104 protein-coding genes and 4 tRNA genes (2 of these 108 running past the window's edge) are annotated in these 112,476 nt (G+C 64.6%); 59 read left to right on the forward strand and 49 right to left on the reverse strand.

Annotation, left to right across the window (positions count from 1 at the left end):
* Positions 1–214, forward strand: the 3' end of a protein-coding gene (locus HV711_RS08150; RefSeq protein ID WP_013588757.1) for a VOC family protein. 257 nt of this gene lie to the left of the window's left edge; the window shows 214 of its 471 coding nt (coding positions 258–471); its start codon lies beyond the left edge, outside the window; the stop codon is at positions 212–214.
* 123 nt (positions 215–337) lie between these two features.
* Here HV711_RS08150 and HV711_RS08155 read toward each other — a convergent pair whose 3' ends face one another.
* A complete protein-coding gene (locus tag HV711_RS08155) occupies positions 338–1,345 on the reverse strand; it encodes a sulfonate ABC transporter substrate-binding protein (RefSeq protein WP_035477444.1) in 1,008 nt (335 codons plus the stop codon).
* A 218-nt stretch (positions 1,346–1,563) separates the two neighbouring features.
* On the reverse strand, positions 1,564–2,475 hold the full coding sequence (locus tag HV711_RS08160; protein ID WP_175145046.1) for an AraC family transcriptional regulator: 912 nt from the start codon (positions 2,473–2,475) through the stop codon (positions 1,564–1,566).
* Between the two features lie 163 nt (positions 2,476–2,638).
* Here HV711_RS08160 and HV711_RS08165 point away from each other — a divergent pair, with 163 nt between their 5' ends.
* From HV711_RS08165 to HV711_RS08230, 14 genes are all read left to right on the forward strand, one after another.
* Positions 2,639–3,472 (forward strand): oxidoreductase, encoded by an 834-nt coding sequence (locus tag HV711_RS08165; RefSeq protein ID WP_035477440.1) that lies wholly within the window; start codon positions 2,639–2,641, stop codon positions 3,470–3,472.
* 423 nt (positions 3,473–3,895) lie between these two features.
* Positions 3,896–5,290 carry a 2-hydroxycarboxylate transporter family protein gene (locus HV711_RS08170; RefSeq protein ID WP_051223915.1) on the forward strand — a complete coding sequence of 465 codons (1,395 nt, stop codon included), beginning with the start codon at positions 3,896–3,898 and terminating at the stop codon, positions 5,288–5,290.
* Positions 5,280–7,229 (forward strand): sensor histidine kinase, encoded by a 1,950-nt coding sequence (locus HV711_RS08175; protein ID WP_425195015.1) that lies wholly within the window; start codon positions 5,280–5,282, stop codon positions 7,227–7,229. The genes HV711_RS08170 and HV711_RS08175 overlap by 11 nt, the downstream gene beginning before the upstream one ends.
* The gene (locus tag HV711_RS08180; RefSeq protein ID WP_035477438.1) at positions 7,219–8,604 is read left to right on the forward strand and encodes a sigma-54-dependent transcriptional regulator; all 1,386 of its coding nucleotides are present in this window, start codon (positions 7,219–7,221) and stop codon (positions 8,602–8,604) included. The genes HV711_RS08175 and HV711_RS08180 overlap by 11 nt, the downstream gene beginning before the upstream one ends.
* 7 nt (positions 8,605–8,611) lie before the next feature.
* On the forward strand, positions 8,612–8,977 hold the full coding sequence (locus tag HV711_RS08185) for a DUF3579 domain-containing protein (RefSeq protein WP_028363312.1): 366 nt from the start codon (positions 8,612–8,614) through the stop codon (positions 8,975–8,977).
* A 327-nt stretch (positions 8,978–9,304) separates the two neighbouring features.
* Positions 9,305–10,654 (forward strand): MFS transporter, encoded by a 1,350-nt coding sequence (locus HV711_RS08190; RefSeq protein WP_035477436.1) that lies wholly within the window; start codon positions 9,305–9,307, stop codon positions 10,652–10,654.
* Between the two features lie 379 nt (positions 10,655–11,033).
* Positions 11,034–13,574: a nitrite reductase large subunit NirB gene (gene nirB / locus HV711_RS08195; protein ID WP_035477434.1), complete on the forward strand. Its 2,541-nt coding sequence runs from the start codon at positions 11,034–11,036 to the stop codon at positions 13,572–13,574.
* A gap of 30 nt (positions 13,575–13,604) precedes the next feature.
* Positions 13,605–13,952, forward strand: a complete 348-nt coding sequence (gene nirD / locus HV711_RS08200) for a nitrite reductase small subunit NirD (RefSeq protein ID WP_013588747.1) — start codon at positions 13,605–13,607, stop codon at positions 13,950–13,952.
* Positions 13,949–15,220: an NAD(P)/FAD-dependent oxidoreductase gene (locus HV711_RS08205; protein ID WP_082201378.1), complete on the forward strand. Its 1,272-nt coding sequence runs from the start codon at positions 13,949–13,951 to the stop codon at positions 15,218–15,220. The genes nirD and HV711_RS08205 overlap by 4 nt, the downstream gene beginning before the upstream one ends.
* A 13-nt stretch (positions 15,221–15,233) precedes the next feature.
* Complete coding sequence (locus HV711_RS08210; protein WP_035477432.1) at positions 15,234–18,035, forward strand: nitrate reductase; 2,802 nt, start codon at positions 15,234–15,236, stop codon at positions 18,033–18,035.
* 27 nt (positions 18,036–18,062) lie between these two features.
* Positions 18,063–18,266: a hypothetical protein gene (locus HV711_RS08215; RefSeq protein WP_082201376.1), complete on the forward strand. Its 204-nt coding sequence runs from the start codon at positions 18,063–18,065 to the stop codon at positions 18,264–18,266.
* Positions 18,267–18,779: 513 nt separating this feature from the next.
* Complete coding sequence (locus HV711_RS08220) at positions 18,780–18,977, forward strand: hypothetical protein (RefSeq protein ID WP_013588744.1); 198 nt, start codon at positions 18,780–18,782, stop codon at positions 18,975–18,977.
* A gap of 49 nt (positions 18,978–19,026) precedes the next feature.
* On the forward strand, positions 19,027–19,194 hold the full coding sequence (locus HV711_RS08225) for a hypothetical protein (protein ID WP_013588743.1): 168 nt from the start codon (positions 19,027–19,029) through the stop codon (positions 19,192–19,194).
* A 161-nt stretch (positions 19,195–19,355) separates the two neighbouring features.
* Positions 19,356–20,270 carry a LysR family transcriptional regulator gene (locus HV711_RS08230; protein ID WP_013588742.1) on the forward strand — a complete coding sequence of 305 codons (915 nt, stop codon included), beginning with the start codon at positions 19,356–19,358 and terminating at the stop codon, positions 20,268–20,270.
* A 48-nt stretch (positions 20,271–20,318) separates the two neighbouring features.
* Here the strand turns inward: HV711_RS08230 and madM are convergent, their stop codons facing one another.
* From madM to HV711_RS08250, 4 genes are all read right to left on the reverse strand, one after another.
* Positions 20,319–21,086: a malonate transporter subunit MadM gene (gene madM / locus HV711_RS08235; RefSeq protein ID WP_035477430.1), complete on the reverse strand. Its 768-nt coding sequence runs from the start codon at positions 21,084–21,086 to the stop codon at positions 20,319–20,321.
* 14 nt (positions 21,087–21,100) lie between these two features.
* Positions 21,101–21,496, reverse strand: coding sequence for a malonate transporter subunit MadL (gene madL, locus HV711_RS08240; protein ID WP_015002939.1), 396 nt, complete (start codon positions 21,494–21,496; stop codon positions 21,101–21,103).
* A 315-nt stretch (positions 21,497–21,811) separates the two neighbouring features.
* Positions 21,812–23,380 (reverse strand): hybrid sensor histidine kinase/response regulator, encoded by a 1,569-nt coding sequence (locus tag HV711_RS08245; protein ID WP_035477428.1) that lies wholly within the window; start codon positions 23,378–23,380, stop codon positions 21,812–21,814.
* Positions 23,381–23,383: 3 nt separating this feature from the next.
* The gene (locus HV711_RS08250; protein ID WP_035477427.1) at positions 23,384–24,187 is read right to left on the reverse strand and encodes an alpha/beta fold hydrolase; all 804 of its coding nucleotides are present in this window, start codon (positions 24,185–24,187) and stop codon (positions 23,384–23,386) included.
* Positions 24,188–24,390: 203 nt separating this feature from the next.
* Between HV711_RS08250 and HV711_RS08255 the strand changes: the two genes are divergently transcribed.
* From HV711_RS08255 to HV711_RS08270, 4 genes are all read left to right on the forward strand, one after another.
* Entirely contained in the window at positions 24,391–25,266 is an 876-nt protein-coding gene (locus tag HV711_RS08255; RefSeq protein ID WP_035477426.1) for a LysR family transcriptional regulator, read from the forward strand.
* A 117-nt stretch (positions 25,267–25,383) separates the two neighbouring features.
* Positions 25,384–26,415: a succinylglutamate desuccinylase/aspartoacylase family protein gene (locus tag HV711_RS08260; RefSeq protein ID WP_035477492.1), complete on the forward strand. Its 1,032-nt coding sequence runs from the start codon at positions 25,384–25,386 to the stop codon at positions 26,413–26,415.
* A 69-nt stretch (positions 26,416–26,484) separates the two neighbouring features.
* The gene (locus tag HV711_RS08265) at positions 26,485–27,861 is read left to right on the forward strand and encodes an MFS transporter (RefSeq protein WP_035477424.1); all 1,377 of its coding nucleotides are present in this window, start codon (positions 26,485–26,487) and stop codon (positions 27,859–27,861) included.
* Positions 27,862–27,877: 16 nt separating this feature from the next.
* Positions 27,878–28,771 carry an MBL fold metallo-hydrolase gene (locus HV711_RS08270; RefSeq protein WP_013588734.1) on the forward strand — a complete coding sequence of 298 codons (894 nt, stop codon included), beginning with the start codon at positions 27,878–27,880 and terminating at the stop codon, positions 28,769–28,771.
* A 16-nt stretch (positions 28,772–28,787) separates the two neighbouring features.
* Here HV711_RS08270 and HV711_RS08275 read toward each other — a convergent pair whose 3' ends face one another.
* The 5 genes from HV711_RS08275 to HV711_RS08295 all read right to left on the reverse strand — a co-directional run bounded on the left by HV711_RS08275 (position 28,788) and on the right by HV711_RS08295 (position 34,599).
* Positions 28,788–29,945: a mannitol dehydrogenase family protein gene (locus HV711_RS08275; protein ID WP_035477491.1), complete on the reverse strand. Its 1,158-nt coding sequence runs from the start codon at positions 29,943–29,945 to the stop codon at positions 28,788–28,790.
* 24 nt (positions 29,946–29,969) lie between these two features.
* Positions 29,970–30,977 carry a zinc-binding alcohol dehydrogenase family protein gene (locus HV711_RS08280; RefSeq protein WP_035477422.1) on the reverse strand — a complete coding sequence of 336 codons (1,008 nt, stop codon included), beginning with the start codon at positions 30,975–30,977 and terminating at the stop codon, positions 29,970–29,972.
* A 78-nt stretch (positions 30,978–31,055) separates the two neighbouring features.
* A complete protein-coding gene (locus HV711_RS08285) occupies positions 31,056–32,003 on the reverse strand; it encodes an ABC transporter substrate-binding protein (RefSeq protein WP_013588731.1) in 948 nt (315 codons plus the stop codon).
* 39 nt (positions 32,004–32,042) lie between these two features.
* On the reverse strand, positions 32,043–33,074 hold the full coding sequence (locus tag HV711_RS08290; protein WP_013588730.1) for an ABC transporter permease: 1,032 nt from the start codon (positions 33,072–33,074) through the stop codon (positions 32,043–32,045).
* Complete coding sequence (locus HV711_RS08295; RefSeq protein ID WP_082201375.1) at positions 33,067–34,599, reverse strand: sugar ABC transporter ATP-binding protein; 1,533 nt, start codon at positions 34,597–34,599, stop codon at positions 33,067–33,069. The genes HV711_RS08290 and HV711_RS08295 overlap by 8 nt, the downstream gene beginning before the upstream one ends.
* Before the next feature lie 270 nt (positions 34,600–34,869).
* Here HV711_RS08295 and HV711_RS08300 point away from each other — a divergent pair, with 270 nt between their 5' ends.
* Both HV711_RS08300 and HV711_RS08305 read left to right on the forward strand, forming a co-directional pair.
* A complete protein-coding gene (locus HV711_RS08300; RefSeq protein WP_013588728.1) occupies positions 34,870–35,571 on the forward strand; it encodes a FadR/GntR family transcriptional regulator in 702 nt (233 codons plus the stop codon).
* A 168-nt stretch (positions 35,572–35,739) separates the two neighbouring features.
* The gene (locus HV711_RS08305; protein ID WP_035477418.1) at positions 35,740–36,354 is read left to right on the forward strand and encodes a dihydrofolate reductase family protein; all 615 of its coding nucleotides are present in this window, start codon (positions 35,740–35,742) and stop codon (positions 36,352–36,354) included.
* Positions 36,355–36,421: 67 nt separating this feature from the next.
* Here HV711_RS08305 and HV711_RS08310 read toward each other — a convergent pair whose 3' ends face one another.
* The 7 genes from HV711_RS08310 to HV711_RS08340 form a co-directional block, all read right to left on the reverse strand.
* Positions 36,422–37,408 (reverse strand): MurR/RpiR family transcriptional regulator, encoded by a 987-nt coding sequence (locus HV711_RS08310; RefSeq protein WP_035477417.1) that lies wholly within the window; start codon positions 37,406–37,408, stop codon positions 36,422–36,424.
* The gene (locus HV711_RS08315) at positions 37,371–38,438 is read right to left on the reverse strand and encodes a C45 family autoproteolytic acyltransferase/hydrolase (protein ID WP_035477416.1); all 1,068 of its coding nucleotides are present in this window, start codon (positions 38,436–38,438) and stop codon (positions 37,371–37,373) included. Before HV711_RS08315 ends, HV711_RS08310 begins: the two co-directional genes overlap by 38 nt.
* Before the next feature lie 9 nt (positions 38,439–38,447).
* Positions 38,448–39,191, reverse strand: a complete 744-nt coding sequence (gene glnQ / locus HV711_RS08320) for a glutamine ABC transporter ATP-binding protein GlnQ (RefSeq protein WP_035477414.1) — start codon at positions 39,189–39,191, stop codon at positions 38,448–38,450.
* On the reverse strand, positions 39,188–39,844 hold the full coding sequence (gene glnP / locus HV711_RS08325) for a glutamine ABC transporter permease GlnP (RefSeq protein WP_013588723.1): 657 nt from the start codon (positions 39,842–39,844) through the stop codon (positions 39,188–39,190). Before glnP ends, glnQ begins: the two co-directional genes overlap by 4 nt.
* 24 nt (positions 39,845–39,868) lie before the next feature.
* Entirely contained in the window at positions 39,869–40,615 is a 747-nt protein-coding gene (glnH, locus tag HV711_RS08330) for a glutamine ABC transporter substrate-binding protein GlnH (protein WP_035477412.1), read from the reverse strand.
* A gap of 432 nt (positions 40,616–41,047) precedes the next feature.
* A tRNA-Leu gene (locus HV711_RS08335) sits at positions 41,048–41,134 on the reverse strand.
* 152 nt (positions 41,135–41,286) lie between these two features.
* Positions 41,287–41,373: transfer RNA gene (locus HV711_RS08340), tRNA-Leu, on the reverse strand.
* 305 nt (positions 41,374–41,678) lie between these two features.
* On the opposite strand from HV711_RS08340, the gene rnr reads away from it, so the two are divergent.
* The 3 genes from rnr (at position 41,679) to rpiA (ending at position 45,958) form a co-directional block, all read left to right on the forward strand.
* Positions 41,679–44,186, forward strand: coding sequence for a ribonuclease R (rnr, locus tag HV711_RS08345; protein WP_035477411.1), 2,508 nt, complete (start codon positions 41,679–41,681; stop codon positions 44,184–44,186).
* 269 nt (positions 44,187–44,455) lie between these two features.
* Complete coding sequence (gene rlmB / locus HV711_RS08350) at positions 44,456–45,199, forward strand: 23S rRNA (guanosine(2251)-2'-O)-methyltransferase RlmB (RefSeq protein ID WP_013588582.1); 744 nt, start codon at positions 44,456–44,458, stop codon at positions 45,197–45,199.
* Between the two features lie 63 nt (positions 45,200–45,262).
* Positions 45,263–45,958, forward strand: coding sequence for a ribose-5-phosphate isomerase RpiA (rpiA, locus tag HV711_RS08355; protein ID WP_028363292.1), 696 nt, complete (start codon positions 45,263–45,265; stop codon positions 45,956–45,958).
* 66 nt (positions 45,959–46,024) lie between these two features.
* On the opposite strand, the gene HV711_RS08360 is transcribed toward rpiA, so the two are convergent.
* A complete protein-coding gene (locus HV711_RS08360) occupies positions 46,025–47,344 on the reverse strand; it encodes a glycosyltransferase family 4 protein (RefSeq protein WP_035477410.1) in 1,320 nt (439 codons plus the stop codon).
* 168 nt (positions 47,345–47,512) lie between these two features.
* Between HV711_RS08360 and HV711_RS08365 the strand changes: the two genes are divergently transcribed.
* On the forward strand, positions 47,513–48,730 hold the full coding sequence (locus HV711_RS08365) for a glycosyltransferase family 4 protein (RefSeq protein ID WP_035477409.1): 1,218 nt from the start codon (positions 47,513–47,515) through the stop codon (positions 48,728–48,730).
* A gap of 305 nt (positions 48,731–49,035) precedes the next feature.
* Positions 49,036–49,458: a helix-turn-helix domain-containing protein gene (locus HV711_RS08370; RefSeq protein ID WP_035477408.1), complete on the forward strand. Its 423-nt coding sequence runs from the start codon at positions 49,036–49,038 to the stop codon at positions 49,456–49,458.
* Between the two features lie 181 nt (positions 49,459–49,639).
* On the opposite strand, the gene HV711_RS08375 is transcribed toward HV711_RS08370, so the two are convergent.
* The 10 genes from HV711_RS08375 to HV711_RS08420 all read right to left on the reverse strand — a co-directional run bounded on the left by HV711_RS08375 (position 49,640) and on the right by HV711_RS08420 (position 63,417).
* Complete coding sequence (locus tag HV711_RS08375) at positions 49,640–52,051, reverse strand: polysaccharide biosynthesis tyrosine autokinase (RefSeq protein ID WP_035477407.1); 2,412 nt, start codon at positions 52,049–52,051, stop codon at positions 49,640–49,642.
* Positions 52,052–52,074: 23 nt separating this feature from the next.
* A complete protein-coding gene (locus tag HV711_RS08380; protein WP_035477406.1) occupies positions 52,075–53,271 on the reverse strand; it encodes a polysaccharide biosynthesis/export family protein in 1,197 nt (398 codons plus the stop codon).
* Positions 53,272–53,308: 37 nt separating this feature from the next.
* Positions 53,309–54,262 carry a glycosyltransferase family 2 protein gene (locus HV711_RS08385; RefSeq protein WP_013588574.1) on the reverse strand — a complete coding sequence of 318 codons (954 nt, stop codon included), beginning with the start codon at positions 54,260–54,262 and terminating at the stop codon, positions 53,309–53,311.
* Positions 54,263–54,264: 2 nt separating this feature from the next.
* Positions 54,265–55,674: an undecaprenyl-phosphate glucose phosphotransferase gene (locus HV711_RS08390; RefSeq protein WP_035477405.1), complete on the reverse strand. Its 1,410-nt coding sequence runs from the start codon at positions 55,672–55,674 to the stop codon at positions 54,265–54,267.
* Between the two features lie 36 nt (positions 55,675–55,710).
* Complete coding sequence (locus HV711_RS08395) at positions 55,711–56,445, reverse strand: Crp/Fnr family transcriptional regulator (RefSeq protein ID WP_006048767.1); 735 nt, start codon at positions 56,443–56,445, stop codon at positions 55,711–55,713.
* Positions 56,446–57,071: 626 nt separating this feature from the next.
* Positions 57,072–59,696 (reverse strand): glycoside hydrolase family 2 protein, encoded by a 2,625-nt coding sequence (locus HV711_RS08400; RefSeq protein WP_035477404.1) that lies wholly within the window; start codon positions 59,694–59,696, stop codon positions 57,072–57,074.
* Between the two features lie 40 nt (positions 59,697–59,736).
* Positions 59,737–60,867 carry a DUF1839 family protein gene (locus HV711_RS08405; RefSeq protein WP_028363284.1) on the reverse strand — a complete coding sequence of 377 codons (1,131 nt, stop codon included), beginning with the start codon at positions 60,865–60,867 and terminating at the stop codon, positions 59,737–59,739.
* Positions 60,864–61,916 (reverse strand): amino acid--[acyl-carrier-protein] ligase, encoded by a 1,053-nt coding sequence (locus HV711_RS08410; protein ID WP_035477402.1) that lies wholly within the window; start codon positions 61,914–61,916, stop codon positions 60,864–60,866. The genes HV711_RS08405 and HV711_RS08410 overlap by 4 nt, the downstream gene beginning before the upstream one ends.
* Positions 61,916–63,172 (reverse strand): acyl-CoA dehydrogenase family protein, encoded by a 1,257-nt coding sequence (locus HV711_RS08415; RefSeq protein WP_035477400.1) that lies wholly within the window; start codon positions 63,170–63,172, stop codon positions 61,916–61,918. The genes HV711_RS08410 and HV711_RS08415 overlap by 1 nt, the downstream gene beginning before the upstream one ends.
* Complete coding sequence (locus HV711_RS08420) at positions 63,169–63,417, reverse strand: acyl carrier protein (protein WP_013588568.1); 249 nt, start codon at positions 63,415–63,417, stop codon at positions 63,169–63,171. Before HV711_RS08420 ends, HV711_RS08415 begins: the two co-directional genes overlap by 4 nt.
* Before the next feature lie 269 nt (positions 63,418–63,686).
* Between HV711_RS08420 and HV711_RS08425 the strand changes: the two genes are divergently transcribed.
* From HV711_RS08425 to HV711_RS08450, 6 genes are read left to right on the forward strand one after another with little or no spacing between them, the layout of a single operon-like run.
* A complete protein-coding gene (locus HV711_RS08425) occupies positions 63,687–64,220 on the forward strand; it encodes a GNAT family N-acetyltransferase (RefSeq protein ID WP_035477398.1) in 534 nt (177 codons plus the stop codon).
* Positions 64,220–65,761, forward strand: coding sequence for an O-antigen ligase family protein (locus tag HV711_RS08430; protein WP_035477395.1), 1,542 nt, complete (start codon positions 64,220–64,222; stop codon positions 65,759–65,761). Before HV711_RS08425 ends, HV711_RS08430 begins: the two co-directional genes overlap by 1 nt.
* A gap of 17 nt (positions 65,762–65,778) precedes the next feature.
* Positions 65,779–66,957 (forward strand): glycosyltransferase family 4 protein, encoded by a 1,179-nt coding sequence (locus tag HV711_RS08435; RefSeq protein ID WP_035477393.1) that lies wholly within the window; start codon positions 65,779–65,781, stop codon positions 66,955–66,957.
* Positions 66,954–68,111 (forward strand): glycosyltransferase family 4 protein, encoded by a 1,158-nt coding sequence (locus HV711_RS08440; protein ID WP_028363278.1) that lies wholly within the window; start codon positions 66,954–66,956, stop codon positions 68,109–68,111. Before HV711_RS08435 ends, HV711_RS08440 begins: the two co-directional genes overlap by 4 nt.
* Before the next feature lie 13 nt (positions 68,112–68,124).
* Positions 68,125–70,554, forward strand: a complete 2,430-nt coding sequence (locus tag HV711_RS08445) for an NHL repeat-containing protein (RefSeq protein WP_035477489.1) — start codon at positions 68,125–68,127, stop codon at positions 70,552–70,554.
* On the forward strand, positions 70,551–71,705 hold the full coding sequence (locus tag HV711_RS08450) for a glycosyltransferase family 4 protein (RefSeq protein WP_028363276.1): 1,155 nt from the start codon (positions 70,551–70,553) through the stop codon (positions 71,703–71,705). Before HV711_RS08445 ends, HV711_RS08450 begins: the two co-directional genes overlap by 4 nt.
* A 132-nt stretch (positions 71,706–71,837) precedes the next feature.
* On the opposite strand, the gene HV711_RS08455 is transcribed toward HV711_RS08450, so the two are convergent.
* Positions 71,838–73,295, reverse strand: a complete 1,458-nt coding sequence (locus HV711_RS08455) for an oligosaccharide flippase family protein (RefSeq protein WP_013588561.1) — start codon at positions 73,293–73,295, stop codon at positions 71,838–71,840.
* A gap of 232 nt (positions 73,296–73,527) precedes the next feature.
* Here HV711_RS08455 and HV711_RS08460 point away from each other — a divergent pair, with 232 nt between their 5' ends.
* The 6 genes from HV711_RS08460 (at position 73,528) to HV711_RS08485 (ending at position 80,337) form a co-directional block, all read left to right on the forward strand.
* Positions 73,528–74,493, forward strand: a complete 966-nt coding sequence (locus HV711_RS08460; RefSeq protein WP_035477390.1) for a glycosyltransferase family 2 protein — start codon at positions 73,528–73,530, stop codon at positions 74,491–74,493.
* A 123-nt stretch (positions 74,494–74,616) separates the two neighbouring features.
* Complete coding sequence (locus HV711_RS08465; RefSeq protein ID WP_035477388.1) at positions 74,617–76,506, forward strand: alpha/beta fold hydrolase; 1,890 nt, start codon at positions 74,617–74,619, stop codon at positions 76,504–76,506.
* Positions 76,507–76,636: 130 nt separating this feature from the next.
* A complete protein-coding gene (locus HV711_RS08470) occupies positions 76,637–77,506 on the forward strand; it encodes a class I SAM-dependent methyltransferase (protein WP_028363273.1) in 870 nt (289 codons plus the stop codon).
* Positions 77,481–78,035: a flavin reductase family protein gene (locus HV711_RS08475; RefSeq protein ID WP_035477386.1), complete on the forward strand. Its 555-nt coding sequence runs from the start codon at positions 77,481–77,483 to the stop codon at positions 78,033–78,035. The genes HV711_RS08470 and HV711_RS08475 overlap by 26 nt, the downstream gene beginning before the upstream one ends.
* A gap of 293 nt (positions 78,036–78,328) precedes the next feature.
* Positions 78,329–79,057, forward strand: a complete 729-nt coding sequence (locus tag HV711_RS08480) for a FadR/GntR family transcriptional regulator (RefSeq protein WP_013588556.1) — start codon at positions 78,329–78,331, stop codon at positions 79,055–79,057.
* A 269-nt stretch (positions 79,058–79,326) separates the two neighbouring features.
* Positions 79,327–80,337, forward strand: a complete 1,011-nt coding sequence (locus HV711_RS08485; RefSeq protein ID WP_035477383.1) for a Gfo/Idh/MocA family protein — start codon at positions 79,327–79,329, stop codon at positions 80,335–80,337.
* Between the two features lie 49 nt (positions 80,338–80,386).
* On the opposite strand, the gene HV711_RS08490 is transcribed toward HV711_RS08485, so the two are convergent.
* The 6 genes from HV711_RS08490 to HV711_RS08515 form a co-directional block, all read right to left on the reverse strand.
* Entirely contained in the window at positions 80,387–81,046 is a 660-nt protein-coding gene (locus tag HV711_RS08490; RefSeq protein ID WP_013588554.1) for an amino acid ABC transporter permease, read from the reverse strand.
* Positions 81,047–81,171: 125 nt separating this feature from the next.
* A complete protein-coding gene (locus HV711_RS08495; protein WP_013588553.1) occupies positions 81,172–81,966 on the reverse strand; it encodes a cystine ABC transporter substrate-binding protein in 795 nt (264 codons plus the stop codon).
* 125 nt (positions 81,967–82,091) lie between these two features.
* A complete protein-coding gene (locus HV711_RS08500; RefSeq protein ID WP_013588552.1) occupies positions 82,092–83,114 on the reverse strand; it encodes a quinone-dependent dihydroorotate dehydrogenase in 1,023 nt (340 codons plus the stop codon).
* A 93-nt stretch (positions 83,115–83,207) separates the two neighbouring features.
* A complete protein-coding gene (locus tag HV711_RS08505) occupies positions 83,208–84,032 on the reverse strand; it encodes an arginyltransferase (RefSeq protein ID WP_028363269.1) in 825 nt (274 codons plus the stop codon).
* A gap of 108 nt (positions 84,033–84,140) precedes the next feature.
* Positions 84,141–84,878, reverse strand: a complete 738-nt coding sequence (gene aat, locus HV711_RS08510; RefSeq protein WP_015002737.1) for a leucyl/phenylalanyl-tRNA--protein transferase — start codon at positions 84,876–84,878, stop codon at positions 84,141–84,143.
* A 21-nt stretch (positions 84,879–84,899) separates the two neighbouring features.
* A complete protein-coding gene (locus HV711_RS08515; RefSeq protein WP_035477381.1) occupies positions 84,900–85,445 on the reverse strand; it encodes an NUDIX hydrolase in 546 nt (181 codons plus the stop codon).
* A gap of 421 nt (positions 85,446–85,866) precedes the next feature.
* Between HV711_RS08515 and HV711_RS08520 the strand changes: the two genes are divergently transcribed.
* Positions 85,867–90,393, forward strand: coding sequence for a two-partner secretion domain-containing protein (locus HV711_RS08520; protein WP_244142636.1), 4,527 nt, complete (start codon positions 85,867–85,869; stop codon positions 90,391–90,393).
* Positions 90,394–90,575: 182 nt separating this feature from the next.
* Here HV711_RS08520 and HV711_RS08530 read toward each other — a convergent pair.
* Positions 90,576–90,652 (reverse strand) — tRNA-Met (locus tag HV711_RS08530).
* 317 nt (positions 90,653–90,969) lie between these two features.
* On the opposite strand from HV711_RS08530, the gene HV711_RS08535 reads away from it, so the two are divergent.
* Together HV711_RS08535 and HV711_RS08540 are read left to right on the forward strand one after the other, a co-directional pair.
* Positions 90,970–91,467: a heme-degrading domain-containing protein gene (locus HV711_RS08535; protein WP_013588545.1), complete on the forward strand. Its 498-nt coding sequence runs from the start codon at positions 90,970–90,972 to the stop codon at positions 91,465–91,467.
* A gap of 10 nt (positions 91,468–91,477) precedes the next feature.
* Positions 91,478–91,810 carry a DMT family transporter gene (locus HV711_RS08540; RefSeq protein ID WP_374121804.1) on the forward strand — a complete coding sequence of 111 codons (333 nt, stop codon included), beginning with the start codon at positions 91,478–91,480 and terminating at the stop codon, positions 91,808–91,810.
* Between the two features lie 106 nt (positions 91,811–91,916).
* Here the strand turns inward: HV711_RS08540 and HV711_RS08545 are convergent, their stop codons facing one another.
* Positions 91,917–92,297 carry a hypothetical protein gene (locus HV711_RS08545; RefSeq protein ID WP_013588543.1) on the reverse strand — a complete coding sequence of 127 codons (381 nt, stop codon included), beginning with the start codon at positions 92,295–92,297 and terminating at the stop codon, positions 91,917–91,919.
* A gap of 45 nt (positions 92,298–92,342) precedes the next feature.
* Entirely contained in the window at positions 92,343–92,534 is a 192-nt protein-coding gene (locus HV711_RS08550) for a hypothetical protein (RefSeq protein WP_035477486.1), read from the reverse strand.
* A 128-nt stretch (positions 92,535–92,662) separates the two neighbouring features.
* Here HV711_RS08550 and HV711_RS08555 point away from each other — a divergent pair, with 128 nt between their 5' ends.
* From HV711_RS08555 to HV711_RS08565, 3 genes are all read left to right on the forward strand, one after another.
* Positions 92,663–92,929, forward strand: coding sequence for a hypothetical protein (locus HV711_RS08555; protein WP_028363264.1), 267 nt, complete (start codon positions 92,663–92,665; stop codon positions 92,927–92,929).
* A gap of 233 nt (positions 92,930–93,162) precedes the next feature.
* Positions 93,163–93,447 carry a DUF1488 family protein gene (locus HV711_RS08560; RefSeq protein WP_028363263.1) on the forward strand — a complete coding sequence of 95 codons (285 nt, stop codon included), beginning with the start codon at positions 93,163–93,165 and terminating at the stop codon, positions 93,445–93,447.
* A gap of 230 nt (positions 93,448–93,677) precedes the next feature.
* Positions 93,678–94,808 carry an enoyl-CoA hydratase/isomerase family protein gene (locus HV711_RS08565; RefSeq protein WP_035477378.1) on the forward strand — a complete coding sequence of 377 codons (1,131 nt, stop codon included), beginning with the start codon at positions 93,678–93,680 and terminating at the stop codon, positions 94,806–94,808.
* 99 nt (positions 94,809–94,907) lie between these two features.
* Here the strand turns inward: HV711_RS08565 and HV711_RS08570 are convergent, their stop codons facing one another.
* On the reverse strand, positions 94,908–95,333 hold the full coding sequence (locus HV711_RS08570; protein ID WP_013588538.1) for a hypothetical protein: 426 nt from the start codon (positions 95,331–95,333) through the stop codon (positions 94,908–94,910).
* Positions 95,334–95,755: 422 nt separating this feature from the next.
* Between HV711_RS08570 and ssuD the strand changes: the two genes are divergently transcribed.
* Genes ssuD through HV711_RS08590 form a run of 4 tightly spaced genes read left to right on the forward strand, consistent with a single transcriptional unit; the run spans position 95,756 to position 99,174 of the window.
* Positions 95,756–96,916 (forward strand): FMNH2-dependent alkanesulfonate monooxygenase, encoded by a 1,161-nt coding sequence (gene ssuD / locus HV711_RS08575; RefSeq protein ID WP_175145048.1) that lies wholly within the window; start codon positions 95,756–95,758, stop codon positions 96,914–96,916.
* A 51-nt stretch (positions 96,917–96,967) separates the two neighbouring features.
* Positions 96,968–97,834: an aliphatic sulfonate ABC transporter permease SsuC gene (gene ssuC / locus HV711_RS08580; RefSeq protein ID WP_035482417.1), complete on the forward strand. Its 867-nt coding sequence runs from the start codon at positions 96,968–96,970 to the stop codon at positions 97,832–97,834.
* Positions 97,831–98,898: an ATP-binding cassette domain-containing protein gene (locus HV711_RS08585; RefSeq protein WP_035482419.1), complete on the forward strand. Its 1,068-nt coding sequence runs from the start codon at positions 97,831–97,833 to the stop codon at positions 98,896–98,898. Before ssuC ends, HV711_RS08585 begins: the two co-directional genes overlap by 4 nt.
* Before the next feature lie 60 nt (positions 98,899–98,958).
* Complete coding sequence (locus tag HV711_RS08590; protein WP_013588534.1) at positions 98,959–99,174, forward strand: TOBE domain-containing protein; 216 nt, start codon at positions 98,959–98,961, stop codon at positions 99,172–99,174.
* 8 nt (positions 99,175–99,182) lie between these two features.
* On the opposite strand, the gene HV711_RS08595 is transcribed toward HV711_RS08590, so the two are convergent.
* Positions 99,183–99,479 carry a hypothetical protein gene (locus tag HV711_RS08595; RefSeq protein ID WP_013588533.1) on the reverse strand — a complete coding sequence of 99 codons (297 nt, stop codon included), beginning with the start codon at positions 99,477–99,479 and terminating at the stop codon, positions 99,183–99,185.
* 176 nt (positions 99,480–99,655) lie between these two features.
* On the opposite strand from HV711_RS08595, the gene HV711_RS08600 reads away from it, so the two are divergent.
* The 3 genes from HV711_RS08600 (at position 99,656) to HV711_RS08610 (ending at position 100,685) form a co-directional block, all read left to right on the forward strand.
* Complete coding sequence (locus HV711_RS08600; RefSeq protein ID WP_013588532.1) at positions 99,656–99,853, forward strand: hypothetical protein; 198 nt, start codon at positions 99,656–99,658, stop codon at positions 99,851–99,853.
* A 134-nt stretch (positions 99,854–99,987) separates the two neighbouring features.
* Positions 99,988–100,230 carry a DUF6566 family protein gene (locus HV711_RS08605; RefSeq protein WP_013588531.1) on the forward strand — a complete coding sequence of 81 codons (243 nt, stop codon included), beginning with the start codon at positions 99,988–99,990 and terminating at the stop codon, positions 100,228–100,230.
* A 74-nt stretch (positions 100,231–100,304) separates the two neighbouring features.
* Entirely contained in the window at positions 100,305–100,685 is a 381-nt protein-coding gene (locus HV711_RS08610) for a glyoxalase superfamily protein (protein WP_028363257.1), read from the forward strand.
* A 112-nt stretch (positions 100,686–100,797) separates the two neighbouring features.
* Here HV711_RS08610 and HV711_RS08615 read toward each other — a convergent pair whose 3' ends face one another.
* Entirely contained in the window at positions 100,798–101,064 is a 267-nt protein-coding gene (locus HV711_RS08615; RefSeq protein ID WP_013588529.1) for a hypothetical protein, read from the reverse strand.
* Between the two features lie 324 nt (positions 101,065–101,388).
* Between HV711_RS08615 and dusA the strand changes: the two genes are divergently transcribed.
* The gene (gene dusA, locus HV711_RS08620; protein WP_035482421.1) at positions 101,389–102,390 is read left to right on the forward strand and encodes a tRNA dihydrouridine(20/20a) synthase DusA; all 1,002 of its coding nucleotides are present in this window, start codon (positions 101,389–101,391) and stop codon (positions 102,388–102,390) included.
* Between the two features lie 146 nt (positions 102,391–102,536).
* A tRNA-His gene (locus HV711_RS08625) sits at positions 102,537–102,612 on the forward strand.
* Between the two features lie 126 nt (positions 102,613–102,738).
* Here HV711_RS08625 and HV711_RS08630 read toward each other — a convergent pair.
* Together HV711_RS08630 and HV711_RS08635 are read right to left on the reverse strand one after the other, a co-directional pair.
* Positions 102,739–103,074 (reverse strand): hypothetical protein, encoded by a 336-nt coding sequence (locus tag HV711_RS08630; RefSeq protein ID WP_013588527.1) that lies wholly within the window; start codon positions 103,072–103,074, stop codon positions 102,739–102,741.
* Positions 103,075–103,332: 258 nt separating this feature from the next.
* Entirely contained in the window at positions 103,333–103,545 is a 213-nt protein-coding gene (locus HV711_RS08635; RefSeq protein ID WP_013588526.1) for a DUF3820 family protein, read from the reverse strand.
* Positions 103,546–103,683: 138 nt separating this feature from the next.
* Between HV711_RS08635 and HV711_RS08640 the strand changes: the two genes are divergently transcribed.
* Complete coding sequence (locus tag HV711_RS08640; RefSeq protein WP_028363254.1) at positions 103,684–104,736, forward strand: NADP(H)-dependent aldo-keto reductase; 1,053 nt, start codon at positions 103,684–103,686, stop codon at positions 104,734–104,736.
* A gap of 212 nt (positions 104,737–104,948) precedes the next feature.
* Positions 104,949–105,371, forward strand: coding sequence for a hypothetical protein (locus HV711_RS08645; RefSeq protein ID WP_013588524.1), 423 nt, complete (start codon positions 104,949–104,951; stop codon positions 105,369–105,371).
* A 72-nt stretch (positions 105,372–105,443) separates the two neighbouring features.
* Here HV711_RS08645 and HV711_RS08650 read toward each other — a convergent pair whose 3' ends face one another.
* The gene (locus tag HV711_RS08650; protein ID WP_035482423.1) at positions 105,444–106,271 is read right to left on the reverse strand and encodes an ABC transporter permease; all 828 of its coding nucleotides are present in this window, start codon (positions 106,269–106,271) and stop codon (positions 105,444–105,446) included.
* Between the two features lie 78 nt (positions 106,272–106,349).
* On the reverse strand, positions 106,350–107,264 hold the full coding sequence (nodI, locus tag HV711_RS08655; protein ID WP_028363252.1) for a nodulation factor ABC transporter ATP-binding protein NodI: 915 nt from the start codon (positions 107,262–107,264) through the stop codon (positions 106,350–106,352).
* A gap of 275 nt (positions 107,265–107,539) precedes the next feature.
* On the opposite strand from nodI, the gene HV711_RS08660 reads away from it, so the two are divergent.
* The gene (locus HV711_RS08660; protein WP_006048805.1) at positions 107,540–108,004 is read left to right on the forward strand and encodes a universal stress protein; all 465 of its coding nucleotides are present in this window, start codon (positions 107,540–107,542) and stop codon (positions 108,002–108,004) included.
* A 58-nt stretch (positions 108,005–108,062) separates the two neighbouring features.
* On the opposite strand, the gene HV711_RS08665 is transcribed toward HV711_RS08660, so the two are convergent.
* The 3 genes from HV711_RS08665 to lexA all read right to left on the reverse strand — a co-directional run bounded on the left by HV711_RS08665 (position 108,063) and on the right by lexA (position 109,999).
* Positions 108,063–108,770: a DUF2939 domain-containing protein gene (locus tag HV711_RS08665; RefSeq protein WP_244142637.1), complete on the reverse strand. Its 708-nt coding sequence runs from the start codon at positions 108,768–108,770 to the stop codon at positions 108,063–108,065.
* A 58-nt stretch (positions 108,771–108,828) separates the two neighbouring features.
* Positions 108,829–109,185 (reverse strand): hypothetical protein, encoded by a 357-nt coding sequence (locus tag HV711_RS08670; protein WP_013588519.1) that lies wholly within the window; start codon positions 109,183–109,185, stop codon positions 108,829–108,831.
* A gap of 151 nt (positions 109,186–109,336) precedes the next feature.
* Positions 109,337–109,999, reverse strand: coding sequence for a transcriptional repressor LexA (gene lexA, locus HV711_RS08675; RefSeq protein WP_013588518.1), 663 nt, complete (start codon positions 109,997–109,999; stop codon positions 109,337–109,339).
* A gap of 311 nt (positions 110,000–110,310) precedes the next feature.
* Here lexA and HV711_RS08680 point away from each other — a divergent pair, with 311 nt between their 5' ends.
* The 3 genes from HV711_RS08680 to cysW all read left to right on the forward strand — a co-directional run.
* A complete protein-coding gene (locus HV711_RS08680) occupies positions 110,311–111,351 on the forward strand; it encodes a sulfate ABC transporter substrate-binding protein (protein WP_035482426.1) in 1,041 nt (346 codons plus the stop codon).
* A 151-nt stretch (positions 111,352–111,502) separates the two neighbouring features.
* Entirely contained in the window at positions 111,503–112,408 is a 906-nt protein-coding gene (cysT, locus tag HV711_RS08685) for a sulfate ABC transporter permease subunit CysT (RefSeq protein ID WP_015002716.1), read from the forward strand.
* On the forward strand, positions 112,405–112,476 hold the start of the coding sequence (gene cysW, locus HV711_RS08690; RefSeq protein ID WP_035482428.1) for a sulfate ABC transporter permease subunit CysW. It continues 951 nt past the right edge of the window; 72 of the gene's 1,023 nt are visible here — the first part of the coding sequence; it begins with the start codon at positions 112,405–112,407; the stop codon falls past the right edge of the window. Before cysT ends, cysW begins: the two co-directional genes overlap by 4 nt.

The following is a 112,476-nucleotide window of genomic DNA, read 5'->3' on the forward strand; positions in this document are numbered from 1 at the left end:
CTGGGACGCGCTGCTGGAAGGCGGCGGTACGCCGGAGGCCTGCGGCTGGCTGAAGGACCGCTTCGGCGTGTCGTGGCAGATCGCGCCGGTCGATGTGATCTCGATGATGGGCGACCCCGACCCGGAAAAGGCCCGCCGCGCAGCCGAGGCGATGATGAAAATGGTGAAGTTCGATGTCGCCGCACTGAGGGCGGCATACGAGGGGACTGCCTGAGCCCGCGGCGCGCTGACCGCACGCGTCGCATAACGCGATGCGCGTTGCATGGAGCCGCGCCAGCGCATGCAAGCGTCCGGCGTGAGCGCCATGCGGGCGCGCTGCACGCAATCCCTCATCGCGTCAGGTGGCTTTCCAGCGCGCATCCGCGACGCTCAGCTTGCCGGGAATCAGCTTCAGCGCGCTGAATGTGTCGGCGATCTGCTGCTGGTAGGCGAGCGTCGCCTCGCTGATCGGCTGCACGCCGTAGCCGGTGCGCTTGAGCGCGACTTCGAGCGTGGCCGCGTCGAGGCCGACGAGCGGCGACAGCAGCGCCGCCACTTGCGGCACATTTTCGCGTCCCCAACTGTCGACCGCGTTCACCTCTTCGAGCAGTGCATTCAGCACGTGCGCCTGCGTTGCCGCGAACTTGCGTGCTGCGACGTAGTACTGCGTATTGCGCACGAGCCCCTCGCCATTCGCGATGGTGCGCGCATTCGCCTGCCGTTCGATCGCGGCGAGATACGGATCCCAGATCACCCACGCGTCCGCGCTGCCTTGCACGAAGGCGGCGCGCGCATCGGCGGGTGTCAGGTAGACGGGCTCGATGTCGGCGTAGGTGAGTCCCGCTTGCTGCAGCGCTTTCACGAGCAGATAGTGGACATTCGAGCCTTTGTTGAACGCCACCTTCTTGCCGCGCAATTGCGCGACCGTACGGATGGGCGAATTCTGCGGGACGACGATCGCTTCGCCGCGCGGCGCCGGCGGCTCGCTGCCGATATAAACGAAATCGACGCGTCCCGCCTGCGCGAAGATAGGCGGCGTCTCGCCGACGGTGCCGACATCGACGGCACCTGCATTCAGCCCTTCCAGCAACTGCGGCCCGGCGGGGAATTCGAGCCATTGCACGGCGATGCCCTCGCTGGCGAGCCGCTTCTCCAGCGTGCCGCGCGCCTTCAGGACTACGAAGTTGCCGTATTTCTGAAAGCCGATGCGGATGCGTTTACTGTCGCCTTGCGCGTGCGCGGAAGTGCCCGTGAAGGGCGCGAGGGGCGCGAGCACGCCGCCGAGCGACGCGCCTGTCAAGCCGGCTGCGGCGCCCTGCAGAAGGCGGCGCCTGCGTGTGTCGAGCGAATGGTTGCGTGTGGTCATCGGTCTTTGCTCTCTGCGAAAAAGGTGGCCGCGCCGGTCGCGCCGGTCGTGGGTTCCGAATGCGCGACGTTAAATCGATGTCCGCGCAAATCCAACCAATGTTTGCGCATATGGAAAGCAGCGAATCGAAGATTGCGCGCTACCGCCCGACGGCGCGGCTGCGCCATACAGCGGGCAGGCGCGGCGGCCCGACACCTCGCGACGGACCCACTCCCGGTTCAATGCGACGACACATATTCCGAGCCGGCGTGGGCGGGCGGAATCGCGAAGCTCGCGCGCATGCGCCGCGCCTCCGCAGCCGGTGTGAGGCCGAAGAGCCGCTTGAATTCCCGATTGAATTGCGACGTGCTCGCGTAGCCAACTGCATCGCTCGCGGCCTCCGCCGTCATGCCCTGGCGCAGCATCAGCAAGCGGGCCTGATGCAGGCGCGTCGATTTGACGTACTGCATCGGCGAAGTCTGCGTGACGGCCTTGAAATGCGCATGAAACGTGGGAATGCTCATGCCGGCCTCGCGGGCCAGGAGGGCGAGGTCGAGCGGGCGCGCGTAGTCGGAATGGATGCGGCGCAGCGCCTTGCCGATCTTGCCGAATTGACCGTGCATGCCGAGCGCCGCGCGCATGGCGTCGCCCTGCGGACCGGTGAGCACGCGAAAGTAAAGCTCGCGCAGCAGCGACGGACCGAGCACCGCGGCGTCAAGCGGCCGGTTCAGCGCGTCGAGCAGGCGCAAGACGGTGTTGCGCAGCGCGTCGTCCAGCGGACTCGACATCATGCTTTGCGGCGCCTGTGCGCGCCGGGGTAGGGAATGCGCTTCGATTTGCGCCATGAGTTCCGCGGCGAGCCTGAAGTCCAGATGCAGGTAGACGGCAAGAAGCGGCCGCGCGGGCGTCGCGTCGGTCTCCATCGTGAAGGGCACGGGCACCGACACCGCCAGATAGTGCTGCTCGTCGTACAGATACAACTGATCGCCGAAATAGCCGCGCTTGCGTCCCTGGCAGACGATCACGATGCCCGGGTCGTACAGCACGGGCGTCGATGCCAGGCTGCGGTCCGAGCGCAGGATCCGCACGCTTTCAAGCGCGGTGAGGTTATAGCCTTCCTTTGGAGCCAGCGCGCGCAGGAGCGCGGTCATGTCCGGGCGGTCCTGGCCAGAAGGTACGCGCGCGGCGCGGCGCGTGGTCTGCGCTCGTTGAATGCTCATAGAAACAGGCAAGAAAATGCCACGATTGGGCCTAAAAATGGCGATGATGGGAGAATAGTATGCACTTTCCGTTTAACTTCAGGAAAGGGATGTCATGGCATCAGGCAAAACATTGCTCATCACTGGCGCAAGCAGCGGCTTCGGCCGCGCGTTGGCTCAGGAGGCGCTCGCGGCGGGTCATCGTGTGGTCGGCACCGTGCGCAGCGAGGCGGCATGCGCCGAGCTGGAGGCGCTCGCGCCCGGCAGCGCATTCGCCCGCCTGCTCGACGTGACGGAGGTCGACCGGATCGACGGCGTCGTTGCCGACATCGAGGCAAGCCTCGGAGCGGTGGACGTCCTCGTGAACAACGCCGGCTATGGCCACGAAGGCGTCATGGAAGAGGCGCCGCTTGCCGAGATGCGCCGGCAGTTCGACGTCAACGTGTTCGGCGCGGTGGCGATGATGAAAGCCGTGCTGCCTTACATGCGCAAACGTCGGCGCGGCCACATTCTCAATATCACGTCGATGGGCGGCTTCATCACCATGCCCGGCATTGCGTACTACTGCGGCAGCAAGTTCGCGCTCGAGGGAATCTCGGAAGCGCTCGGTCAGGAAGTGCGGCCGTTCGGGATTGCCGTCACCGCCGTGGCGCCCGGCTCGTTTCGCACGGATTGGGCGGGGCGCTCGATGGCCCGCACGCCGCGCTCCATTGCCGACTACGACGCGGTGTTCGATCCCGTGCGAAAGGCGCGTCAGGAGAAAAGCGGCAAGCAGTTGGGCGACCCGGTCAAAGCCGCCCGCGCCATGCTCGCCGTGATCGCCGTCGGTGAGCCGCCCGCGCATCTGCTCTTGGGAAGCGATGCGCTTGGCCTCGTACGCGCGAAGCTCTCCGCGCTGTCCGAGGAAATCGCTGCATGGGAGGCGGTCACGCTTTCCACGGATGGCTGAAATCTCAGCCTGCCCGCCGGCGCCAATTCTGAACTCTCGGCACGCGCTGCTTCCGGCATCGTTTGGTCAAGAAAATTAAATATAAAAATCAATGACTTGCGAAACGGCTCCCAAGGCCCGCCATTGGCATGGGCCTTGCCTTATAGGCATCCACGAGCGCCCCGAGCGCAATTCACAAGACCCCTCACGGAGACAGTCATGACCCTGCACACGCCTCGCCGGCCTGCGCGACGCTGACCCGGCGCGCTCCATTTCAGCTTTCCCTTCGGGGTTTCAGCCGATCAGGCACGCCTGGCTCGAAGAGCCTCAGCCGGATGCGCCGAGATTCGCAATGAAAAACCCGCCATGAAGCCCGCATTGCAACCCGCATTGAAACGCGACGCCGCCACGCGACTGCGGCGCGCCCAAGCAAGGAGACACGTTTTGTCCACACCCGCCCATATCCACGATCCTGCGCGCCCGACGCCCACGCCCGCAGCCGCGAATGCGTCCAGCGCGTCCGGCGCGACCCATGCGTCCACCCGATTCTGGCCCGAAGGCTGGTGGAAGCTGATGGAATACCGCGTCGGCATCATTCCCTTGCCGGTCTATTTCATTCTGCTCGCGCTGATCGTCGGCTTTGCGGTGACGGGCAAAATGCCGGGCGAGATTTCCATGGCGATTGCCGTGCTCGCGTTCTTCGGTTTCACCTGCGCCGAATTGGGCAAGCGTTTGCCGCTTCTGCGCAATATCGGCGCGGCGGCGATTTGCGCGACCTTCGTGCCTTCGGCGCTCACGTATTACCACGTGCTGCCGAAGCCGATCCTGCATCTCACGACCGAATTCACCAAGTCGACCAATTTCCTGTATCTGTTCATTGCGTCGATTATCGTCGGCAGCATTCTGAGCATGGACCGGCGCGTGCTGATCAGAGGCTTCGTGAAGATCTTCGTGCCGCTCGCGCTCGGATCGCTCGCTGCCGCCGTAATCGGCATTGCGGTCGGCTCGGCATTCGGCCTTGGCGCACGCCATACGCTGCTCTATATCGTCGTGCCGATCATGGCGGGCGGTGTCGGCGAAGGCGCGATTCCGCTCTCGATCGGCTATTCGGAAATCATGCATCTGCCGCAGGGCGAACTCTTTGCGCAGGTTCTTCCGCCCGTCATGCTGGGCAGCCTTACCGCGATCATCCTGTCGGGGGCGCTCGACATGCTGGGCAAGCGCTTTCCGCATCTCACCGGCGAGGGCCGTCTGCAAGTCGGCGAGACCGACGAAATGGCACCCGCCGAAGAGGAAATCCGCGGCCATATCGACGTCACGCACATCGCGGCGGCCGGCATCACGGCGATCACGCTGTATCTGCTCGGCCTGATGTGCCGCAACCTGTTCGGCCTGCCCGCGCCGGTCGCGATGCTGTTTCTCGCGGTGTTGGTCAAGCTCGCGCGCGCGGTGTCGCCGCCGTTGCAGGAGGGCGCGTTCGTCGTCTACAAGTTCTTCTCGACCGCGGTGACGTATCCGCTGCTGTTTGCCATCGGCGTGGCGATGACGCCGTGGGACAAGTTGACCGCCGCGTTCACCATCGCCAATATCGTGACGATCGTCGCCACCGTGGCGACGCTGATGGGCACCGGTTTTCTGGTTGCCCGCAAACTTAAGATGTACCCTATCGACACCGCGATCGTGAACGCATGTCACAGCGGGCAGGGCGGCACCGGCGACGTCGCGATCCTCACGGCGGCCAACCGCATGCAACTGATGCCGTTCGCGCAGATCGCCACGCGCATCGGCGGCGCAATCGTCGTCACGGTCACGCTGATCGCGCTCGCGCATGGGGTGTGACGCGTCGCGCTCCGGTGCGGCGCGCGCGCGGCGTTGTCGTGCACTGGGTCATCGCGAGGTCGTACATCAAGTGAAAATAAGAGGGATACCGCTGTGGGCGTGGGCGGTTGCGGCCTTGCTGTATGTCGGCATGGCCGCGGCGGCGCTCGAACTCGCCTGGAACCGCGCGATCGACGCGCTCGCCGAGGCAGGCGCCCATCAGCTCGATCTATACGGCGCGAGCCTGAAAAGCGAACTCGGCCGCTTCGAGACGATGCCCGCCATCGTCGCGCGACAGGACAGCGTGCGCGCGTTGCTCGAAGCCGGACCGCGCGCCACTGCTGCGCTTTTGCACAGCGTCAATACTTATCTGGAAGCCGTGAATCAGGAGGCGGGCAGCGTCGCCGTGGATGTGATCGACCTGCAAGGCTCGGTGATCGCCGCAAGCAACTGGAATCAGCCGGTCAGCTTTGTCGGCACCAACGTCTCGTACCGGCCTTACTTCAAGGACGCGCTCGCGCAGGGCGCGGGGCGCTTTTTCGGCATCGGCACCAATACCGGTATCCCGGGGCTTTATTTCGCGAGTGCCGTGCGCGACGGCGGCACGCCGATCGGCGCTGCCGCGATCAAGATCAGCGTCGACGAACTGGAGTCGGCGTGGCGTCGTCCCAATGAAGCGGCGATGGTGATCGACCGCAATGGCGTGATCGTTATCTCGACGGTCGCCGCGTGGAAGTTCACCGCGCTGCGGCCCATCACCGCCCAGCAGCAGCGCGAGATTCAGGCATCGCGCCAATACGCGGGGCGCAACGTCGAGCCGCTGCGGTACACGCGTATCGGCGACTGGGGCGCGGGCGCGTGGCTCGGCCGTTTTCCGGATCCGCACCGCCCGGGGCATACCACGCGTTATCTCGTCATGTCGCGGCCCGCGCCGCAGGCGGGCGACTCGATCATGGTGCTGCTCGATGTCGCGGGCGCCCGTCGTCAGCAGGAACTCGCGCTCGGCTTCGTGACGGGCGGCTTTCTGATCGCGGGGCTCTATGCGCTGTACGCGGTGCAGCGCCGCCGCACGATAGCGGAGAAGCTGAAAGCGCAGGACGCGTTGCGCCGCGCGAACGACGAACTGGAGGCGACCGTCGCGCAGCGAACCGCGGCGCTCACACAAACCAATGAACGCATGCAGCAGGAAATCGCCGAACGCAAACGAACTGAAGCGCGCCTGCGCGAATCGCAGCAGGAAGTCGTGCATGCGGGCAAGCTCGCGGTGCTCGGGCAGATGGCCGCGGGTCTCACGCACGAATTGAGTCAGCCGCTTGTTGCCATCCGCACGCTGTGCGACAACGCGCGCACATTTTTTGAACGCGACCAGCCGGCGCAAGCCATTGCCAACCTCGAACGGGTATCGCGTCTCGTCGACAACATGGCCACGCTCACCGGCGAACTCAAGGCCTTTGCGCGCAAGCCGGTGGTCGAGCGCGTTGCCGTGTCGCTGAACGAAGCGGTGGCGCACGCGCGGCTCATCTACGATGCGCGGATTCGCAGCGAGGCCGTGCAGGTCGACGTGCGCATCCCGCCGGGCACATTCGTGTGCGCGGAGGCGAGCCAGTTGCAGCAGGTCGTGGTCAATCTGCTCGGCAATGCGCTCGACGCGGTCCGCGACGAAGCAAAACGCGTGATCGTGCTGGACGCCGTCGAGTCCGACGACACGGGCCGCGTGCTGTTTTCGATTGCCGACAGTGGCACGGGCATCGCACAGGAAGTGCTCGATCATCTGTTCGAACCGTTCGTCACGACGAAGCCGCGAGGCCACGGCCTCGGGCTCGGGCTTGCGATCACCTCGCGCATCGTCGAAGCGTTCGGCGCGAAGATCTGGGCCGTCAATCGCGAGGATGGCGGCGCGCGCTTCAATATCGAGTTTGCGTCAGCAAAGTCAGCAAAGGGAGTCGTCGATGGGAGATGAAATCCGGGTGCTCGTCGTCGAGGACGACGAGAACGTGCGCTTCGGTGTCCAGCAGGCCGTCGAGCTCGCGGGCCTGCCCGTGTCCGCATACGCGGGCGCCGCCGAGGCGCTCGCCGAAGTCGCGCCCGGCGCGCCGGTCGTGATCGTGTCCGATGTGCGGATGCCGGGCATCGACGGCCTGCAGTTGCTCGACAAGGTGATGGCAATCGACTCGCAGATTCCGGTCGTGCTCATTAGCGGGCATGCGGACATCTCGACTGCGGTCGGCGCGATGCAGGTGGGCGCCTACGACTTCATCGAAAAGCCGTTTTCATCGGACCATATTGCGCGCCGCGTGGCGCGCGCGGTCGAGAAACGCCGCCTCACGCTCGAGGTGCAAGGCCTGCGCGCCGCGCTCCACAACTGGCAGGGCATCGAGGCGCTCGTGCTCGGCAAGTCGCCTGCCATGGCCGAGGTGCGCAAAAAGATTCTGCGTCTCGCGGACACGTCGGTGTCCGTGCTCATTACCGGCGAAACCGGCACGGGCAAGGAGCTGATCGCGCGCAGCCTGCACGAGTTCGGCGGGCGGCGCGACAAGCATTTCGTTGCGCTCAATTGCGGCGGCCTGCCCGAGCAGATTTTCGAAAGCGAGCTGTTCGGTCATGAGGCGGGCGCGTTCACCGGCGCGATCAAGAAGCGCGTCGGCAAAATCGAGTGGGCGCACGGCGGCACGCTTTTTCTCGACGAAATCGAAACCATGCCGGTGTCGCTGCAGATCAAGATGCTGCGCGTGCTGCAGGAGCGCACCGTGGAGCGTCTTGGCGCCAACGAGCCGATAGCGGTGGATTGCCGGATCATCGCGGCATCCAAAGCAGACCTCATGCAGCTTTCCAGCGAAGGCACGTTTCGCGCGGACCTGCTGTATCGGCTGAACGTCGCCCAGATCGAATTGCCGCCGCTGCGCGAGCGCCGCGAAGACGTGCCCTTGCTGTTCGAGCATTTCGTGCTGGCGGCCGCGCGCCGCTTCGGCCAGCCCGCGCCGATCGTCTCCGCTTCTCAGCTCTCCGAACTCATGACGCATGCGTGGCGCGGCAACGTGCGCGAGCTGCAGAACGTCGCCGACCGTTTCGTGCTCGGCCTGACGGGCGACAGTCTGCTGAGCCCCGGCGGCAATGCAAGCAAGGGCGGCACGCTGGCCGAGCAGCTTGCGTATTTCGAGCGCATGCTGATCGAGGACATGCTGCGCCGTCATAACGGCAACGTGGCGGAAGCGAGCGTCGAGCTGGGCATGCCGAAGAAGACGCTGTATCACAAGCTGCGGCAACTGAAGATTGCCTCGCGCGACGCGGCCGGCGAAGAGAGCGAGCTCGACAGATCATCATCGGGAGGCGAGTGACGCCAGCATGGACCGCATACCGCTCATCGGCCAGGAGCCCGTCGAAGGCGCCATTCAGGGCTATGTGATCAAAGGCGTCACGCACGCGCAGAGGAGTTTCCGGCCTGGCGACTGGCCCGAACGTCTGACCGGCGTCATCACGCTGTTCGTGGGCGAGCGGCGGCCGGGCATTCATATCGCGTGCACGCGCCTTGCGATGCCTGTCGTCGATGCCGGCACGAAATGCCTGTTCGTTTCTGAGGAACTGCGCGCGGTGTGCGCCGACGCGTTCGACTTCGTCATGCGCTTCGCGCGGGACAACGATTTGCCTGTTGAAACGCGCCGCGCGCAAAGGCTCGCTTCGGCCGAAGTCTTCGGCGAAGAAGCGTCCTGAGCCTGGCGCTCGCGACGCCCCGTTGCTGTGAAAGCGCACCATCGCTGTGCTTTCACGCGTCAAAACACATCGCGCCAGTCGCGCGGTGACCGGCGCTTTTGCCCCGCGAAACCCTTGAATGCGCCACGCGCCGCGCATGGCATAGCCTTTGCATAGTCGCTCACGTAACGTGATGCAACCTGATGCAAAGGATCAAAGGCGATCCTCCTGCCTGCACGCGTAAGCGCACACTCATAGCAGCACTCCACCAGCAGCTTGGACAACGGCGTCCCCTGGAACCAGTCATCCGACCGGTTCCGCGGGACGCTTTTTTGTTTCGGAACCACGATGGCAGACAAAGCAACCCGCATCGATCTCTTCAGCCTGCGCACGCCCGCCATGCGCGCATTTCATCTGACGTGGATGGCGTTCTTCGTCTGCTTCTTCGCGTGGTTCGCGTGCGCGCCGCTGATGCCGCTCATCAAGCGCGAGTTCGGTTTATCCGCCGATCAGGTGGCCAACATCAACATCGCCGCCGTGGCGGTCACGATTCTCGTGCGGCTCGTGGTCGGGCCGATGTGCGACCGCTATGGCCCGCGCAAGGTGTACTCGGGACTGCTGCTGGCAGGCGCGCTGCCGGTGCTCGGCGCTGCCATGTCGACGGGTTACGGGAGCTTTCTGCTGTGCCGTTTGCTGATCGGCGCAGTGGGCGCCAGCTTTGTGATCACGCAGTACCACACGTCGATGATGTTCGCGCCGAACGTGGTCGGCACGGCCAACGCGACGACCGCGGGTTGGGGCAACACCGGCGCCGGCGCCGCCCAGGCGCTCATTCCGCTGCTGCTCGCCGCGATCATCGTGCTCGGCGTGGGCGAGTCGTCCGCATGGCGGGTCGCGCTTGTTGTGCCTGGGCTCGCGATGCCGGTCATGGCCGCGTTCTACTGGCGCTTCACGCAGGACTGCCCGCAAGGCAACTTCGCGGCATTGCGGGCGCAAGGCATCGCTATCGACGGCGGCAAGAAGGGCGGCTGGGCCAGCTTTCGCGCCGCCTGCGCAAACTATCGCGTCTGGATGCTGTTCATCACTTACGCAGCGTGCTTCGGCGTCGAGGTCTTCATCCACAACATCGCCGCAATCTATTACGTCGATCATTTCCACTTGTCGCTGAAAGAGGCCGGCGTGGCCGCGGGCAGCTTCGGCCTGCTCGCGTTGTTCGCGCGCGCGCTCGGCGGCTGGGTATCGGACAAAGCGGCCGCATCGCGCGGCCTCGAAGTGCGCTCCACGCTGTTGTGCGCGTTGATCGTCGGCGAAGGGCTCGGGCTCCTGTGCTTCGCGCACGCGAACAGCGTCGCGCCGGCGCTCGTCGCGATGCTGGTGTTCGGGCTCTTCACGCACATGGCATGCGGCGCGACGTATGCACTCGTGCCGTTCATCGACCGCAAGGCGCTCGGCGGCGTGGCGGGCATTATCGGCGCGGGCGGCAATGTCGGCGCGGTGGCTGCGGGCTTTCTGATGAAGGGCGTCGGCGGCATCCAGCAGACGCTCGCGACGCTCGGCGTGCTCGTCACGCTGTCGGCACTGTGCGCGTTGGCCGTGCGTTTCAGCGGCGAGCACAAGGCGCGCGAAGCGGCGCTGCGCGAGCGCGCGCTCGCCGCCGCCGCCGCCCCCGCCGCTAATACGCAGGGCATGGCGAATTGAGCGGGCTCATCGCCGTGCAGGGCGTGCTGTTGTTTGCTCGTACGCTGCACGGTGAAGGTGCTGCGTCGCACCATCATCGCGCCTTCATGCATTCGAATGCGTCAGCCAGCAGCGCATAGCAGCACGCGTCAACCCGCGCCAAACGCCCACCAGACGGCGCATTCGGAAGGTTCGGGTCGAATGGCACGGGCTTTGCATTAACGGGCTGCGGATCAACGGCGATCCGGCTCACCCAGCAGCACTCTGTCTCAGATCATTGGTTTTGGACAACGGCGTCCCCCGAATACAGTCGCAGCAGCGATTGCATCCGCGGGACGCTTTTTTTATTGCCGGACACATCATGTCGCAAACCGCATCGCAAATGAATGAAGCCTCTGTCATGAACGTCGTCGTCATCGGCCACGGAATGGTGGGGCACAAGCTCCTCGAATGTCTCGTCGACGACCCGAGGGCCGCGCTGCATGTCACCGTGCTGTGCGAAGAGCCGCGCCCCGCGTACGACCGCGTGCATCTGTCCGAATTCTTTTCGGGCAAGTCCGCGGACGACCTGTCGCTCGTCGCGCCGGGCTTTTTCGAGCGTGAAAATGTGCTGCTCAAGCTGAACGCGAAGGCCGTCTCGATCGACCGCCATGCGCGCACGGTCGCGCTTTCCACGGGCGAGACGCTCTCCTACGACAAGCTCGTGATCGCGACCGGCTCGTCGCCGTTCGTGCCGCCTGTGCAAGGCCGCGAGCGCCGCGATTGCTTCGTCTACCGAACTATCGAAGACCTGGAAGCCATGCAGGAATGCGGCGCGCGCTCGAAGACCGGCACGGTGGTCGGCGGCGGCCTGCTCGGTCTGGAATGCGCGAAGGCGCTGCGCGACATGGGGCTGCAGACGCATGTGGTCGAGTTCGCGCCGCGCCTGATGGCGGTGCAGGTCGACGAAGGCGGCGGCCGCGTGCTGCGCACGAAGATAGAAGCACTCGGCGTGACGGTGCATACGCAGAAGAACACCACGGCGATTGTCGACGGCGAAGCGGGCACGCACCGCATGCAGTTCGCGGACGGCACGCATCTCGACACGGACATGATCGTGTTCTCCGCGGGCATTCGTCCGCGCGACGAGCTTGCGCGCGCCTGCGGCCTCGAAATCGGTCCGCGCGGCGGCATCGCGATCGATGCGAACTGCCGCACGAGCGATCCGGACATCTACGCAATCGGCGAATGCGCGGCATGGAACGGCATGATCTACGGCCTCGTGGCACCGGGCTACGACATGGCGCGCGTCGCAGCGAAGCATCTGCTCGGCGACGACGCCGGCTTCGCGGGCGCCGACATGAGCACCAAACTCAAGCTGATGGGCGTGGACGTCGCGAGTATCGGCGACGCGCACGGCACGACGCCCGGCAGCCGCGCCTATCAGTTCAGCGACGAGCGCAAGCAGGTCTACAAGAAGCTCGTGGTCTCGGAGTGCGGCAAGCAACTGCTCGGTGCCGTGATGATCGGCGATGCCAGCGAATACGGCACGCTGCTGCAGATGATGCTCAACGGTATCGAGCTGCCCGAGTCGCCCGAATTCCTGATCCTGCCGCAAAGCGACGGCAAGGCAAAGCCGGGCCTCGGCGTGGACGCGCTGCCCGACACCGCGCAGATCTGCTCGTGCAACAACGTGTCGAAGGGCGATCTGTGCGCGGCGGTCTGCGCCGGCGCGACCGACATCGGCGCGCTCAAGTGCGCGACGAGCGCGGGCACCTCGTGTGGCGGCTGCGTGCCGCTTGTCACGCAGGTGATGAAGGCCGAGATGAAGAAGCAGGGCCTCGCCGTCAACAATCACGTGTGCGAGCACTTTGCGTATTCGCGCCAGGAGCTGTATCACATCGTGCGCGTCGAAGGCGTGCGCAGCTTCGGCGAACTGCTCGCCCGGCACGGGCGCGGTCTCGGTTGCGATATCTGCAAGCCTGTGGTGGCGAGCATTCTCGCGTCGTGCTGGAACGAATTCGTGCTGAAGAAAGAGCACGCGTCGTTGCAGGACACGAACGACTACTACCTCGCGAACATCCAGCGCGACGGCACCTATTCGGTCGTGCCGCGCATGCCGGGCGGTGAAGTGACGCCCGACGGCCTGATCGCCGTCGCGCAGGTCGCGAAGAAATACGGCCTCTACACGAAGATCACCGGCGGCCAGCGCGTGGACCTGTTCGGCGCGCGCGTCGAGCAGCTGCCGCTCATCTGGGAAGAGCTGATCGCGGCGGGCTTCGAGTCGGGGCATGCTTACGGCAAGTCGCTGCGCACGGTGAAGTCGTGCGTCGGATCCACATGGTGCCGCTATGGCGTCGGCGATTCGGTCGGGCTCGCGGTCGAACTCGAGAACCGCTACAAGGGCCTGCGCACGCCGCACAAAATTAAATTCGGCGTGTCAGGTTGCACGCGCGAATGCGCGGAAGCGCAGGGCAAGGACGTCGGTGTCATTGCGACGGAGAAGGGCTGGAATCTTTATGTGTGCGGCAACGGCGGCATGAAGCCGCGCCACGCGGAACTGATCGCGTCCGACCTCGATAAGGACACGCTCGTGCGCTATATCGACCGCTTCCTGATGTTCTATGTGCGCACCGCCGACCGCCTGCAGCGCACGAGCGTGTGGCGCGAAGGTCTGGAAGGCGGGCTGCAGTATCTGACGGACGTGGTCGTGCACGACAAGCTCGAAGTCGCCGCGGAACTCGAAGCCGACATGCAGCGCGTGATCGACACCTACGAATGCGAGTGGAAGAAGGCGGTGACCGATCCGGAAACCCGCAAGCGTTTCCGTCATTTCGTCAACAGCGACCAGGCCGACAACACCGTGGCCTTCGTTGAGGAGCGCGGGCAGATTCGCCCGGCAACACCGGAAGAGCGCCAGTCGAAACTCGCCGCCATTCCCGTCGTAGTCGAAACCGCTTGACCTTTATCCACCTGACCTGAGGAATCCAGCATGAACAACGATCGGACTTCGGCATCCTGGCTGCCCGTGTGCGCGCTCGACGACATCATTCCGAATACGGGCGTGTGCGCGCTCGTCAACGGCGAGCAGGTGGCGGTATTTCATGTGGCGGACGGCGACGGCGGCGTGTTCGCCATCGACAACTTCGATCCGGGCTCGCGCGCGGCGGTGCTCTCGCGCGGACTGATCGGCAGCCTCGGCGAGCGCATCGTGGTCGCGTCGCCGATCTACAAGCATCATTTCGATCTGCGCACCGGCGAGTGCCTCGAAGCACCCGAGAATTCGGTGAGTGCCTATCCGGTGCGTGTGGAAAGCGGCAAGGTATGGGTCGCCGCATGAGACATGACATCGACGCGCGCTCGTCGGGAGGCGCATCGTTCGCGGCGCCTGCGCGCCCGCGCCTTGTCGTGATCGGCAACGGCATGGCGGGCATGCGCACCGTCGAGGAGTTGCTCAAGCTCGCGCCGGACCTGTACGAGATCACCGTGTTCGGCGCGGAGCCCTACGGCAACTACAACCGTATTCTGCTTTCACCGGTGCTGGCGGGCGAGAAGACCGTCGACGACATCATCCTCAATACGCGCGACTGGTACGAGGAAAACGGCATTCGCCTGCATGCCGGCGACCCCGTGGTCGCGATCGACCGCTCGCGCCGCATCGCGCGCTCGCAAAGCGGCGTGCAGGTGACGTATGACCGTTTGCTGATCGCCACGGGATCGAAGCCGTTCCTGATTCCTGTGCCGGGACACGATCTGCCCGGCGTGATTGCATTTCGCGACATTCAGGATGTCGAAACGATGCTCGAGGCGGCGCGCAACCATCGTCATGCGGTGGTCATAGGCGGCGGCCTGCTGGGTCTCGAAGCGGCAAACGGGCTGATGCGTCAGGGCATGTCGGTGACGGTCGTGCACGTGACGGACAGCCTGATGGAGCGCCAGCTCGACCGCAGCGCTTCTGTGTTGCTGCAACAGGCGCTGGAGCGCAAGGGTCTGCGCTTTTTGCTGAAGGCGAATACCGCGGCAATCGTCGGGCCGGATCGCGTCACCGCCGTGCGTTTCGACGACGGCAGCGAGATCCCGGCGGATCTCGTCGTGATGACGGCCGGCGTGCGCCCGAACATCGAGCTCGCGAAACAGGCGGGACTGCATTGCGAACGCGCGATTGTCGTCGACGATACCTTGCAGACCTACGATCCGCGCGTGTATGCGGTCGGCGAATGCGTGCAGCACCGCACGGCGACCTTCGGTCTCGTCGCGCCGATCTGGGACCAGGCGCGCGTGTGCGGCGCGCACCTCGCGGGCGCCGGTCATCGCCGCTACGTGCAGCGCGCGACGGCGACGAAGCTGAAGGTGACCGGCGTCGACCTGTATTCGGCCGGCGACTTCATCGGCGGGCCACAGAGCGAGGACCTCGTGCTGCGCGATCCGCGGCGTGGCGTCTACAAGCGCCTCGTGATCGAGGATAACCGCGTGATCGGCGCGGTGCTGTATGGCGACGTGAAGGAAGGTGCCTGGTACTTCGAACTGATCCAGAACCGGACCGATATTTCATCGCTGCGCAGCCATTTGCTGTTCGGCAAAGCCCTCTGCGAGACGCAGGCTGCCTGACCTGGAACACACCGTGAGTTTCCCCATCGCAATTTCGAACGCGTCTGCCAGCGGCAAGGCTGTCAGGACCACCTGTCCATACTGCGGCGTCGGCTGCGGCGTGCGCGCGAGCGCGCGTCCCGACGGCGGCCATGACATTGCCGGCGACGAACAGCATCCCGCGAACTTTGGCCGCCTGTGCGTGAAAGGCTCGGCGCTCGGCGAAACCATCGGACTGGACGGACGGCTCCTGCATCCGAAGATGCGCGAGCCCGCGGGCGGCGCGCTGCGCGACGTGTCGTGGGACGAGGCACTCGATGCGGTCGCCGGCGGCTTGCGCCGGATCGTCGACGAACATGGACCGGACGCCGTCGCGCTCTATGTGTCGGGCCAGTTGCTGACCGAGGACTACTACGTCGCGAACAAGCTGATGAAGGGCTACGTCGGCAGCGCGAACATCGATACGAATTCGCGTCTGTGCATGTCGTCGTCCGTAGCAGGGCACAAGCGTGCTTTCGGCGAAGATGTGGTGCCGGTGTGCTACGAAGATCTCGAACTCGCCGATCTCGTCGTGCTGGTCGGTTCGAATACCGCGTGGTGTCATCCGATCCTGTTCCAGCGCATCGTCAAGATCAAGGAGGCGCGGCCCGACATGAAGGTGGTCGTGATCGACCCGCGTTACACCGCGACCTGCGAGATGGCGGACCTGCATCTGCCGCTCGGCGCGGGCACCGACGTGCGGCTCTTTAACGGCCTGCTCAGCTTTCTTGCCGAGCACGGCGCGATCGACACGCAGTTCGTCGATTCGCATACGAGCGGTTATGCGGAGGCGCTGGCGGCTGCTTCCGCTGGCGCGGCGGCCGGCTTCGACCTCGTGCAGTGCGCGAAGGCGTGCAAGGTCGACCCGCACGATCTGCTCGAGTTCTACCGACTCTTTGCCCGCACCGAGCGCGTGGTCACGGTCTATTCGCAAGGCGTCAACCAGTCGAGCTCGGGCACCGACAAGGTCAACAGCATCATCAATTGCCATCTGCTGACGGGGCGTATCGGCAAGCCGGGCATGGGGCCTTTCTCGTTCACCGGACAGCCCAACGCGATGGGCGGACGCGAGGTCGGCGGCCTCGCCAACACGCTCGCCGCGCACCTGGAGCTCGACAACGCGCGGCATCGCGAGCTGGTTCAGCAGTTCTGGGGCGCGCCCGTGGTGGCGTCGCGTGCGGGGCTCAAAGCCGTCGAACTGTTCGACGCCATCGAGCAGGGCCGCGTCAAGGCGGTCTGGATCATGGGCACGAATCCGGTGGTGAGCCTGCCTGACAGCGATCAGGCGAAGCGCGCGCTCGCGCGCTGCGAACTCGTGGTCAGCTCCGACATCGTCGAGAGCACGGACACCAATGCGTTCGCACATATCCTGTTGCCCGCGCTCGGCTGGGGCGAGAAGGACGGCACGGTGACGAATTCGGAGCGCAGGATTTCGCGCCAGCGCGCCTTTTTGCCGGCGCCGGGCGAGGCGCGCCCGGACTGGCAAATCATTTGCGACGTGGCGCGGCGCATGGGCTATGCGGGCTTCGGCTTCGCGAGCCAGCAGGAGATCTTCGACGAACATGCGCGGCTCAGCGCATGGCGCAACGAAGACAGCGAGACCGCCGCACAATCGGGCGAGGGACATAGCGGCGGCGTCCATCGTGCGTTCAATCTCGCCGGGCTGGTCGGTCTCGGCAGCGACGGCTACGCGTCCCTGCAGCCCGTGCAGTGGCCCGTGCGTGCGAGCGCCGGCGCAGCCGCGCCGGGCACCGCGCGTCTTTTCGACGACCGCCGTTTCAGTCACGCGGACGGCCGCGCGCGGTTCGTCGCCACGCCGCCGCGCGCGCCGGCCCATGCGCCCGATGACGACTATCCGCTCACGCTGAACACCGGCCGCGTGCGCGACCAGTGGCATACGATGACCCGCACGGGCAAATCGGAAAAACTCGCGGGCCATGTGACCGAAGCATTCGTCGACCTGCACCCGCAGGACGCGTTGCTGTGCGGCGTGCGCGAAGGCGACCTCGCGCGCGTGTCGAGCCGCTGGGGCGCGATGGTGGCGCGCGTGCAATACGGCGGCGGCATGCCGCGCGGCAGCGTGTTCGTGCCGATTCACTGGAACGACCAGGTTGCGTCCGACGCGCGGGTGGGCGCCGTGGTGAATCCGGTGGTCGATCCGGTTTCCGGCGAGCCCGAGTTCAAGCACACGCCGGTGCGGATCGACAAGTTTCACGTCGCGTGGCATGGCTTTTCGCTGAGCCGGCGCGCGCCGCGGCTCGACGGCGTGACCTACTGGACGCGCGTCCAGGGCAAACAGTGCGTGCGCTACGAGCTCGCCGGCCGCACTACGCTCGGCGAGCGCGGTGAACGGGGCGCCTGGGCGCGCGCGCTCTTCGGCGTCGACGACGCGCAGGCGGACTGGCTCGAATACGAGGACCGCGCCGCGGGCATTTATCGCGCGGTGCATCTGGTCGACGATCGTATCGAGAACTGTGTGTTTCTCTCGGCACGTCCCGAGCTGCCCGCGCGCGAATGGCTCGCGAGCCTCTTTGCGAAGGACAGACTCGACGAAGCGGACCGCATCGGCGTGCTGTCCGGCCAGCCGATCGGCAAGGGCGCCGATACGGGGCCGACGGTCTGTTCGTGTTTCGGCGTGGGGCGCAATACGATTTGCACGGCAATTCGCGAGCAGGGCCTCAAGACCGCTGCCGAGATCACCGCCTGTTTGAAGGCCGGCGGCAACTGCGGTTCGTGTGTGCCGGAGTTGAAGAAGCTTCTGATCGATACGGAGCTCGCGCGGCTCAACGCGGCCTGAGCGTCGCTGACGAGGAACCTTGCCGTGATGACGAAGAAACTGCAAACCCTGCTGCGCGCGATCGGTTCAGGCCGCGGGTTTAACGACGAGCGTGAGGCCGGTATCGCCATGTCGGCTGCTGAAACCGAGGGCGCCGTACAACAACGGCACGCAGCCAATCCACGGCCGGCTCGCCTGCGTGGCCCCTGGCGCCCCGCGCGTTCACGCCGGCGCGGCGCGGCGGCCAGATAACGCGCAACGTTATACCGCGAACTAACGGGGGCGGCGATTCAGCGTGGCGAGAAAATGTAATAACGGTGTCATGCGAATATGCCAGCTAATTGCCGGTCATAGAAAACGCGTAATAAATGGAAGTTTCATAAAGGCGAATTAAACGGCGATTAATAAATTCACACATAAATCGCCGCTGCATATTTAAACACGGTGTGATTCCCCAAGCTAATGAGCCGGGACCCATCGAGCGCGCTTTTCCTCATAGGTAATAGGCGACTCTCGCCCCCCACCCGGTGCGTTCGCTAGCCGCCGCGTATGATATGTTTAATCCGCGTCTATCGCGCCCGCGCGCCAATGCATTTATTCATTCGCCGTAATCGGACTTTTTCAGTTTACAATTAACACTCCGAGGCGTCGCTGCCCCCATAATCAAAACGAAGCGGAAACAATTGCTGGTCTTTACCCCGTCTGCGGGTATGGGCGGTAATTCGTGCTTCCGTCTGGATGAATAAAACACTGTGAGAGACAACTATGCTAAGCCCAAAGGAGTTCGCCACCCTCATGCTCGTCAAGGCGGCTCCGGATCAGATCGATATGTGTCGGGAGGAGCTCGACACATTGTTTGAACGCCAGCTCGTCGCACTCGAAGAACTCGCTTCCGGACACCAGCGCCTGCATGTCACCGGCGCAGGGCATTCAATGCTCAACGCGGTGGCGCGCAAACGCTAAGCCGCGAACCTGTCATCGTTGCATCGATATATTGACGAGAAGGGTAGCCATGGACGAAGAACTGGTAAGCGTCGTGATGGGTCTCGCCGTCCTCGTGATCGGCATCATCTTCGCGGTTGGCCACTATCGGCGGGAATATCGCCGCAGGCAATTGCTGCGTCAGCTCGACCTGACACCTGTCTGGCATTGGCAGCGCCATCAGCATCATCGCCACTGAGGCGGCGTAGTCGACGCAACTCGGCAAAGTCGGCGCATGCGAGGCGGCGTCGGAGAAGCGGCGCACGGGCTGCCGCGCTCCCGCGCGTCGGGGATTAACGCTATTTGCCGCGGGCGCGCGCAAGCTGATAATGAAGGGTTCCGACCGTTCCCCAGCTCCCCATGCGCGACCGAATCGACGACGAAATCACCTTCCGCAAGCTGGAAGTGCTGCTCGCCTTCATGCAGACCGGCAGCCTCGCCAAGGCGGCCGAGGTGCTGAACGTGAGCACGGTGAGCGTGCACCGCGCGCTGCATTCGCTCGAACAGGGCGTGCGCTGCGCACTGTTTCGCCATGAAGGCCGCAATCTCAGGTCGACCGACGCCGCGCAAATGCTCGCGGACGTCGCTGGCGAAGTCCTCACGCTCATGTCCGACGGCATTCGCGCGACGCGCGAAGCGGCGGGCTATTCGTCGGACCGGCTGAAAATCGGCTCGCTGTATTCGCTCACCATCAGGACCGTGCCTGGCATTGTCGTCGACATCAAGGTGCGGCGGCCTACGCTCCAGGTGGAACTCGTGCTCGGTCCGAACGCCGAATTGATCGAGAAGCTGAAGCAGGGCGCAATCGACGCCGCGCTGATGGCGTTGCCCGATGCCGAGCCCGAGATCGAATCCATTCCGCTTTTCGAAGACGACATCTTCTTCGCGGCGCCTGCGAATTCGCCGTACGCCAACCTCGAAGCGGTCGATCTGCGCGACTGCCGCGACGAAACCTTCGTCTCGCTCGGCGAGGGCTTTGCGACCTATCACGGCTTTCAGGAGGCGTTTCGCGTCGCGGACTTCACGCCCAACGTGACCATGCGAGTCGGCGACATCTACTCGCTGATGAACCTCGTGAGCGCAGGCGTCGGCTACACCTTGTTGCCGGGCCGCGTGCGCGGCGTGTTCGGCGACAAGGTGCAGTTCATCCCGCTCAAACCGCATTACATGATGCGCCAGACCATCGGCGTCAGCTTCCTGAGGGCGCGCGAGCGCGACCCGAACCTGCTTGCGCTCATGGCCGTGTGCCGCCTGCGCACTCGCGACGAGAGGTGAGCCCGTCGCGCCGGGAGCGGCACAGTACGCGAGCCGCTTGCTGGCGGCTCAGGCGCCCACCAGCGCGCGCGTCGTGAAGAACAGCAGCGAAGGTCCGAGCAGGCAGCCCACGCCCGTGTGAAATGTGGCGATCAACGCACCGTACGGAACGAGCCGCCGGTCGGTGGCGGCGAGTCCCGCGCTCACACCGCTGACGGTGCCCGCGAGGCCGCCGAAAATCATCGCCGAGCGCGGCGTCTTCAGGCCCATGAAATTCGCTGCGAGCGGCGTGCCGATCATCACGATGATCGCCTTGATGAGACCGGTTGCAATGCTGAGCGCGATGACGTCGGAACTCGCGCCGATCGCAGCACCCGTCACCGGACCGACAATGTAGGTGACCGCGCCCGCGCCGATGGTCGTCATGCTGACCGCATCGGTATAGCCGAACGCGTGAGCGACGCTCGCGCCGACAATAAACGGCAGCACCGTGCCGAGCAGCAGCGAGACCACGCCGATGAGCCCCGCCTTGCGCGCTTCGGTCGCCTGCACCTCGAAGGCCGTCGCGACGATCGCGAAGTCGCGCAGCATGGCGCCGCCCATCAGTCCGACGCCGGCAAAGAGCGGCAGGTCGGCCAGGCCTTTTTGACCTGCGGTGAACGCGCCGCCCAGATAGGCGAGCACGAGGCCGATCAGAATGGCGATCGCCGAGCCGTGCACGCGGCCGAACGTGAGCTTGCGCGAGATCAGCGACGAGACCCACATGATGAGTCCCACGAGCGCAAACGCGGTGACGAGGCCGTTGTGTATCAGTACTTTGTCGATCATCTGGATCATGGCGGATTCCTCGTTCAGATCTCTTCGGGTTGCGGGGCGTTGATGAACGAGGTGCTGTCGCGGCCGGTGCGCGACAGCACCGCGATGCAGCCGGCACATAAGGCCACGGCGCCCAATGCCGACAGCAGCGCGACCGGTCCGCCCTTGAGCGCGGCGACGACGTTCTGGTTGGCCGCCATCGCCACGACGACGGGAATGTACATGGCGCCCCAGAAGCCCACGCCGGCTTCCGTTTCCTTCGGCAGCAGTCCTTTGCCGTGCAGATAGAGGCGCAGGAAGATCAGCAGCAGCATCGCGATACCGACGCCCCCGACGTTGGTCTTGACACCGATCGCGGCTCCGAGCAGATCACCCAGAAAGAGTCCCGCAAGGTGGCAGAAAGCGAGCAGCGCAGTTCCGTAGATGATCATCTCGTGTCTCCAGTCGACCGTCGTCGACGCTTGCTTTAGTGTCTTGCCCGGCTCTCACGCGAGATGCTGCTGACGGGCTGTATCGGCCTCTGGCGAGGCGGCGTTGTGCGGACAAGGCGGCATTCGCGAATGCCGGGCGCCGCTTTGTCCACGACAGCGTGACTCTAGAGGAAACGGGGAAGGGGCTTCAATCACCTTCGGCAAGCGTTTGTTATCGTCAAGCTAACGATTCGCAGCGCGAAGCGGGCAAAGCCATGTGGGGCGGGGCGCGCGGGCGGGGCGGCGGGACTTAGGGGTTTTCCCTCGCAGCCGGGCTCATTGCGCGGATGTTCGCTCGATCGCGCTCAGCAGCGCGTCGACGTCGACCGGTTTCACGAGGTAGGCATCGAAGTCGGTCGGCCGCGTGGCGGCATCCTTGTCCGGCGACCAGCCGGTGAGCGCGATCAGCGCGACGTTCGAGCCGTGATTCTCGCGGATGCGCCGCGCGACTTCTCTTCCGTCTATGTCGGGCAAGCCCAGGTCGAGAATCACCGCTTCGGGAACGACGTCGTCCACTGCGCGTAGCGCGTCGAGCCCGCTCGTTGCCATGCCTACCGTGTGTCCTTCCACCTCGAGCAAGGTACTGAGACTGGAAGCCGCGCCCTCATTGTCATCGACGACCAGCACACGGCGCGAAGTCCAGCACGGCGCGTGAGACTGATTAGTTGGCTTCCCTAACGGTTGCGGAGCGTCACGCAAGGCGGGCAAGCGGACTTCGAACGTGCTCCCCTGACCAGGTCCGGAACTGTGAACCGTGACGCGCCCCTGATGCAGTTCGACCAGCGCGCGCACGAGCGCCAGTCCCACCCCGAGGCCGCCCACGAGGCGCCCGCGCCCCGAGGGCGCCTGGGCAAACATGTCGAAGATGGTCGGCAAGTCTTCTGCGGGAATGCCGATACCGTTGTCGCTCACCGTGATCACCGCTTCGTCGCCTTGCCGCGAGACCGCGAGCCAGATCTTGCCGCCGGGAGGCGTGTAGCGAAGCGCATTGTTGAGCAGATTCTGCGTGACTTGCGCGAGCCGCACCCGGTCGGCGTGAACGTAAATGTGCTCGGTCGGAAGGCGGGTCTCCACTTCATGCGACGCGCCACACTCGAAGTGCCGCGCCCGCGTACTTTCAATCACCTCATGCATGATCGCACCGATTTCCACCGGCGCTTTCTTGACTTCGATCTTTCCTTCGGCGATTCGCGATGCGTCGAGCAGGTCGTCCGTCAGCCGCGACGCCTGCGCCAACTGTCGGGCCAGCAGTTCGACCGGTACATCCTGGCCCGTATCCGCGGATGGCTGCCGTTGCAAAAGCGCGATGGCCGTACTCATTGCGCCAAGCGGATTGCGCAACTCGTGAGCGAGCATAGCGAGAAATTCGTCTTTGCGCCGATCCGCCGCCCTGAGCGCGAGTTCCGCGGCTTCTCTTGCCTTCAGCGATTCTTCGAGCCGCCTGCGCGCGACGACGAGTTCGCGCTCGTACTTGTGGCGGTCGCTCATGATCATGCAGGCAAACTCGTCCAGCTCTGAATCCGCATGATTGACGCGAGAGATGTTGACGAGCATGGGAACGACAAGCCCGTGCGTGTTGCGCAGATCGAGCTTGATTTCGGCGACGGACCGCTGCATCTGCAAAAGCGGCATCACGTGGGTCTGCAGAAAGATCTTGCCGCCGACGGTGAGCAGGTCCTGAAAGCTGCGGGTCTCGACAAGCTCCGGTGTAGAAAAGCCCAGCCATCCGCAGAAGGTTCGATTCACATGGACAATCTTGCCGCCCGCCGCTGCAACGAGCAGGCCGCAGGGAGCCCGGTCGTACGCGGCCGCAGCGTTCCATGGCGCGGCGCCGGGCTGTTGCATGCCCTAGAGTCCGGTCTCGTGAAGAAACGACTCGATTGCATCCACACTCGCGCTCGGCGCGCTCAGGTGCGGGCAATGGCCGATGTTCTTCACAATCGCAAGCCGGCTCGTCCGAATCGTTCGGTGCATATACTCGCCCACACACACGGGTGCGAGAAGGTCGTCGTCCGACTGCAGGATGAGCGTGGGCGTCGTCACGCGAGGCAGGTCGGCCCTGTGGTCCGCGAGGAACGTCACGCGCGCGAAATGTTTCGCGATGTCCGGATCGGTCCGGCAAAAGCTGTTGGTCAGCTCCGCGCTTAGTTGCGGCTGTTCCGGCGCGCCCATGATGGCCGGCGCCATCGCGCTCGACCAGCCGAGGAAATTATTCTCCAGCGTTTCCAGCAGATCTTCGATATCGGCCTGAGAAAAGCCGCCGACGTAGTCGCCGTCGTTGATGAAAGACGGCGATGGGCCGACCATCACATTGGCCGCGAAGCGCTGCGGCGCCTCGATGGCGGCGAGCATGCCGATCGTCGCGCTGACCGAATGTCCGATGAAGATCACCGGGCCGGTCGCGAACGCTTCAACGATCTGTAATACGTCTGAGGCGTAGCCGTGCAGCGATCCATACTTCTGGTAGTCGTAGCTCGCGAGGTCCGATCCTCCGCTGCCGACGAGATCGAACAACACCGTCCGGTAGCGTCCCTCGAAGGTCGGCGCGACGTAGCGCCACATGGTCTGATCACAGCCGAAGCCATGCGAGAAGATCATCGTTGCCGGGCCGTTTCCCGCTACGCTGACGTTGTTGCGTTGAAGCAGGTTCACGAGCGAGTTCCAGAAAGGATTACTTCGAGGGGCGGCCTGCGCGGCAATTGTGACCTGCTGCGGGGTGGCAGGCAGAGGTTCTTTCGCGCGCCGTTGCAGGTCCGCGTTATCGTAACAGCAACGGCGACTCGCGAGGGTGTGCGGCCATTGTTCTTTTCATCCTGCTCTATCATTGCCGACGACCTGACCTGCGCGAAACGACCATGGAGCTTCGACATCTTCGCTATTTCATTGCTGTTGCCGAATTGCGCAGCGTGCGGGCCGCCTCCGAGCAGTTGCATGTCACGCAGCCGGCGATCTCCCGCCAGATCCAGGATCTCGAAGACGCGGTCGGCGCGGCGTTGTTCGAGCGCACGCCACGCGGCCTCAAGTTGACGGCGGCGGGCACGGCGTATCTTGCGCAGGCGCGGGATATCCTCACACGCGTCGATGCGGCTAACCGGCTCGCGCGGCGCATTGCGGCCGGCGTGCATGGCCATTTGCGGATCGGCTTTGTCGAAAACGCAGCGTGGATCGGTGTCGTCTCGCATGCATTGAGCGCATTCGAACAGAGTTCGCCGCACGTCGCGCTCGAACTGACGCCGATGAACACACCCGAGCAGTTCGAGGCGATTGCAGCGGGACAGCTCGACGGTGGCTTCTGTTACCGGCTCGGCACCTTGCCGCAGGGGCTCGCAAGCATTCCGGTGCTCGAGCAGAACGTCGTGCTGGCCGTGCCGCAAGTATGGCCGTTCGGCGCTACAGGCGCCGTGATGACGAGCGAACTCGCGGGCAGGCCATTCATTGCGTTTCCGCGCCGCATTTATCCGGCTTACTACGACCGTCTGCTATCGGCGTGTGCGGAGCGCGGGCTGACACTCGATATCCGTCAGGAAGCGTCGACGGAAACCGCGATTCTCTCGCTGGTTTCCGCTGGCATGGGCGCCGCCATCGTCAATGCTGCGAACCGCTATCGGCCGCCGGCACGTGTGCGTTTTGTCGAGTTGCGCGATCTGTCGGTGCCGCTGCCGCTCGAATTCTGCTTTGTGTCGGCAGACGCGAACCCCGCGCTCGCGCGTTTCGTCGAGCAACTGCGGTAGCGGGCGGCGCATTCCAGTGCGATGCCTGCAAGGCATCAGCCGCGGCAGAAATCGGCATTGGCGCCGCCGTCCGGCGTCAGCGATAGTGAAGACAACTTCCTCTTCACGTGTGCCGCCATGACCACTTCCGCCTCACTCATCGCCACGGACATCGATTTCGAGCGCGTCGGTTTTCAGACCGGCACGCTGCGCTTGCCGTGGTCGCACGATCGTTCCGCCTACGGCCATATTCCGATTCCAGTAGCAATGCATCACGCAGGCGCCGGGACCGGGCCCACCGTCCTCCTGACGGGCGGCAACCACGGCGACGAATACGAAGGCCCCGTCGCGCTGATGAAACTGCTGCAGCGGCTGCCTTCGCTGACGATACGGGGCCGCCTGATTGTGATTCCGGGTCTTAACTTTCCGGCGTTCATCAACGGTTCGCGCACGTCGCCGATCGATCGCGGCAATCTGAACCGCCTGTTTCCCGGCGCACGCAACGGCCAGCCGACGGAGATGATTGCGCACTATGTGGAAACCGAACTGCTGCCGCGCGCCGATGTCGTGATCGACCTTCACGCGGGCGGCGCTTCGTTCGATCATCTGCCGACGCTGCTCGCCTCGCCGCCGGATCAAGGAGAAGAACGCGGAGCACGACGGGCGCTCTACATGGACCTGGTTCGCGAGTTCGGCGCGCCGAACACCATGATCATGGATCTGCTCGGCGAGGACCGGACCTTCGCCGCGGCAGCCGAGCGCCACGGCAAGCTTTTTCTGTGCGGAGAGTTCGGCGGCCATGCGGGCTGCGATGCCGCCAACCTCGCGATCGTCGAGGCCGGCTTGCAGCGGGTGCTGCACCGGCTCGGCATGACGCCCGACGGGCACACGGCCCCTCGCGCGCAGCGCACTCGTTTTCTGCGCGTAGAAGGCGCGCACCACTATGTGTACTCGCCGCACGCCGGCGTGTTCGAGCCCGCGTTCGCATTAGGCGACGAGGTGCGCGCCGGCCAGTTGGCCGGGCGCCTCTTCGATCCGCATCGTCCGTGGCAGCCGCCGCAGGAGATCGCATTTCGCGGCGACGGCACGGTCATGTGCATGCGCACATTTGCCCGCGTGGAGCCGGGCGACTGCATTGCGCTGCTGGCTTCGCCAGCGAATATCGATTGAGCTGTGCCGCGAGGCAGCCGCGCAGCGAAGCGGAATCTGAACACCCATTAAAGGATACGGAGACGAAAGATGAGCGCCCAAACCTGTTCGGCGCAGCCGGCCGATGACATAGCTGGAAGTACGTTCAGCGAGAATGCCGGCTATTCCGTCTACATCGTGCTGCTGTTTTTTATCTGCTTTGCGTTCTCGTATCTCGACCGGCAGGTCGTCAGCATTCTCGTGCCGCCCATCAAGCAGTCGCTCGGGCTCACCGATACGCAAATCGGCCTGCTGCAAGGCTTCTCGTTCACGATGTGCTATGCGACAGCAGGCGTGTTCGTGGCACGGCTCGTCGATCGCGCGAATCGCGTGAAGTTGATCGCCGCCTGCATCGCGATCTGGGCAATCTCCACCACGGCCTGCGGGTTCGCCAGCAACTTTTCCGAGCTGCTGCTCGCGCGTGCCGGCACGGCCATCGCGGAAGCCGCATTGAGTCCCGCCGCCTTGTCGATTTTCAGCGATCTCTTCGCGCCGCGCCGCGTTGCGCGCGCAAGCAGCGCCTTTATGCTCGGCCCCTATGTGGGCGGTGGCCTGGCCTTGTTCGGCGGCGGCATGCTGCTGTCGGCGACGGCGACGGCGACGGCGGCGGCGGGCGGCAGTCATGCCTGGCTGGCCGCGCATGGTATCGCGCCATGGCAAGCAGTGTTCATCGCCGTGGGTCTGCCCGGTCTGGCGTTGGCCGCGCTCGTTGCGCTCACGGTGCGCGAGCCGGCGCGGCGCGAAATCGCGGCGCATGCAGGACACGCGCAGGACGCCATGCCGTCGTTCAAGGACGTGTTGCTGGCGTTGTTCGTGCATAACCGCTTCTGTCTCGCGTATTTTGGCGCCTACGTGGCGCTCATTACGCTCTTCTATTCGCACTCCGCATGGTTTCCCACGCTGCTGATGCGCCGCTTCCAGCTCGCTCCGGGCGTGGTCGGCCAGATGGCGGCGCCCGCGTACATGATCGGCGGCATGCTGGGGGTCGCATGTGCGGGCATGCTGGCGACACGCGTCACGGACGAAACCGCGCTGCGCCGCGTGCTGGGCTTTTCGGCGGCCGCTGTTGCACTATTGGTGCCGGCGGCCATTGCTATGCCGCTGGTGGGCGACGGCACGGTGGCGGTGCTGCTCTACGGCGCGAGCGCATTCACGGCCAGCATCGCCATGGGACTCGCACCCGTGCCGCTGCAGATCGCCATGCCGAACCGCATGCGCGGCCGGTCGCTGGCGCTGCTCGTCTTCATGACCAATGCGATCAGCGGCGGTGTCGGTCCGCTGTCTGTCGGCTATCTGAATGAGCGTTTGGGGCACACTGGCGAAAGCTTGGGACTGGCACTTGCGCTCGTCGGCGGCATCTCCGCGCTCGTGAGCGCGATGCTCTATACCGTAGCCACGCGGCGAGTGCCGGTTGCCGACGCTCAATGACTCCTGGAGAACCATCATGCCGGCGAAATCCACTGCACCCGTCTATCGTGTCGGCGCGGCGACCGTCACCCGCGTCGACGAAACCGGCTTCGCGCTCGCGCCTGAGCGGCTCTTCCCCGCGTGGGATGAAAACGGGGTTCGCGCGCTCGAAGAACGCTTCGGCACCGCGAGCCTCGATCTGACGAACCGGCGCATACCGTTGCGCACGCATCTATGGGTAGTGCAGATCGATGCGCACACCATCGTCGTGGATACGGGCATCGGCAACCGCAAGTCCCGGCCGTTCAGCGAACTGTTCCATCAGCTCGACAATCCCGTGCTGGAGCGTTTTGCCGCGGCCGGCTTTCGACCGGAACAGGTCGACTACGTGCTGCTCACGCACCTGCACGTCGATCACGTCGGTTGGAACACGCATTGGCAGGACGGTCGCTGGGTGCCGGTCTTCCCGAACGCGACCTACGTATTCGGTCAGCGTGAGCGCGACTTTTTTGCCATGCCGCAAGGCGAGCCGCGGCGCATGGTGTTCGAAGACAGCGTGCTGCCCGTCATTGAAGCGGGGCAGGGCCGTGCGGTGAGCGATGCAGGCGAGCAGATTCTCGACGGCATTCGATTCCTGCCGACGTTTGGGCACAGTGTGGGGCACATGGCCGTCGAGATTCGCTCACGCGGCGAAACGGCGCTCTTCTCCGGCGACGTGATGCACAGCCCACTGCAGGTGCATCGGCCGGACTGGAGCTCGGTGTTCTGCGCCGATGCCGCGCAGGCTCGCGAATCGCGGCTTTGGCTGCTCGATCGCGCGGCACAAACCGACGCGACCGTTTTCGCGGCGCATTTTCCCGAGACGTCCGCGGGCAAGGTGGGGCGCTCGGGCAGCGGATTCGAGTGGCGTTACGTGTGCCCGCCCACGTGATGCGCGCAGCGGCCTTTCACGATGCTGCGGCTTGCGCTGCGGGTGCCAGTCCATGGCGCGCCAGGGTTTCACGCAGGCGCGTCTGATGAGGCGCGACCGCGAGCGAATCGGCCAACGCGATCAACGGGACGATTCGCCGTCGCACTTTTTCCACGTGGTTTTGGGCGATATCGGCGATGCGGTGATCGAGATAAGGGTTCAGCAACCGTTCGCGCACGCTCGCGAGGTACTGCTCGGCACGCTCGCCCAGACCCATCGCAGTGAAGACGGGCAACACCTCCTGCTCCCACACCGCCTCGATGCCCGCGCGCAGCGCGGCGTCGTTCATCGCGTCGAACACCGTCTCCTCGGCGTTTCGGCGCTGTGCGAGCCATTGGTCGGCGAGCCATGTGTGTCCGAGGTTCAGAAAGAACAGCTTGAGTTGCTCATAGCTGCGCAGGTCGTCGGTCACGACGATGTCGTTGTGCGTACACGGCAGCTCCATGCCGGGATGCCGCTCGATCGCCCACAGCGCATACGGTTCGGCGACGGCGCCCACCGGCTCGATCGGTTCCGAAACGATCCGGTCGACGAGCGAGTTGACCCACACACACTGCTGCGACAGATAGGCGATGAATGGCGCGGGCTGCGCCCACCGTTGCGCGAGGCCGATGACCAGATCGCGCAGCGTGTCGCCGTTGCTCGCGACGAGCTCGCAGGGAAAGATCGACACGCCTGCGCCGGGCCGCTCGCGCCACCGTGCATGAAGGAGCGCGAGCAGCTTGGCAGGATAGCTGTGCGGCGCCTCGTCATGAAGCGCGAGGACGGCGGGCGAGTCCCGCTCGTCGAGGCGATAGCCCGCATCGCCGGTATTCGATACGATCACGCGCACGTCGTGAATGACCGCGTGCCGGATCGCGGCCCAGTCGCGCTTTGCGACCCAGGCGGCGCGCACCGCGCCGCATTGAACCACCGTGTCGACGACCGCGCCGTTTTCCCTGCCGCGGATTCTCACCGGATAGCTGCCCGCCTGCGCGAGCGCGGCGATGCGCGCCTCGCTGGCCGGGTTGCCGGTTGTCTGCACGACACTGATGCCGCCGATTGCTTCGCCGCGCTCGAGCGCCTGCGCAACGAACAGTGCGACATGGGCCTGCAAAAACCGGCTGGTGCCGAATTGAAGAATGGGTTCACTCATCTCGAACGATTCCAACAGGTCTGCTCAGCATTCCACCAGCGCCTTGACGACGGTCTGTCCCGGCTCCATCAGCTTCGGGAACTCCGTGGGCACGTCGGACAGGCGCATGCGGTGAGTGTTGAGCGCCTTGTCCGGAATACGCCCCGCGCGCATCGCGTCAAGCACCGTCTCGAAGTCTTCGGCGGTGGCGTTGCGGCTGCCGAGCAGCGTCGCTTCGCGCTTGTGAAACTCCGGATCGGAGAAGCTGATCTCGCCGGGTACGATTGAAATCAGCACGTATTTGCCGCCGTGCGCAATGAACTCGAAGCCGCGGTTCATTGCTTTGACGTTTCCCGTCGCGTCGAACACAACGTCGAAAAATTCGCCGTTGGTGATGGCCGACAGCTCGTCCACGTCATGCGGCCCGATCTGCACCGCGGCAACCGCAAGGTGCTCGCGGCTGAACGCGAGACGGTCGGCGCGCGTGTCGAGGCAGGTGACGTGTGCGCCGCGCAGGTTCGCGAACAGCATCGCCGCCATGCCGATCGGCCCCGCGCCTACGACCAGCACGCGCTGCCCGGCCGACACGTCGGCACGGCGAACCGCGTGCGCGCCGATAGCGAGGAACTCGAGCATCGCGGCCTGATCGAGCGTTACGCCATCGGCCTTGTGCACGAACTGCGCCGGGACCGACAGATATTCCGTCAGCGCGCCGTCGCGATGCACGCCGAGCACCTTGATATTGACGCAGCAGTTGGTCTTACCCTGCCGGCACGCAATGCACGTTCCGCACGACAGATAGGGCATGACATAGACCGGGTCGCCGGCCGCGACATGCGCGTCGGGATCGGCTTCGGCGACGATGGCAGACAACTCGTGCCCCATGACGCGCGGATATTGCAGGTAGGGCTGGTTCCCCGAGTAGATGTGCATGTCCGTGCCGCAGATACCGACGCGGCTGACCCGCAGCAGTACCTCGCCTTGCGCGCGGCGAGGCAGCTGGCGATCTTCGTGGCGCAGCACGCCGGGCGATTCGCAAATGACGCTAAGCATTCAGGGATCCTCTTTATTGAGCTTCTCGATCGGCGGGCGGCTCGTCAGACAGCCGCCGCGCCGAGGCGTTAATCAGTATCAGTAGAGAACATTCCTGGCTTCCGTTGAGTCGAGGTTCTTCTTCTCGACCATCATGACACCCGTGTCCACCTGCTTGGACACCGGCTTGTGCTCGATCACGCTGACGAGTGTCTGGATGCCCTTGTAGCCCATCTGGTAAGAGCTTTGCACGGCGATGGCCTGGATCGTGCCGTCGCGCACGAAGCCTTGCAGGTCCTGGTTGCCGTCGAAGCCGATGGCCACCACCTTGCCGCCTTTGCCTGACTGCTGGAGGGCGCGACCCATTCCGACCGCGGTGGGTTCGTTGGCGCCGAAAATGCCCTTCAGATCGGGGTTGGCCGACAGTACGTCGGTGGTCTGGTTGAGCGCGGTCGCCATTTGCGACTGCGAGTAGAACGGACCCACCAGTTGCAGCTTCGAATGCGCGGCAATGTACTTGCGGAAGCCGCCGACGCGGCCGATTTCAGAACCGGCGCCCGGCACGTACGACATGATCGCGACCTTGCCGGTCTGTCCGACGCGATCGATCATCGCCTGCGCGCAGAGTTCGCCGGCTTTCGCGTTGTCCGTCGACAGGAACGACTGGTAGTACTGCTTACCGGACTCGGACACCGCCGAGTCGATGAGCACGACCGGGATATGCGCTTCCCACGCTTTTTTCATGGCCGGCACGAGCGCGTCGGGGTCGGACGGCGCGAGGACGATGCCCGCGACATGCCGGTTCACCGCATTCTCGACCATGTTCACTTCGTCTGCGATTGCAGATTCCGCGGCCGGGCCCTGAAAGGTCATCGTGTAGCCTTTCGCGTCGGCCATCGCGGCGGTGGCGCCTTTCTGGACGTTCTGCCAGTAATTCGAGTTCGCGGTCTTGACGATCACGGCAATTTCGCCGCCTGCCGCCTGCGCGTACGCGCTGAACATCGCACACATCGCTGCGGCCGCAGCCAGCATGGATAGTTTTTTCATGTCTCGCTCCTTCATTGTGGTTGGGACTTCGTCTTCTGATTACAACTTCCGGTTCCGGAGTTGATCGATCCACACGGTGCCGAGAATGACGACGCCGATGATGATCTGCTGGATAAAGCTCGATACGCCGTTCATGTTCAGGCCGTTGCGCAGCACGCCGATCACGAATGCGCCGATGGCCGTGCCCGAGATCGTGCCGACGCCGCCCATCAGCGAGGTGCCGCCGATGACCGCACTGGCGATGGCGTCGAGCTCGTACATCACGCCCTCGTTCGGCTGCGCGGTGACGAGGCGCGACATCAGCACGCAGCCGGTGGCACCCGCAAGCAGACCGGACAGGACGTAGGTGAAGAGCTTGACGCCCGGCACATTGACGCCCGAGAGCCGCGCGGCTTCCGCATTCGATCCGACCGCGTAGATGTGGCGGCCAAGCGAGGTTCGAGAGAGCAGCACGGAGACCGCGGCGAACAGCACCACCATGATCACGACAGGGTAAGGAATCCCAGGGAATACCGTGTCCGGAAAACCGTCCGGGCCGATATGTGAGATTCTGAAGAGCGCGCCGTTGCCGAGTTCGCCGAAGGCGTCGCCGAGACCGGAGACGGGCCGTGCGCCGGTGATCTGCAGCGCAAGACCGCGGGCGACCAGCATCATGCCCAGGGTGGCGATGAACGGCGGCAAACCCATGCGCGTCACGCAGATGCCGTTGACCCATCCGCATGCGGCGCCGACCAGCATGCCGCCGAGCATCGCGAGCGGCACGGGCACGCCGGCCTTGGTGAGCAGCGCGGCCGCGACGCCCGAGAGCGCCAGCACCGAACCGACGGAAAGGTCGATGCCGCCCGTGATGATGACGCACGTCGCGGCCACGCCGAGATACGCGATGGAGGTGACCTGAAGCGCGACTGTCATCAGATTGCCGACCGAGAAGAACGCGGCGCTCGTCAGCGAAAAGGCGGCGATCAGCACGACGAGGCTGCCGAGCGCGGCGAATTTCTGAATCAGGTCGCGGCGCCGCTGCCGTGCCTGTTTGTCGACGGCTTGCGTGCGGCCGGATGCGATTTCAAGCATGACTTCTCCCTGATGCGTGGTGCAGGATTTCCTCCTGACTGGTCTTGCCGGTTTCGAGGACCGCGGTGATGCGCCCCTCGTGAAAGACGGCGATACGATCGGTCATGCCGAGCAGCTCCGGCAGTTCGGAGCTGATCAGCACCACGCCGACACCATCGGCGGCGAGGCGGTCCATCAGCCCGTAGATCGCGTATTTGGCGCCGACGTCGATGCCGCGCGTCGGCTCGTCGAAAAACAGAATGCGCGAGCCGCGGTACAACCATTTGCTGATGACGATCTTCTGCTGATTTCCGCCTGACAGATTCCGCGCGATCTGCCGGACCGTCGGCGTGCGGATGCCGAGTTCGCGCACGTAGCGCTCGGCGATGGCCGTCTCTTCGGAAAAGCGCAGAAAGCCGCGCGAAGCGATGGCGCGGACGTTGGCGAGCGTGATGTTGGCCGATACGGGCATCGAAAGGGCGAGGCCGTCTTTCTTGCGGTCTTCGGACAGATAGGCAATGCCGTGGCGAATGGCTTCGCGCGGCGAGCCGATATGAACGGGCGTGTCGCCGAGCAGGATCGAGCCGGAGTCGGGCCGCTCCGCGCCGAAGATCGCGCGGGCGACTTCGGTGCGTCCCGCGCCCATCAAACCCGCGAAGCCGAGAATCTCGCCCTTGCGCAGGTCGAACGAAACGGGGCCGAAGCTGCCGGATCGTTGCAGGTCGCGCACGCGCAGCAGCACGTGATCCGTGGGCACGGACGCGCGCGGCGGGTACGCATCGTCGAGAGAACGGCCCACCATTCGCGCGACGATTTCGTTGATCGTGGTGGCGGCGAAATCGCTGGTTGCGATATGGCGGCCGTCGCGCAGCACGGTCACGCGGTCCACGATTTCGGCCATCTCGTCGAGCCGGTGAGAAATGTAAAGAATCGCCACGCCGTCGGCGCGTAGTTCGCGGATGATACGAAATAGCTGGACCGTTTCCGATTCGGTCAGCGACGACGTGGGTTCATCCATGATCAGTACGCGCGCGTCGAGCGAGAGCGCTTTGGCAATCTCGACCATCTGCTGCTGCGCAATGGAGAGCGCGCCGACCAGCGTGGTGGGCGCCACATTGAGCCCGATGCGTTGCAGACAGCGCTCGGCGTTGGCGTTCAGCGTGCGGTAGTCGACGAACGGGCCGCGCCTGGGTTCGCGCGCAAGGTAGATGTTCTCCGCGACCGACAGGTGCGGCACGAGGTTCAGCTCCTGGTGAATGATCGCGATGCCGGCGGCCTGCGCTTCCGAAGTCGAGGAGAACTGCACCGGCGCGCCGTCGTAGGACATGACGCCGTCGTCCGCGCGGTATTGGCCGCTGATGATTTTCATCAGCGTCGATTTGCCGGCGCCATTTTCTCCGCAGACGGCGTGGACTTCGCCCGAGCGCAGGTCGAGGTCGATGCCGTCGAGCGCGACGACTCCGGGGAAGCGCTTGCCCACGCCCTTGAGCTGCAGGATTTCCCGGGCCGCAGGTCGCTCACGCGCAAGGCCCGCCGCCGGCTGCATGCCGCTGTCTGTCACTCGCGTCTCCAATGTGTTTGGGACTGTGTCATTTGCCGCGTCCGCGAGGCGTCGCGAACTGGCCAGTCCAATTTTGAAAACATTAGAGCGCACATTGGCGTGGTTGGTCAAGCCAGTCATAAAAAATATAACTGATCAATCCAGTGTGGGCTTCCTTGGCGCGAGGAGCGCCCCGTCAAGCCCAGCCCGCGGGCCACCATGCTAGACTTCGATGCGGTCCGCCTTGATGGATCGCCGACAGGACAACCTCGCACAATGAAGCAAACTGAAGCAAAGCGGCTTTACCAATCCGTGGCGGCCCAGATTCTTGCGCTTATTCAACAGGCCGAGCTCGCGCCGGGCGCCCGGCTGCCTCCTGAGCGGGAGCTCGCCAACACCCTCGGCGTATCGCGGCCGTCGTTGCGCGAGGCGTTGATCGCGCTGGAAATCGGCGGTCAGATCGAGATACGCATGGGATCGGGCGTCTATGTGCGCGATCCGAAGGAGGGTGGCGACAATGGCGTGCCGGCCCTCGGAGAAAGTCCGTCGGAACTGATGCAGGCCCGCGTGGCCATAGAAGGAACCGTCATCGTGCTGGCGGCCGGAAGACTGTCGGCGGCTGTGCTGGACAGGCTGCGCCGCACCGTCGAACGGATGAAGCGGCTCGCCGCTGCGGGAAAATCGCCGGTCGATGCCGACCGCCAGTTTCATATGCTGATCGCGGAGACTGCCGGCAATTCGGTGCTGAGCCGCTTCGTGGCCGAGATGTTCGATAGCCGCCACGACCCGATCGCCGCGGCGATTCGCGACCACTCCGAAAGCACCGAGACCTGGTCGGCGGCCGTGCGCGAGCATGAGGACATTCTCAAGGCGCTCCAGACAGGCGATCCAATCGCGGCGCAGACCGCCATGCGCATGCACCTGAAAGCGTCCGGCGAGCGGTGGATCGCAGGGGCGTTGCAGCAGGGGGAGGTTTAGTTGGCCGGGGCTTCGGCCGACGCAAACGACGCGTAAGCCGGATGTCGCGCGTCGCCGTTGCCGTCGCAGCAGGCAACAGTTCCGAGGATCAGCGGGCGGATTGACCTGCCTTTTGCCGTGTCGATTCCGAGCGGCGTCGTTCGTCGTGCGGGTAAGGAGGAAGTGACCATGCCCAAAATCGTATTGAACGCATTTCTAACGCTTGACGGTGTCATGCAGGCGCCGGGCGGCCCCGATGAAGATCCGGAAAACGGCTTCCCACATGGCGGCTGGCAGGGGCCCTATTCGGACGAGGTGATGCGAAAGCTGATCGTCGATGGATTCGCGGACGCCGACGGCTTTATTCTCGGCCGCAAGACCTACGGCATCTTTTCGAACTACTGGCCGAAAATTACCGATCCGGACAACGTGATCGCCGTTGGCCTCAACTCGCGGCCGAAGTACGTGTTTTCGCGCAGCCTCGAACAGGTCGGCTGGAACAACGCGCATCTGATAAAAGGCGACACAGTCGCGGAACTGCGGAAGCTGCGCGCGCAGCCGGGCCAGACGCTGCACACCTGGGGCAGCACGGTGCTCCTGCAGACGCTGCTGGCGCATGATCTCGTCGATGAATACAGGCTCTTTATCTTCCCGGTCGTACTGGGATCCGGTAAGCGGCTCTTCGGCAGCGGCACGGTGCCCGCGGCGCTGAAGCCGGTCGAATCGGCGACCAGCAGCAAAGGCGCCACCTTTCTCCGGCTCGAGCGCGGCGGGCGCCCGACGTATGGGCAAATCGGCGATTAACGTCAGCCCCGTGTCGGGCGGCCTCCATCTGGACGGTTTGAGGGTTAGTCAACCTCCGCGAAACGTCTTATATTTCGATGCCCAGCGCCGTAATCAGCCGTTCGCGCCTTTCGAGCGCCTGCAGCGAGCGCTTGCCGAGATGCCTGGCCACCAGGTTGAGCAGCCCTTCGCAAAACACCAGGTATGCGCCCATGCTGTTGCTGAAGAAACTGCTTTCGTGTGGGATCAAAAATGCGTGGGTCGCGGGCGGCACAAGCGGCGAGGCGAGCGTATCGGTAATGGCTATGACCGACAGCCCGCTCTGCGCCGCAGCGACGGCCGCCTCGGCGACGCTGCGCGTATAGGGCGCGACGCTCGTCACGACGACCACATCGCCGGGTTGCAACTGTGCGAGTCCCTCCGCGACGCCGAGCCCTTGCGCATCAAGAAGCGCGACGTCCGTGCGGATCATGCTCAGGCCGTAGCAGACAAAGCTCGCCAAGGCGCTGAACTGGCGCAATCCGTGGATGCGCACGCGTTTCGCCTCTGCCAGCATGCGTGCCGCACCGCGCAGATGTTCAGGCGAGAGCTGCGAGAGGAAACCTTCGACGTTGATAATGGATTCACGCGCGAGCTGCACGACCGTTTCGACCTCTGGCGAAGCGGCGCCGCCAACAGCGGCCGCTGCCCGGTTCGTTTTGCCCGCCACCAGCCGTTCGGCCTGCTGGCTGTAGAAGTGCCTGTGCCGCTGCGCGATGCTGTCGCGAAACACATTCTGGAAGTCCGCGAATCCCGTATAGCCGAGCCGCGTGGAAAGCCGCGTGAGCGTGGATGCATTCACGCCGAGCGAAGCCGCCAGATCGGTGATGGTGCGAACGGCGACTTCCTCTGGGCGTTCCAGCAGTTTGGCGAGCACCGTATGCGCCGTGCCGCCAAGCGAAATGTCCGCTTCGTCGCGACCGATTTTCACCACGAGTTCGCGCAAGCCGTCGACGGTGCGCGGCGGCGTTGACGCTGACGGCGTCGTGCTGTCGTGATCAGTCCTGCTTTGCTGTGTCTGCTTGCTTGTGGCCATCGATCATTCGATACCGGGCGGGACTCCCCGGATGTTCATAAACGTTCCATTCTACGTGAGTCTCCCTGACTGTAATGAGGGCGGTGGCGAGCGTGTTTTCGTCGTCGGGATCATGCGGGTCGTCGCGATAGATCGGCAAGCCCCCGTCTTGCCGATCGGCGAGGATGGCGAGTGGGTGAGGCACCTGTCCGGCGGCGCCTGCCTGCGCGAGCAGCGCGTCTCCCCGCGTCTGCCGATGCAGCGAAGATTCGGTGATGACCTGCGGGAAGTCCTTCATCTCCGGATGAATCGCATGGTTCGCGTGCAGCGACGGCTCTGTGATCTCGCGTACCGAACAGCCATAGGCGCTGTATTCGACGCTCAAAAGCGCCGGATGCGCGCGATGTGCGAGCGTGAGATGAAAGCCGCCCGCCCGCGGCGCATCGCGCAGCAACGAGACGGCTGTATCGAGATCCGCCGCATCGAGCACGGCACGCGTCAGCACCATGCGCGGCACACCGGCGATCACGCGTCGCTGGCGCAAATTATTGACGGTGACAACGAGCCCGGCATCGGTCACAGCGAAGGTATGTCCGGGCAGAGAGCCGGGATACACAAACGCAGCGAAGCCCGGACTGCCTTCGATCCGGCACTGCGCAATGGCGCAATCAGCGGAAAAGCCGGGATCGCCGTCCTCGTTATGAGCGATCCGCCGCTCGCCCCCGTGAGGAGCGTGAGGCAACTGTACGGTCGTGCAACCGTCCGGCGACATGGCCCATAGGTCACCGCGGCAATTCCAGAGGAAGACTTCTTCGAAGGGCAAGCGCAGACCCCGGGCCAGTCCCTGCAATTCGGCCCAGATGCGTGGAAAGCGCGTCTCGGTGTGCATGGCGAGACCGGCGGCCACGGAGCTGCCGCGCCAGCGCATCACGGTGTGCCATGCGTCGGTGTGCAGCAAGTGTCGATGGACGGCCGCAGCACCGAAGCGGCCCAACGCTTCGCCCGCCTCGAACGGCGAGCCAGAAATTTCGATGAAAGCGAGTGAGGACATGAAACCTGTTTATTCGACGTGTTGCAGAAAATCTCGCAGGCGCTGATTGGGAGGATTATCCAGCAGTTCGGCCGGAGCTCCGTCAACCTCGATCTGCCCGTGTTCCATAAAGATGAGTCGTGTACCCACCTTGCGCGCGAACGCCATCTCGTGCGTGACGACCACCATCGTCATGCCTTCTTCGGCGAGCGCCTGCATCACGCGCAGCACTTCCTGACGCAGTTCGGGATCAAGCGCGGAGGTCGGTTCGTCGAACAGCATGAGCTTGGGTCGCACTGCGAGCGCGCGAGCAATCGCGACACGCTGCTGCTGTCCGCCCGACAGCTCACTGGCATAGTGATTGACACGCTCGGCCAGCCCAACCTTTGTCAGCAGTCCACGCGCGAGCGCTTCCGCGTCCGCTTTCGTCATGCCGCGTACCTGGCGCGGCCCGAATGCGACGTTTTCGAGCGCCGTCAGTTGCGGGAACAGATTGAATTGCTGAAACACCATGCCCGCTTCCTGGCGGATTTCGCGGACTTTCTTCGGTCCCGCCAGCACGCTGATGCCATCGACAATCAGGTCGCCGCCGTCAATCTGCTCGAGCGCATTGATGCAACGGAGCAACGTGGATTTGCCCGAGCCCGACGGCCCGATCAGCACCACGACCTCGCCCGCGCCGATCTCGAGATCGACGCCTTCCAGCACAGTGGTCGTGCCGAAGCGCTTGGTGACCTTCTTGAACTGCACCATATGACCGTTCATCGTGCTCATAGAATCCGCATCCTTCTTTCCATCCTGCGCAGACAGTACGTGAGCGTACCGATCATGCAGAGATACAGAGCGGCGACGGCCGTCCAGATCTCCACCGCGCGAAAGTTCGAGGCCATGATTTCCTGCCCCTGTCGCGTGAGTTCACCCACTCCGATCACGATGAAGAGCGACGTATCTTTCAGGCTCACGATGAACTGGTTGCCGAGCGCGGGCGTCATGCGGCGAATTGCGACGGGCCCCACCACGAAGGCGAGCACGCGCCAGGCAGGCATGCCCAGCGCGAGGCCTGCCTCTTTGAGACCTCGCGGCACCGACAGAAACGAGCCGCGCACGATCTCGGCAATGTAGGCACCGGAGTTGATCACGATCGAGGCAATGGCGGCCGTGAGCGCATCGACGCGCACATTCAGCAGCATCGGCAGCGCGAAGTAGATGAACATCACCTGCACCACGATCGGCGTGCCGCGCACGAACTCCACATACGCGAACGCGATCTTCTGACACGGCGCATTGCCATAGGCGCGCATCAGGCCGAACAGCAACCCGACGAGCACGCCCCCGGTCAGGCCTGCGATCGTAATGAGGACTGTCAGCCGCGCGCCCTGCAACAGTGCCGGCAACGCGGCGACAACTATCGAAATATCAAACTGCATGAACGGCCTCCCGCCTCTTTGCCGTTACGACTTCGCCGGCTCGACGCCAAACCATTTCTTGTAGATCTGCGCATAGCGGCCATCTGCCTTGATCTTCGTGAGCGCGGCGTTGACCTTAGGCACAAGCGGGCTACCCTTCGGGAACGCGATGCCGTACTGCTGCGCCATCATCTGCGGACCGACCGCCTTCACGCGGCCTTTGCCTGCCGTGTGGATGTAGTAAAGGACGTTCGGTGTGTCGTGCATCGCGGCGTCGACACGTCCCGTTGCGAGTTCGAGGTAGGCATTGTCGATATTCGGGAACGCGCGCAATTCGGTGCCGTTGAAATTGGCCTTGGCATAGTCTGCCGCCGAAGTGCCCGTCTTGATCGCAAGCGACTTGCCCTTCAGATCGTCGGGTCCCTTGATCGTGCTTGCCGTGGGCACCATCAACATGAAACCGCTGTCGTAGTAGCCGTCCGAGAAATCGATGACTTTCTTGCGCTCCTCCTTGATTGTGATGCCCGCGAGCGCGACGTCGACGTTATGCGTCTGCAACGCCGGCAGGATGCCACTGAAGTCCATCGGCTGCAGTTTGTAGTCGATCTTCAGATCCTTCGCGACCTCCTTCCAGAGATCGATGTCGAAGCCGACGTATTGATCACCCTGTTTGAATTCGAACGGCACGAATGCTGTGTCACAGGCAACCAGCAAGGTTTCGCTATGGGCGGCCTGGCTGACGACGGAAACGGCGACGAGTACAGCGGCGGCAAATTTTGCGGCAACTTTCATGAACGACCCCTCTTGAAGTGAAACGACTCGATGCGGCAAAAATATTTGCCAATTCCGTCGTTGTGCAAATGTATTTGCGAAGTATTGGAGGCCGAAAATCGAGTTGCAATCTGGGGTTTTCCCTAGATTTCGGATCACCTTAATGGGGGAATTTTTGTGCGACGGGTCGCGACATGCCGAGGATGAGGAAGCTTTCTTTTCCGGTGGCGGGGCGGCGGTAGCGAAGCAACGAGGTCCTGGTGCCGGTCGGCCCGACTCTCAACGCGAGTCCATTGCCGTCGGCAAGAAGGTAGGGGTGTTCTCGTGCCTTGGGGGCGCAAAAAGAATCGACGCCAGGTGGGACGTACGAGATCTGGAAGAAACAAAAAACCCCGTAAGACCAAGATCTTACGGGGTTTCTCGAATTACATCGGCTTATGCCAGAACAACTTGTGGTGCCCAGGAGAGGACTCGAACCTCCACGGTGTTGCCACCGCTAGGACCTGAACCTAGTGCGTCTACCAATTCCGCCACCTGGGCACGTTTTGAAGCTAGACAGCTATTCTAGCGAGCTGGTGCAGCGTGTCAATCCCCACTGCAAACAACCGCTTTCCACCCCGAAACGACTACTTCACTACTCGACATAAAAACTGAAGCCGCCTAAACAATCCGGCGGCTTCAATCTTGAATCCTGGTGCCCAAGAGAGGACTCGAACCTCCACAGTGTTGCCACCGCTAGGACCTGAACCTAGTGCGTCTACCAATTTCGCCACCTGGGCAGGTGATGAACAGCAAAGACCGCTATTATAGCGACAGAATGGTGGCTGTCAAGCGTTTCTCAAAACTTGCTTAAACAGGCCGCCGGCGCGGCCGCGCGGGCCGCGAGGCGACTATTGACGGTCCGCGTGGCGCCCAAGACGGGTGTTAGAATGCCTCGCAGTAGTTCGTTGGCACGGTGCACAAGCCCGTCGGACTCAGCCTTGAACGAGCCGGACCCGAGAGAGTTTTTTCAGTGCAGCAGCCAGTGCCATAAAGGCGCGATGCAAACGCTTCTTAAGCCGAGCCAGATCGCCGACCGACGTCCATGCAACGAGAAAAAATCATCGACAAGCCCTTGAGCAAATTTCCGTATCCGATTCCGAGCCGCGAGGAAATTCTCGGCGTCCTGCGTACGAGCGAGGCGCCGCTCGCCGCCAACGAGATCGCCGAAGCGCTGTCGATCAAGCGCCAGGAACGCGAAGGATTTTTCAAGCGCCTCGGCGCCATGGAGCGCGACGGCCAGATCCGGCTCGATCAGCGCAATCTTTATCAGTTGACCCATCCGTCGAACTTCGTCGCGGGCCGCGTACAGGGGCATCGCGACGGCTACGGCTTCCTGATCCGCGACGACGGTCAGGACGATCTGTTCCTGCCTACCGCCGAAATGCAGAAGGTCATGCACAACGACCGCGTGCTCGCGCGCATCGTCGGCTATGACCGGCGCGGGCGGCCGGAAGGGCACATCGTCGAGGTCACGGACCGCGCCAACAAGCGCGTGATCGGGCGCCTGCTCAACGAGAACGGCGCGCTCATCGTCGCGCCCGAAGACAAGCGCATCGGCCACGACATTCTGATCACGCAGAACACCAAGAAGGCGAAGGTCGGCCAGGTGGTGGTGGTCGAGCTGACCGACTTTCCGAGCCGTCATTCGCAGCCGCTCGGCCGCGTCGTGGAAGTGCTGGGCGATATCGACGACCCCGGCATGGAAATCGAAATCGCGGTGCGCAAGTACGGCGTGCCGCACGAGTTCAGCCAGAGCGCGCTCGACGAAGCGGCACAGCTGCCCGACGAGGTGCGTCCGGCGGACGTGCGTCATCGCATCGATCTGCGCGACGTGCCGCTTGTCACCATCGACGGCGAAGACGCGCGCGACTTCGACGACGCGGTGTATTGCGAGCCGGTCAAGGTAGGGCGCGGCGAGGGCTTCCGTCTGATCGTCGCGATTGCGGACGTCTCGCACTACGTGCATCCGAAAAGCGGGCTCGACACCGACGCGATCGAGCGCAGCACTTCCGTCTATTTCCCGCGCCGCGTGATTCCCATGCTGCCGGAGAAATTGTCGAACGGTCTGTGCTCGCTGAATCCGAACGTCGACCGTTGCGTGCTCGTGTGCGACATGATCGTCACGGCGCGCGGCGAAGTGAAGGCCTATCAGTTCTATCCCGGCGTGATGCATTCGGCCGCGCGTCTCACCTATACCGAAGTCGCCGCGGTGCTGAAGAACACCAAAGGTCCGGAAGCCGCGCGCCGCGCTGCGCTGCTGCCGCAGCTGCAGAACCTCTACGGCGTGTACAAAGCGCTTTTCGCCGCGCGTCAGAAGCGCGGCGCGATCGACTTCGACACGACGGAGACGTATATCGTCTGCAATGCGCAGGGCAAGATCGAACAGATCGTGCCGCGCACCCGCAACGACGCGCACAAGCTGATCGAGGAATGCATGTTGGCCGCGAACGTGTGCGCCGCCGACTTCCTCAAGCGCAACAAGCACCCGGGCCTGTTCCGCGTGCACGCGGGCCCGACTGCGGAGAAGCTCGAGAATCTGCGCACGTTCCTGCGCGGCATGGGCTTGACGCTCGGCGGTAACGACAAGCCGCATGCAAGCGACTACGCCGCGCTGATGGCGCAAATCCGCGACCGGCCCGACGCGCAGATGCTGCAAACCATGCTGCTGCGCTCGATGCAGCAGGCCGTCTACAGTCCGGACAACATCGGGCACTTCGGTCTCGCCTATGAGGCGTATGCGCACTTCACGAGCCCGATTCGCCGCTATCCCGACCTGCTCACGCATCGCGCGATCTATGCGATTCTGCAAGGCCGCAAGTATCAGCCGGAGCCGCCGCAGGGCGTGCAGCTGAATACGGCGCTGTCGCCGCGCGCCCGCGCCATGCAGCAGGCCGACGAGGAAAAAAGCGGCCGCGCGCGCGCGAACAACGTCGCCATCTGGGAAGAACTCGGTCTGCACTGCTCGGCCAACGAGCGCCGCGCCGACGAAGCCTCGCGCGACGTCGAAGCCTGGCTCAAGTGCTACTTCATGCGCGACAAGCTCGGCGAAGAGTACGGCGGCATGGTGAACGGCGTCACGTCGTTCGGCATTTTCGTGCAGCTGGATTCGCTCTTTATCGAAGGCCTCGTGCATGTCACGGAACTCGGCTCCGATTACTTCCAGTACGACGAGGTCAAGAACGAGTTGCGCGGCGAGCGCACCGGCATCCGCTACCGGCTGTCGGATCGCGTGCGCGTACAGGTGAGCCGCGTCGACCTGGACGCGCGCAAGATCGACTTCCGCCTTGTGCGCGATACGCCGATCAAGCCGCATCCGGCTCGCGGCGTCGCGGCGGCAGAAAAATCATCCGCGGAAAACGGCGGCCCGCGCGTGCGCGCGCTGGCCTCGGCGGAAGGCGGCAATGCGACGGCGGGCACGCGCCGCAAGAAGGCGGCGCCTGCGCAAAGCGCGGCGGTCAAGGAAGCGCGCGCCGCGCGCGGGGCTGCCAGGAAGCACGGCGGCGCAGCGGCCAAGGCTGCCTCGAAGCAGACGGCGCGCAAGAAGCGTTAAGCCGGTCTCGGCGCCTCTACCGCGCGCAGCGGGCACGTCGCGACGTGCCGGTTGCGCGCGGTGTTCGTTTGGTTCGCTTGGTTTGTTTGGTTCGTGCGTCATGCTGCCGGCGAGGCGGTCTCGCCTCGACAACGCCGCGCAGGCAGCGCGCCCACGCAACATCGAACACGCAGATTCGCGCGCACAGATTCGCGCGGATCGTTGGCACGCACAGGTATTCATCACAGCAGCGCAGCTTCTGCCGCGCTCAATCAAAGGTTGTATCAGTCATGGCACGTCACAAGGTTTTATACGGTTTTCATGCAGTCACCGCGCGCATCCGGCACGATGCGTCGACCGTCGAAGATGTCTATTACGACGCCACGCGCAAGGATCGCCGCATGACGGAGTTTCTGCACGCGGCGAAGGAGGCGGGCGTGCGCCTGATCGCCGCCGATGAAACGCGTCTGTGGGGGCTTGCGCGCACCGAGCGTCATCAGGGCGTGGTGGCCCGTGCAGGCGACTTGCCGCTCGCGCAGAATCTCGCGGAACTGCTTGACGGCATCAACGGCTCGCCGCTCATTCTGGTGCTCGACGGCGTGACCGATCCGCACAATCTGGGCGCCTGCCTGCGCGTGGCCGATGCGGCCGGCGCGCACGCGGTGATCGCGCCGCGCGACCGCGCGGTCGGCTTGAACGCGACGGCCGCGAAGGTCGCAAGCGGCGCGGCCGACACCGTGCCGTACATCACCGTGACGAACCTCGCGCGCGCGCTGCGCGAACTGAAGGATGCGGGCGTGTGGATCGTCGGCACCGCGGGCGAAGCGACGAAAAGCCTCTACGAGACCGAGCTCGACGGCCCCGTCGCTATCGTGATGGGTGCCGAAGGCGAGGGCATGCGCCGCCTCACGCGCGATACCTGCGACGTGGTCATGCAGATTCCGATGGCGGGCACGGTGGAAAGCCTGAACGTCTCGGTGGCCTCGGGCGTGTGTCTGTTCGAAGCGGTGCGGCAGCGCTCGGCGAAGAAGTAATTCCCGCCGGCTATCAACGTCGACTCCGGTAAACTAGCGCCTTTTACTGCTCGCCCGCATTCCATGACTCAAGACGAACTCAAGCAACTGGTCGGCCAGGCCGCCGCCGACTATGTCCTCGCCAACGTGCCCGAAGGCTCGGTGATCGGCGTCGGTACCGGCTCCACCGCGAACTGCTTCATCGACGCGCTGGCCGCCAACAAGGCGCGCTATCGCGGTGCCGTGTCGAGTTCGCTCGCCACCACCGCGCGGCTCCAGTCGCACGGCATCAAGGTGCTCGATCTGAACGAGATCGATTCGTTGCCCGTGTATGTGGACGGCGCGGACGAGATCGACCACAGCGGCGCGATGATCAAGGGCGGCGGCGGCGCGCTCACGCGCGAGAAAATCGTCGCGTCGGTGTCGGACGTGTTCGTCTGTATCGCGGATGCAAGCAAGCTCGTCGAGACGCTCGGCAACTTCCCGCTGCCTGTGGAAGTCGTGCCGATGGCGCGCACCGCGATCGGCCGCCGCGTGACGGCGCTCGGCGGCGTCCCGGTCGTGCGTGTCACGAAAGAAGGCACGCCGTTCATCACCGATAACGGCAACGAGATCATCGACGTCAAAGGTCTGCGTATTACCGACCCCTGCGCGCTCGAAACGCAGATCAACGCATGGCCGGGCGTCGTGACAGTCGGCCTCTTCGCGGGCCGGGGCGCCAATCTTTGTCTGCTTGGCACGGACACCGGCGTGCAAACCATCGAGTACCGCAAGGACTGAGCAATCATGCACGAGCCCGCATCAGGCGGGCTCGTGCATTCCTCTTTGCAGCAAATACACCTTATTTCAAGGGCTCGTCTGAGCATTCGCCTCGCCGTCGCGCCGCTTCACTGCCTTGCTGAGCGCGTCCATCATCCGTTGTACATATTGATCGACTGAGAACTCCGCTTGCGCGTCGAGAAGCGCCTGTTGCGCGAGGCGCTGCGCAAGCGCCGGGTCGTTGCGCAACACGCCGATCGCGTCGGCGAGCACGGCAGCGTCGCCTGGCTTTACGAGCCAGCCGTTGCGCCCATGGCGCACGATCTCCGTCACACCGCCCGCGGCTGCGGCGATCACCGGGCGGCCTGCCGCCATGCCCTCGACGATCACACGGCCAAAAGGCTCGGGTTCCGTCGACGTGTGCAGGATCACGTTCATCGCTTTCATCCACGCCGGTATGTCGTCCTGAAAGCCCGCGAAGTGCACGCGCTCCGCAATGCCGAGCGCGCTTGCCTCGTCGCGCAGGCGCTGTGCATAGGCATCTTCGCCGAATAGCGGCGCGCCGACCAGCACGAGGTGCGCGTCGGGTAGACGCGTCAATGCCTCGAGCGCAATGTGCTGACCTTTCCACGGCGCGAGGCGGCCGAAGAGACCCGCGAGCCACGCGTGCTCGGGCAAACCGAGGCGTTGCCTCAGCATGCCCATGTCCGTGCCGTCCACGCAATTGAATGCGCTTGCATCGATTCCGTTATAAACCACCGGCGCCGTGTCCGCGGCGCGACCCGTCAGCGCAGCGAGGGACTTCGCCGACGCGCGCGAATTCACGATCACCTGATCGACGGCAAGACGCACCGCCCATTTGACGACCGCGAGCTGCACGCGTCCGAAGTGCTCGCGCGTCAGAATGTCGTGCTGATACCAGACCACGGGCTTGCGATGCAGTGCCTTGCCCAGCGCGCCCAATACCAGTGCTTTTTGCGTGTTGACGAACAGCATGTCGAACGCTTGGGCGCGCGCCGCGATCGCACGAACCTGTCTGACGATGCCGGGCAGCACGCGCAGGCAGTTCAAAGCAGACGCCTGACGCGCGATGCCGGACACGCTTGCATCGTTGATGATCTGCACGCGCGCGCCGAGTGCTTCGAGGCGCAAGCGGAACGGACCGTCGGCGAGCAACACCACCTCCATATGCGACGGGTAATGTTCAGCCAATTGCAGCAGCGCGAATTCAGCCCCGCCGAGCTGACCGCTTTGATCGACGAACAGCACGCGCGGCAACGCGGCCTTATGGACTGCTGCGGATGCGGCTATGCCCGAGCCGAGGGGCGCTGCAGCTGGGTCGATGCATGCTGGCGCAACCAGCGGCAACGAATGAGCGAGTGGCGAGGCGTCGAGCGTGGGGCGCATAGGAAGGCGAATTAACTGGTTCTCTGCATTCGCAAGAGGCGAATGACGACGATTCAATTATTCGCGTCCTGTCGCGCGTCGAATGTGGGCACGCGCACGCACAGCAAACGATGCGCCACATACACTCGTTGCTAAGCCCGAAGGCGTTTTACCGAGGATAGGGAGATCATGAAAGTTGCGATCGTGCACGACTGGCTGGTCGCACCTGGCGGCGCGGAGAAGGTACTCGAGCAGATGATCGAATGCTTTCCCGACGCGGATCTTTTCAGCCTCGTCGATTTTCTCGAAGACCGTCGTCCGCTGCACGGTAAGCCCGTCACCACCTCTTTCATTCAACGCCTGCCTCTCGCGCGGCGCCGTTATCGCGCGTACTTGCCGTTGATGCCGCTCGCCGTCGAGCAGTTCGATCTCGCGGGCTATGACCTCATCATCACGAGTTCATATGCAGTTGCAAAGGGTGTGCTCGTCGGTCCCGATCAAACGCATGTGAGCTACGTGCATTCGCCGATGCGCTACGCGTGGGACCTGCAGCATCAATATCTGCGTGAAGCGGGATTGACGCGTGGACCCAGGTCGTGGCTCGTGCGCGTGTTGCTGCACTATCTGCGCGGCTGGGATTCGCATTCGGCGAACAGCGTGGACCGTCTGATTGCCAACTCGCAATTCGTCGCCCGGCGCATGGTGAAAACCTATCGGCGCGAAGCCGCGGTGATTCCGCCGCCTGTCGATGTCCACGAGTTCGAACTATGCACGAACAAGGAAGATTTCTATCTGACCGCTTCGCGCATGGTGCCGTACAAGCGCATCGACCTGATCGTCGAGACCTTCAGTGCCACGCCGCACCGCAAGCTGATCGTGATCGGCGACGGACCGGAAATGGCCGCGATTCGCGCCAAGGCCGGGCCGAATGTGATCATACTCGGCTATCAGCCTATTGGTGTTCTGAGGGACTATTTGCAGCGCGCGAGAGCATTCATCTTCGCTGCCGAAGAGGACTTCGGCATTGTCGCGCTCGAAGCGCAGGCGTGCGGCACGCCGGTGATCGCGTTCGGCAAGGGCGGGGCGCTCGAGACGGTGGTCCCACTCGGTGAAGCGCATCCCACCGGCGTTTATTTCGGACGACAAACTGTCGTCTCGATGCTCGATGCAATCGACCGCTTCGAGCGCCAGCATGAGCAGATCACCCCGGCCGCGTGCCGTGCAAACGCCGAGCGGTTCTCGGCGGCCGTGTTTCGCCGGGCCTTCATGGCCGAAGTCACGCGAACCATCGCCGCGGTCGGCGCGCGCGGTGAGTCGGCGGCGGTCGAGCGGATCGATACGGAGTTCGTGACCGAGCCGGCCGGATGGCAGACCGAGCCCGCGTCGCAGCGCAGTTGGGGACGCTGAGCCGAAGCCTGCGCAGGCTTTCTATGCCCGGCAGGTTCGGCGGTTCCTCAGTGGTAGAGCAGGGCAGCACCATCAACAAGCCGTCCGGGCCATGCCACCCGCTCGGCGATCGGGGGGAGGCGCCAGCGTGGATCATGTGCCGCCTCGATACACGGTATTCGACGCAGGCGGCAAACCGTAACCAGGACGGTAACGAAAACGGTGCGGGTCGTCGCTGCAATTTATTAAAACAGGCAGTCGTTACTCCGTTCGTCACGCAATGACGCATTGGAACGCGACCTTTGGACGAGGAAGACTCTAAACTCATGAACGCCGATCGCCTTCCGGGATCCTTTCCCGATATCGCTCAAAGTTGGGCCGCGCTACAGGCCCAGTTGCCCATTACACCCATCCGCGACGAGCACGACTATCAGACGATGGCGGAGCTCGCCAGTGCCCTTGCCGCTCATCTGGACGGCAAGGAGGACGATCCGCTCGCCGACCTTCACGCGATCGTGTCGGATCTGGTGCGTAGCTGGAAAGCGCAGAACGTGACGCTTCCCAAGGCGGAGCCCCGCGAGGTGTTGCGGCACCTGCTCGAGACGCACGGGCTGAAGCAGAAGGACCTGATGGGCATTGCATCGCCCACGGTGGTCAGCGACATCCTCGCAGGTCGCCGTTCGATCAGCAAGAAGGTCGCGAAGGCGCTGGCGCAGCGTTTTCAGACCGACGTTAGCGCTTTTCTGTAGCACTCGTTCTCTTTCCCGGCGGCGCCGGCGGCCCTCGTGCCCCCGGCGCCGTATCCGTTGCACTCACAACCATCGAAATGGCAGTAGTAGTTTCCGCGTCTAGTCGCCTCGCTCCGCGGCAATAAAAAAGGCTGCGCCTTTCTGCGGCGCAGCCCTCGATCCGTTCCGTGTGAAACACGCACTAGTCTCGCCTGGAAACCTCGTCTGGATTCGTGGTAGTGTACGTGTATGCATAAGCGTAGTCGTACGTACCATTTTTATTGTGGCTCTTCAGAGGCACCGCATTCATCACGCCGCCCACCACGCGGGCGCGCGCGCGGCGCAGCTTCTTCAGCGCCGCGGCAAGATGGCCTTCGGTGTGCGCGCCGGCACGCATCACAAGCACGGTCGAGCCCGCAAGATTGGCCACCACCGCGGCATCGGCGACCGCGAGGAGCGGCGGCGTGTCGACAATGATCAGATCGAACTGCTGCTCGAACCGCGCCAGGATTTCGCTAAAACGCGACGACGTGAGAATCTCCGAGGGATTCGGCGGATACGTGCCCGCGGCGATGAAATGCAGGCCCGCGACGCCGGTTGCGCGTGCTGCCGTGTCGAGATCCACCTGGCCGGTCAGCAGCTCGGTGAGGCCGCCTTCGGGCGAGCGTCCGAGGTATTGCGCGAGCCGGCCGCGCCGCAGATCCGCGTCGATGAGGAGCACGCGCTTGCCGGACTCGGCAATCAGCGCCGCGAGGTTCGCGCTCAGGAAGCTCTTGCCGTCCGAAGGAGCCGGGCTCGTGATCGCGACAATGCGGTTAGGCGCATCGATCAAGCCGAACTGCAAGGTGGCGCGCAAACCGCGCAGGCCTTCGACTGTCGTGTCGAACGGATGCGTCTTCACGAGCAGTGGCCGCACCGGCGCCTTGCCCGATGCAATCACGGTCTGCGTGCCTACGGGCTCTTTTTTGGCGTCGTCCGCACTTGCACTGGCGTGCGCCCGCGAAGGAAGGAGTCGCGCGATGCCGGCAGGTGCCGCTGGCGCGTCCTCGACCTCGCTTGGCCGCGAGCGCGGCGCGGAAAGCGCGGCGGTACGCGCGGCGCTCAACTGGCGGTCGCTGCGCGCCTGTTCAGGGCTGAAGGTGATCGCGCCGAAAATAGGCAGCTGGAAACGTCGTTCGACGAACTCGGGATCGGCCACGCCGGTAAAAAACTTGCGTCGGCAGAACGCGAACAGAATGCCGCCGATCACGCCGAGCAGCGTGCCCGCCGAAATGATCAGCGCCGACTTCGGCTTAACCGGCCTTGAAGGCAGCAGCGCTTCGTCGATGATGTGCACGTTGCCGATGGTGCCGGCCCGCGAAATCGACAGCTCCTGAATCTTGTTCAGCAACGCGACGTAGATTTCCTCGGCGACTTTCGCATCGCGTTGCAAGGCAAGCGCATTGCGCTCGGAACTGGGCAGCGTCGTGAAGTGATCTTCAAAGCGGGCTTTTTCGCGCGCCATGGCGCTCAGCTGCGAATCGACCTGCTGCACTTCCGGGCTTTCCTCCGTGAAGCGCCGCAGCAGTTGCGCGCGCTGAATGCGCAGCGCCGCAATCTGCTTTTCATAGTCGAGTCCGCCCGCGAGATACACGCCCGCTTCCTGAGTGGGTTGGAACGAGCCGACTTTCGACTGATACTCGGACAGCGCGGTTTCCGTCTTCTTCACTTCGGCGCGCAGGCGCGGCACTTCGCTGTTGAGGAACTCCAGCATGTGGCTCGCTTCTTCCTGCGCGCGTTCGGTGCGCTGCTTCAGATATGACGCGGCCACGGCGTTGGTGATCGCGGTGATCGCATGAGCGTCCGTGCCCGAATACGACAATTGCACGACACCCGTATCGCGGCCTTTTTCGGCGACCTGCAAGGAGGTGGAGAGCGCCGACACGGCGTCCAGCTGATTGAAGCGCGTGACATGGAACTCCGTGCCGGGGCGGGCCACCAGTTTCTCCACCAGCAGTGTGATGTCATGGCCTTTTGCTTCTATTCCGGCGACACCCGTCAGCAGTGTCGCGCCGAACGCATCGCACAGCACGTAGCGGCCGTTACCGAGCGCACGCAGCGTCAGTTGCGCGCCTTCAAGCGACTTCGGCACGACGATGGAGCTCACCTTGAACTGCTCGCCACCCCACGCATATTCATTCAGGCCAAAGGGCGCGCCGAAGGGTTGACCGGGACGCGCAAACAACGCCGAGATCTTGCCGAGCACCGGCACCGTGTTCGCCGACGTGCTGAAATTCAGCTTGAACTGTTCGACCACGGGCTCGACCACGGCACGGCTCTTGATGATTTCGATCTCGGCTTCGGTGCGCATCGGGCCGATGCTCGGCATCAGCGAGAGCAGTTTCTGGCCTTGCGCGCTGTTGCCGTTGCTTTGCGCGTCGACCTGCAGCAGCGCATCGGCGGAATAGACCGGCGTGGCGATTTTCGTATAGACGACCGCCGCGAGGATCACACTGCCGGCAATACCGATCACCCACCAGATCTGCTCCATGACCATGCGCAAGAGGTCGCGCATCACCGCGTCCTCGTCGCCGTCCGGTGCTGGACCGTGGTCCAGCATGTCATACGTACTCATGTCGAAACTCCGTTGCGAGCAATTTATCTGGAGAGCTGGACGGTGTAGAAGAGCGACTGCAGCGTCGGTGTGATCTGTTCGAGCGCACGGTTAAAGCGTGCCGCACTCGACACCTGCACGTACACCACATCCTTCGGCTGCAGATCGAATTTGGTCATCAGCATCAATGCATCCACTTGGGTCATGTCGAGTTGATACACGTCGGGCGTGAGCGTCTTGTCGGCGCCGCGCACCACGTAGACGTAGCGTGGATCGCCGGTCTTCACGTCGAGGCTGCCGGCGCCGGTCAGCGCGTCGGCGAGCGTGAGGCGGCCGCGGTTCATCGGCAGCGAGGTCGGCTTGTTCACTTCGCCGAGCACGAACACGCGGCTGTTCGAACGGTCCGGCACGTCGATGATGTCGCCGTCCTTCAGGAGTACGTTCTGTTGCGGATCGCCCGTTTCGAGCAGTGCTGCCACGTCGACGGTGTAGCGTTTGCCGTCGCGCGTGACGCCGACGTTCTGCAGGTCCGCATCGGGCAAGGCGCCGCCCGCGCGATTGATCGCGTCGAGCACGGTGAGCGGCGCATCGGTGATCGCTTCCGACGCGGGCGTGCGCAGATTGCCCGTGACCTGCACCGATTGACTGTTGAAGCCCGACACGCGCACGTCGAGTTGCGGATTGCGGATGGTGCGCGCCAGGCCCTTCGTCAACGCTTCCTGGACTTCCTGCGCGGTCATGCCTTGCACCTTGATCCGCCCCACGCGCGGAAAGAAAATCGTGCCGTTATTCGCGACACGAACCGTGAGGCCGCCTTCGCCGCTGCTCGTCACGGTCGGCGCGATCGGCGTCGCGCCCTGCGTCTGCGTGGGGCCGGGAGAGGGCGCGACGCCGCTCGCGGCCGGCAGCGGCGGCGTGCCGGCCGCGGTGCCCATGCCGCCCGTCAGCTCCGGATGGTCCCACACGATGATGGTCAGCTGGTCGCCGACTCCGAGCCGATATTCGTAGTGACCCCGGGTTTGCGGTGTGAGACAGGTCAACGGACAGACGGCGGGCACAGCGGCCGCGCGTTGCTGACGAAAATAGCCGACGTCGATCGTGTGGACCGGAAACTTCTCGGCGGTCTGTTCGGGCGGCGCAGGCTGCTCGAGCCTTTTCGTGTCGAGGTAAGGTCCTGGCGCGAGCGTGCAGGCACATAGAGATGCAGCCGCGAGCCCCGCAGCAATTGTTCTGGTCGTCATTTTATGGTCCCTTCGCGTGTAGCCGGTGCGTCGTTGGTTAGCGCACCGCTTCCTGCCATGCCCCGCGCATTGCGCGTAAACCCACTCGCCATTTGCGAAGCGCAAGCGCCAGTCCGCCGCGCTCGAATGCAAGCGACAATGCGCGCAGAAACCCCGGGTCCGCGCGATCGCCGATCAGCGTCGAGTAAACGACGAACGCCCATCGGCCGGGTGGCGTCAGGTGTTCGCACATGATGAGTCGGAGATTGAACGACGCGTTATAGAACGCCGTGTCGTTGAATGCGAAGCGCTGATCTTCGTCGCTGCGCTGAGCGGGAAAATGCTCGACGAGCAACGCCGGGTCGTAGACGAGCGTCCAGCCGCGCCTGCGCACGTCGAGGCTGAAGCCCATTTCGCAATGAACCTGCGCGCCGCTGCCGCGCAGGCGCGCGTCGAAACGCAGCGTGCCGATCGCTTCACGGCGAAACGCCATGTTCACGCCCTTCAGCACATCCACTTCGCGCGCCAGCCCATGACCGATGTGATGATTGCCGATCGTGCGGCCGTACCAGCGCACGATGCCGACGCACGGCTTCTGCCCCTGCAGAATGCCGTTGTTTTCATGCACAATGTCGCGTCCGCCCAACCCGCCGAGGCACGGATCGGCCTGAAATGCGCGGGCGATTCGCGCGACCCAGTCCGGATGCGGCGCGGCGTCGTCGTCGGTAAAGCAGAGCACGTCGCCGCATGCGCTCTCTATGCCGAGGTTGTACGCGGCCACCACACCGGGCTTGTGCACGAGCACCACCGCACGACGCGGATCGGGCCGCGTGGCCTCGCGCGTGCGCAGCCAGTCGAGCGTGGCATGATCGTCGTGACGCGCGATGACGATCACCTCGTCAGGCCGGCGCTCCTGTGCGTCGAGCGCCGCCAGGCACCGCGCGAGATCGGCGGTGCGACGGTACGTCGGCACGATCACGGAGACTTTCACGAGCGGTTCCCGTAGCGGCATGATCAGAATGCGTTGCGGCTGACAAAACCCTTGAAGATGGTGATGAACACAATCTTCATGTCGAACCAGAACGACCAGTTGTGTATGTAAAAGAGATCGAACTTCACGCGCGCTTCCATCTTCTCCACCTTGGCAGTCGCGCCGCGATAACCGTTCACCTGGGCCCAGCCGGTAATGCCGGGCTTGATCCGATAGCGGTGCATGTAGCCGTACACCTGATCCTTGTAGAGATCGTCGTGCTCGATCGCATGCGGACGCGGTCCGACCACTGACATCTGGCCGAGCAGCACGTTGAAAAACTGCGGCAGTTCGTCGAGACTCGTGCGGCGCATGAAAGCGCCGAGCTTCGTCACGCGCGCGTCGTGGCGCGAAGCCTGCGTGACCTGTCCCTCTGCTTCGTGATGCACGGTCATCGAGCGGAACTTGTAGATGGAGAACGGCTCGCCGTCGGCACCCTTGCGGATCTGGCGAAAGAACACGGGCCCGGGCGAGGTGAGCTTGATGCCTGCCGCCAGCACCGCGAACACCGGCGCCAATGCGACGAGTGCGGCCGCGGCGAACAGCCGGTCGAAGATGAGCTTCGGCCACATCTGCGGGGGCGAAAGCGACGGCGCGCTCAGGTTCAGCGTGGGCAAACCGACCACGTCGACAAGCGAGTGGTCGAAAAGCGAGAGGCTGCGTACGTCAGGGATAAAACGCAGATTCACGAAGTCATGCCTGAACATGCGCTGGAAGCGATAGATCGTATGTTCTTCTGATAAAGGCAACGCGAGCCATACTTCGTTCACATGCTCGTCGCGCACTTTCGCGGCGAAGGCATGTGGATCGGTCAGCACCGGCAGCCGGTTCAGCCGCGGGTTGAGCCGCGCACCGGACGATGCAAGCTCATCGACACTATTTGCAAGGCTGGTGTCGAGCACGCAGACCGGCTTGAACCCGGCTTGCGGCGCATGTTCGAGATGTGCGAGCAGCGTGCGGGCAAAACCCGGTGCGCCGACAATCGCGACCGTGCGGAAGTTCATGCCGCGCCGGCGAACGCTGCGCAATGCGACATGTACTGCGCACTTCGTCGCAATGATCAGCGCTCCTGAAATCAGCGTCGAGTAGGCGAACCAGAGGCGCGAGACGGCGTCCATGCGATGCAGCGTGAACGCGAGCAACAATGCGGCCGCGACCACGGCGAGCCATGCCGCGGCCACTCGCGCGAGCATCGCGCCCAAGGCCTTGCCGCGCCACGTTTCGTAGACGCCGAAGCCGGGAAACATCAGCAGCACCAGCACGCAGTTGAACGCAATCAGCAGGCGTTCCGTGTCCGGCAACGCCGCGAGCGTCGAAAAACGCATCCAGTGAGCGAGCAGGCCTCCCGCAATCACGAAGAGTGCGTCGAGGCATCGCGCAGTATTCCTGAACATTATTGACTCTGCGAGGTGGTCGAAACGTACAGCGTCTTATTCGACGGTCTCGGCCTGGCGCAGGCGGGGAAGAAGGCGGTCGAATTCACGCTTCACGAGGCCGTAGCACTCGCACGCGCGTGCTTCGAGCCCCTTGCGGTCGAGCACCTTGATGTGTCCGCGGCTGTGGTGAATGAGGCCTTCGTCGTGCAGCTTGCCGGCTGCCTCGGTAATGCCCTCGCGACGCACGCCGAGCATATCGGCGATCAGTTGCTGCGTGACCGTGAGGTCATTCGACGCGACGCGGTCCACTTCGATCAGCAGCCAGCGGCACAGTTGCTTGTTCAGTGCATGATGGCGGTTGCATGCCGCGGTCTGCGCGACTTGCGTGAGGAGCGCGTGCATGTAGAGCAGCATCAGACGGCGCAGAAAATCGGAGCGTGCGAATTGCTGCTTCAGAGCCTGGGCGCTCATGCGATACGCGAAGCCGGCGCATTGCACCTGCACGCGGTTCGGCATGGTTTCGCCGCCGGTGAGCACGGGTACGCCGGTCATGCCTTCGCGCCCGACCGCGGCGATCTCGACGGAGCTGCCGTCTTCCATCGTCGAGAGCATGGAAATGATCGCGGTAGTGGGGAAGTACACGTGATGGATCCGTTGGCCGGAATCGCAGAGCAATTGCTCCGTGCGCAGATGGACCAGTTCGAGGTGGGGAGCAAGCGCCTGCCATTCGTGAGACGGCAATGCGCCGAGCAAATGGTTACCGTGCAGATCTGATTGAAGTGTCAACATGATCGGTCCTCGCGTGAAGCCGCGCGTCGCGCGTCTTCCTGTTTTTGATCCGACTCCTGCACCCTTTGATAACTCGTGCGCTGCGTTGCAAACAGCGGAGGATGAACAGAATCGGCCCCGTATTGGCCTGATGTGCCGACGCCGTTCTGGTTGCTCCTCACGGCGCCGCGATGTTGCGTGCTTGTATTAGCGAGGACTATGCCAACCATAGGGAAAAGCCTGACTGGTGCGACGCAGCGAGGACGGCCCGGTCGATTCGCCTTGCCGTACGCGCCTTTTTGTTTCAATTCTGTACACCGGCCATCCAGCGGCGCGGCGCGTGCACCGGTGTTTTTGTACGAGCCAAGTGCTTGATCCGATTGACTTCGCAATAACTGGCAGCGGTTTTGCGAGGGGTACGCCAGGGTTGTCCCGCGCTTCGCGGGCGCCTTCTCACGCGGTGTCCGGGATGTGCCGGAATTGATTCAGATGTGTTCAACCGGCTGCGTGGGTTGCCGTACGGTTCGACATTTGTGATCCTCAGGAGTCGCAAAAGAAACGACAGTGACGGACTGCGCCCGACAGATGCGTTCGCGCAGCGCGAGGTTTTACGCGCCTCGCGAAGGCATGGCCGGCGGCCACTACGTTTAGCCGTAGAAGGTGGGGGACGCGGCATTGAGCGCGCGGACTTCGCCGGCGGGTGCCGCAGATGTTGCATCGGCTTTGCAGCCTGAGTTGGATGCGCGCGCAACCGTCGCGCTTTGCGGTGCCGACGGCACCAGCGGCACGATGCAGGGCCGGTTCGGTACGAGGTGAAACCAGTCGTGCGCGGCGCGATAGCGTGAGTCAATGATATGAACGAAGCGCGCAAAGCGCTTCGCTTCTACGATGAGCTGCCAGCCGTCGTCCACCGGTTCCACCGCGACCGTCAGGCCCGGATCGCTGAGCGCGCCCACACGCCTGTCGGGCAAATGGAAGGCTTCCGACATGATCCGTCCGCTCGCCGCATCGCGCAGCGTCGCGATTGTGACGTCGTGCGCGCGTGGGCCGAAACGGTAGGCATGCGTCAGATCGAAGAACTGGTCGAGGCACGCGGCCGCGGAGATGCGCTGGGTCGAACGCGGCGCGAGTTGCACCGCGCGGCTCGCCGACGCAACCTTCACAAAGCCGTCGCGCAGGCAGACGAGCTCCAGTTGCGCCTCCAGGGTGTGGTCGCGCTCATTGATCAGGTGGATATCGAGGCCGTTGAGGCCTTCGTCCGTGAACAGCACCTGAATGGGTTGGAGCGCTCGCGCGAGGCCGTGCAGCGCGCTTTTAGGCCTGCCCGTCGCGTCGATCAGACCCCAGCCTGCGCCGGGCCGCACGTCCTGAAGCTGCCAGACGAGCCCGCCGCCGCAGCCGGAGCCCGCCCTGCGCCATTCGGCGAACACATCGGCCATCAGCTCAGCCACGACCGCGCGCGAGAGGTCGAGGTAGCGCTCGGGATTTTCGTAGCGCAGGCGCGCCGGTTCGACGGCATAAAACGTCTGAAGATAATGGTCCCGCACGTCGTCGAAGTCCCAGCCCGCGCCCGGATCGCGCGGCACGGCTGCTTTCCAGCGTGGATCATGCGAATGGATGGTGCCGAGCGCTTCGTGCAAGGTGGCGTCGTCGGGCACGTTCGCGAAGGCGAGGCACTCGGCGGCAAAGCGCACCTGCGAGCGGCGCGCGTCGTCGAGCGGGCGTTGATAGGCGCCCACACCATAGTAATGAGTGATGCCCTCATTAGTGGAAAACGGCCATACGCCCAAGGACGGCGAGTTGCAGACGTACGGCACGTCGGGCCGTTCGCGCGCGACGATGGCGGGTAATTGCTGGGTGAACACTGGTTGCGCGCGCATCGAAGGCGGCAACCCGAACATCGCGGCTTGCTGTTCGGCCTCGCTGCCGCCGCACAGTACCGCGAGTGAAACATGTCGGCGCGTACGGGCGAGAAACTGCCGGGCCTCGCGTTCGATGGATGCGCTAAAGGCCGCATCGTTCGGGTAGTCGAAATTCGCCAAAGCGAAGTCCTGCCAGACCAGGAGACCGTATTCGTCGGCTAACGCATAGAACTTGTCCGACTCGTACACCATGGTGCCGCTTACGCGCAGCATGTTCATACCTGCATCGCGCGCGAGTTCGAATGCGTGCCGCAGTTGCGCTTCCGTGCCGCTCAGCGTGACGAGGTCGGCGCTCGTCCAGCACGCGCCGCGGCAGAACACCGGCACACCGTTGACACGCAGCGCGAAGCCGTCGCCGTGCGCGCCGCGCTCGACCTCGATCTCGCGAAAGCCGATGGGTCCGAGCGGCCAGCAAACCGGGCCGCTGTCATTCAGGTGCAACGTAAGCGGATATAAAGTAGGCGTGCCATGCGTATGAGGCCACCAGCGTTGAACGCTGGGCACGCGGACAGCGCCGGCAAGTGTGTATGCATCGATCCATTGCAGCGGTGAAACAGCGCCGCCGCAGTCCAACGAAGCGTGACAGGTCGCGATATCGTGTGAGTGAACGAAATGTAGCGTGAGCGAAACAAGGCCGTCGTCGCCCGCTATGCCGCTCGTGACGTCCATGCTCTCGATCGCGTGACGCGCGTCGCTCAGGAGTTCGATGGGCCGCCATGGTCCCACGGCGTGAACCGAAGGGCACCAGCCCGGCATGTGCCCGAGCAACGTAGTGCGCACGTTGCGCAGCGCAGGCGGCGTGACGAGCCGCGGCCGCCAGCGGGCGCGCGAGCGTTTTGCCGCCAAAGCTGGCGTCAAGGAGCGAAAGCAGAGGGCGAGCAGCGTGGTGCCGTTCAGCTCGATGTCGAGATCGTGCGCGACAAACATCGACTCGGAGTCGAGACGCCGGACGCCGTCGACCCAGACCTCGGCAATGGTCGCAAGCCCATGTAGGCGCAAGCGGCGCTTGCCCGTGCCGCACAACGTGACGCGATACCAGTGATCGTCGAAGGCGAGTGGGGCGGGATGCATCATGTCGAAGAGACCCGCGGCGCGGCGCGCGCTCGCGACGGTGCCCGGCACCTGCGCGGCGAGCCACCCGCCTGTGGGCAGGTCGTTCGGCGACGCACATGCGCCGGCCGGTGTGCTCACGCATTGCCAGCCGGTGTCGAGGCGTTGTGGCCAGATAGCTTCGACTGCATCGGCGAGCGCTTGCGCCTCGACCTGTGTGGAGGTTTCGTCGACCGTGACGGAGGGCGCGGCGCCGGTGTCATCGTGCTCGGGCGCCGGGCCCGTCGTCAGTGCATCCACGGCGAGTTCCTGAAGAGTCCCCGAAGCTCGGGTGCATGCGTCACAAGACGAGTGCGGCAAGCGGCGGCAATGTCTCGTCATAAGCGGTTTCGAGCACGTCGAAGCAGTCGTCGCAGAGATCGCGGCGCCCGCGGGCGATGGCGCGCACGAGCCGGAACTGCATGACCATCGACTCCGACGCGATGCGCTGTGCCGCTGCAGGAATCGTCGCGGGAATCTCGAAGCCTTGCGCGGACAACCAGAGCAGATACTTCGAGAGAAATTCGAAGTTCGCGCCGAGCTGCCGCATCAGATTGAACGAGTAGGGGTGGAAGAACGCCTCGCCGCGCTCGAGCAGCGTGTCGAGATGCTCGGGAAACGCGGCACGCCATTGCGAGATCGGGTTGCTCAAGGGCCGGCGTCCTAGATGCGCGCACAACAATTCGGCCGAGGCTTCGGCGAGCGCCATACCCTCCAGCGCGGGCCGTGCCTGCTTCGCGAATTCCACGTACGGAAACAGCAGGTCGGGTTGCTGCGCGAATTGCGGCAGCTTGCGGAACACGCCGTCGTAGTCCTCGCCGTCCAGCGTGTGATAGCCGGTGTTGTGAAAATAGCCGAGACGTCGCGTGCCGGGATCGATAAAGTCAATGCCGATCGTGGTTTTCGGATGCTCGCGGCGATACGACGTGGCACGCGTATTCGGCAGATAAAAGCCATCCACTTCGACGAGCACCGTGTGGCCACGCAGCGTTTGCGCGAGGACGCGAGCTTCCAGCGAGTCGTAGATTGCGAGTTCCTGAACCTGCGTGCCATAAAGACGCTCGAGATCCTCGAGCGGAAATTTGAAGAACGTGAACTGATCGCCTTCGAAGTCCTGTGTGACCGTAAAGGCAAAGGCGGCGCGCGGATCGAGACCAAAGCCGTGCAGCAATTCGATCCACAGGTCTACATAGCAATTGGTTTCCTGCCAGACGCGCTCGCCCTGGTGCAACAGATGCGGCTCATGCTGACGAGGCGAGGTTGGCGCAGTGCGAAGTGTCGCGATAGGCGAGGAAGGGGCCGCATCGTCGCTCGACGTTGAGCCGCGCGGCGATAGCGGCGAGCTGCAAGGCGTGCCCGATGCGCACGATCCGCCCGATGGGCGCGATTCGCCCAGACTGCTCTTCGGCAGCGGTGTCAGCGACGGATTCATACGCCGTCTCCCGCTGCGTCTGCCTGCGTGCGCATTTGTGCGATGCCCTGCGCGACGCGCGCTTCGGTTTCGCCCCATAGCAGTGCGCGCACGTCGTCGGGCCAGGCGTTGACCTCGAGCCCGTGGTGGCGGAACAGCGCGAGCGTGATGCGTTCCATCCCGAAGCCGACGCATCCGGTATGCGCGACCGTGCCGTCTTCACACGAGATCTTCCAGATGCCGCCGAAGTGATCCATGTGATAGTTGAACGACAGGCACGCGGTCTTGCTGCCGGGATTGGCGACCGGGATCAGCAGTTCGAACTTGAGCGCCTGCGCGCGCTGACTATCGGCGATGATCTTGCCGCCGCGGCCAAAGAACGGATCGTTGGCGAGGTCCACTTCGACAGGCAATTGCAGCAGCGAGACGAGCAGCGAGCCCCGTTCGATCCACATCTGCCGGAACGCCATGACCTGCTGCGCGTTGCCGAGGCGTACGTATTCGCGCTGGCGGAACATCTGCATGCGCGCGGGATCGAGCGACGGTTCGTGACGAAAGCAATACGACAACACGTCGATCGTGCGTCCGCCGGCCGGCAGCGGACCGCGCCGTGCCATCACCGGATAGATCGGGTAGCACGCCGCCGGGGTGAGCACCACGCGCGTGGGCTTCTGCTGCGCCATCCACGCGTCGCTGCGGTCGTCGTCGCTTTCGTTCATGGCGTCGTCGAGCGCTCGCAGGAGGCGCTGGTGACCCAGCTCGTTGCCGCAAAACGAGTGGATGGTCCCCGCGAGATCGGGAAAGCTCTTCAGATATTCGCTATCTTCGAAGTCCGTGCGGCGCATGGCAGGCGGAAAGCGCAACACTTCGGGGTCCTGATCGGCGCCGAGATGCGTGATCGCGACATTCAGCCGCTCCACGACGTCCTCGAAAACCTGGCTGCGGCCATACAGGCCGTTCTCGCCGGTATCGATCAGAAGCCCCGCGGCGAGCAGTTCGTCGCGAAAGCTCGGCGTAGGCGGTTGATCGGGCGTGGCGGCGAGGGCGGCGGTATCGGTCATCGTATTCATCAGGCTCTCCCCGGAGCAGCGGGACGCTGCGCGAGCAGCAGGCTCGCGGTGTTCTGCGCGATGCGGTCGTTGTTGATCATGAGCGGCGCGGAGTACAGGTCGCGCAAATGGCGGCCCACGCTGTACGGTGTGCCGTTCTTGTAGCCCGCCATGCCGCAGATCATCAGCACTTCCTGCACGACGTCGAGCGCGGTCGAAGAGATGCTGGTCTTCAGCGTGTTCATGTCGGACGCAAAGCCGAGCATGGCCGCAAGCGGCGCATCCGCTTGCGATTCGTTCAGGCGGGCGGCGTGCGCCGCGCGTGCGGCGTCGAGCGCGACCTGCAGGCGCGCCTGCATCATCTGCAGCAGACCGACGGCTTGCGCGAGGCGCATGCCGGCCGGCGGAACGGAGCCGGGTTTCGAACGCGCCTGTGCGCGAAAAAAGGCTTTCGCACGGTTGACCGCATCGGCGGCGACGCCTGTCCACACGGACGCCCACAAAGTGTGCGAAACGGGCAGCATGGTCTGGTCTGCGATGTCGGCAAAGGGCGTGGGCAGGATCTGTTCGGCAAGCCCTGTGGCAACGAGCCTGAAGCCTTCGCTGCAGGTGCCGCGCATGCCCATCGAGTCCCACACGCCGCGATGTTCGAGCAGCGTTTCTTCGCGTAATGCGACGATCAGTACCTGATCCGCTGCGGCCGACTCGGCCGTGCGGCGCGCGGTGACCAGAATGGCATCCGCATGCGCGCCATACGAAATGGTGGGCGCAAGCTTTTCGATGCGAAAGCGCGCGCCATCGAGCTCGACCGCGCAGGCACTCGTGCGCATGTTGCCGCCGATGGTTTCTTCAGACGTGGCCGAGGCGAATAGCCACTGGTGTTCCGATAGTTGCGCGAGCAACTGCCGGTGCCACGGCGAGGCGCCGCCATGTTCGTCGATACAGGCAACCTGGATCTGATGCATCGCATAGATCATCGCCGTCGACGCGCACCCTTGCGCGAGCGTTTCGCAAATCGCGCCGACGTCGGCGAGAGACAACCCCGCGCCGCCGCACGCGGTCGGCACCATCGCCGAGAGCAGGCGCTCGTGCTTGAGCGCCGCGAAGGCTTCGACGGGAAAGCGCGCTTCGCTGTCGACGGCATCGGCGAACTGTGCGGCGATGGCAGCGCAGCGCTGCGCCGCCGCGCGCCAGCCGGGTTCGGGTTCTATCGCGGTCAATGCCGCAGGCGCCGGGGATGCCGCCGGCGCGGCCGGATCCAGGAGCGGGGCATTCATGCTGCTTTCGCCTGCTGCAGCTCGGTGACCGCGGCGGCCATCGAATCGATGCTCGAAAAGAGCCGCCGCGTGAGCATGCGGTCCGGAATCTCGACGCCGAATTCATCCTCGATGGCCAGCATCAGATGCACGGTCGCGAGCGACGACAGCCCGGCCGCGTACAGGTCCGCGTCGTCCGCAAGGCTATCCGGCGAGACGTCGAGGCGGGCCGATTCAGAAAGGATGCGTCGCAATGCGGTCTTCATGGTGGTTGTCCCTCTGTTATGCAACGGTCTCGTGACATTCGCCCGCTGCGGCGAATGCATGGGTCGATCTCTGCTCGCGACGCGACGCGTTATCGGTGCCTCGTATTTAAGAATCGTCAAACTCCAGCGTCAGTGCGATGGCGCACGGAAACAGCCGTATGGCGGCCTTAACGTGTAGCCATCCTGAGGGCCCCGACTGTCGACCGAGGTCCGCAGGCGGCGCGTGACGCCGGCAGCATCGAACATTAAAGAATCCGCTGGGGAACGTGATGAACTGGAAAACGCTGGAATTCGAGCAGCTTTCTGCGCGCGAGCTGTACCTCATCTTGCGGGCACGCAGCGCGGTGTTCGTCGTCGAACAGTCGCATGTCTGTCTCGATGCCGATGGGCGCGACGAAACCTCGCTGCATGTCTTCGCCGTGGAGGACATGGCGAGACCCATGCCAATCCTCGCCTATGCTCGCGTGCAGCCCGGCGATGCCGAAGACCCCGAGGTCATGATCGACAAGGTGCTGACGAGTCCGTTGCGGCGCGGCGACGGCACGGCGGAAATGCTGGTGGAGCGCGTATTGCAGGCCATCGGCGAACGCTGGCCGGGGCAGGCCGCACGCGTGAGCGCACCGGTGGGACTGCGCGAGTTCTACGAGCAATTCGGCTTTCGTAAGACGGAAGGCCCGTATCTCGAACACGGTGTGCCGTTCATCGGCCTCACGCGGCAGGTGCGCGGTTCGCAACCGCTCGGCGCGTTACGGCGCCGCGAGCGCGACCGTGCCGCGCTTGTCAACACGTTCGAGATGCTGTAATGGAGCCGGTGCTGATCACGCCGTCGAGCGCGCGGCTCGCGCTGAGCCCGACGGCTGACGAACGGCGCGCGGCACCGCGCAAACCCGCTACGCAAACGGCGAAGTCCGTGCGCCGCCGCAGGTCGGCGCAGCTGCGCCATCCGTTGCGTTTGCCGTTGCTGCTGTTCGGTGCGACGCTTGGAATCATCGTGCTGCACCAAGGCAGAGTGGTGGAGCTCTTCTTTCCGGCCGGCGCATTCGCGGTTGCGCTGATGCTGTACCGGCGCTCGCCTGCGCATTACCTCGGTTTCGTCTGCTGGCTGTTCTTCCTGACACCTGAGGTTCGGCGTCTCGCGGACTTCGTGAGCGGTGCGTTCAATCAGCAAAGCCCCATCATGATCGCGCCGCTTGCCGCGGTTGCGCTGATGGGCCTCACGCTCGTCAAACATGTCGCGACGTTCGGCCAGCGCCGCGCCGCGCCGCTTCTACTGATCGTGATCGCGCTGGTGTACGCCTATGCGGTGGGCTTCGTGCAAGCAGGGCCGGCTGCGGCGACCTTCACGCTCATCAACTGGCTCTACCCGGTGATGGTCGCCTTTTATATGACGGTGACGTGGCGTCACTATCCGGACTATCACCGCGTTCTGCTGAAGACGTTCGTTTATGGCGGACTCCTGATGAGTCTCTACGGCCTGCTGGAATTCGTCTCGCCCATGCCGTGGGACGCCTTCTGGCTGATCGCGTCGAAAATGGAATCCGAGGGACAGCCGGTGCCGTTCGGCATGCGCATCAGCAGCACGATGAATTCATGCGGACCATTCGCGGTCACCTTGATGACGATCCTGCTGATGTCCCTCGCGGCCCGCGGCAAGGCGCGCATTGTGCTGGGTTGCGTCGGCATTCCGGCACTGCTGCTGACGAGTGCGCGCAGCACGTGGGGCGGCTTCACGATTGCGCTGATCTATTCGTTCACGATGCTCGACGGCAAGAGCCGCGTGCGCCTTCTCGCCGGCGTGCTCGGTCTCGCCGTGATGGCCGCGCCGCTGATGATGATCGACCAGGTGGCCGACCCGGTGGTGCGGCGCTTCAGCACGATACAGGACATCGGCGAGGACAACAGCTACCAGGCACGCGCGGAGTTCTACAAGAGCTTCCTCTCTTCGGCGCTCACCGATATTGCCGGGCAGGGCCTCGGCGCGACCGGTCTCGGCACCAAGCTCTCCGACGAGAAGGCCGCAGCCGCGCACGCCGACTTCGACAGCGGCCTGATGGAAGTGCCCTTCGTGATGGGCTGGCCCGGCACGCTGCTGTATACGACCGGTGTGCTGATGCTGCTATGGCGCGCCTACCGCGCGAGCCGGCGGCACGCCACCGATCTGCTCGCCATTTCCGGGGTCGGCGTGGCCGTCGCGATCTTTTCGATGATGGTCTTCATCAACACGCTCACGTCGGTCTCCGGGATGTTTTTCTTCCTCGGTGTGACGTTGCCGGTGATCTCGCTGCGCTATGCGCGAGAACGTCACGCGGCAAGCGGTGCAACGCTGGCGCGCCTGACGCGTTAAAAACGAAGGACAACAGGATGCGGATTCTCATCGTCACCCACGTCGTACGCAAGAACGATGGGCAGGGACGCGTGAACTACGAAATCGTGCAGACAGCGCTGGCGGCGGGCCATTGCGTCACGCTGCTCGCCGCAGAGGCCGCGACTGAGCTCGTCGGGCATCCGCGCGTGCGCTTCGTGCGCGTGGCGAAAAGCCGCCTGCCGACACGGCTCGTTCAGTATCAGATGTTCGCCTTGCGCTGTGGCGCGTGGATTCGCGCGCATCGCAAGGAATTCGACGTGGTGCATGTGAACGGCTTTATCGCGTGGGCGAGCTCGGACGTCAACGCGGTCCACTTCGTGCACGACGGCTGGTACCGGTGCGGCTTCTATCCATTTCGCTTTCTGCGAAGTTTCTATCACGCCTATCAGGTGCTCTACACGTGGCTCAATATAGCGTGCGAAAAGTGGTCGTTTCGCCATACCGACGTTATCGTGCCGGTATCGCAGAAAGTGGCGGGCGAAGTGCGCGCATTGGGGATTGGCGGTGCACGCGTGCAGGTAATTCATAACGGCGTCGATATCGACGAGTTCACGCCCGGCGCATCCGAGCGCGCGCGTTTCGGCTTGCCGGAAGCACCCTTCATGCTGCTGTTCGCGGGCGACCTGCGCATGTCGCGCAAGAATCTGGACACGGTGCTGCACGCGCTCGTGCAGACGTCCGCCGAGGTCCATCTCGCGGTGGCGGGTATTCTGCACAATAGTCCCTATCCGGCGCTCGTGGAATCGCTCGGTCTCTCGAAGCGCGTTCATTTCACCGACATGGTCATGGACATGCCGGCATTGATGCGCTCCGTCGACGCATTTGTATTTCCTTCGCGCTACGAACCAATGGGGCTTGTTCTGCTGGAGGCGCTGTCCGCCGGGTTGCCGGTAATCACCGTGCGCACGGCAGGCGGCGCTGAAGTGATCGGCGCGGACAGCGGCATCGTGCTCGACGATCCGGACGATGCCGCCGCGCTTGCCGCAGCGGTCATGCGCGTGGCAGGCGATTCCGGCTACGCGCGCGGCCTCGGCGAACGTGCGCGCGACGTGGCGCGCGGCCTGAGCTGGCAGGCCATGGCCGAGCGCTATCTGACGGTCTATGAGCAGGTGCATGCACGGCGCGCGGCACTGGCGCTGCCGCGCGAATGCGCGACGGAAGCGGTGAAGCTATGAGCGCGGCGCCCATCGATTCGTTGCAAATCGGCATGCACTGGTTCAATGAGCGGCCAGGCGGCCTTGACCGCATGTTCAAGGCGCTGATCGATACGCTGCCCGCGCAGGGCGTGAACGTGCGCGGCATGGTGGCGGGAAGCACGGGCGTGTTCAACGCTTCGGGAGGACGGGTGCAATCGTTCGCCGGCGCGGAGGCGCAGCTCGGCGCCCGGCTTCTCGGCTCGCGCCGGCATTCGCGCGTGCTGCGGGCCGCGCGCATGCCCGATGTCGTCGCAACCCATTTCGCGCTGTATGCGGCGCCGACTGCGGGCGTGTTTCGCGACGTGCCGAAGGTCGTGCATTTTCATGGCCCGTGGGCGGCCGAATCGTATCCGGGCGGCGGGGGCGGCATCGCGCGGGCGTTGCGCGTTGCATTGGAGCGTTTCGTCTACCGCGGCGCGACGCGTCATATCGTGTTGTCGCGGGCATTCGCACGCCTGCTTCATGAGACGTATGGCGTGGGCGAGCACAGCATCCGTATCGTGCCCGGCTGTGTCGATGTGGCGCACTTCAACGTCCGCGCGACGAGGGCCGAGGCGCGCCGGCAACTCGGTCTTGCAACGGACAGGCCGCTGATTTTCTGCATCCGCCGCCTTGTCTCGCGCATGGGACTCGAAGATCTGATCGATGCAATGGCGGTGGTCAAGCCGCTCCTGCCGGAGGTCCTGTTGACGATTGCCGGCAAGGGGCCGCTCGCCGCGCAATTGCAGGCGCGCATTGCCGCGCGCGGCCTCGATAACCATGTGCGGCTCGCCGGCTTCGTGCCCGACGAGACGGTGCCGTTGTGGTACCGCGCGGCCGATCTTTCAGTGGTCCCAACGGTGTCATTGGAAGGCTTTGGCCTCACCACCATCGAATCGCTTGCGGCCGGCACGCCGGTTCTCGTCACGCCCGTGGGCGGCCTGCCCGAAGCCGTGGCGCCGCTCTCGCGCGATCTGGTGCTGCCCTCGGGCGGCTTCCGTGCGATCGGCGAAGGCATGGCGGACGCGTTGCTCGGGCGGCGCAGGCTGCCGGACGAAGACGCATGCCGCAACTATGCGCGCAAGAACTTCGACCAGCCCGTGGTGGCCGCGCAGGTCGCGCGGATTTACCGCGAGGCGATCGAAGCGTTCTGATGTGCCCTTGATCATGCGACGCGTCACACGCAAAACATTCGAACGGCTCGTGTGCGCGGGCGCGCTTGCGCTGCCGGTGGTCGTGCTGCTTGCGGCAGGAGAACCGGGGCAGCACGCGTACAGTTCTGCAACAGCCGCTAGCGCGCGGCAGGCAGGCGAAGCGAGCGATCGCGCGAGCCCAGCGAAATCCGCGAAACTGATGCACGCGGCCGCTAGCGTTCCCGCTGCCCAGGCACAGGAAGGCGGCGCCTCTGCTTCGTTATCCTATCGAACCTCGTGGATCGGCAACACCTGGGGTTACGGCGACGGGCGCTGGATGCAGATCGACGTGCAGGCGATAGCCGTCACGCCGCAAGGCGACGTGTTCACCAACGCGCCGTGGGATGAGAGCGGCGGCGAACTCAGCCAGTATCGCAACGGCGAGCTGCTGCGTCACGGCGGCGAGACGCATGGCTGGGGCGTGATGGGTGGCGACGCGATTGCCGTGAACGACGACTACGTGTACGTCGCGCAAAGCATGGTGAGCCTCGGCAATGAGACCGCAAAGCACAGACCATCGCCGCGCGAGGGCGAGGTGTGGACCGGCGTGTCGCGCCGCAGCCGCATCGACATTCGCGACGGCGTGCCGTTTGCGGGGCAGGTGAAATTCCCCGCCGGCAGCCGGCTTTCCTATCTGCTGATTTCGACGTATTCCGCGAAAAGCGACTATGCGATTCGCGGATTGGCTGCGGACGACACGCGTCTTTTCGTGTCGAATGCGCTCGAGAACCGTGTGCAGATTTTCGACGCGCAGACCATGCAGGCCGTCGGCGCATTCGCCGTGCGCGAGCCGGGACGTATCGCGCTTGCGCCCGACGGCTCGCTGTGGATCATCGAGAACAGCCGCAGCGACGGCGCGCAGCGCGTGGTGCACCACGCGCGCAACGGCGCCGTGATCGACGAGTTGCCGGTGCCGGAAGGCGCGGTCCCGGTGGACATTGCTGTCGATGCGCGCGGGCGTGTCTTCGTCGCGGACAACGGCGCGCGTCAGCAAATCCTCATTTTTTCCGCCGATGCAAGCCAGTCCGCCGCCAATTCCCAGCAGACAGCCGCGATGAAATGGACGGCGAGCGTCGGGCAGGAGGGCGGCATCTATGCGGGCCGTGCGGGCGCTCCGGGGCCGCTGCGCTTTAATGGCTTGACGGGCGTCGGCGTGGATCGCGCGGGCAACGTCTATGTGTCGATGAACGGGGCGGGGCCGCGGACCTTCGGCACCGGACCCAGCACCTATGACGGCGCGCTGCTCGAAAGCTACACGCCGGATGGACGACAGCGTTTCAGCTTGCAGGGGCTGTTGTTCGTCGACGGTGCGCAGTTTGTCGATGGCGGCCCGCCCTCCGTGTATAGCGGCAGCAAGCGCTTCACGCTCGATCTTTCACGCGCGCCCGGCGACGAGTGGTCGTATGCGGGCTATACCGCCGACCGGTTCCGCTATCCGTACGATCCGTACTTTCATCTTTACCTCGGCGGCCAGCGCGGCATGCCGATGGTGCGCGACATCGAAGGCCACAGGCTCCTCTACACCACGGACATGTACTCGTCGTATCTGCGCATCTACCGTTTCGCCGCCGATCGCGAGACGGCGATTCCATCCGGACTCTTCGCGCAGGCGCATATCGACGGCACGTGGCCGCGCAATCAGCCCGCACGCGGCGAGTGGATCTGGCGCGACGCGACAGGCGCCGGCGACTTCTCGCCAGCTTCGTTCGATGAGACCGGCGCGGGTACGGACGCGCCCGCCGTGCGCGGCTGGTGGGTGGATAGCCGCGGCGACGTCTGGCAGGGCACGGAAGCGGCGGGCATTCGCGTGTTTCCGTTGCAGGGTTTCGACCGCGTCGGCAACCCGGTCTATCGATACGCCGCGATGCGGCAATACGCGGCTCCCGCGCCGTTCTACCGCATTGCCCGCATTAGCTACTTTCCCGACGACGACGCGCTATTCGTTTCAGGTTCGACACGCGCGCGCCCATTTGTTCAGGACAACTGGAATGGTGCCGGTTCACAGCTGGCGCGCTACGACCACTGGAAAAGCGGCAAGCCGGTGCTGCGTTATCTGATCGACCTGCCCGATCGCGGGGCGCCCGAATGGCTGTCGATTAACGGCTTCGCGGTGGCGGGCGACTACCTCTTCGCGGTGGAGACCCGCAGCGCCGCGGTGCGCGTCTACGACCGCGAAAGCGGTCGCGACGTGGGCCGTCTGACACCGGGCAAGGAAGTGGGCGCGACGAGCGGCTGGGCCGACGTGCCCATGCCCGTCACCGCGCATCGCCTCGCGTCGGGCGAATACCTCGTGTTCGTCGAGGAAGACGCGCGCGGCAAAGCATTGATGTACCGATTCACACCGCCGACGGCCGCACTAGCGGCCGTCCGCCGCCACCTCACCCACGCTGCAGGCACACCATGAAAATCGTTCATCTTTCCAATCATGCGCTCAATGTCGGCAACGGCATCGTCAACGTGATGGTCGATCTTGCGTGCATGCAGGCGCGCGCGGGGCACGACGTGACCGTCGCTTCGGGCGGCGGCGGATTCGAGGAACTGCTTGCGCGGCACGGCGTGCGTCACCTGCTGTTGCCGCAATCGCCGCGGCCCTCGCGCGTGCCTGCGATGGTGGCGGGCTTTAATCGGCTCGTCGCGCGAATCGACCCCGACGTCGTTCATGCACACATGATGACGGGAGCGTTGATTGCACGCTTCGGCGTGCTGCGGCGGCGCTTTGTACTGGTCACCACCGTGCACAACGAGTTCCAGAAGAGCGCGTCGGCAATGCGCGTCGGCGACCGTGTCGTCGCAGTGAGCGAGGCCGTCTACGAAGCGATGGAGCGGCGCGGCATTCCCCGGTCCCGTCTTGCCGTCGTGCGTAACGGTACGCTTGGCACGCCGCGGCTCGCGGACGTGGCAGCGCCGAGCTTGCCCGCACTGGCGCGTCCCAGCATCGTGACGGTCGCCGGCATGTACGAACGAAAGGGCATTCGCGATCTGCTGCATGCGTTCGCCGCATTGCGCGAGCGTTTGCCTGACGCGGTGCTTTATCTCGTCGGCGAAGGTCCGGATCGTGCCGCAATGGAGCAGCTCGCGGCGCAGCTGGGGGTGACGCAGCACGCGCGCTTTGTCGGTTTCGTTGCGGATCCGCGTGGCTACCTGTCGAAAGCGGACGTGTTTGTGCTGGCCTCGCATAACGAACCGGGCGGTCTCGTGCTGTGCGAGGCGCGCGAGCATGGCTGTGCGATCGTGGCGACGAACGTGGGCGGTAATCCGGAGATGCTCGACGGCGGCGCGGCGGGCCTGCTCGTGCCGCCGCACGATCCTGCGCGTCTTGCACAGGCGCTGGAGAAACTGTTGACCGATCGCGATGCGCACGCGAGGCTCGCTGCGCGTGCGTTGGAGGATCTCCACAAGTTCAGCGTGCAGCGGGTGAGCGACGGCTACCTCGCCATCTACGAGCGCACGCTGGCGAGTTGCCAGCCACGCCGGTTCGCCAGCCTGACGGCGGGTGATGCCGCCGCGGCGCACGTCGGCATGGCCGATACGGCAAGCCATTCGGCCCCGCTCTAAGAGACTTGCGCGGCGCGCAGCGAGCGGCGAGCGGAGGGCGGCCCATGGGACAACGTGGCAAAGCGCGCACGCCCTCATGCCGCAGAAGGTTCGCTAAGCTAAACAATTTTCGAAGCGAAACGTTCGCGGCATTTAGCCTGCCGACAACGTCACCCGAGCCCACAGCTTGTAGACGAAGCCGCGCAATTCAGCGGAACCGTGCAGCGAGAGCCCAAGATTCGCGCCTACCAGCACGAGCGCGGCGGCGATCTGCGAGGGCAGCGTGGTGAACACCTCGACGAGCGCAAGCGCGACCAGCAGAAAGCCGAGGTGCACCAGCATATTGCGCAGAATCGATCCGACATGCAGCCGCGCGACGTACAGCAGGACGCCGTAATCGAACAGCGCTTTCAACACGACGACGACCGCGGCGCCCATGATGCCGAACCAGTGAATGCCGCACCACAGCGCGCCCGCGAAGATCGGCAACTGCACCCAGCTCACGACCGCGATATACGCGGGGCTCGTCTGCGCCTGGATCAGGATGCCGAGAATGCCCGCCTGGCCGCCGAGCCACACGGCGAGTACCAGTACGCAGGCCACCGGCGCTGCCGCCGCGACGGTCGGCCCGAGCCACAACAGCAAAAAGGGCTTTAACGCAAACATCGCGATGATGAGGCAGGGCGTGAACGCGCCGTTGAGAAAGGCGAGCGCGCTGCGTGCAATCGCATCGGCGTCCGCGCGTGAGACGGCGGACAAGCGCGGGAACAGCGTACGCACCATCGCAACAGGCAGCAGGTTCAGACGCGTGATGAGGTTTTGCGGCGTCGCATAGTAAGTGACGAAGCGCGCGCCGAGGAGGGCGCCGACCAGCACCCGGTCGAGCGTCGACGCAATCATGCCCGCGCCGGTGAAGAGCAGCAGCCAGCGCCCGTAGCGGAACAGTTCGAGCATCACGCGCCATTGCGGCATACGCACGCGGCGAATGCCGATGGCGCGAAACGCCGCCGCGCCTAGCATCAAGCCGGCGAGAAGCCGCGCGAGCACCGCGGCCGGAATGACCACGGCGAGCGAAGGCGAGAAGCAGAAGATCGCCGCCAGCGGCAGCAGTTGAAAAAGCGCCGTGCCGAGCGTCTGATTGATGTTGAAGCTCGCAAAGCGTTCCACTCCATTGATCGCGCCCGCGAACACCCACGACACGTTGGCGATGGGCACCGCGACCGCGATCCACGGCAAGCTCGCCATCACCTCGCGCTGGAACTCCGGCTCGATCTTCACGCCGTGCGTGATGTAGACCACGGTGCCCGCATAAATGATGAGTCCGCCGAGAATGCCGGTGCCGAGATTCATGAACCACGCGCTCCAGAAAATGCGCTCGAGCGAGTCGTCGTCGGCGGCGCGCGCTTTCGAGATCTGATTTTCGGTGGCGAGGCTCGTGCCGAGATCCAGCACGCTGAAATAGCCGATCAGCGTCCACACGAGATTGATGACGCCATAGCGCTCGACCCCCATCAGATGAATATAGGCCGGCACCGTCACGAGCGACACGAAGGTCGGAGCAATCGCTCCCGCGAAGTTGATGACGATGTTCCTGACGATACTTCTTTCCATGGTGCGCTGTCCGGCGGGAATGTCGTGCAATGGTGCGGTTCGTGCTGGCGGCTGTCGGTGCGCGGCCGCACCCACGAGCGCGCGCCTTGCGATGGCGTTCGCGTCGCAGGCATCGATAGTGCACGCATGCGCCGTTTGCCTGTGTGGGTGGCCGTACAGATAGGCGTTATCCGCCGCGGTTAAATGGGCCTCGACCGCACAGCGGCCGCAGAACGCGCATCGCGAGGACAGCGTGACTGAATTGAATGAACTGAACGCGCAGCTCATCTCGATCTGCATTCCGACCTGCAACAGGCCGGGCCTGCTGGAAGAGGCGATTCGAAGCTGCGAGGCACAGACCTACGCGGATTTCGAAATTGTGATCGGCGACGATTCGAGCGACGACCGCACCGAGCAGGCCGTCAAACGCTGCCGTCTGCACGCGAAGCACCTCATCCGCTACGAGCGCAATGTGCCGCGGCTCGGTCAGGCAAGCAACGTCAATCGGCTGTTTGCGCGGGCGCGGGGCGCGCGGCTCGTGCTGCTGCACGACGACGATCTGCTCGAGCCGCATGCACTGACCACACTCGATGCATGCTGGCAGGCTCATCCGGACCTGTGCGCCGCCTTCGGCAAGCAGCGCGTGATCGCCGACGACGGCACGCCGCGGCCCGACGCCACCGCGCGCCTCAATCGCGACTATGGCCGCGTGCCGGAGCGTGCCGGGCGGCTGGCGGTGCCGGCGCTCGCGGGCATCGACCAGATGTTCCCCAACAATGGCTACCTCGTGGACACGCTGGCTGCACGGCGCATCGGCTACCGGCTCGCGGCGCAAGTGGGCGAGGCCTGCGATTTCGATTTCGGCTTGCGTCTATGCGTCGAGGCGGCCGGCGTGTATTTCGCCGACGAATTCGTCTCGGTGTCGCGCGAGACCGCCTTGTCGATCTCGACCCATGCGTTGCCGGCGATGCACGCGTTCGCGCAACTGTGCGAGAGTGATGTGCCGGCGGCCGCACGGGCCGCGCGCGACGCCGCGCTGCGGCGCGTCGCACCGCGGGCTGCTTCCGCCTACGCGCGGGCCGGCGAGGCGGGCGCCGCGTGGCGCGTGCTGCTCTCGAAGCATTACGCGTTGCGCGACCGGCTGAGCGCGCGCTTTCTCTACCACGTGCTGCTCGCCACGCGCTCGACGCTCTCGCCGCGCACGCCGCCCGGAGGTTGAGCGCGCAACGTTTCGCGTCTCGCGTACATGAAAGGATGAGGCCGGGCCAATGTGGCGGGGCGTACAGAGGCGAGGGGCGGGCTTTGCTGTAATGCCCGAAAGAAGACTGATGAGGAGCGTAGTGTGAGGCCAGTAGTCTTCGACGGCCAGTTCGGCTGGTTGCATCCGGCAGCCGGGCCGCACGGCGTGGTGCTGTGCTACCCGTTCGGCTACGACGCGCTCTGCACGTATCGCGGCATGCGCCGGCTCGCCGAGCGACTCGCCGCGCGCGGCATCGCGGTGCTGCGCTTCGACTATCCGGGCACCGGCGATTCGGCGGGTGATCCGAGCGAGCCGGGCCGCTGGCGCGCGTGGATCGGCAGCATCACGAAGGCCGTGGCGCTGCTGCGGCAGTCGACGGGTGTCGAGCGCGTGAGTCTGTGCGGGTTGCGGCTCGGCGGCACGCTCGCCGCGCTGGCCGCTCAGCAACTCGGTGATGTCGACGGTCTCGTGCTGCTCTCGCCAGTGCTCTCCGGCAAGAACTATCAGCGCGAGTTGCGCGCGGGTTACCGCCAATGGCTGTCGATGCCCGCGGCGATGGACTGCACGCCCGAGCCCGACACCGACGAGTTTGTCGAAGCGTACGGCTTCCGGCTTTATCGCGAGGCGCTCGAGAACCTGCGCGCCGTCGATCTGCGCCGCGACGCGGCTGCGCCCGCAAGGCGCGTGCTCATGCTCGACTCGCTGGACGCCGCGCGCGTCGATGCGCTCGCCGCGCATTATCGCGAGCAGGGCATCGAAGTCGAGCGTCTGGGCTTCGATGAATACAGCAAGTTCATGATGGAGTCGCTCGACAGCGAAATTCCGCGCGCGGCATTCGAGTCGGTCGAAAACTGGCTTGCAGCGGGTTCGGGCGAGCTTGCAACGGCTGCGCGAGACGCCGACACGCACCTTAACGCCGGCGATCCCGAAGGGCATACGGTCGAAGCGGGCGTGACCGAGACGCCCGTGTGGATTGACGGCGGCAGAATGTTCGGCATCTACTGCACGCCGCACGCGTCTTTCGTCACGACGGGCGGCGCGCCGGCCGTGCTGATGGTCAACACCGGCGCCGTGTCGAGAATCGGCAATGCGCGGCTTGGCGTGCGCTTCGCGCGGCGTCTCGCGCGGCAAGGCATCGCCTCGCTGCGCGTCGACCTGGGCGGACTCGGCGACAGCCAGCCTTCGCTCGACACCGTGACGCTCGACGCGCTCTACGCGCAGGACGGCGCGAACGACGCAGCGTGCGCCGCGCGCTGGCTCGCGGCGCGCGGCCACCCCGGCGTGGTGCTGCTCGGCATCTGCGCGGGCGCTTACGTCGGTCTCTACGCGGCCTCGCGCGAGCCGGCGGTGACAGGCGCGGTACTCGTCAATCTGCAGAAATTCACGTGGCGCAACATCTGCGACGAAAACGGCAAGCCGACCGTGCGCGTCGCGGCAATCGGTTCGACGCGCAGCTATCTGCGCTCGATGTGTGAGCCGCGCAAATGGCTGCGCGTCGTCAAAGGGCAGACGGGCGGCTGGCCGGTCGCGCGCGAGCTGGCCGCGCGCTGTGCGTCGCGTTTGCGGGCGACGCTAGCCGACCGCATCGAGCGGATCACGGGCCTCGAACTCGGCGCGAGCGAAGAACGGCGCCCGTTCGCCGCGCTGGACGCGCGCGGCGTGCCCACGCGGCTGCTGTACGGCGTACTCGACGACGGCGTCGAGGAGCTCGAGAAATACTTCGGAGTCCGAGGCGCCCGCTTGCGGCGCTTGCGCCGGGTCCAGGTGTCGTTTCGCGAGCACATGGACCATGCCATTCTGTCCGCCAGCGCGCAGGACAACGTGATGTCGTATTTCGAGGACTTCTATCGCAGCCAGTTCGGCGAACAGCCCGGCGCCGTGGCAGACGAACCCGCCGACTCCAGGGACGCCGGGCGCAGCGGCAGGCGGGCGCGCGCCGCGCAATGGCTCGCGCGGCAGGCTCGCGCGTTTCGTTTATCCGGGGAAGCCTGATGAATTCGCGGGACAGCGCGCTGCGCGTTGCGCGAAGCACGCTGTGTCTTTTCGATCGGTTTGCCCGCGCCGCTGGGCGAGCCGGTCCTGATCCATTCGCGGCGCTGTTCTGTTGCGCTGGAGGCGTGCTGTGAATAGTCAATCGGAACTGGACCGGATCAATCGGGTGGCATGGAATTCGCGCGACGCGGCCCGTGTTTTCACGGTCGACAAGACCTTTTCCGACGCGGGCGAAGAGGCCGCGTTCGACTGGCTCGCGCCGCGCTGTTCGGGCGCGCCGCTGCTCGACATCGGCATCGGCACCGGTCGCACGATTCCGCTCATGCTCGCCATGTCGAACGAGTACACCGGCGTCGACTACACGCCGAAGCTGCTGGAGATGGCCCGCTCGCGCTACCCCGGCCGCGATTTGCGGCATATGGATGCGCGCGATATGTCCGAACTGCCGTCCGACCACTATGGACTCGCCGCGTTCAGCTGGAACGGCATCGACTGCGTGGACTACGGCGATCGCGTGAAGATCCTGAAGGAGATGTATCGCGTGGTGCGGCCCGGCGGCTATGTGTTTTTCTCGTCGCACAATCGCGGTGGCCCCGGCTATCGCGAGAACATCTGGCAGCTGCTGCCGCATTTCACCTTCAATCCGCTCAAGCTCGGCTGGCGTACGCTGCGTTCGATGCGACGCTTCCAGCTCGGCACGCTCAACTACGTGCGCAACGTCAAGCTGAATCGCGACTATGGCGGCTATTCGGTCAAGACAGCCGCGGCTCACAACTTCGGCATCGTGATCGTGTACACGACGCTTGGCGAACAGCGCCGGCAGCTGGCGGAGGTCGGCTTGCAATGCGACGCGGTGTTCGATAGTTGTACAGGCAACCGTATTGCCGACGATGTGAACGAGAGCGACGCCTGGTGGTTCCACTTCATCGCGCACAAGCCGCTTGCCGCCTATTGCGTAGACGAGGAGAGCGGCCATGCACGCTCAGGCACTGCGGATTGACGAGCCGCATCCTGCCGGCTTCGACGAGCGGCGCTTTCGCCGCGCGCTGGGCCGCTTCGCGACCGGCGTCGTGGTGATCTCGACAGGCAGCGGCGAGCGCCTGCATGCGATGACGGCCAACGCCTTCATGTCCGGTTCCCTCAAGCCGCCGCTGATCGTCGTATCGGTCGGGCAACGGGCGCGCATGCACGAGCGGCTCATGGCGAGCGCGTTCTTCGGCGTGAGCGTGCTGTCGGACGCGCAGGAGGCCCACAGCCGCCACTTCGCGGGCGAGCCGCAGAGCCGGCTCGCACCGCACTTCGCGCCCGTCGAGGGACTCGCGGACGTGGTGCTGCTCGAACATGCGGCGGCGCGCTTCGCCGCGCGCGTAGTCGACCGCCATCCTTGCGGCGATCACACGCTCTTCGTCGGCGAGGTGCTGGTGTTCTCGCTCGACGCGCACGCGCCGCTCATCTTCTTCGGCGGGCGTTATGGGTCGGTCGCTGCCTGTTCGACCGCGGGTCCGTCTTTTGCGGCGAGCCATGATTGATGGGGGGCCTTTCCGTTCAGACAATTTGCCTTGCAACGTGCGTCTTCGCACGATGCAAAGTCGGTGCCAAAGGCATGCTTGAAACGCAAGCTTAGGGTCCGTCGGGACGTATTGCGTTACACAGAAGAAACAATTCTTCAGAGGGATAACCCTGTCAGGAAGTGTCCCAACTGGCGTAACCGTTGTGAAGCTAGCAACGTATCGTGGATGAGCACCACGCGACGATAAAACACACAAAAGGGCGGTTTATCAACAGGCTACGCGGGGGCGAACACCGCTTCGGGGAGAGGGTCATGGAACAGGCAAACAAGGATCGATCACTGGTGAGCAAGGTGATGGACGGGCTCGTCACAGGGATCGTCGAGGAGAAATACGGCGCGATATTGCCGCCACAGGACGTGTTGTCGAAAGAGTTCGACGTGAGCCGCACCGTCATGCGCGAGGCGCTGTCGATGCTGCTCGCGCGCGACATGCTCGACGTGCGTCCGAAGATCGGCACCCGGATCCGCCCCATGAGCGACTGGCGCATGATCGACGAAGACGTCGTGAACTGGCGCTTTCGCGCGAAGCCCGATCCGCTGTTCCAGCGCGACGTCATCGAGTTTCGCATTCTGATCGAGCCGCGTGCATCGGCACAGGCGGCATCGCGCGGCAGCGCGGCCGACATCGCGGCGGTGCGCGATGCGTTCGAGGCGTTCCGCGTGATTCGTCCGGACGAACCGGGTTATCAGGAAGCCGACGAACTGTTCCATACGCGTATCCTGGTGGCAAGCGGCAACCAGTTCTTCAAGCAGATGGCGGCGATCATTCGCGGCGCGCTGTCGACCGGTAATCCGGCCGTCACCGCGCCCGAGGGCGCCTGGGAGGCGGCGGTGAACTCGCATCGGCGCGTGGTCGAGGCGATCGAGCGGCGCGACCCAAAAGAGGCCGAGCTCGCGGCGCTGGCCATGATCGATCACACGGCCGAGGAGATCGCCGGCACGCTCGCCGCGGCGCCGCCGGCTCCGCCCGCCCGCGGCTGATACGCTGGTTCTGGCCCGAAGCGAAGCACGTGGTCGACGCCGCACGGCGCGAGCCTTGCGGTGTTCATCCGCGAGCGACGCGCGCTCGATCCTGTATTCGCGGCACAGCGGCACAGCGGCACAGCGGCACAGCGGCACAGCGGCACAGCGGCACAGCGGCACAGCGGCACAGCGGCACAGCGGCACAGCGGCACAGCGGCACAGCGCCACGCGCCGCCGGCATGCGCGACAATAGCGGCTTTCCTTAACCGCATGGACGCCGCGTCATCGTGACAACCGCCACCTCGACTTCAAAGCAGGACACGGCTTCGGCCGACACCATCCGCTGGGGCATCGTCGGAACAGGCCGCATTGCGCGCCGGTTCGCGCAGGGTCTCGCCTATGTGCCGCGTGCGCGTCTTGCCGCGCTGTGGTCGCGCCGGCCCGAGTCCGCCCGGGCTTTCGCCGACGAATTCGGCGGCCGCTGTGAGGCGAGCTTCGAGGCGCTGCTCGCGAGCGGCATCGACGCCCTCTACATCGCGACAGTGCAGGACAGCCACGCCGACTATGCAGTCGCCGCGCTGCAAGCCGGCGTGCACGTGCTGTGCGAAAAGCCGGCGACCATCAACCGGCCGCAACTCGAACGCGTGGTGGACGCGGCGCGCGGCGCCCGACGGCTCTTCATGGAAGCGATGAAGCCGCCGTTTTATCCGCTCTACAGAAAGTTGCGTGCGCATCTAAGTGACGATCCGATCGGCGCAGTGGGGCTCGTGCGGGCCGGTTGCTCCGTTCCGGGCGTGCCCGACGATCACCCGTCGCTGTCGTTTGCGCACGCGGGCGGCGCGCTGCTCGATATCGGCATCTACGAAATCTTTCTCGCCGTCGACTGGCTCGGCGCGCCCCTTGACGTGCAGACGCTCGGGCGTCTCGGCCCGAGCGGCGTGGATACGTTTGCGAGTCTCAACAGCCGGCACGAGCACGGCATCGCGCAGCTCTTTTGCGGGTTGGACCTGCACGGCAAGGGCGACGCGCTCCTGATGGCGAAGGGCGGCCACGTGACGATCCATGAGCCGTGGTGGAACCCGTCGCGCGCGACGATCCGCTACGCCGACGGCCGCGTGGTCGAGCTCGACGAGCCCTTCGAAGGCGGCGGCCTCAACTACGAGACCGCCCACTTTTGCGAGCTGATCCGCGCGGGGCAGCTCGAAAGTCCGCTGATGCCGCACAGCAGGTCATTGCAGATGATCGCGATGGCCGACGCGGCGCGCGCGGCGCTAGGTTTGAAATTCGCGGGCGAGTGAGCGGCGCGCCCGGCTCGCGCGCCGTGCACGGCGAGCCACGCGCTTGCGCTCAGTGCCGGGAAGGCAGCGCGAGGCGCCGTTCGTACCAGCGCTGCAGCAGTTCGAGGATCTGGCACAGCACCCAGTAGACGGCCGCGGCCGCAAGATAAAGCGGCAACGGCTGATAGGTGGAGGCGATGATTTCCTGCGCGCTGCGCAGCAGCTCCGTCACGGTAATCACCGACACGAGCGACGTGTCCTTGATCAGGCTGATAAGGCTGTTCGACAGGCTCGGCACGGCGATGCGCAAGGCCTGCGGCGCGATCACATAGCGCAGCGTCTGGCGCCGCGAGAGTCCGAGGCTGTAGGCAGCGAGCCATTGTCCCTGGTGGATGCCGAGAATCGCCCCGCGCATGCTCTCCGACAGATAGGCGGCGACGTTCGCCGACAACGCGATCACGCCGGCCGGCGTCGGGTCGAGCGAAATACCGAAGCTCGGCAAACCGTAGTAAATGACGAAGATCTGCACGAGCAGCGGCGTGCCGCGCATCACGCTCACATAGACGCGCGCGAGCCAGTTCAGCGTGCGGCTGTGGCTCACGCCCATCAGCGCGAGGACGGCGCCCGCGATCAGGCCGAAGAACATCGACAGAACGGCGAACTTGACCGTGAGGACGGCGCCCTGCGCGAGCACAGGAAGCGATTCGACGAGCAGGGAAGTGGTGGACATGAGCGGTGCTCGGGTTGGCGCGCAAGGCGCGAATCGTCAATAGGGGCGCGTGCTGCAGAAGCGCGAAGGGCGGCATTCGCGGAATGCCGCCCTTCGTTGTAGCGCGGGCCGCTTGCCTCAACGGCTTACTTGAGCGGCTTGCTGACGTCGATGCCGAACCACTTGTCCGAGATCTTCGCGAAGGTGCCGTCCGCTTCGAGCTGGGTCATGGCGTCGTCGATTGCCTTGGCGAATTTCGGGTTGTTCTTCCTGAACGGAATGCCTGACGGGTTGCCCGAGCCGACGTTCGCGCCGGTGCGCAGCGGCAACTGCGAGTTCTTGAGCAGATACGCGAGCATCAGGCGGTCGTTGAGCGCGGCGTCGAGACGTCCCGCTGCCAGATCGCGCAGATATTCGGGCGCGCCGGGATAGGTCTTCACGTCGATGCCCGGCACCGACTTCGCCATGTCCATGTAGTTGGTGCCGAGGCCGACGCCGAGCTTCTTGCCCTTCAGGTCTTCGAGCGACTTGAACTGGCGCGTGTCGTCCTTGCGCTGGATCAGCTGCGCGGCCGAGTACGTGTAGGCCGGCGAGAAGTCGAGCGCCTGCTTGCGTGCGTCCGTGATGCCGACCTGGTTGACGATCACGTCGAACTTGCCGGCCTGCAGACCCGCAATGATGCCGCTCCACTCGGTCGTGACGAATTCCGGCTTCACGCCCAGTTTGGCCGCGACGGCTTTGGCGATGTCGACGTCATAGCCGACCAGCTCGCCCGACGGCGCTTTCGAATTGAACGGCGGGAAGGTGCCTTCCAGTCCGACGCGCAGTGTGCCGCGCTGCTTGACCTGGTCGAGCAGATCGTCGGCGTGGGCCGTGACCGCGGTGAACGAAGCGCCGATCAGGGCGGCGACGAAAAGCTTTTTCAACAAGCGAACTTGCATCCTGGTCCTTTTTTGTTCGTGTGGTGTTACAGCGGACGAAAGCTTAACAAAGCAGATTGCCCGAAGCTAAATACCGATTGTTCATGTGTGTATGGCGGCTCGAGGCAGGCGGGCACGCCGTGCGCCTAGCGCAGCGCCTCAACGCACTCGCTGATGAGCGCCGGTCCCCGATAAATGAAACCGGTGTAGAGCTGCACGAGCGAAGCGCCCGCGGCGATCTTGGCGCGTGCGTCGTCGCCGGAAAAAATCCCGCCGACGCCGATGATGGGCACCGTCTCGCCGACTTCGGCGCGCAGCTTGCGGATCACTTCGTTCGACGCGTCGAACACCGGCTTGCCGGAGAGGCCGCCGGCCTCGTCGCCGTATTGCATGCCCGCGACGGCGGTGCGCGAGAGCGTGGTGTTGGTCGCGATCACGCCTTCGAAGCGATGCCGCAGGAGCGTGTCGGCGATCGACTTGACCTGCTCGTCGTCGAGATCGGGCGCGATCTTCAGCGCGAGCGGCACGAGCTTGCCGTGCATGTCGGCGAGACGCTGCTGCTTGTCCTTGAGTGCGGCGAGGAGGGCGTCCAGTTCGCCCGCGCCCTGCAACTGGCGCAGATTTTTCGTATTCGGCGACGAGATGTTGACCGTCACATAGCTCGCGAACGGATAGACGCGCTCGAGGCAGTACAGATAGTCTTCGGCGGCGCGTTCGATCGGCGTGTCGGCGTTCTTGCCGATGTTCAGACCGAGAATGCCGCGATAGCGCGCGGCCTGCACGTTCTTCACGAACTGGTCGACGCCCGCGTTGTTAAAGCCCATGCGGTTGATGACGGCCTGCGCCTGCGGCAGCCGGAACATGCGTGGCCGCGGGTTGCCGGGCTGCGCACGCGGCGTGACCGTGCCCACTTCGATGAAGCCGAAGCCGAGGGCGGCGAGTCCGTCGATTGCGGCGCCGTCCTTGTCCAGTCCGGCGGCAAGCCCCACCGGATTGCGGAACGTGAGCCCCATGACCGTGCGCGGCGCGTCCGGCACACGGGCGGCGAGTGCGCCCGCGAGCCCGGTACGGCCGGCCGCGCCGAGCGCGCGCAAGGTCAGGTGATGAGCGTCTTCCGCGTCCATGCGAAAGAGTTGGGCGCGTATGAGCGGATAGAGGGAACTGAACACGGGACGAAGCCGGGCGGCCGAAAAATGGGAACCCGCTATTTTACCGGCTTTGCGGTTTCAATGAGATAGGGTGCAAGGGGACGCGCTGTGTGCTCAGGGCCGCAGCGGCCCGCCGCGCCGGCCCTGCAAGCCCGCGCTGGCCGGCGCGAAATCCACGCCGGCGGGATCGAGCACGCGCCACACGCCGTCGATCAAACCCTCGAGCGGCCTGAAATTGGCCTTGTACGCCATCTTCGGGCTCTCGCGAATCCAGTAGCCGAGGTACAAATACGGCAGCTTGAGGCTGCGCGCCTGCTCGATCTGCCAGTAGATGTTGTAGGTGCCGAAGCTCGTATGCGGCAGTCCGGGCTCGAAGAACGTGTACACGGACGAGAGCCCGTCGCCGAGAATGTCGATCATGCTGATCATGCGCAGCAGGCCCGGCGCATCGGGCCGCTCCGGCAGCGGCTCGCGGAATTCGACGAGCCGCGAGTTGATCCGGCTTTGCAGCAGGAACTGCTCGTATTGATCGCGGCTGTCGCGGTCCATGCCGCCGCCCGCGTGCCGTGCGGACTGATAGCGCATATAGAGGGCGTAGTGTTCCTCGTCGTAGTGAAGCGGCGCGACGGTCGCGACCATGTCGCCATGTTTTTTCCACACGCGACGCTGCGTGCGGTTAGGCTCGAAGCGCTCGACCGGCACGCGCACCGGCACGCAGGCACGGCAGCCGTCGCAATACGGCCGGTAGGTGAACACGCCCGAGCGCCGGAAGCCGGCCTTCACGAGCTCGGTGTAGACATCCGAATTGATGAGATGACTCGGTGTGGCGACCTGCGAGCGCGCGATGCGCCCGTCGAGATAACTGCACGGGTAAGGCGCCGTTGCATAAAATTGCAGCGCCGAAAGCGGAGATAGAGGCAGCTCGTTGGGATGAGTCACGTTGGCAGCTCTCGAAGCGTCTCTGGTAATGCAAACCCGGCCCGCGTTGCGGCTAGCGTGTCGATCCGCGCATTCGATTGAACGGATCCGGATTCGGCCTGATTCTTCCTACGCCGCTCGCGCAAGCACATCGAGCAACGCGGTCTTGTCGAAGCGCCAGGGAATGCGCGGTGCGTCGACGGACGCGCGAACATGCGCGATGAACGCCTTGCGCGCTATCTCGCGACCGCCGAGCGACGCCAGATGCGACGTGTTCTGCTGGCAGTCTATCATTTCTATTTCGTGACGGCGCAAGTGGCCGACAAGCGCGGCCAGCGCCATTTTCGAGGCATCCGTGACGTTCGCGAACATCGATTCGCCGAAGAACATCTTGCCGAACGACACGCCGTACAGGCCGCCCACGCGCTCGCCCTCGAACCATGTTTCGATGCTGTGCGCATCGCCCGCGCGGTGCAGGGACGTGTAGGCGTCGACGACGTCAGCGGTGATCCAGGTGCCGCGCTGCCCGCGCCGCGGCGCTTGCGCGCACGCGCGCATCACGGCGCCGAAATCATGGTCCACGCGAATTTCCCACGCGTCGTCGCGCAACACGCGCTTGAGCGTTTTGCGCAGCGACGGCGACACCTTGAACTCGGCGGGGCGCAGGATCATGCGCGGGTCGGGGCTCCACCACAGCACGGGCTGGCCGTCCGAATACCAAGGGAAGATGCCGTGGCGGTAGGCGTCGATGAGCCGCGACGGCAGCAGATCGCCGCTCGCGGCGAGCAGGCCAGGCGCGCCGCTTGCCGCGCCGAGCGCGCGCTCCACGGGCGGAAACGGATCGTCGGGGCCGAGCCAGGGGACCATGCGGAGTCGCTCAGTGAAGGCTCAGCCTTCGCGCAGCGAGCGGAAGATGTCGCCGGTATGCAGCCCGAAACTGCCGGCCGCGCGGTCGGCGAAAAAGAAACGCAGCGTTTGCCCGACGGTGGGAATCGCAATCTCGTCCCACGGAATGTCGCGCTCCTCGAAGAGCTTCACTTCGAGGCTTTCCTCGCCCGCGGCGACGTCCAGATCGAGCAGGCGCGCCATGTAGAACAGATGGACCTGGTGCACGTGCGGCACGTTCAGCAGCGAGAACAGGTTCTGCACCTCGACGCGCGCGCCGGCTTCCTCCAGCGTTTCGCGCGAGGCGGCCTCGGCCGTGGTCTCGCCCATTTCCATGAAACCCGCGGGCAGCGTCCAGTAGCCGTAGCGCGGTTCGATGGCACGGCGGCACAGCAGCACTTTGTCGTCCCAAACCGGAACGGTGCCGACGACGTTGCGCGGATTCTGATAGTGCACGGTGCCGCAACTGCCACACACGAAGCGCTCGCGGTTGTCGCCCGGCGGAATGCTCAGGCTGACGCCGTGGCCGCAGACAGAACAGAATTTCATAGGAAGGGGACGAGAAAGGGTGCTAGGAGTTTATCACTCGTGCGGTGCGGTTTTGCGCGGGTGCGAAGGGCGGGAAGGGCGCGAACCGCGCGGTGAAGGGCGGTGCGGGTGAGCGAGCGAGGGCGACGCGTGAAGGCGGCGGCGCAACGAGGTTGGCGCAAACCAGAAAACGCTGCTGGTTTAGGGTCGCGCGAGTGCCACATCTGTGGTGGTCCATAAGGTCAGACCGGAAGCTAACGAAGTTATTACAACGGGCACCATCGGAAGGTTATGAAATGTAGTCAAAAAGCGACGTAACGATTCGTTTGTCGGCCCGCTTCATCGGACGAATCCGAAAATGCCCCGGCATCGACGATCCTTGACACCTTTATTCCAGAAGCGCCGCAAGAATCGAAAGATAACGTTCTGCGGGATTGCTTCAATGAATCGGTGTTACCGCCTCGTCTACAGTCGTTCGCGCGACATGCTTGTCGCCGTCGAGGAAACGGCTACGGCGGCAGGACAATCAGGCGAGACCCGCGGGGCAAGAACGTCCGGCGTCCTTCTATCGCTTCGTCGTCTGCTGCCTGTTGCACTGCTGGCGCTCGCGCCCATGCTGTCGTTCGCGCAGATCGTTGCGGGCGGCGCGCACGCCCCGAACGTCATCCAGACGCCGAACGGGCTCGACCAGGTGAACATTAACCGTCCGTCTGGCGCTGGCGTGTCGGTCAATACTTACAACCAGTTCGACGTCCCGCAGCGCGGCGCGATTCTGAACAACTCGCCGACGATGGTGCAGTCGCAACTCGGCGGCATGATTAACGGCAATCCGAACTTCGCACCGGGACAAGCCGCCCGGGTTATCGTCAACCAGGTCAACAGCGCGAGCGCATCGCAATTGAACGGGGCGCTCGAAATTGCAGGCCAACGCGCGAACGTGATTCTGGCAAATCCGTCAGGGATTTCTGTCAACGGCGGGACATTCATCAACACGAGCCGCGCGACGCTGACAACCGGCACGCCGAATTACGCCGCGGACGGCTCCGTGTCAGGCTTCAATGTCACGGGCGGCAACATCGCGATCAGCGGCGCGGGCCTGAATGCGTCGAACGTCGATCAGGTCGACCTGCTATCCCGTGCCGTCCAGGCCAATGCCGCGGTCTACGCGAAGACAAACCTGAATGTCGTCACCGGCGCGAACAGCGTCGACTATCACACGCTCAATGCAACGCCGATTGCGGGCGATGGCGCAGCGCCGGGTGTCTCGATCGACGTCAGCAGTCTCGGCGGCATGTACGCCAACCGCATCCAGTTGGTCGGGACGGAACTGGGTGTCGGTATCTCGCTCAAGGGCATCGCGGGCGCGCAATCGGGCGACCTCGTGCTGACCACCGCAGGCAAGCTGGTGCTGGCAGGCCAGACGAACGCGAGCGGCAATATCGTTGCGAACGCACAGGACATCGACAACAGCGGCACGACATACGCCCAGCAGAACGTCAGTCTGACCACGGCGGGCGCGCTGACGAACAGCGGCATGGTTGCCGCGCAGCAGAACACGACCGCAAGCGCGGGTTCGGTCAGTTCGACGGGCACGCTCGCGGCCGGCGTGAACGGCGACGGCACGCTGGCGCAGTCAGGCGATCTGAATGTGTACGCGTCCGGCGCAGTCACGGCGACGGGCCGCAATGTGGCCGGCGGCAATGCGAGCGTAAGCGGCGCGGCGGTCAATCTCGCGGGCGCGACGAATTCCGCGAACGGTGCGCTTGCGCTGGCTGCAAAGAGCGGCGACCTGAACCTGTCGGGCGCGACGACGACCGCAGGCGGCACACTCGATGCGCGCGCGAGCGGTACGCTCACGAACGATAACGGCGCGATGTCGTCAGGCGGCGCGCAGACCATCACCGCGGGCGCACTCTCGAACCGAAGCGGCCAGATCGTTTCGGGTAGCACACTGACCGAAAATGTCTCCGGCGCGACGAACAACCAGCGCGGCACGATGCAGGCCGCGGGCGCGCTCGCCTCGTCGAGCGGATCGCTCGACAATTCTGGCGGTACGCTCGCGTCGCTGAATGCAGACGGTGTTTCCGTCACGACCACCGGCCTGCTCAACAACGGCGCGGGCGGCAGCATCGGGGGCAATGGCGGCGTCAGTTTGCAAGGTGCGCAGATTTCTAACGCAGGTTCCATTACCGCGGTGCAGACGCTGATTGCGCGCGCCGTGCAGACCCTGTTCAACAGCGGCACGTTTGCGACCAATGCGGACATGACGCTTTCCGCCGGCACGACGCTCACGAACGCCGGTCAGTTCGGCGCAGTGCATGTGCTCGCGCTTTCAGCCGCGACGTTCGACAACAGCAGCGGCACGGCGAGCGCCGACCAATTCACGCTGCACGTCGCGAACCTGCTGAATCGCGGCGGCACCATCACGCAGACGGGAACCGGCGCGACGACGCTCGACGTAACCGGCACGCTTGATAACTCGGCAGGCGGCACACTCCAGACCAACAGCACGGACCTCGCGATTGCGCCGGCCACGCTCGACAACGACGGCGGCACGATTACGCACGCCGGGACCGGCAACCTGTCGATCGATGACGGGAACGGCGCGGGGGCAATCTCGAACGTCGGCGGCAAGATTGCCACGAACGGCCAGGGCGCGATTCGGGGCGGCGCGCTCGATAACACGTCGGGTTCGATCATTGGACAGAACGGCCTGACCGCGAATGTCGGCGGCGCGCTGAACAATACAAGCGGCAAGCTGCTTTCGAACGCCGGTGCGGGCATCACCAGCGGCTCGCTCGACAATAACGGCGGCCAGATTGGCGCGGGTACGACGGAAACCATCAGCACCGGAACGCTGACGAATAGCGGCGGCTCGATTGTCGCGCCTGAGCTCACGCTGACGACCGGCGCGACGCTCGATAACAGCAGCGGCGACATTGAGGCGAACCAGCTCGCACTGACCGCGACGGACCTGCTGAACTGCGGCGGCTCGATTGCGCAATACGGCACATCGTCGATGGGCTTCAACGTCAGTGGCGCGTTCAACAATTCGAACGGCGGCACGCTGCAAACCAACAGCGCAAACTTTTCGCTCGCGCCCGGTGAGCTCGTCAACGACTACGGCGCGATTCTCAACGCAGGTAACGGCACGCTGACGATTGCGCCGGGCTATGGCGCGGGCGTTTTCTCCAACGTCGGCGGCAAGATCATCGCCGCGGGTCAGATCGTCGTGCAGGCGGCCAGCCTGAATAACGTGTACGGCGTGCTCGCGGCACAAGGGAACATCGCGGCGAGCATCGCGGGCGAGCTGAACAACACGCGAGGCTCCGTTCGCTCTCTCTCGTCGCTGTCGCTCGCCAGCGGCGGCATGCTGACGAATACCAACGGACACATTCAGTCTGGCGTGGGCGCGGCCGGCGACGCTAACACACTCGCGATTCAGGCGGCGTCGGTCGACAACACGAACGGCCTCGTCAGCAGTCTCGGCACGGGCAACATGACCGTGCAAGGTGGACGCCAGACGGTCAACAGCGGCGGCGTCATGACGGGCAACGGCAAGGTTGCCGTGGATACGTCGGCACTGGTGAACACGCAGAACGGCCAGGTAAGCGGCGCGGGCGTCGCGGTGCAAGGCGATTCCGTCGACAACAGCAGCGGGCAGATTGGCAGTCTTGCCGGGTCGAACGGCGATGTCTCGATTACGACGACGGGGGCGGTCACGAACGCGAACGGCCGGATTGGTGCGACCCATCACCTTACCGTGAATGCCGCGACCCTCATGGGCGGCGGCGCCTATAGCGCGGCGAATGACGTTGCGGTGAGCGTTCGCGGCGATTTTGCGCCCACGCCCGATATGCAGTTCAACGCCGGTCATGACCTGACCTTTACGCTGCCGGGCACATTCAGCAATAACGCACTGGTCGAAGCGGCGAACAACCTGAACATCAACGCGGGCGATGTCCGGAACAGCGGCGTGATGATGGCGGGCGGCACGCTCGCGACGCATTCGAACACGCTGGAAAACACGGGAACGCTGGTCGGCGGCAGCGTCTCGCTCAATGCGACGCAATCGCTGTCGAATACCGGGCCGACTGCGCTGATTGGCGCAACCGACAGTAGCGGCACGCTCGAACTGCTGTCGAACGATATCGAAAACCGCGACGACACCACGACGACCGACACCCAGGCGAGCACGGCAATCTATGGTCTCGGCAAGGTCGTGCTCGCAGGCGGCAAGGACCCGAACGGGAACTACACGAACGCAAGCCGCTATACCGTTCGCGGTTTCGATGGCGAAACGATGCTCGCGGCGGAACGCGGCTTCTACTGGCGCAACGAATTGCAATGGCGTGTCTTACAGACGGGACAAACGCTGTATGCGGGGATCGACTACGGGCGGGTGTTCGGACCGAACACGGCGGCATGGGTCGGAACGCAGCTTGCCGGCGCGGTAGTGGGTATTCGCGGCAGCGTGCCGACCAAGTATGTCGGTGTGACCTACGACCTGTTCGCCGGTACGCCGATCTACAAACGGGAGGGGTTCCCGAGCGCACGATGGACGGTCGGTTTTCAGTTGACGGCACAATTCCAGGCGCGCTGCGGCCGTCACGCGCTGCTGACAACACCAGTGATTAGACGCTCATGCCAATCAGGTCTCGCGGTCGGTCAACGAGGTTTGTACGGTCAGACAGCGCGTCCAGCAGCTGGAAATTTTCGTCGGGTGCAGACCAATCAGGAGCATGGCCGTGTACTTCGAAGTTTCCTTTTGCGTGCGCGTCGGGTCGACCGGCAGATAGCGGTTCATCGCCCATATCGCACGCTGACGAAGATCGGTGTGTCCGTCGCGATTATGGAACCGCTGTCGCAGAAGGAAAGAGAGCTAAGCATTGCAGCGGACGCTCGTTCAGACGCAGGTAAGGCGGACCCGTCACGGACATCGCCAAGCGAGTTCGCGAAAAGACGATAGAGCGAAGGGAGACGTTACCGGAAAACGCAACAACGGAAGCACGACAGATCATCGCGACGTTGATGGGGCCGATAGGGATTGAACTGCAGGAATTGAACTGCGAGACGGGCGCTTACTTCGCGCCGTATGACGATTTTGCGAACGACTGTATGTTGCTGCTGCTGCAGATGAGTGTCGAATCTTGGTTGCGGGGGTAGGATTTGAACCTACGACCTTCGGGTTATGAGCCCGACGAGCTGCCAGACTGCTCCACCCCGCGTCCGTCGAAGAAAAAATTATAGAGCAAACAGCGAGCGGATGCAATAGCCGTTTAAGAATGCATGCCACCGTGCACACTGCGGCTCTCGGATCGCGGCCCAACACGCGCTTTCACGAAAGGTCGCGCGATGTGTGGCCGGCGTCGCATCGCGCAAGGCGCGCAGAGGACGCTGCGCTAGAATCGGAATCTCCCGGCGCCGCCGTCATGCGCTGTCACGCCGTTCGCGCAGCCTGAAGACGAACCGCGGCGAGACGCGCGACGACTCCGCGTGCCCTGCACGACGGCGCGCCTGCACTTTCACTCGCCCTCGGAGTTCCATGGACATCGCTCACGATCTGCAGGTCATTGCCGCTCAGGAACACGCGCTCGTGTTTCCTCAATTCGATGCTGACCGCGCCTGGCAAATCGGCGCCTATCTGCACGAGGTCGCGAAGGCGCGCGGCATCGCGGCGGCCATCGACGTGCGCACGTTCGGTCAACCGCTCTTTTTCAGCCTGCTCGACGGCGCGACGCCCGACAACGTGGACTGGGCGCGCCGCAAGGGCAACACGGTCGCGCATTTCCGGCGCAGCTCGTACGCGATCGGCCTGAAGATGCAGCAGGCGGGCAGCACGCTCGCCGACAAGCACGGTTTGCCCGCCACCGAATATGCGTCGCACGGCGGCGCGTTTCCGCTGACGGTCGCGGGCGCGGGCGTGATCGGCTCGATCACCGTTTCCGGCCTGCCGCAGCGCGCCGATCACGAGTTCGTGGTGGAGGCGCTGTGCGCCCACCTCGGTCACGACTACCGCAAGCTCGCGCTTGCAAAGGCCTGAGCCCATGCGGGTGCCGCCTTATGCATTGCTCGGCATCGCAATCGTGGCCGAAGTGATTGCAACCTCGGCGATGCGGGCGTCGGACGGTTTCTCGCGGTTCGTGCCGTCGGCGGTGGTCGTGCTCGGCTACGCCGTCGCCTTCTACTGCCTGTCGCTCACGCTGCGCAGTATTCCGGTCGGCATCGTCTACGCGGTGTGGTCGGGCGCCGGCATCGTGCTGATCACGCTCGTCGCGCTGCTGCTGTACGGCCAGGTGCCCGACGTGCCGGCCGTTATCGGCCTTGGGCTGATCATCGCGGGCGTCGCCGTCCTGAACATGTTTTCGAAGATGCAGGCGCATTGAAGCGCGCCGCTGGCGGCTTTGCGGGGCGCCGGCACGCCCGCCGCGGCGCCTGCCGGCGGGAAGGGCGCGGAGCGGTGCGAGGCACGCCCAAAGCGCCGACCGGCGCCTACTTGCAGCGGATGATCATCGAGCGGTTCTTGACGTTTGCCGACACGACGTTCGTCACGCTGCCGCCCGCGGTGCCGCCTTCGTCGTTGTCTTTCGACACGATGTCGTAGCCCGTCGCGCCGCACGCCTTGCCCGCCTGCACATAGCACGAGGCCCAGCTCGAATCGGCGCCGGCGCCGCTGCAATTCACCGCAAAGCCGGTCTGGCCGTTGGGCAGATTGATCAGCGAAGTCGTATTCGACGACGCGCATCCGGCTACTCCCGCGCCGATCGCGAGGGCAACCGGCAACCCGGCAAGAAGCGTCGTGCGGCGCAGCAGAGCTCGCGCGAGGCCATGTCGGCGGCGGCGCTCGCGCAGCAGTTGCGTCATGAAATGCATCGTGATGGGTTCCTTTGATGAGGTGAGCTTGCGCCGGCGCGCCGCTCAGGGTGTTTCGATTGTGATGCCTGCCGCGCTGACGAGCCGGCGGCTTTCCCTGCCGCTTTCGGTGGCCGCGTCTTCCCAGATGCTGATGGCTCGAGCGATGTCGATGCCGTGACTTTCGGCATATTCAAACCATCGGTTCGCCGCATCCGGCTCGGGCAGTTCGTGGTCGTGCAGAAAATATTTTCCCATATTGCGTTCGCTGAACTCCAAAGGCGCTCCTGCGGGAGGCAGGAGCAAGACATGACAACCGCAGCCCGCGCAGAACTATTTTGCTTGCCGCGCGCCTTACCTCCATTATCGCAACGAGGAGAACGACTATGGCTGAGCGGGTCAGCGGCCCTTATCGCGGCTATTACATCAGCGCCGCCGCGCGCCTCGTGCCGGCAGCGGACGCAGAAGGCGGAGCCGGCAACTACGTCGGTTCGGTGAGCCTCGCCGAGCTCGGTCCCGACGACGCGCACCGCATGGAAACCTTGCTGGATCTCGGCGGCAAAGACCGCTTTGACAGCGAAGAGGAGGCGCTTGCCTTCGTCGAACAGGCGGCGCGCGATTACGTCGACGGGCTGCTCGGAGGCCGCTCATGACGGCGCGCTCTGCCCGAGCGCGCGCCGTGGCGCGACATGATGTGCGAGACGAAGCCCACACGGAAGCGCGAAGCCAGCCTCACGGGAAAGCGCGGGCGCAAGCCGCCGGCCAGGGGCGCGCCGCGGCGGGGTGGACCGTAGTCCGGCCCCGCGAGTACCATATCCGGGTCGTCCGGGGCAGGCCGGTTTTCGCGGGCCCCGGTTCTGTGCCGGATACTTCTGATGAGGCGACCATGGAAATCAGGTTTCCCGCGGGCGCGCCAGCCTACCGCGATTCCAATCTGACCGTTGTCTTTTCCGCGCTGGTGGACGGCGAGCCCGTGCCCTGCGCGATCTCCGTCGAGGCGCTCGAAGACCACTTCGGCGCGCATACTGAAAACGAGGAAGGCTGGATGCGCGCTTTCGACGCCGGCCGTCCGCGCATCGAAGCTGTCGCTCGCGAGCACTTGCAGATCAGCAACGGCACGCCGGTGCTGCTCAAAAGCGGCCATTTCCCGCCGGGAAACGTTGCAAGGTAAGACACCGGGTGCCGCCTGCCGCGCCTGCCGCGCCACGTAACGCGTGCAGCAGCCAGCAGGGCGGCGCTGACGCGGCAGCAGCATGCCGCATCGCCGTCCGGCGCGCGAGCGTGACAACCCGTCGCGCGGCGTCCCGAGGGCGGCATCCCCGAGACCGCAAACACGCCCAGGCCGCAGGCACGTGATAACGTTGGGTTTCCCGTGACTCTCGCCGCCGCGCGTCGTCTTCCATGTCTTATTCCGCCTCGCCTGCCTCCAGCGACGAAGTCGCGACTTACGTAGCCAACCACATCGGTTTCATCGAGCTTGAAAGGCCGCAGGCGCTCAACGCGCTGTCAGCCGGCATGATTCGCGCCATGCATGCCGCGCTCGACGACTGGTCCGACAATCCGGACGTGCTCGCGGTCGTGGTACGCAGCCAGCATCCGCGGGCGTTCTGCGCGGGCGGCGACATCCGCTTCCTGTACGAATCGGCGCGGCGCGGCGACGAGGGCGCGCGCGACGCGTTTTTCATCGAGGAATACCGGCTCAATCACGCCATCTTCACTTATCCGAAGCCCTACATCGCGTTGATGAACGGCGTCGTGATGGGCGGCGGCATGGGCATTTCGCAAGGCGCGCATCGTACGGGCGGGCTGCGGGTCGTCACGCAGTCCACGAAAATGGCCATGCCCGAAACGCGCATCGGCCTCTTTCCGGATGTCGGCGCGAGCTGGTTCCTCGCCCGCACGCCGGGCGCGATCGGCCGGTATCTCGGGGTGACGGGCGAGACGATCGGCGCGGCCGACGCGCTGTACGCCGGTCTCGCCGACGCCTATATGGAAGACGCCGCCTTGCCCGCGCTCGTCGATACCTTGCGGAGCGAACTGTTCGTGCGCGGCGCGGACGTGGTGGCGTGCGTCGAGCGCGAATGCCGCGCGTATCAGGTTGCGCCGCCGCCGCAGGAGTCGCCGCTCGCTCGCGCGCGAGTGCTCATCGACCGGCATTTCGCGCTGCCGGACGTGCCGCGCATTCTCGCTTCGCTCAGCGAGAAGTGCGACCGCGATAGCGCCGATTGGGCGGAACAGGTCATCGCCGTCTTGCGCGAGCGCTCGCCGCTTTCGATGGCGGTATCGCTCGAGGTCGTCACGCGCGCGGAAGGCTCGATGGCCGACGTCCTGCGCGGCGACCTCGATCTCACGCGCTCGAGTTTTCTCAATGGCGATGCGGTAGAGGGCATTCGCGCGCGCATCGTCGACAAGGACAATGCGCCGCGCTGGCGCTTTGCGCGCATTGAAGACGTGAGCGCCGCGGACGTGGCGAAAATGTTCGAAAGTCCCTGGCCGGCGGGCGAACATCCACTGCGCGATCTGCGCAGCTAGACGGTCGGCTCAGTGCCCAGTGCTCGGCGTGTGGCCAACCTGCGCTGGCCTGAGCTGGCCTCGGCTGGTCCGAACGAACGACAAGCGCTGGCGAGGCGCTCAGTCTGTTTCTTCGCTTGCCATGAAGGCGCGCATGAAGACGAGCGCGCCCCAACCCCACATCGCGTTTGCCGCAAAACCCATGGCGAGGCGCGGCAGCATGTTGCCGCTCGGCCAGATGCCGCGAATCGGATCGACCACGAACACGCTGGCCGCCGTCAAGACGATGCCGCCGAACACGAAAGCCGGCAGCCACGGCGCACGGCGCTCGGGCGCGACGCGCAAAAGCCACGCCATCAGCACGGCCCAGAACGCGCTCCAGATCGCGTTGGCAATGAACTCGGGCAAGCCGAGCGGCACAAACGGGGCAGTGGAGAAACCGCTTTGATCGACGACGCCCGCGGCATGCAGCAGCGCGAGCGTGGATTCATGAAAGAACAGCGATGCCAGAAAACCGGCGACGAACGGCAGGATGAGTTTTTGCATGCATTGCACCGCCAGGGTACAGGCGCGTGACGCGCGTTGCCTGTACCGGATGATTGGAAACGTGCGCCATTATATCCAGCGCTAGCGGCTTTTCCGTGGGCCTGTCGCGTCGCGTTCGTATGCTTTAGCGTCGCGCTAATCACAGAAGTGGAAAACCTAAGCTCAAAAAAATCGTTCAAAAGCCGCGCCGCCGTCCATAGACTGTTTCTGCATGCAAACGTTGCCTCGCGCCGTTGCCATTAGCGTCGATACCGCACCTTTCCGTCCTTTCGCGATGCGCCGCCGGTTTATCTCTGATCACCGGCCGGATGCGCGCGGCCGGCGTGCGCGTAAGCGCGTGCGTGTGCCTGCCTGTTGATCCGTTTCATCTGCGGCATGCACCGTCCGACCCAATCCAGTTCTGAATACGCGGGGAGCAGCAAATGAATGTCTTCTGGTTCATTCCGACTCACGGCGACAGCCGCTATCTCGGCACGTCGCAAGGCGCGCGTGCAGCCGACTACGACTATTTCCAGCAGATCGCCGTCGCCGCCGACACGCTCGGCTACGAGGGCGTGCTGCTGCCGACGGGACGCTCGTGCGAAGACGCCTGGGTCGTCGCCTCGAGCCTGATTGCCGCGACGAAGCGCCTGAAGTTCCTCGTGGCGATCCGGCCGGGGATTTCGTCGCCGGGTCTTGCCGCGCGCATGGCCGCCACCTTCGACCGTCTGTCGAACGGGCGCCTGTTGATCAACGTCGTGACAGGCGGCGACGCGGCCGAGCTGGAAGGCGACGGCGTGTTCGTCGACCACGACACGCGCTATCAGATCACGGACGAATTCCTGCACATCTGGCGCAAGCTGCTCACGGCCGCGCACACCAACGACGCCATCGACTTCGACGGCAAGCATCTCAGGTCAAAGGGCGGCAAGGCGCTCTATCCGCCGGTGCAGAAGCCGCACCCGCCGCTGTGGTTCGGCGGTTCGTCGCCGGCCGCGCACGACATGGCGGGCGAGCATATCGACACTTACCTGACATGGGGCGAGCCGCCCGCGGCCGTCGCGAAGAAGATCGCCGACATTCGCGCCCGCGCGGCCGCGCATGGCCGCACGATCCGCTTCGGCATCCGCCTGCATGTGATCGTGCGCGAGACGGAAGAAGAAGCATGGGCCGCCGCGGACAAGCTGATCAGCAAGCTCGACGACGACACCATCGCGCGTGCGCAGGCATCCTTTTCGAAGATGGACTCCGAAGGCCAGCGCCGCATGGCCGCGCTGCACGGCGGCAAACGCGGCGGGCGCGCGGAGCTCGAGGTCTATCCGAATCTGTGGGCCGGCGTGGGTCTCGTGCGCGGCGGCGCGGGCACCGCGCTCGTCGGCAATCCTGAACAGGTGGCGGCGCTCATGAAGGAGTATGCGGAGCTCGGCATCGAGACCTTCATTCTGTCCGGCTATCCGCATCTCGAAGAGTCGTATCGCTTTGCCGAACTGGTGTTTCCGCTGCTGCCGAACCGCCGCAACAAAACCTCGAACGGACCGCTGTCGGGACCGTTCGGCGAGATCGTCGGCAACAACTATCTGCCGAAGGCGGCGAGCGCGAGCTGAGCGCCCGGCGCTTGCATCCGCCACCTTCGACAGGCAATGAGGACAGTCATCATGGCTCAATCCACTGTAAGTGCGCAACGCGATGAACGAGCGCCTGGCGGCGCGGCGGTCGGCTCCGCGCTGGTCTCCGCTTTCGCGTCGTTGCGGCAAATCGGCGCGTCGCTCGCGCCGTGGGTCGTACCGCTTCTGATTCTGCTTGCATGGGAAGCCGCCGCGCGCAGCGGCGTGCTGTCCACGCGCGTTCTGCCCGAACCGCTTGCGGTCGTGAAGGCGGCGTGGTCGCTCATCCGGTCCGGCGAAATGTGGGCCGACGTGAAGGTCAGCACGTGGCGCGCTGTCTCCGGTTTTGCGATAGGCGGCGGCATTGGCCTCACGCTCGGACTCGCGACGGGCCTCTTCAAGCCCGTGGAGATCGCGCTCGACTCAACCGTGCAGATGATCCGCAACATTCCGGCGCTCGCGATGATCCCGCTCGTGATCCTGTGGTTCGGCATCGAGGAGCAGGCGAAGGTGTTCCTCGTCGCGCTCGGCGTGTTTTTTCCGGTCTACGTGAACACGTTTCACGGTATCCGGTCGGTGGACGCCAATCTGATCGAAATGGCGCGCAGCTACGGGGTGAAAGGCCTTGCGCTGTACCGTCATGTGATTTTGCCGGGCGCGTTGCCGTCCATCCTCGTCGGCGTGCGCTTCGCGTTCGGGCTGATGTGGGTGACCTTGATCGTGGCGGAGACGATTTCGGCGCAATCGGGCATCGGCTATATGACGATGAACGCGCGCGAATTCCTGCAGACCGATGTCGTGGTGGTCGGCATTCTGCTGTACGCCGCGCTCGGCAAGATTGCCGATGTGCTGGCGAAAAGCCTCGAGCGCCTCTCTTTGCGCTGGCACCCGGCCTATCAACGAGGAGGTAAGGCATGAGCGCAAGCACGTTCTCGGCGTCGTTCGGCGGCATCGCGGGCAGCGATCTGGAAGCCGAACTGGCGCAGGCGCGCGTCGCGGATCATGACGCGGAGGTGGCCGCGGATTTCGACGGCCGCGAGGCGGGACAGCGCCATGCGCATGGGCAACGGCGGGTTGTGACGCCTGCGGGCGCCGCGGCGCGCAGCGGCGCGAGCGACGGCAGCGGCGCCGGGCGTAGCCACCGCAGCGACCGCAGCGACGACGCCAGGCGCACGGCCGATTGCTCCGTCGAACTGCGCGGCGTCGGCAAGCAATACGGCGAGCGCAAGGTGCTGGCCGACTTCGATCTGTCGATCGAGCGCGGCAGTTTCGTCGCGATTGTCGGGCGCAGCGGCTGCGGTAAATCGACGTTGCTGCGGCTCGTCGCCGGTCTGGAGAAGACCACGGCGGGCGTGCTCGAGAAGCGCGGCGCAGACGGCCGGCCGCTCGACACGCGCATCATGTTCCAGGACGCGCGCCTTCTGCCATGGAAGACCGTGCTGCAGAACGTGATGCTCGGGCTGCCCCGCAGCGCGCGCGACGACGCACGCGCGGTGCTCGCCGAAGTCGGTTTGCTGGAGCGCGCCGGCGACTGGCCCGCGCAGTTGTCGGGCGGTCAGCGTCAGCGCGTGGCGTTGGCGCGTGCGCTCGTGCACCGGCCGCAATTGCTGTTGCTCGACGAGCCGCTCGGCGCGCTCGACGCATTGACGCGTATTGAAATGCATACGCTGATCGAGCGGCTGTGGCGCGAGCACCAATTCACCGCATTGCTCGTGACGCATGACGTGCACGAGGCCGTTGCCCTGGGCGATCGCATCCTGTTGATCGAAGAAGGGCGCATTGCGCTCGATCAGCCGGTGCCGCTCGAGCGTCCGCGAGCGCGGGCGTCGGCGGGCTTCGCCGCGCTCGAAGAGCATGTGCTGCAGCGAGTGTTGAAAAACGCGCCGAACGACGACGCGTTGTCCGCACACTCCGATCGCGCGAGCGACGCGCGCCATGCCGGCCGTTTCACGCGGCCGACCGACGTCCGCTGGGCTGTCTGACTCTCCCTGTCTGACTCCCTTTCACTTACTGAATCTGAACGCTTTCTGGAGCCATTCGCAATGAGCATTTCCGCCATCAACGTACGCAACCAGTTCAAGGGCAAGGTCAAGGAAATCATCCGCGGCCCGGTTGTGTCCGAAGTCGATGTCGATACGCCGTTCGGCGTCGTGACCTCGGTGATTACCACGCGTTCCATCGACGAACTCGATCTGCAGGTCGGCTCGGAAGTCGTCGCGCTCGTCAAATCGACGGAGGTCTCGATCGCGCGTCTGTAAGGGCCGCGTTATTTCGCGTTCGCGCCGCTCGCGGGCGGCTCGTGCATCATTTTGTCGTTGGTCGGTTTGCGCGGACGCTTGATCGGCATGTTGTCCGGGTTGCTCGATCCGGTCGCGCCGGAGGCCGACTCCGGCGGCTTCACCATCGACGCGGCGGGCTCGCCAGGTTGCGCGGCCTGCTTCGGTGAGGCGGCGGCGTTGGCAGCGCTTGCCGCGTTCGTCTTCGCCCACGCCGCCGTCCCGTTCGCGCCGAGCGCGAGCAACGCGGCGGCTGCGGCGAGCGCGCTCAGGGTGCTTCGCTTCATCTCGTTCTCCTTGTTGCGTTCCTCGCATCCGCCGGCTGGCGTGAGGTTTTCCGGTAGACCCGGGTTCCTCGTGAAAATTCACGCCAGAGCCATTCCTTCATGACGATTCGCCGACGCGACTTCACTTGTCCTTGAAACTTGCTAGGATAAATTCAGTCACGTCGACGGAGACCGCCATGTCCAAGTCACTGAGTCCCGAAGCGATCGAAGCGTTGCGGCGCCTGAACGAAGTGGGCGTCGGCCAGCCGGCGCCGAAGTTCCCGCAGTCCGTGACCGCGCAGCTTCTCGCGTGCGGTCTTGTGGCCGAAGCGAGCGGCGACGAGGTCGAAATCACCTGCAACGGCAGACAGTATCTCTCCGGCGATTGCGACTGAGCGCGCCGACAGGCGCTTCACGGGATCGACCGCACGAGCCGCAGCGGTTTGCAGGGCGCTGGCTGCAGCCGGCGCGGAGCTGTTCGCATCCAATGCGCCGCGATGACCAACCCAGCCGAAGCAGGGAAGGGAAGATGGAGCCTAAAGGCCTCGACATGGGCGATTACCAGGAGCGCTATCAGGACTACGACATCGAAGTCGCCGTCGAACAGGTGCTCACGGGCGTCAAGGCGCATTTCCGTGTGCTGCGCGAAAGCGCAGTGGTGGTCGACTGGCGGCTCGTGCATATCGACAGTCTCTGGTCCACCGAGCACGCGGCCGCCGAGGCTGGCTTTCGGGCGGCGCGCGACGTGATCGACGCGGGTCTCGCGGCTTGAGCCAGCCGGCGCGCGTGAGATTGCCGGCCGGTTCGGCTAAGCTTGGCGCCTCGTCATGACTTTGGACCGCCGCCATGCACCTCGCGCCCGCCGTGCCCATCATCCGTATTTTTTCCGAAGAGAAAGCCCGTGAGTTCTACGTGGACTTTCTGGGATTCAATGTCGATTGGGAGCATCGTTTCGGCGATAACTTCCCGCTGTATGCGCAAGTGCGGCGCTCGGATCTCGTTTTGCATCTGAGCGAACATCACGGCGACGCGACGCCCGGGTCGACGATTTTCGTGCCGGTACGCGATATCGACGCATTGCATCGCGAGCTTCAGGCGAAGCACTACAAGTACGCGAAGCCCGGCGTCGAGGCGCTGCCGTGGGGCAAGGTGCTGGAAGTGGCCGATCCGTTCGGTAATCGGCTCCGCTTTTGCGAGGCGCAGGAAGAGGGCGTCACACGACAATAGGTGCGCGTCACGCCTTGCCGATGCCGTAAACGAAACCGGGCGCCTGCACCGGAATCCGGTGAGGCGCCCAGTCCCATGCCGCCGCGAGGGCAGCACGGTCGACGGCGAATGCTTAGTGGCCGAAGAACACCGATTGCGGACCGGAAACCGGCTCACGCGTGCCCGATTGCGACGACACGTTGTTCACGCCGCCGTAAGCGTTCGAGTCGGCGTTAGCGCGTTCAGCCGCGACGGTTTGGGCATTCTGGCCTTGTTGCGATGCGGGCGCGCCGACCGCCGGACGATAGAACGGTGCCGGGCCGTAGCCGCTTGCGAAAGCGGGAGCCGCGACAGCAGCGGAAACAGCGACGAGCAGGGCGGCGATAAACTTGGTCTTCATGATGTACCTCCAATAATTTCGATTTTCAAGATGGCGTTGCAGGGGCCGGGGCTATGTCTGCAACGTCGATGGAATGCAGTGTATACCCCTACTATCGAAAATTTGTACCGATAATCTGAAATTACTGTTCTCGCTGCTGAAATAATCGGCGCGAGCCCGGCGGGACGCGGCTGAGGGCTGCTCAGGCCCCGTTTGCGGTGCCCTTGAGGCCGATTAAAGACCTCATCCAGAAGGGATTTCGCCGGGCGCGCGACGCAGCCGCACGCGGGCGATTTCCCGCGTTGCGGTAAAATTGCGGTTTCGATTCAAGCCGTTCGGCCGCTTATGTCATCACCTCGCCCTGCCAGTCCGCGCCGCGTCAGCGTCGCGCCAATGATGGACTGGACCGATCGTCACTGCCGGTCGCTTCATCGCATGATTTCGCGCCACACGTGGCTCTACACGGAGATGGTCACGACCGGCGCGCTGCTGCACGGCGATGTGCCGCGCCACCTGGCATTCACGCCCGACGAAGCGCCCGTCGCGCTGCAACTCGGCGGCAGCGAGCCCGACGACCTCGTGCGTTCGGCGAAGCTCGGCGAGCAATGGGGCTACGACGAGATCAATCTGAACTGCGGCTGCCCGTCCGAGCGCGTGCAGCGCGGCGCATTCGGCGCGTGCCTGATGAACGAGCCGCAACTGGTTGCCGACTGTGTGAAGGCGATGCGCGACGCCGTCTCCGTGCCGGTCACGGTCAAGCACCGCATCGGCGTGGACGCTGTCGAGGACTACAGCTTCGTGCGCGATTTTGTCGGCACTATTGCGCAGGCCGGCTGCGAGGTCTTTATCGTGCATGCGCGCAATGCGATTCTCAAAGGCCTGAGCCCGAAAGAGAATCGCGAGATTCCGCCGCTCAAGTACGACTACGCGTATCGGCTGAAGCGCGACTTTCCGCAACTGGAGATCGTCATCAATGGCGGAATCAAAACGCTCGATGAGGTGGAGACGCATCTCCAGCATGTGGACGGTGTAATGCTCGGCCGGGAGGCCTATCACAACCCCTATCTGCTGGCCGATGTCGACGCGCGCTTCTATGGTTCGAGCGAAGCGCCGCTTACGCGCGAGCAGGTGGAAGCGAAGCTCGTCGAGTATTGCGCCGCCGAAATGGCGCGCGGCACGTACCTCGGCGCGATCACGCGCCATGCGCTGGGTCTCTATCGCGGGGAAGCCGGGGCGCGCGGCTGGCGGCGCGTGTTGTCCGACAGTAAGCGGCTCGCTGCGCGCGACCTCGCGATCTTCGACGAGGCGAGACAGCATCTGCGCGAGCCGGCCGAGATTTTTGAATAAAGGACTAGGCAAACGCCGTTCGTGTTCGTATAATCTCGTTTCTTCGTTGGCGAGTCAGGTTTTTCCGTAATTGCCGGGTGGTTTGGGTCACTCGTTTGAACAACTCGTTCAAGCAATTTGGCGGCGAGTCAAAGCAGATTTCAGTGGTGGCTGTAGCTCAGTTGGTAGAGTCCAGGATTGTGATTCCTGTTGTCGTGGGTTCGAGCCCCATCAGCCACCCCAAAGAATTCGGCGGTAAATCATTGCAGCAGTAAGCGATGACGCAAGTAATGCAAAACGGCGTTGTGAGAAATCACAACGCCGTTTTTGTTTTGCGCTTGTTTGCTTTTTTTGGCGGATGTGCGGACCTCAATGACTTCGCCCGCCATGGCCGCCACCGCCGCCGCTCCACGAACTGCCGCCGTGCGATCCGCCATATCCTCCGCCGTGCCAGCCGCCTCCGCCGTGGCCATCGTGCCAACCGCCGCCGTGCCAGTGGTCACCGCCGTGGTAGCAGCAAGCGCCACCCCAGCCGCTCCAGATGCCGACTGTGCCATACACCGGCGCATACGGCGCGCCGTACGCGTAGCCATAGTCGGGGTAGTAGGGTTGCGCGTAGCCGTAGTCATAGGCGGGCGCAACCGCGCATCCGCCGAGAGCTGTCGCCGCGGCCAGCAATGCCGCCGATGCAAAGAGCCTGCTCACGATCGTCTCCCCGTGCTGACATAAAGAATCAGAAAGATCGCAAGCCAATGAGTTCAGCCGCATTTGTGTCCATGCATTACGGTCGACAAACGTGTCTGTGAGCCGGCTCGACCTCGCGTCGCACCGTCGTGCCGAAGGCTGCGACGAATGCTTCAGTGGCGGCTCGCCTTAGCGCGTTGCCGCCCGGTAACAGTTAGTTAATCTTCGGCTCGTCGGGGCGCGGCGCGGGCGTTCATCATCGAGACGATTTGAAGTCCTTCAGCGTTTGCGCAACGGCTCGATCAGCGACGACAACCCGTTGTGATCGATCTCATGCATCAACGCGAGCAGCCGCCCGATCTCGCCGGGCGGAAAGCCCTGACTCGCGAACCAGTTCAGATAGTGCCCGGGCAGGTCGGCGATCAAACGACCCTTGTACTTGCCGTACGGCATGGTGCGCGTGACCAGCAGTTCTAGGTGTTCGGGATTCATCGTGGTTCGATCGAGGCAAGGAGGGTTGGGCGCAGCGTCTTCCGACGCCGGCCGGCACGGCATTCTAGCCGCTGCAGGCATCGCGCCGGCGTGGTAACGTCAGCGGTTTATGTTTATACAACGGATAGGACAGCTTCCATGGAATACCGCAGACTCGGCGATTCGGATGTGCAGGTCAGCCTGATCGGGCTCGGCACCATGACGTGGGGCGAGCAGAACAGCGAACAGGACGCGCACGTGCAGATCGACTACGCGCTCGATCACGGCATCAACCTGATCGATACCGCGGAGATGTATCCGGTGCCGCCGCGCGCGCAAACGCAGGGTTCGACCGAGCGCTTTATCGGCACATGGCTTGCGCAGCACCGCGGCGCCCGAGACAAGATCGTGCTCGCCACCAAGATCGCCGGCCCGGCGCGTCAGCCGCATAATCCGCGACATATTCGCGGCGAAACCAACCAGTTCGACCGCAAGAATCTGACCGAGGCGCTCAACGATAGCTTGAAGCGTCTGCAAACGGACTACGTCGACCTGTACCAGCTGCATTGGCCGGACCGCAGCACGATGACGTTCGGCCGCCCGGCGTATCCGTGGGTCGACGACGAATACACCGTGCCGATCGAGGAAACGCTCTCCGTGCTCGCCGATTTCGTCAAGGCCGGCAAGGTGCGCCATGTAGGTGTCTCGAACGAAACGCCGTGGGGCGTCGCGCAGTTCCTGCGCGCGTCGGAGAAGCTCAGCTTGCCGCGCATCGTCAGTATCCAGAATCCGTACAGTCTGCTCAATCGCACCTACGAAGCCGGGCTCTCGGAATACGCGCATCGCGACAACATCGGCCTGCTCGCGTATTCGCCGCTCGCATTCGGCTGGCTGTCCGGCAAGTATGAAGGCGGCGCGCGTCCGGCCGGCGCGCGCATTTCGCTGTTCGAGCGCTTCCAGCGCTACAGCAAGCCGCAAGCGATTCAGGCCACCTCGCGGTATGTGGAACTGGCGAGGCGCCACGGCCTCTCGCCGGCCCAGTTCGCGCTTGCGTTCGTCAACAGCCGGCCGTTCGTGACCAGCAATCTGATCGGCGCCACGTCGCTCGATCAATTGAAGGAGAACATTGCGAGCGTCGACGTCAAGCTCTCGCAACAGGTGCTGGATGAAATCGACGCGCTGCATCAGTTGCAGCCGAATCCCGCGCCTTGAGTCCGCAGGCACTTGCAACGAAAGGCAAATGTCCCTGCCTGACGGCCAATCACGACCTAAACTGTGGTGAGCGGGACGGGCTTCTGTGCCTTCGCGTGCCTGTCGTGGCTTGAGCGGCGCGCGCGAATGGTACGATGCAGCCCAAAAACGGCAGCGGCGGCGGGGCTCATGCCGCGCTGCACACAACACAGCGATAGGACTCAGGACATCGAATGGCGCAACAAAAAACAAACCCAAAGCTCGAGCAGGCGCTGACGCGCGGGGACCTTGCGATCCGTCAGGCCAATTCGGCGCGGGCGACCGCGTTGCTGCGCGCGCTGGCCAAAATGATCGTGGACGCATCCGCGACCATCGGCGTGGAGGCATTCACGCTGATTCCTGACGGCGACAAGATTTACGATCCCGCCGACGGTCTGTGGCCGCAGGAGCTGCAAATTTCGCTCGACGGCCCCGTGGAAGAAGCCGACCCCGACGAAATCCGCACCGTGCGCCTGATCGCCGACGATCCGGGCACCGTGTTCCGCGTGGAATGGCAGCGCGCCGACGGCAAGATCGGGCGCCACGAAGGCGGTCCGTTCGCGACGGTCGCGTTTATCTCGGACGTCGACATTCCCTGGACCGACGACGAGGACTGAGCCTCCGCCGTCCTACCAGTTCACTCGCGGGCGCTGGCCGCATCATCCGGCCGACGCCCGCGCAAGTCTCCGCTACTTCATCATCCTGCGCCGGAACAGCACGGCCGACACCAGAAACCCGCCCACTGCATAAACGGCCAGCACGGCCACGTGCCACAGGACGTTCTCCAGCGGCCGTGCCAGCATCGCCGGCCGGATGAGGTCGACGGCGTGCGCCAGAGGCAGAATGTCGGCGGCACCGCGCGCGGCGGCGGGCAATTGCGAGATCGGAAAAAACACGCCGGAAAGCAGCAGCATCGGCGTCAACACCAGCGTCTGATAAAACATGAAAAAGTCGTACGACGGCGCGAGCGCGGTGACGACCATGGCCGCACTGGCAAACGCAAGACCCGTCAGCACGATGACGGGCAGCGCGAGCAGCATCGACGGAAAGCTGGCGTAGCCGAGCGCGCCCGCCACCAGCATGATCGCCGCGCCCGACAGCACCGACTTGCTGGCCGCCCAGATCACCTCGCCGAGCACGATGTCGCCGAGCGTCAACGGTGTGTGCATGATGGCATCCCAGGTGCGCTGCACGTGCATGCGCGAGAAACCCGAATACATCGACTCGAAACTCGCGGACATCATTACGCTCGACGCCACCGTGCCCGCCGCGAGGAACGCAATGTACGACACGCCGTCGACGCGCCCGACCATCAATCCCAGGCCGAAGCCCAAGCCGAACAGATAGATCATCGGATCGGCGAGATTGCCGAACATCGAGGCGAGCGCGAGCTTTTTCCAGACGAGATAGTTGCGGCGCCACACCGCGATCCAGTTGACCGCGTTGGCGGGCAAGGCGGCGAGCGGCGCGTGCCTGCCCGGCGTGGCTTCGTTGCTTCGGTAAGTGCGTGCATCCATGGCGGGTCTCGTGCGGTGTCGGGTGCGCTGCTTTTCGTGCTCTGCTTTGTGCTCTGCTTTGTGCTCTGCCGACGCGAGTCAGTCCTGCATCTCGCGACCCGTCAGTCGCAGAAAAACGTCCTCAAGGTTCGCCGGGCGGTGCAGATAGCGCAGGTCCGAGCGCTGCTTGAGCCGCGCGTGCACCGGCTCGGCGTCGTTCACATAGCAGAAGAGCGTCTCGCCGCTGATCTCGGTGCGTTGCGCGAGCGGCGCGAGTTCGTCGCGCAACGCGAACGGATCGGGGCCAAAAATCTCGATAACGTCACAGCCGATTTCCGATTCGATCAGCGCTCGCGGCGCGCCTTCGGCGATCTTGCGTCCTTCCTCGATCACGCACAGCCGGTCGCATAACCGCTCGGCTTCCTCCATGAAATGGGTGGTCAGCAGAATCGTCTTGCCCCGTGCGAGCAGCGAACGCAACCGCTCCCAGATCAGGTGCCGCGCCTGCGGGTCGAGCCCGGTCGTCGGTTCGTCCATGATCAGCACGTCCGGATCGTTGACGAGCGCGCGCGCGAGCGTGAGGCGCCGCTTCATGCCGCCGGACAGTTCGCTCACGCGCGCGTCGGCCTTGCTTTCGAGGCGTGCGAATTCGAGCAGCGAGGGCACCATCGCGCGGCATTGGGCGCCGCTTAAGCCGAAATATCGGCCGAACACCAGCAGGTTCTCGCGGACGGTGAAGTCCGGGTCGAGGTTGTCGAACTGCGGCACCACGCCGACGCGGGCCCGCGCGACGCGCGCGCGGCCCGGTATCGGCTCGCCGCAGAGATGGATCGTGCCGGCGTCCGGCGCGGCGATGCCGAGCAGCATGCGCAACGTGGTGGTCTTGCCGGCGCCGTTCGGCCCGAGCAGGCCGAAACATTCGCCAGTGTCGACATGAAACGACAGTCCGTCGACAACCTTCTTTTCGCCGTAGCTTTTCTCGACCTGGTGGAATTCGATGGCGGTGTCGGGCATGGAAGAGATCGAGGCTCCGGGAAAAGGCGGGAATGAGCGGCAAGGCTGCTCATTCTAGGCCATCGGCCGCGAACGGTTGGCCCCTGTGCCGCGCCGGCATCGCCGCCTTTTGCACTGCGGCATCCGCACCAGGGATGCTGTCGTGGTGGCGCAAGCCTCGTCTGCGCAAGGCAGGGGCAGGTGTAAATCGCAGTTAGCGTTTTCCATCCCTTGCAAGCGGAATTGCGGCGCACCATGATTGATTCAGACCGCGCTTTTGCGGAAAGGGGAAAACGATGGCGAGCTACCAGAAAATCCTGCTGTGCTACGACGGCTCGCGCGAAGGCCGCAAAGCGCTACGCTGCGGTGCCGATCTGGCGCTGGATCTCAAGGCGGAAACGCACCTGCTCTCGGTGGTGGATATGCGTTCCAGCATTGCGCAAAGCGCGGGCCTGCTGACGGACGTCGCGTGCGGCAGCTTTGAAAAGACCGCGCGTGACATTCTGCAAGAAGGCGTCGATTGGCTGACGGAGCGCGGTGTGCGGGCGCAAGGCCACTTTGCGTTCGGCCATCCAATCGACGAGATTGCCAATCTGGCCAATGAACTGCACGTGGACCTCGTGGTGGTGGGCCATCGTTGCCGCACCGGCCTGTCGCGATGGTGGATGGGCGCGGGCAACACGCCGCTGCTCGACCGTGTGTCGTGCAGCATCCTGGTCGCGTGTTCGTCCGCGCAGGAGCAGCAACAGGAAGCGGCCTGAGCGGTTTGAGCGGCCGACGAGCCCGGCGAAGCAGACTGCGCCGCCCCCGCGCGGCAGCTCACTCGTTGAGATTGACCGCGGCCAGTTTCCACGTAAAGAGCCCTTGGCGCCGGAAGATCGCGGAATAGCGCGCGTCGCCGGCACCGTGCTGGTACGTGACGGCGAACTCGTTGAGCCCGCGATAGCCGGCGGTGGTTTGCGGCGGCTGCGGTGGCGTGGGGCTGTGGCCCGCGTCGCCGCCGGCGGGGTTGGCGCCGTTGCCGGCGCTTTGATTCGCCGGCTGAGCGGCGCCTCGCGATGCAGGCGCCGGTCCGTTTGCCGCAGCCGGATTGTCGGTAGCCGGCTGCGCGGGCGGTCGCTCGCCGGGTTCGCCGCGCGGCGGCATACCGTTGAGCAAGGCGGCTACGCCGTCGGGCGTCGCATAGGCGTCGACCAGCGGACCGATCAATGCCACGCCGATCATCGCCCCGATCGCGGCTAACGGATTGCCGTTGCCGTGTGCGTCGAGCCGCCGCGTCAGCAAGCCGGTGACCTGCTGCTTCAGACTTTCGCGCAACGCAGGGAAATCGACGTACTGATTGACGGTTTGCGCGTCTCGCGCATCGGCGGCGCGTTTCAGGTTATTGAGCGCGATATACGGCGATGCATAGGCGAAACCCAAGCCCGCGATGAGCGCAATCACGATCAGCGTGACGACAAGTGGACGGGCGCTGCGATTCTTGGGTGTTGAAACGGCTATCGGTCGCAATTCTCCAATCAGCTCCATCAGCTCCATCAGGTGTGACGCAATGTTTGCACCCGACGGCGCACCTACCTCACGCCGATCAGGACTCGAACACTGCGCCCTGAACGTTGGTTTCTTCGGCGATGCACCGGTCGATCATGCGGCAGACCGCGTCCACCGTGCCGACCATGATGAGCCGCGACGGCCCGTGATAGACCCGCACCGGCGCGCGGCGCGCCGGCTCCGCCGTATTGAGTCCCGAATTCAGCGATACCCGGGCGAAGGCCGGCAATGACGACGGCAGCGCGGCATGCCCGCCGGAGCCGTTTATCGGCGAGTCGAACAGCGACGCGGTGGCGGCCGTGGATGCTTCGATCAATGAGCAAGGCACCAGCTTGCGCAGGTGGCGCAGACGGCCGAACTGGCGAAACGGCAACAGGCGGGCAAGGCGTTCCATGAGGCTCTCCGGGCGATTCAACATAGTGGCTGCCTGTTAGCGGCAGCCCGGCGACAGCTTGGTCGGTGGCAGGCAAGGGTGAAAGGCAAGCGCGGAAGACGAGGGTAGACGTGCGGCGTTGCCGAAAACCACTCGCCCGCGCTAGCGCCAATCAAAACTCGCCGGGGCGGATCAGCCCGACGGCGATGCCTTCCAGCGCGAAGTCGGCACTGCCTGTCTCAACAAAGATGTTCTCGTAATCGGGGTTCTCGGCAATCAGCTCGATGCCGTTGGGCCGGCGCTTCAGACGCTTGACCGTAACGTCGTCGCCGAGCCGGGCAATGATGATCTGGCCGTCTTTCGCCTCGCTGCGCTTTTGCACGGCGAGCAGGTCGCCGTCGAAAATGCCCGCGTCGCGCATGGAAAGGCCGCGCACCTTGAGCAGATAGTCGGGCTTGCTCGAGAAGAGCGCCGGGTCGCACGCGTAGTGCTGCGCGATATGTTCCTGCGCGAGGATCGGACTGCCGGCCGCGACCCGGCCGACAAGCGGCAGAGACAGCTGCATGATGCTCGGATGCGGTAGCGTGAACTGATGCTGCGTGCCGTCTTGCCCGAATTCCTGGGGCGGCAGCAGACGAATGCCGCGCGACGCGCCCGCCGCGAGTTCGATCACGCCCTTGCGGGCGAGCGCCCGCAAATGCTCTTCGGCCGAGTTAGCCGAGCTGAAGCCGAGTTCCGCGGCGATCTCCGCGCGGGTGGGCGGAAAACCGGTGCGCTCGATGGCGCGGCGGATCAGATCGAAAACCTGCTGCTGTCGTGCGGTAAGTTTGGTCATGGCGCCACTGTATGTATGAACAGGTGGCTGTATTTTTATACAGTATCCGGCGCAATTCAAGCTTTACTTTAAGTTCGTCGCAAACGGTCACGTGATGGCGCCGCTGAACGGCGCTTGAACACCCGTTTTCATGCCGCAACGCCTTATCCGGCTGTCATTACCACTTTTGCGTATTAAAAAATGAGCAAACATTATTTTTAATGATGAAAGCCCTTCGATAGACTGGCCTCCAAGTCGCTCATGTGCACGTGATCCGACGCAGAACAACATCGCTCGCTGCAACTGGCGAACCAACACGCGGAGAACCTGGCATGAACCATCGGAACACGGGGCGGGCCCATCAGACCCGAACATTCATCGCAGCGCTGGCTTTCGGTGCGGCGGCGGCGCTCGGCGCGATCTCTCACGCGCAGGCGGCCGACGCGACGCTGCTCAACGTCTCCTACGACCCGACCCGCGAGCTCTACCAGGACGTGAACCAGGCGTTCGGCAAGGAATGGAAGGCGAAGACCGGCGAGACCGTCACGTTCAAGCAGTCGCACGGCGGCTCGGGCGCCCAGGCGCGCTCGGTGCTCGACGGCCTGCAGGCCGATGTCGTGACCCTCGCGCTCGCCTACGACATCGACGCCATTGCGAACAAAGGCTTGATCGACAAGAACTGGCAGAAGCGGCTCCCTGACAACGCGTCGCCCTATACGTCGACGATCGTGTTTCTGGTGCGCAAGGGCAACCCCAAGCACATCAAGGACTGGGACGACCTGACGAAGCCGGGCGTGTCGATCGTGACGCCGAATCCGAAGACGTCGGGCGGCGCGCGCTGGAATTACCTGGCGGCCTGGGCGTATGCCGCGCATCAGCCGGGCGGCAACGATCAGAAGGCGAAGGAATTCGTCGCGAAGCTCTACAAGAACGCGGGCGTGCTCGATTCCGGCGCGCGCGGCGCGACCACGAGCTTCGTGCAGCGCGGCATCGGCGACGTGCTGATCGCGTGGGAAAACGAGGCGTTCCTGTCGGTCAAGGAGTTCGGCACGGACAAGTTCGAGATCGTCGTGCCGTCGGTCAGCATTCTGGCCGAGCCGCCGGTCGCGGTGGTGGACAAGGTGGTCGACAAACATGGCACGCGCAAGCTCGCCGAGGCGTATCTGAACTTCCTGTACAGCCAGGAAGGCCAGGAAATGGCCGCGAAGAACTTCTACCGTCCGCGTTCGAACAAGGTGCCGGCCGAGCTGACCGCGAAGTTTCCGAAGCTGAAGCTGTACACCGTCGACGATACGTTCGGCGGCTGGAGCAACGCGCAGAAGACGCATTTCGCCGACGGCGGCGTGTTCGATTCGATCTACCAGCCGCAGTAACCCAGGCCCGCCCGCGCCGCAGCCGGCGCGGGCGGGCCAACACGACGCGCCGCGCCGCTGCGCGTCACCCCGGAGCGCGCCGCTGGCGCGCTTCTGGCCGACCGGATCGAGGCGGCCTGCAACACGAGCATCAACTGAACGAGTAACGAGCATGACGACGTTGACTTTCCGCAAGCCGAGCGCGCTGCCCGGTTTCGGCCTGACCCTCGGCATCACGGTGGCGTATCTGAGCCTCGTCGTGCTGATCCCGCTTGCCGCGACTTTTCTGAAGACGGCGACGCTCGACTGGAGCCAGTTCGTGCGCGCGGTCAGCTCGCCGCGCGTGCTCGCCTCGTACCGGCTCACATTCTTCTCGGCGCTGGGCGGCGCGCTGATCAACGCGGTGTTCGGCTTTCTCGTTGCCTGGGTGCTCGTGCGCTACCGGTTTCCGTTCAAGCGCATCGTCGACGCCGTGGTCGACCTGCCGTTCGCGCTGCCCACCTCGGTGGCGGGCATCTCGCTCGCGGCCGTGTATGCGGGCAACGGCTGGATCGGCCAGTTTCTCGAACCGCTCGGGCTCAAGGTGGCCTTTACGCCGGTGGGCGTGCTGGTCGCGCTGACCTTCATCGGTTTGCCGTTCGTCGTGCGCACCGTGCAGCCGGTGCTGGAGGAGTTCGAGCGCGAACAGGAGGAGGCCGCCGCGTGCCTCGGCGCGTCGCGCTGGCTGACGTTTCGCCGCGTCGTGCTGCCGGCGGTATTCCCGGCATTGCTCACCGGTTTCGCACTGGCCTTTGCGCGCGCGCTCGGCGAATACGGCTCGGTCATTTTCATCGCCGGCAATGTGCCGATGAAGTCGGAGATCACATCCCTCCTCATCATCACGAAGCTGGAGCAGTACGACTACGCGGGGGCGACGGCGCTCGCCGTGGTGATGCTCGTGGTGTCGTTCCTGATGCTGCTTTTCATCAACACGCTGCAGTGGTATTTGCAGCGCCGCACGAGCCGCGGCAGCGCAGGCCCGGCGCCCGCCGCGGCGAGCGTGACGAGTGTCGCAAGCATTGGCGGAGGTGTGCAATGAATCGCCATTCCGTCGATAGCATCGGGAACGCAGGCGCTGCGAGTTCGCCCGCCGCGGCCCCGCGCGCG

The organism is Paraburkholderia phenoliruptrix, from assembly GCF_902859825.1.
Classification (GTDB): domain Bacteria; phylum Pseudomonadota; class Gammaproteobacteria; order Burkholderiales; family Burkholderiaceae; genus Paraburkholderia; species Paraburkholderia phenoliruptrix.

What these genes read in the sequence shown, in the direction of transcription:
- glnH (WP_035477412.1), bottom strand. Translation starts at nt 40,615, where the DNA reads ATGAAAGTTGCCGCAAAATTTGCCGCCGCTGTACTCGTCGCCGTTTCC.
- HV711_RS08290 (WP_013588730.1), bottom strand. Translation starts at nt 33,074, where the DNA reads ATGCTTGAAATCGCATCCGGCCGCACGCAAGCCGTCGACAAACAGGCA.
- HV711_RS08665 (WP_244142637.1), bottom strand. Translation starts at nt 108,770, where the DNA reads ATGGAGCTGATTGGAGAATTGCGACCGATAGCCGTTTCAACACCCAAG.
- HV711_RS08395 (WP_006048767.1), bottom strand. Translation starts at nt 56,445, where the DNA reads ATGTTGACACTTCAATCAGATCTGCACGGTAACCATTTGCTCGGCGCA.
- HV711_RS08425 (WP_035477398.1), top strand. Translation starts at nt 63,687, where the DNA reads ATGAACTGGAAAACGCTGGAATTCGAGCAGCTTTCTGCGCGCGAGCTG.
- lexA (WP_013588518.1), bottom strand. Translation starts at nt 109,999, where the DNA reads ATGACCAAACTTACCGCACGACAGCAGCAGGTTTTCGATCTGATCCGC.
- HV711_RS08305 (WP_035477418.1), top strand. Translation starts at nt 35,740, where the DNA reads ATGCCCAAAATCGTATTGAACGCATTTCTAACGCTTGACGGTGTCATG.
- HV711_RS08270 (WP_013588734.1), top strand. Translation starts at nt 27,878, where the DNA reads ATGCCGGCGAAATCCACTGCACCCGTCTATCGTGTCGGCGCGGCGACC.
- HV711_RS08610 (WP_028363257.1), top strand. Translation starts at nt 100,305, where the DNA reads ATGCACCTCGCGCCCGCCGTGCCCATCATCCGTATTTTTTCCGAAGAG.
- HV711_RS08455 (WP_013588561.1), bottom strand. Translation starts at nt 73,295, where the DNA reads ATGGAAAGAAGTATCGTCAGGAACATCGTCATCAACTTCGCGGGAGCG.
- HV711_RS08565 (WP_035477378.1), top strand. Translation starts at nt 93,678, where the DNA reads ATGTCTTATTCCGCCTCGCCTGCCTCCAGCGACGAAGTCGCGACTTAC.
- HV711_RS08300 (WP_013588728.1), top strand. Translation starts at nt 34,870, where the DNA reads ATGAAGCAAACTGAAGCAAAGCGGCTTTACCAATCCGTGGCGGCCCAG.
- HV711_RS08650 (WP_035482423.1), bottom strand. Translation starts at nt 106,271, where the DNA reads ATGGATGCACGCACTTACCGAAGCAACGAAGCCACGCCGGGCAGGCAC.
- HV711_RS08515 (WP_035477381.1), bottom strand. Translation starts at nt 85,445, where the DNA reads ATGAAATTCTGTTCTGTCTGCGGCCACGGCGTCAGCCTGAGCATTCCG.
- HV711_RS08380 (WP_035477406.1), bottom strand. Translation starts at nt 53,271, where the DNA reads ATGACGACCAGAACAATTGCTGCGGGGCTCGCGGCTGCATCTCTATGT.
- HV711_RS08680 (WP_035482426.1), top strand. Translation starts at nt 110,311, where the DNA reads ATGAACCATCGGAACACGGGGCGGGCCCATCAGACCCGAACATTCATC.
- HV711_RS08405 (WP_028363284.1), bottom strand. Translation starts at nt 60,867, where the DNA reads ATGAATCCGTCGCTGACACCGCTGCCGAAGAGCAGTCTGGGCGAATCG.
- ssuD (WP_175145048.1), top strand. Translation starts at nt 95,756, where the DNA reads ATGAATGTCTTCTGGTTCATTCCGACTCACGGCGACAGCCGCTATCTC.
- HV711_RS08165 (WP_035477440.1), top strand. Translation starts at nt 2,639, where the DNA reads ATGGCATCAGGCAAAACATTGCTCATCACTGGCGCAAGCAGCGGCTTC.
- madM (WP_035477430.1), bottom strand. Translation starts at nt 21,086, where the DNA reads ATGATCCAGATGATCGACAAAGTACTGATACACAACGGCCTCGTCACC.
- HV711_RS08440 (WP_028363278.1), top strand. Translation starts at nt 66,954, where the DNA reads ATGAGCGCGGCGCCCATCGATTCGTTGCAAATCGGCATGCACTGGTTC.
- HV711_RS08185 (WP_028363312.1), top strand. Translation starts at nt 8,612, where the DNA reads ATGGACCGCATACCGCTCATCGGCCAGGAGCCCGTCGAAGGCGCCATT.
- HV711_RS08410 (WP_035477402.1), bottom strand. Translation starts at nt 61,916, where the DNA reads ATGAATACGATGACCGATACCGCCGCCCTCGCCGCCACGCCCGATCAA.
- HV711_RS08560 (WP_028363263.1), top strand. Translation starts at nt 93,163, where the DNA reads ATGGAAATCAGGTTTCCCGCGGGCGCGCCAGCCTACCGCGATTCCAAT.
- HV711_RS08555 (WP_028363264.1), top strand. Translation starts at nt 92,663, where the DNA reads ATGGCTGAGCGGGTCAGCGGCCCTTATCGCGGCTATTACATCAGCGCC.
- HV711_RS08550 (WP_035477486.1), bottom strand. Translation starts at nt 92,534, where the DNA reads ATGGGAAAATATTTTCTGCACGACCACGAACTGCCCGAGCCGGATGCG.
- HV711_RS08310 (WP_035477417.1), bottom strand. Translation starts at nt 37,408, where the DNA reads ATGGCCACAAGCAAGCAGACACAGCAAAGCAGGACTGATCACGACAGC.
- aat (WP_015002737.1), bottom strand. Translation starts at nt 84,878, where the DNA reads ATGGTCCCCTGGCTCGGCCCCGACGATCCGTTTCCGCCCGTGGAGCGC.
- HV711_RS08370 (WP_035477408.1), top strand. Translation starts at nt 49,036, where the DNA reads ATGAACGCCGATCGCCTTCCGGGATCCTTTCCCGATATCGCTCAAAGT.
- rlmB (WP_013588582.1), top strand. Translation starts at nt 44,456, where the DNA reads ATGGCACGTCACAAGGTTTTATACGGTTTTCATGCAGTCACCGCGCGC.
- ssuC (WP_035482417.1), top strand. Translation starts at nt 96,968, where the DNA reads ATGGCTCAATCCACTGTAAGTGCGCAACGCGATGAACGAGCGCCTGGC.
- HV711_RS08265 (WP_035477424.1), top strand. Translation starts at nt 26,485, where the DNA reads ATGAGCGCCCAAACCTGTTCGGCGCAGCCGGCCGATGACATAGCTGGA.
- HV711_RS08605 (WP_013588531.1), top strand. Translation starts at nt 99,988, where the DNA reads ATGGAGCCTAAAGGCCTCGACATGGGCGATTACCAGGAGCGCTATCAG.
- HV711_RS08230 (WP_013588742.1), top strand. Translation starts at nt 19,356, where the DNA reads ATGCGCGACCGAATCGACGACGAAATCACCTTCCGCAAGCTGGAAGTG.
- HV711_RS08175 (WP_425195015.1), top strand. Translation starts at nt 5,280, where the DNA reads ATGGGGTGTGACGCGTCGCGCTCCGGTGCGGCGCGCGCGCGGCGTTGT.
- HV711_RS08360 (WP_035477410.1), bottom strand. Translation starts at nt 47,344, where the DNA reads ATGCGCCCCACGCTCGACGCCTCGCCACTCGCTCATTCGTTGCCGCTG.
- HV711_RS08570 (WP_013588538.1), bottom strand. Translation starts at nt 95,333, where the DNA reads ATGCAAAAACTCATCCTGCCGTTCGTCGCCGGTTTTCTGGCATCGCTG.
- HV711_RS08280 (WP_035477422.1), bottom strand. Translation starts at nt 30,977, where the DNA reads ATGCTTAGCGTCATTTGCGAATCGCCCGGCGTGCTGCGCCACGAAGAT.
- HV711_RS08255 (WP_035477426.1), top strand. Translation starts at nt 24,391, where the DNA reads ATGGAGCTTCGACATCTTCGCTATTTCATTGCTGTTGCCGAATTGCGC.
- HV711_RS08435 (WP_035477393.1), top strand. Translation starts at nt 65,779, where the DNA reads ATGCGGATTCTCATCGTCACCCACGTCGTACGCAAGAACGATGGGCAG.
- HV711_RS08190 (WP_035477436.1), top strand. Translation starts at nt 9,305, where the DNA reads ATGGCAGACAAAGCAACCCGCATCGATCTCTTCAGCCTGCGCACGCCC.
- HV711_RS08260 (WP_035477492.1), top strand. Translation starts at nt 25,384, where the DNA reads ATGACCACTTCCGCCTCACTCATCGCCACGGACATCGATTTCGAGCGC.
- HV711_RS08490 (WP_013588554.1), bottom strand. Translation starts at nt 81,046, where the DNA reads ATGTCCACCACTTCCCTGCTCGTCGAATCGCTTCCTGTGCTCGCGCAG.
- glnP (WP_013588723.1), bottom strand. Translation starts at nt 39,844, where the DNA reads ATGCAGTTTGATATTTCGATAGTTGTCGCCGCGTTGCCGGCACTGTTG.
- HV711_RS08180 (WP_035477438.1), top strand. Translation starts at nt 7,219, where the DNA reads ATGGGAGATGAAATCCGGGTGCTCGTCGTCGAGGACGACGAGAACGTG.
- HV711_RS08615 (WP_013588529.1), bottom strand. Translation starts at nt 101,064, where the DNA reads ATGAAGACCAAGTTTATCGCCGCCCTGCTCGTCGCTGTTTCCGCTGCT.
- HV711_RS08645 (WP_013588524.1), top strand. Translation starts at nt 104,949, where the DNA reads ATGGCGCAACAAAAAACAAACCCAAAGCTCGAGCAGGCGCTGACGCGC.
- HV711_RS08245 (WP_035477428.1), bottom strand. Translation starts at nt 23,380, where the DNA reads ATGCAACAGCCCGGCGCCGCGCCATGGAACGCTGCGGCCGCGTACGAC.
- HV711_RS08385 (WP_013588574.1), bottom strand. Translation starts at nt 54,262, where the DNA reads ATGCCGCTACGGGAACCGCTCGTGAAAGTCTCCGTGATCGTGCCGACG.
- HV711_RS08415 (WP_035477400.1), bottom strand. Translation starts at nt 63,172, where the DNA reads ATGAATGCCCCGCTCCTGGATCCGGCCGCGCCGGCGGCATCCCCGGCG.
- HV711_RS08390 (WP_035477405.1), bottom strand. Translation starts at nt 55,674, where the DNA reads ATGTTCAGGAATACTGCGCGATGCCTCGACGCACTCTTCGTGATTGCG.
- HV711_RS08495 (WP_013588553.1), bottom strand. Translation starts at nt 81,966, where the DNA reads ATGCAAGTTCGCTTGTTGAAAAAGCTTTTCGTCGCCGCCCTGATCGGC.
- rpiA (WP_028363292.1), top strand. Translation starts at nt 45,263, where the DNA reads ATGACTCAAGACGAACTCAAGCAACTGGTCGGCCAGGCCGCCGCCGAC.
- HV711_RS08430 (WP_035477395.1), top strand. Translation starts at nt 64,220, where the DNA reads ATGGAGCCGGTGCTGATCACGCCGTCGAGCGCGCGGCTCGCGCTGAGC.
- HV711_RS08635 (WP_013588526.1), bottom strand. Translation starts at nt 103,545, where the DNA reads ATGAATCCCGAACACCTAGAACTGCTGGTCACGCGCACCATGCCGTAC.
- HV711_RS08600 (WP_013588532.1), top strand. Translation starts at nt 99,656, where the DNA reads ATGTCCAAGTCACTGAGTCCCGAAGCGATCGAAGCGTTGCGGCGCCTG.
- HV711_RS08365 (WP_035477409.1), top strand. Translation starts at nt 47,513, where the DNA reads ATGAAAGTTGCGATCGTGCACGACTGGCTGGTCGCACCTGGCGGCGCG.
- rnr (WP_035477411.1), top strand. Translation starts at nt 41,679, where the DNA reads ATGCAACGAGAAAAAATCATCGACAAGCCCTTGAGCAAATTTCCGTAT.
- HV711_RS08295 (WP_082201375.1), bottom strand. Translation starts at nt 34,599, where the DNA reads ATGCAGCCGGCGGCGGGCCTTGCGCGTGAGCGACCTGCGGCCCGGGAA.
- HV711_RS08545 (WP_013588543.1), bottom strand. Translation starts at nt 92,297, where the DNA reads ATGCATTTCATGACGCAACTGCTGCGCGAGCGCCGCCGCCGACATGGC.
- HV711_RS08420 (WP_013588568.1), bottom strand. Translation starts at nt 63,417, where the DNA reads ATGAAGACCGCATTGCGACGCATCCTTTCTGAATCGGCCCGCCTCGAC.
- HV711_RS08585 (WP_035482419.1), top strand. Translation starts at nt 97,831, where the DNA reads ATGAGCGCAAGCACGTTCTCGGCGTCGTTCGGCGGCATCGCGGGCAGC.
- HV711_RS08275 (WP_035477491.1), bottom strand. Translation starts at nt 29,945, where the DNA reads ATGAGTGAACCCATTCTTCAATTCGGCACCAGCCGGTTTTTGCAGGCC.
- HV711_RS08640 (WP_028363254.1), top strand. Translation starts at nt 103,684, where the DNA reads ATGGAATACCGCAGACTCGGCGATTCGGATGTGCAGGTCAGCCTGATC.
- cysT (WP_015002716.1), top strand. Translation starts at nt 111,503, where the DNA reads ATGACGACGTTGACTTTCCGCAAGCCGAGCGCGCTGCCCGGTTTCGGC.
- HV711_RS08215 (WP_082201376.1), top strand. Translation starts at nt 18,063, where the DNA reads ATGACGAAGAAACTGCAAACCCTGCTGCGCGCGATCGGTTCAGGCCGC.
- HV711_RS08375 (WP_035477407.1), bottom strand. Translation starts at nt 52,051, where the DNA reads ATGAGTACGTATGACATGCTGGACCACGGTCCAGCACCGGACGGCGAC.
- HV711_RS08475 (WP_035477386.1), top strand. Translation starts at nt 77,481, where the DNA reads ATGCACGCTCAGGCACTGCGGATTGACGAGCCGCATCCTGCCGGCTTC.
- nodI (WP_028363252.1), bottom strand. Translation starts at nt 107,264, where the DNA reads ATGCCCGACACCGCCATCGAATTCCACCAGGTCGAGAAAAGCTACGGC.
- HV711_RS08595 (WP_013588533.1), bottom strand. Translation starts at nt 99,479, where the DNA reads ATGAAGCGAAGCACCCTGAGCGCGCTCGCCGCAGCCGCCGCGTTGCTC.
- HV711_RS08445 (WP_035477489.1), top strand. Translation starts at nt 68,125, where the DNA reads ATGCGACGCGTCACACGCAAAACATTCGAACGGCTCGTGTGCGCGGGC.
- HV711_RS08225 (WP_013588743.1), top strand. Translation starts at nt 19,027, where the DNA reads ATGGACGAAGAACTGGTAAGCGTCGTGATGGGTCTCGCCGTCCTCGTG.
- HV711_RS08205 (WP_082201378.1), top strand. Translation starts at nt 13,949, where the DNA reads ATGAGACATGACATCGACGCGCGCTCGTCGGGAGGCGCATCGTTCGCG.
- HV711_RS08590 (WP_013588534.1), top strand. Translation starts at nt 98,959, where the DNA reads ATGAGCATTTCCGCCATCAACGTACGCAACCAGTTCAAGGGCAAGGTC.
- HV711_RS08155 (WP_035477444.1), bottom strand. Translation starts at nt 1,345, where the DNA reads ATGACCACACGCAACCATTCGCTCGACACACGCAGGCGCCGCCTTCTG.
- madL (WP_015002939.1), bottom strand. Translation starts at nt 21,496, where the DNA reads ATGATCATCTACGGAACTGCGCTGCTCGCTTTCTGCCACCTTGCGGGA.
- HV711_RS08315 (WP_035477416.1), bottom strand. Translation starts at nt 38,438, where the DNA reads ATGTCCTCACTCGCTTTCATCGAAATTTCTGGCTCGCCGTTCGAGGCG.
- HV711_RS08535 (WP_013588545.1), top strand. Translation starts at nt 90,970, where the DNA reads ATGGACATCGCTCACGATCTGCAGGTCATTGCCGCTCAGGAACACGCG.
- glnQ (WP_035477414.1), bottom strand. Translation starts at nt 39,191, where the DNA reads ATGAGCACGATGAACGGTCATATGGTGCAGTTCAAGAAGGTCACCAAG.
- HV711_RS08160 (WP_175145046.1), bottom strand. Translation starts at nt 2,475, where the DNA reads ATGACCGCGCTCCTGCGCGCGCTGGCTCCAAAGGAAGGCTATAACCTC.
- HV711_RS08285 (WP_013588731.1), bottom strand. Translation starts at nt 32,003, where the DNA reads ATGAAAAAACTATCCATGCTGGCTGCGGCCGCAGCGATGTGTGCGATG.
- dusA (WP_035482421.1), top strand. Translation starts at nt 101,389, where the DNA reads ATGTCATCACCTCGCCCTGCCAGTCCGCGCCGCGTCAGCGTCGCGCCA.
- HV711_RS08520 (WP_244142636.1), top strand. Translation starts at nt 85,867, where the DNA reads ATGAATCGGTGTTACCGCCTCGTCTACAGTCGTTCGCGCGACATGCTT.
- nirB (WP_035477434.1), top strand. Translation starts at nt 11,034, where the DNA reads ATGAACGTCGTCGTCATCGGCCACGGAATGGTGGGGCACAAGCTCCTC.
- nirD (WP_013588747.1), top strand. Translation starts at nt 13,605, where the DNA reads ATGAACAACGATCGGACTTCGGCATCCTGGCTGCCCGTGTGCGCGCTC.
- HV711_RS08660 (WP_006048805.1), top strand. Translation starts at nt 107,540, where the DNA reads ATGGCGAGCTACCAGAAAATCCTGCTGTGCTACGACGGCTCGCGCGAA.
- HV711_RS08220 (WP_013588744.1), top strand. Translation starts at nt 18,780, where the DNA reads ATGCTAAGCCCAAAGGAGTTCGCCACCCTCATGCTCGTCAAGGCGGCT.
- HV711_RS08670 (WP_013588519.1), bottom strand. Translation starts at nt 109,185, where the DNA reads ATGGAACGCCTTGCCCGCCTGTTGCCGTTTCGCCAGTTCGGCCGTCTG.
- HV711_RS08480 (WP_013588556.1), top strand. Translation starts at nt 78,329, where the DNA reads ATGGAACAGGCAAACAAGGATCGATCACTGGTGAGCAAGGTGATGGAC.
- HV711_RS08450 (WP_028363276.1), top strand. Translation starts at nt 70,551, where the DNA reads ATGAAAATCGTTCATCTTTCCAATCATGCGCTCAATGTCGGCAACGGC.